The organism is Pleomorphomonas koreensis DSM 23070 (assembly GCF_000425185.1).
Classification (GTDB): Bacteria; Pseudomonadota; Alphaproteobacteria; order Rhizobiales; family Pleomorphomonadaceae; genus Pleomorphomonas; species Pleomorphomonas koreensis.
On record NZ_AULH01000020.1, the window covers coordinates 1 to 94,209 of the forward strand.

Here is a 94,209-nt window from a genome sequence, read left to right on the forward strand (position 1 = left end):
TGTCCTGACCGGTGGGGAGGTTTCCGACTATCTCGGCGTCGAGCCTCTTCTGGCTCTGCCGGTCGCAAAGCCCAGAAAAATGTTGGCGGACAAGGGTTTCGATGGCGACGACGTCCGTTCCAGCCTGTTGATGCGAGCCATTCTGCCGGTCATCCCGCCACGCGCAAATCGCCGCGATCCGCCATCGTGCGACTTCAAAGCCTACAAGGATCGCAACCGTATCGAGCGCATGTTCAATCGCATCAAACAGTTTCGACGCATCGCCACGCGCTACGACAAGACGAGACTTTCATACGAGAGTTTCCTCAACCTCGCCGCCGCGATGATCTGGATAACGGCTTTTGTCAACGCAACCTAGGGGGAGTGGTGGTACTACACTTTCCGCCGTGATTTTGTCTCATGACGTGACCATGCTTTGTCACGTAGGAGATAGCAGAATCTACGGCATAATGCCCGATCGCGCCGTCGAACAACTAAGTCGTGATGATACCATCAACGCTCTGCTGAGACGCCAAGAAGGAGAGGCAGAGGGACCCAAAGACTCGCGATTGTTGCAGTTCGTTGGCATGGGCGAGGAAATGGAAGCTCAGATCGCGCTCGTTCAGGGACAATTTAGTTCCATGCTGTTGACGTCCGACGGTGCGCACGATGTGCCCCATTCTGTGTTCCAGCGGGTCATTGCGGCAGCGGCGGGGGGCAATGATCTCATTCGTAAGCTTCTTACACTTTCGGAAATAACCGGTGGGCGTGACAATGCGTCCGCCATACTACTCCCTATCGGAAGACAGGCCGAAATTTTCGAGGAAAGCGCTGAGAACGAGTTGTTGGCAATACTTCCCAGCGATACTCTATCCATCCAGTTTGCAGGGCCGGAGGTATGGGAACGGCAGGACAATAAGCGCAACCATCCTTCGCCCGATTCTCAACCTAGTGAGATGAGCAAGCGGGTTGAAAATCCTCCAGGGTCCGAGAAGCCTCTCAACAGCCAGCCTGCCTCCAAGCCTCCGTCCGCCAAGGTGAACGCGAAGCCGGCGAAGGCACGCAAATCAAAGCCGCGTCGGGCTCACCCGAAAGTTGAAGCCGTTGATCGACTTCCGTTGGATGAACCTAGCAACGAAGTTGATGTTCAGTTTTCCGTTCCGGCTACCCGACCGGATGAGGACAAATAATGAAACTGCCCGCCCGTTACGAGAAAGTCGGCCAGCCTTTTTCTGGCGGGGGAATGTCGACCGCCTTCAGATGTACGGACAAGCATCTCGAACGCGATGTGCTCGTTAAGGTGTTGCAGAGCGGAGTGGATCAAAAGCGAATTCTCGACGAGGTCAGGGCCCTAAGCGCGATCCGGTCCAAGCATGTTGTACAAATTTACGACGTAATTAAAGATACCTCAGGTGCAGTGATTGCAATAGTTGAGGAGTTCATTCCCGGGCAGGACCTGAATGAAGTCATCCCCGTTGCCGAGTTCAGATGCTCCTCCGACATGTCTACGCGATAGCGTGTGGTCTAGCCGACATTCATGCGGTCGGAGTGGTTCACCGGGATATTAAGCCCAACAATATGAAGATTGACGCAGAGGGCTGCCTCCGGATTTTTGATTTTGGCTTGTCCCGCATGGGGGGCGTGAATTGTGAGACTATCGGAACGGTTGGGACGCAAGGATACATTGCGCCAGAACTTTGCGCTCCAGCGTTGCAGAAAGTGAACTTCACATCGGCAGTCGATGTTTTTGCCTTTGGCGCCACGGCGCTCAAATTGATTCGAGGAAAGCTACCTAACGATTTGCGCGCGATCCCTCCGAGTCTGCCCTGTGAAGATGCGGACTTCGGTATGCAAGCACTTACCCTCCCGTCTTCGATTGCTGCTGTACTCAATCAATGTTTATCCGAAGAACCGGCTGCCCGCCCAAGTATGGAGAATGTCCGAAATATACTCGGGCGTCATTTGTTACACGGCCGACATAAAGCGACGATGATAGTCGGTGACAAGATCCATTACCTTAGCAAAATAGACCAGTCTGTAAAACTCAGCGCGGGCGCGCTCGGGTCTGTTGATGTGAGGTACGATGGCTATGATTTTATCGCTACGAATATTGTTGGCAACGTCTATATCAACAACATGAGTATTGTTCCACCGCAGAAGCTCCCTGGCGCGTGCGTCATAACGCTCGGTGGTCCAAATCTCGGATTTAACAGGCGCTACATCACTTTTGATGTTACGCACCCGGAGGTAGTTCTTTGAGCAACGGAGTTCTGCACGCAATAGATGACTTGGTAGGAGGCCGTTATCAAGTCACTGGTTACATCGGTCAGGGGGGTATGCAAGAGGTCTATCGCGTTCGTGACCGACTGCTTGAACGCGACGCAGCCTTAAAGTCGCCCAAGAATCCCTCGGCAAAGAAACGCTTTAACAGAAGCGCTATACTGAGCGCTCGCGTCAACCATGACAACGTGGCCAAGACGCTAGACTATGTGGAAGACGGTGACCGATTCTACTTGGTAGAGGAACTCATCGAGGGCTGTGACTTAGGGCATTTTTTGAAACATCATGTAACAATGCTCGACCCGTTTGCGGCCGGCCGCGTAACGCATCATCTCGCTAAAGGGTTGGCCGCATCACACCATGTAAATGTGATCCATCGCGACCTCAAACCGACGAACATCATGGTTCTAGGTGGCCGAGACTTTGCTGGATTCAAGATTACGGACTTCGGTATTGCCAAAATGGCTCAGGAGGAGATCGGGGACGCAATAGCGGGTGATGAAGAGGGGTTGACTAGCTCTCAGACCGCACTGGGAGCATTGCCATATATGGCCCCCGAAACTATCGATGACATGAAAAACGCAGGGAAGCCTGCCGATGTTTGGGCGATTGGCGCGATAACTTTTGAGATTTTGACTGGCAAGCGACCTTTTGGTGCAGGTTACAAAGCTGTGCCGCTAATTCAGGCGGCAATAGTGCCGGCCTTGCCTCATGCTTTAGTGGGCAACACGCAGTTCGCACCGTTTGCCGACGCAATTTTTACTTTGATTACGACGTGTATGCAGAAAGATCCTTCGACGCGCCCAACGGCTGATCAACTGGTTGCAGCCTGCGAAGAACTTTACTACTCAACCCTTGCTCGCGAATTCGGCACGATAAAAAGGTTCGATAACACTAGCTGGGGTTTCGCATCAACAACGAGCAGCGACGTTTTTTGTCATATTAAATCGGTCTACGCCGCATCCGCTCTGGCTGTTGGCGATCATATTTGGATGACGGCCCATCCAGGGGCACCTTCGCGTCGAGCGTTTCCGATTGTGAAAGCCGTTTAAGATAGTTGATTCATCTTTGCTGTTCATTGGTCGGCACTCGCCTGAAAAGATTAACATTGTTCTTCAGTCTACAGCGTGGGCTGGCGCTTGCGCATGACGGTGAAACAAGTCTGAGGGTACAAACAGTCTGAAGCGCCTTGATGTGTGTCTGCTTTCCTGCAGACTAATTCAGCATTGCCAAAGCATCCCTAGCTCTAGGCAAATTGTTGTAGCGTGCCGATAGCCTCCGCAGGCGTCCCTGGGTGTGGATGAAACCATAGCTCAATGGGGAGGATTGGCTTACCCTCATTTGCGACGCATTTGATCGCGCGTTTGATCAGAGGTAGTGGAAGCCCCCCGTAGAACAAATATATCGCGCGTTTGTAGCCGATGAGTGTGCAGTATTCCGATAGCGTCCGAATATCCTTGCACACTCCGTTCAATTGCGCAGATCCGGGTTTAACCTCGATGATTGCGTGATTACCGTCCATAGAGCCAGGAGTGTGAATGAGGAGATCGGGTGACGCAACGCGGGCACCCTTAGCCTTGATTAAGGCGTGTCCCTGTTTATCAACCTCGCCGTTCAGACTGAACGGCGTTTCTTGCGGCCAAAGCCGTCGAAGTTGGTGGTACAGCTCATAACAATAGACGCGTTCGCGAAAGATTGGGTCGCTTCCATCAATAGGCAACTGGAAATACAAATGCTCGATTGATGCGGTGGCTTGGGCGAGTATTTGGTTCAGCTCCTGCACGGCTTTCTCCGGAAACGGTATCAAGGCTCATTGGCCTGCGGTCATCAGCTTCCTGACAAGCCTAGAAAGCCCTTCTTTGCTTGTGTTGCGCTTGTTTTGCGAATTTCGTCAACTGTCATCAATCGTAGCTCCCCTCCAACTGCTTCGCCAAATCCTCTGGCACCACGTCCGAGTAGTACATCTCGATCATCCGGACGGACGTTCGCATGTTGATCGCCAGAGTGTAGACGTCCGTGCCCTTCCTGAGCTGCCGGGTCGCATAGGTGTGCCGGAAACTGTAGGCGGATCGAACTTGGCCGAACACGTCGGTCTTGAGCTTGGCCGCTTCCAAGAGAGCGTTGAGGCTCTTCTTGTAAGATTGCGCTCGTTCACCGGAGGCGTTGACGAACACCGGCTCGTTGTCTCTCGGTTCCCGTCCGTGAACGGTTTTGAACGCTTCCCATAGATTGATGAAGCTTGCGAAGGCCTCGATATTTGGGACGAGCTGCTGAGGCTTCTTGCCTTTGCCATAGGCCAGGATGCGAATCCGCTGCTGGCTGATTGGCTTGTTACGTTCCTCTTTGAAACCGACGATGTGCCCCCAGTCGAGATTAAACAGCTCGGTTGGTCGCATGCCGGTTTCGAGCGCGATGCCGATGAAGCAGTAGAGCACCATCCGCTCATAGCCGACGCGGCTGACAGAGGAGACGATGTCTCTTCCGTCGGCACCCTTCCAGGTGTTCGACTGCTTGCCTCGCTTCCGGATGTCGAGAACGTCGATCATCCGTTGCTCTGCGACCTGCATGAGCTTGGCAACCTCGGCATCAGTGAAGGACGGCCGTTTGTTCCGCTCTTCAGCGACTAGGTCGATCTTGGGAATGTCCGATGCCTTGAGGTAGCCCAGCCGCACAGCGTGTTTGAACACCGACCGCATGGTGACGGCTTCTCGGCGCAACGTGCTCAGCGTTGCCTCAATATGCTGGGCAGGACGGATCACCCGGCGCCCCTTTCGCTCGTAGGCGATATGCGTCTCTTTTGCCCCAGGACCGCTCGTCCAGTAGCTTCGTCGCCATTCCATGTAGCTGTGAAGCTTCGGGACGCTGATGGCTGTTATGGGGCTTCTACCGAAGAAGGGGACCATATAGCGGTCAAGCACGCCTAGGTCGGCTGCGACCTTGGAGAGTTTGGACGGATTGCTTCCGGCTTCCAGTTGGGCGCTTTCGAGATATTGACGGGCGACCTTGTCGAACGACGTCCTTCCCGGAAGCGTGCCTTGCTCGGCGCTCCAGAGAGCGCGTTGGTATTCGATCTCGGCGCGTCGCTTGGCGTCTTCCTCGTTTGGTGTTTTGAGGCAAATGCGTTTCTGCCCTTGTCCCGGTAGGGAGAATCGAACCCAGAGGCTTGGGCTATCCACTCGGGAAAATACGACATAGGGCAGTTTGGGCTGATCCATGGGTCGCCACCAGCGAGTTACTGTGCTGCGTCGGTGTGCTAGGTGTGTGCTAATAGCACGCTGCACGCTACCGCTAACTTATTGAAAAATAATAAGCGGGACAACCTCGTGCTAACAGCGTGCTAGCCCGTTTTGTCCCGGAAACCTGCGGAATTCTCAGGAAAAGCTCAGCTATTTCAAGAGATTAATGGTGCTGCGAGAGAGGATTGAACTCTCGACCTCTCCCTTACCAAGGGAGTGCTCTACCACTGAGCTACCGCAGCATCGGGCGTCCGGATGCCGGCCGGATCGGCCGTCGGGGACGGGCGTTCTCCTGCCACAGTTCGGTGCCCCACGCAACCCCATTGCGGAGGAAATTGAGTGGCTGGAATGCCGCCGTCGCCACGCGTTGCCGCAAAGCGGCGGGAAAAGCCGGCTTTGCCGACGAAATCCCTTGAAAGGCGGGAAAAAGGATCGCAAGGAAGGCCGGAAAACAATGGCGCGGCATCATGACGGGCGACGGCGGCACGGCGAAGGGCGGCAAGGGCGGATCGAAAGCGGAGCGCGAGCGGCGGCTTGCCGAGGCGCTGCGCGACAACCTCCTGAAGCGGAAGGCGCAGGCGCGCGGCCGCCGCGCCGGCGAGGCCGACCTGCGGGTGGGGCTCGACGCGGCCCGGCCGGCCGCCGAAGACAAGCCGGACAACGGCTAGCCGCTCCGCCGCTCGGCGGGCGTCCGCCCGAAAAAAGCCGCGGGCCGCTCGCATGAAGCGCCGCGCGGGAAACCAGGGTTTGGGGCAGGGCCGGCAGCGGCCGCCGCTCCGGAGCGATTTGCCGGCTGGACCGGCCGAGGTGACTATGGACAAGATCAGGATCGTCGGCGGCAATCCACTCACCGGCACCATTCCGATTTCCGGCGCCAAGAACGCGGCGCTGCCGCTGATGATCGCCAGCCTGCTCACCGACGAGACTCTGACGCTCGAAAACGTTCCCCGTCTCGCCGACGTGCGCCAGCTCACCAACATCCTCGTCAATCATGGCGCCGACTACGGCGTCAACGGCAAGCGCCAGGGCGAGGGGCTCCTCACCGGCCAGACCGTGTCGCTGACCGCCCGCTCGATCACCGACACCACCGCGCCCTACGAGCTGGTCTCCACCATGCGGGCGAGCTTCTGGGTGATCGGTCCGCTGCTGGCCCGCATGCACGAGGCGCGCGTGTCGCTGCCCGGCGGCTGCGCCATCGGCACGCGGCCGGTCGACCTGTTCCTGATGGGTCTCGAGCGGCTGGGCGCCAGGATCGACGTCGAGAGCGGCTACGTGGTGGCTAAGGCGCCCGGCGGCCTCGTCGGCAACAGGGTGGTCTTCCCCAAGGTGTCGGTCGGCGCCACCCACGTCATCATGATGGCAGCGACGCTGGCCCGCGGCGAGACGGTGATCGAGAATGCCGCCCGCGAGCCGGAGGTGGTCGATCTTGCACGCTGCCTCACCGCCATGGGCGCCCGCATCTCCGGCGCTGGCACGTCGACCATCGTCATCGAAGGTGTCGACCGCCTGCGTGGTGCCCGCCACCGGGTGGTCGCCGACCGCATCGAAACCGGCACCTATGCCATGGCCGTGGCGATGGCCGGCGGCGACGTGCTGCTGGAAGGCGGCGATGCCTCGCTGATCGAGGCGCCGATCGACGTGCTGCGCCGCGTCGGCGCCGACATCGTCGAGACCAATTCCGGCCTGCGGGTCAGCCGCAACGGTGCCGGCATCGTCGCCGCCGACATCGTCACCGATCCCTTCCCCGGCTTCCCGACCGACCTCCAGGCGCAGTTCATGGCGCTGATGACCCGGGCGCGCGGCACCTCGCGCATCACCGAGACCATCTTCGAGAACCGCTTCATGCACGTCGCCGAACTTGCCCGCTTCGGCGCCCGCATCGGTCTCGAAGGGCAGGTGGCCACCGTCGAGGGCGTCGAGCGGCTGAAGGGCGCCCCGGTGATGGCTACCGACCTCCGCGCCTCGGTGTCGCTGGTGATCGCCGGCCTCGCCGCCGAGGGCGAGACGGTGATCAACCGCGTCTACCATCTCGACCGCGGCTTCGAGCGGCTTGAGGACAAGCTCGGCCGCTGCGGCGCGGTGATCGAGCGGATCAGCGGCTGACGCCATGGTCATCCGCATCCGCGAGGCCGAGGCGAGCGACGAGGGCGTCTGGCGCCGCCTCTGGGCCGGCTATCTCGCCCATCTCGGCGCCACCGTGCCGGAGGATGTCACCGCCCACACCTGGGCGCGCATCCTCGATCCCGTGAGTCCGGTGTTCTGCCGTCTCGCCGATCTGGACGGTGCCACCGTCGGCCTTGCGCTCTACCTGCTGCACGAGGGCAGCTGGGCGCTGACGCCGCACTGCTATCTCGAAGACCTCTACGTCGATGCGGCGTTGCGTGGCCGGGGCGTCGGCCGGGCGCTGATCGACGACCTCCGGGCGCTGGCCGGGGCGAAGGGCTGGAACCGGCTCTACTGGCACACCCACGCCGACAATCCCGCCCGCCGCCTCTATGACCGCTTTGCGCCGGCCAGCGGCCTCATCGTCTACAAGGTGCAGCCATGCGGATCGTCGTCGTCCTGAACGGCCCGATCAACGCCGGCAAGACCACCGTCGGCAAGGCTCTGGCGGCGGCGATCGACGGTGCCGCCTTCATCGACGGCGATGACAACGGCGTGCCGGACGACGCCCCGCTCGAGGTGACCATCGAGGCGAGCCTTTGCCGGCTGTCGTCGGAGATCGCCGCCAATCCGGCCGGCATGCTGGTCCTGGCCTATCCGCTGCGCGCGGCGGATCATGCCCGCCTCAAGGTCGCCGCCGACGCCGCCGGCCGGCGCCTGATGACGGTGACGCTGGCGCCGCCCATCGAGGTCGTGCTCGGCGATCGGGGCGTCCGGCGGCTGGACGACGGGGAGCGCGCCCGCATCCGCGAGATGTACGCCGAGGGCTATCACGACCGCGCCTTCAGCGACCTCACCATCACCGGCACGCCGGGCGTCGAGGCGACCGTGGACGTCATTCTCGACGGGCTCGGCGCCCTGCTTCCGGCGCGACCCATACGTAGAAGTTGATATGACGGCCGGCTCCGGCATAATGGGGGTCCGCGGCGCGAGCCGCCTTTCCGGGAGGACCGGACGCCATGATCAACATCGCCTTCAATCCCGAACTCGACCTGGTGCTGGAACGCCTCGTGCCGACGCCGCGCCGGCTGGTCTGGAAGGCCTGGACCGAGCCCGAGCAGTTGAAGAAATGGTTCTGCCCGCGGCCGTGGCTGACGGTGCACGCCGAGATCGACCTCCGCCCCGGCGGCCGCTTCGTGACGGTGATGCGCTCGCCCGAGGGCGAGGAGTTTCCCGGCTCCGGCTGCTATCTCGCCGTCGAGCCGGAAAGCCTGCTGGTCTGGACCTCGGCGCTCGGCGAGGGCTTCCGTCCCAACCCCGCTCCGACGGGAGAGGGCGACTTCCTGTTCACCGGCGCCCTGACCTTCGCCGAGGAGGCGGGCGGCACCCGCTACCGGGCGCATGCCATGCACGCCACCGCCAAGGCGCGGAAGCATCATGAGGACATGGGCTTCCACGACGGCTGGGGCGCCGCCCTCGACCAGCTGGTCGAGGCGATGGCCGGAGAGAGCTGACGGCCATCGGCATCATCCCCCGGCCAGCCTGTCCGCTGCGTGGAAAAACCGACAAAGCCTTGCTTCCGCGCGGCTTCCGCCCTATCTCAAGGCAACTCGGCGGGACGAATTCGTGTTGGTTTCCCGCCATTGGGACAGGAGCGGACAGCCCTCCATGGACATGCTGAAACTTGCGGCCCTCGACGCCGAAGACCTCAAGGTGATCGCCGCCCACGCGCAGGATGCCGTCGGCAAGGTCGGCGACATCGTCTGGCGGCCGGCCGAGCGCCGCCTGACCATCGAACTCAACCGCTACGTCTGGGAGAAGGCCGGTGGCCACGGCAAGGAGCGGCGGCGCAGCCTCCTGCACTTCGCCCGCGTCGAGGCGGTCAAGTCGGCCCACATCCGTCGCGACTTCCCTGATGCCGTCGTCAGCCTGCTCACCATCCGCTTCGAAGGCGACGACGACGATCCGTCGGGCCGGATCTTCCTGGAGTTCGCCGGCGGCGGCTCGCTGCGGCTCGACGTCGAGTGCATCGAGGCGAGCCTCACCGACCTCGGTGCGGCCTGGTCTACCGACCACCAGCCGACCCACGACCTCGCCTGACCCGTCCCGACCCCTTTCGACCTTTCCTGGAGGCCCCCGTGGCGATCCGCCTCGACGACCGCGCGCCCGACTTCGAGGCCCGCTTTGCCGCTTTTCTGACCACCAAGCGCGAGGTGTCGGCCGACGTCGACGCCGCCGTTGCCGACATCATCGCCGATGTCAGGGCGCGCGGCGACGCGGCGCTGCACGACTGGACGGTGAAGCTCGACCGCTTCGACAGCCGGGCGGCCGGCCTTCGCGTCTCCGAGGCGGAGATCGACGCCGCCGTCGCCGAGGTGAAGCCCGAGGTGATGGAGGCGCTGAAGCTCGCCCGCGACCGCATCGACAGCCATCACGCCGGCCAGAAGCCCGAGGACGACCGCTACACCGACGCCATCGGCGTCGAACTCGGCTCGCGCTGGACGGCGGTGGAGGCGGTCGGCCTCTACGTGCCGGGCGGCACGGCGAGCTATCCGTCGTCGGTGCTGATGAATGCCGTGCCGGCCAAGGTGGCCGGCGTCGACCGTCTGGTGATGGTGGTGCCGACGCCCGGCGGTGCCGTCAATCCGCTGGTGCTGTGCGCCGCCCGCCTCGCCGGCGTCGACGAGGTCTACCGCGTCGGCGGCGCCCAGGCCGTGGCGGCGCTCGCCTACGGCACCGACACCATCCGGCCGGTGGCCAAGATCGTCGGCCCCGGCAACGCCTATGTCGCCGCCGCCAAGCGGCGGGTGTTCGGCACCGTCGGCATCGACATGATCGCCGGTCCGTCGGAAGTGCTGATCATCGCCGACCGCAACAACGATGCCGACTGGCTGGCCGCCGATCTCCTGGCCCAGGCCGAACACGACAAGGCGGCGCAGTCGATCCTGATCACCGACGATGCCGGCCTCGCCGAGGCGGTGGAGCAGGCGGTGGAACGCCAGCTCGCCGAGCTGCCGCGCGGCGGCATCGCCGCCGCGTCATGGGCCGACTTCGGCGCCGTCATCCTGGTGGAACATCTCGACAACGCCGTGCCGCTCGCCGACCGCATCGCCCCCGAGCATCTGGAACTGGCCGTCGCCGATCCCGAGGCCATGCTCGGCCGCGTCCGCAATGCCGGCGCCGTCTTCGTCGGCCACCACACGCCGGAGGCGGTCGGCGACTATGTCGGCGGCTCCAACCACGTGCTGCCGACCGCCCGTTCGGCCCGCTTCTCCTCCGGCCTCGGCGTGCTCGACTTCATGAAGCGCACGTCGATCCTGAAGGTGCCGCCGGCCGCGTTGCGCCGCATCGGGCCAGCCGCCATCACGCTCGCCGAGGTCGAAGGCCTCGGCGGCCATGCGCGCAGCGTGGCGATCCGGCTCGAGTGACCGGCGTTATCTCGGCTGGCCGGTGCTGGTTCCGCTCGTCTTGCCGGTGTTGATGCCCAGAAGCGTGTAGACGTAGCAGAAGTTGAGCAGCCCGGTCGCCAGCAGGACGACGCCGACGAGGCCGACCAGCCACGCCCAGCCGCCGAGGCCGACGAAGGCCATGCCGGCCAGCGACGGCACGGCGATGATGATGAGGATGGCGCCGGCGATGAGCCGGATGAGGCGATCGGTCGAGCCGACATTCTTGATCATGACACTCTCCCTTCAGCATCTCCGGTGAACGCCGTTCGCCGGAAATGCCCCATCTCTTTGTTGAGACGCAATTCCGGACGCAGAACCTGTTCCCGCTTGTGCGGGAATTGCGCTGGACGCCGAAAAGCCCGTTTCCACGCCCCGAACCTAGACCCGCCGGAGGCGGCCGGCAACGCGCCAAAATGCGAGAAAACAATGGAAAAAGGCGCGGCCGGAGCCGCGCCTCGATCGGCAATTGCCAGGGGCGGCGATCAGGCGGATCTGAGGCCGGTCACGAAGCCGGCCACCTCGTCCTTCAGCCTGGCGGCCTGGGTCTGCAAGGCGCCGGACAGGGCCATCAACTGGGTCGCGGCCGAGCCGGTCATCTCGGCGGCGGTGCCGACACCGGCGATGTTGCCGGTGACGTCGTTGGCGCCGCTGGCCGCCCGTTGGGTGTTGCCGGCGATCTCGGTGGTTGCCGCCCCCTGTTCCTCCACCGCGCCGGCGATCGACTGCGTCACCTCCTGGATGGTGCCGATGGTCGTCACGATCAGCGAGATGCTGTCGACGGTGACCGAGGTCGCCGCCTGCATCTCCTGGATCTTGCGGGCGATCTCCTCGGTGGCCTTGGCGGTCTGGCCGGCCAGGTTCTTCACCTCCGAGGCGACGACGGCGAAGCCCTTGCCCATCTCACCGGCGCGCGCCGCCTCGATGGTGGCGTTGAGGGCGAGAAGGTTGGTCTGCTCGGCGATCGCCCGGATCAGCTCCACCACCTCGCCGATGCCCTGCGCCGAGGCGGACAGCGCCTTGACGTTGTCGTTCGAGCGTTGCGCCTCCCTGGCGGCGCTGCGGGCGATGTCGGCCGAGCGTGTCACCTGCGTGGTGATCTCGCGCACCGAGGCCGACAGCTCCTCGGTGCCGGCCGCCACCGTCTGCATGTTCTCCGAGGCGGTCTCGGCGGCGCCGCTCACCGCCTGCGCCTGCCGGCTGGTCTCCTCGGCGGTGGCGGCGAGGTTGCGGGCGGCGTCGGCCACCTCGTCGGACGACTGGACGAAGCCGCCGGCCAGCGTTCCCATGGCCGTCTCGAAATGGTCGGCGAGGGCGGCGCGCTCGGCGAGCAGCCGCTCGCGGCTGCGCGTCTCGGCCTCGGCGCCGGCCCGCCGCAGCCGCTCCGCCTCGGTGAGGCCGTCGCGGAACACCTTCAGCGTCGACGCCATCTCGCCGATTTCGTTCCTGGCGTCGGCATAGGGGATGGCGGTTGAGAGATCGCCGCCGGCCACCCCGGCCATGGCGGCTGCGATGCGGTGCAGCGGCCGCACCACGCCGTAGAAGACGAAGGCCAGCGCACCGAGCGCTAGCACGATGCCGGCGGCGATGGTGCCGACGGTGAGCGCGAAGGCCTGTCTGTAGCCGGCGACGGCCTCGGCCTGGGCGGCGGCGACGTCGGCGTCGACCTGGTCGATGCCCGACTGCAGGGCGGCGATGACGGCGTTGAACGGTGGCTGCGACGTCTTGTTGAGCAGCGTCGACGCTTCGTCGGCCTTGCCGTCGACCATCGCCCGGTAGATGTCGTTGTGCATCCCGACGTAGGTCGGCCAGTTCGCGGTGAAGGTGGCCAGCACCTCCTGCTGCTTCGGAAGGCCGCCGATCAGGCCGGCATACTCGGCCACCGCCCTGTCGACGTCGCCGATCGACTGGTCGGCGAGGCCCTTGGCCTTCTGCCGCTCGCCGGCGTCGGTGATCTGGGCGAGCCGGGCCGAGCGGACGCGCAGGCGCGTCGTCGCATAGCGGATCTCGCCGAGGCTCCTGACCAGCGGCAGCTTGTGGTCGGCGAACTCGCTGATCCGTTCGTTGGCGGCCGAAAGCTGCGACACGGCGACCCAGCCGAGACCGCAGGTCATCAGCAGAAGCGCGATGATGGTCGCCATCAGCGAAGTCTTGAGGGAAATAGTCATAAAAGCCCCCGAAGCAGACTGAAACGAGGGAATTACAGACCCGGATGGTTAAGGAAAGTTTTCGGAGAGACGACGCAGAGAAAGACTTGGACGAAAGACAGTTATTCGGATGCGGTCTTGTTTTCCGCCCCGACAAGACATGCGACAAGGAGAGGTTACATTGTCAGAAAGGGCAGGCCGGGGCGGTAGGCCGACGCCTTCCCGCCCCGCACCGGTCGTCAGGCGAGGCTCTTTTCGAGCAGGCCGGCGACCGCCGCCGCGAAGGCGGCCGGATCGCGCGGCGCTTCGCCGTCGAGGATGCGCGCCTGGCCGTAGAGAAGCGGAGCCGCCGCCGCCACGGCGCCGCCGTCGCCGGCCGCCACTTTGGCGGCCAGCGCCTTGATCAGGCTGTGGCCGGCGTTGATCTCCAGTACCGGCTTGCCGAAGGCCGCCTTGCCCTCCTGGCGGGCGACCAGCTTCTCGGTCATCCGGTCGAGGCCGAAGTCCGAGGCGACGAGGCAGACCGGGCTGGTCGACAGGCGGGCCGACGTGCGCACGTCGGCGACCTCGTCCTTCAGCGCTTCCTTCAGCGCCGCGACGAGGCCGGCCACTTCGGCGCCGGGCGTCGCGTCCGTCTTCGGTTCCAGCGGCTTGACGGCATCGAGGTCGGCCTCGCCCTGGGTCACCGACTTGAATGGCTTGCCCTCGAAGCCGAGGGCGGTGCGCACCCAGAAGGCGTCGACCGGGTCGGTGAGGATCAGCACTTCGAGGCCGCGCGCCGCATAGCCTTCGAGATGCGGCGACGCCAGCACCTGCGTCTCGTCCTCGCCGAGGGCGTAGTAGATCGCCGTCTGGTTCTCCTTGAAGTCCTTGACGACGTCGGCCAGCGACCGCCAGCCGTCGCCCGACGTGGTGGTCTTGAAGCGGACCACCTTGAACAGTTCGTCGCGGCGCTCGGGCGCCTCGTAGAGACCTTCCTTGATCACCGCGCCGAACGACGCCCACACCGTCTGGAACAGTTCGGTGTCGGTCTCCGCCAGCTTGGCCAGCTCCGACAGCACGCGGCCGGTGACGCCCTTGGCGATCGCCTCGAGCACCGGGTTCTTCTGCAGCATCTCGCGCGAGATGTTGAGCGGCAGGTCCTCGCTGTCGATGACGCCGCGCACGAAGCGCAGCCAGGCCGGCAGGATTTCCGCCTCGTCGGTGATGAACACCCGGCGGACGTAGAGCTTCACCCGGCCCTTGCGGCTGGGGTCGAACAGGTCGAACGGCTTCTCGCGCGGCACGAACAGCAGCACGTTGTATTCCTGCCGGCCCTCGGCGCGGTAGTGCAGCGTCAGCGCCGGCTCGTCCCAGGCGGTGGCGACGTGGTGATAGAATTCCTTGTATTCCTCGGCCGTCACCGCCGATTTCGGCTTCACCCAGAGGGCGGAGCCGTCGGCCAGCTCGCGCGTCTCCTCGCCGGTCCTGAACCGGATCGGCACCGGCACGTGCGCCGAATACTCGTGGACGATGCGGTCGATGGTGTGCCCGTCGGCGTAGCTCAGCGACTCCTCGTTGAGGTGCAGCTCGACCACCGTGCCGCGCCGCGGCGCCTCGGCAAGGTCGACCGGCGTCAGTTCGAAGGTGCCGGCGCCGTCCGATTCCCAGGCCCAGGCCTCCTCGCTGCCGGCCTTGCGGGAGACGACGCGGACGCGGTCCGCCACCATGAAGGCCGAATAGAAGCCGACGCCGAACTGGCCGATCAGCGCCTGTCCCTCGCCCTTGTCGGCGATGCTGTCGAGGAAGGCGCGGGTGCCCGAGCGGGCGATGGTGCCGAGGTTGTCCTTCAGCTCGTCGTGGCTCATGCCGATGCCGTTGTCGGCAACGGTCAGCGTCTTCTTGTCCTTGTCGGCGGAGATCTCGATGGCGAAGCCGTCCTCGCCGGCGAGCTGCGGCTCGGCGATGGAAAGATAGCGCAGCTTCTCGCAGGCATCGGCGGCATTCGAGATCAGCTCGCGCAGGAAGATGTCCTTGTTGGAGTAGACCGAATGCACCATGAGGTGCAGCAGGCGGGAAACTTCGGCCTCGAAGCTGTGGCGTTCCGATTGCGTCATGGTCTCGCTCGTGTGGATGAGGGGAGGGCCGGCAGGCCGGCGCGCGCCCGCTATGTGTTGCCGGCGAAAGCCGGTGTCAAGCGCCGCCTGCCGCCGGCCGGCAAGCCATGCGTAAAACTCCTGTCCGGGTCGACCTTTGCCGGCTTCGTGGGGCGGGGCGGCCGTGCTATGCGTCGTCGACCCTTTTTCGGAGGACCGTCGTGACCGACACGGCCACCAGTTCCGGACGCCTCGTCTCCGTGACGCTCGACGAGGCGTCGATCGCCAAGATCTCGCGCGAGGTCGACCACGAGCGGCAGGTGGCGATCTTCGACCTCCTGGAGCAGAATTCCTTCGCGCCGGTCGGCGCGGATGGCGGCGAGTTCTCGCTGCGCCTGTCGATGGTCTCCAACCGCCTGGTGTTGCAGATCTTCCGGGCGGACGGCGTGCCGGTCACCACCCACATCCTGTCGCTGACGCCGTTCCGCCGCATCATCCGCGACTACTATCTGGTCTGCGACAGCTATTACGAGGCGATCAAGGTGTCGACGCCGAACCAGATCGAGGCGATCGACATGGGCCGGCGCGGCCTGCACGACGAGGGGGCGGAGATCCTGCGCGACAAGCTGGCGGGCAAGATCGCCATCGACAAACTGACGGCGCGGCGGCTGTTCACCCTGATCGCCGGACTGCACTGGAAGGGCTGAACCGGGAGGCGCATGACGGACGACGGCAACACGGCGACGGAGGTGAAGCGGCCCGGTGCGGTGCTGTTCGCCTGCTCGTTCAACGCGGTGCGCTCGCCGATGGCGGCGGCCATCGCCCGTCATCTGTTTGCCGGCCGCGTCTTCATCGATTCCGCCGGCGCCCGCCGGGGCGAACTCGATCCCTTCGCCGTGGCGGTGATGGACGAGATCGGCCTCGACATCTCCCGCCACCGGCCGCAGACCTTCGAGGACCTTGAGGACACCAACTTCGATCTGATCGTGTCGCTCGCCCCGGAGGCTCACCACAAGGCGCTCGAATACACCCGCTACAATTCGGTGGAGGCCGAATACTGGCCGACCGCCGACCCGACGCTGGCCACCGGCTCGCGCGAGCACATTCTCGACGAATACCGCGCCGTTCGCGACCAGCTCACCGCCCGCATCAAGGCCCGGCTCGGCTGGGCGCCCCCCCTCGGCCAGCGCGACGAGAGCATGGTGGAGGTGGGATCGAGGGCCGCCAACGGCTGACGGATGCCGCTGCGGGCGGGACAATCGACGTCTTCGTCGCTTTTCGGCAGCCTTTTTCCGCCTTGGTGGTTTATTTTGCGGCGCGTTTCAGCTAGTTATCCGCCACCAATTCCCGAAAAACGGATCAATGCCCGCATGACCAAGGAAGAAGTCCTGGAGTTTCCAGGCGTCGTTTCGGAACTTCTGCCCAACGCGACTTTCCGCGTTCGTCTCGAGAACGACCACGAGATCATTGCCCACACCGCCGGCCGCATGCGCAAGAACCGCATCCGCGTGCTGGCCGGTGACAAGGTGCTGGTCGAGATGACGCCCTACGACCTCACCAAGGGCCGCATCACCTATCGCTTCAAGTAAGCGGCGGCAGGCGGCGGCGCGTCCGCCCGGCGTCCTCCTGCCGGGCGCCGGCAGCCGTTGCCGTGCCGATCCGCCGAGGGGTGAGCCCGATGACCAACCGTCCCGTCCTGGTCCTGGCGTCCGCCAGCCCGCGCCGCGTGGCGCTGCTCGACCAGCTCGGCATCTCGCCCGACCTCATGCTGCCGTCCGACGTCGACGAGACGCCCGGCCGCGGCGAGCTGCCGCGCCGTCTCGCCCGCCGGCTTGCCCGCGCCAAGGCCGAGGTGGCCGCCCACCGCGTGCCGCTTCAGGATTATCCGGGCCGCGAGGTGCTGGTGCTGGCCGCCGACACGGTGGTGGCGGTCGGCCGCCGCATCCTGCCGAAGGCCGAGACCTTCGCCGAGGCCGAGGGCTGCATCGCGCTCCTGTCCGGCCGTACCCATCGCGTGTTCACCGGCCTTGCCCTGGCGACGCCGTCCGGCCTGCGCGAGAAGCTGGTCGAGACGCGCATCCGCTTCAAGCGGCTGTCGCCGTCCGAGATGGCCGACTATCTCGCCTCCGGCGAATGGCAGGGCAAGGCCGGCGGCTATGCCGTGCAGGGCTTTGCCGGCGCCTTCGTCGCCGCCGTGTCCGGCTCCTATTCATCGGTGGTCGGCCTGCCGCTCCACGAGACGGCCAATCTCCTGGAATCGGCCCGCTATCCGGTGCGGGCCGGCTGGGCCGACGGAGCCCTCGCCTGATGGCCGCCGGCAAGGGCAGCCGCTGCCCCAACTGCGGCGCGCCGACCGATCCGGCCTTTCGCCCGTTCTGCAGCCAGCGCTGCAAGGATGTCGACCTCAACAGGTGGCTGAAGGGCGCCTACTCGATCCCGGTGGTCGAGGACGACGACCTGCCGACCGACGAGGACGAGACGGACGGCCGCGCCTGAGCCGATGCCTTCGGCCTTGAATCGGCTGGCTTTTCCATGTCTTGCCGGCTGAGTTGATTTTTCCCGTCAAACCCTCTGGACAGGCCGGCGCGGACTATCTATAAGGCCGATGCTTCGCCGTCGGGACGCGACCAGACGCCCGGTGGAACGCGGCAGTGCCTGAGTAGCTCAGTTGGTAGAGCATGCGACTGAAAATCGTAGTGTCGGTGGTTCAATTCCGCCCTCAGGCACCATCTCCCTGACAGTCTCCTGAAAATCTCGTCTCATCAGCCGGTCCACGGCGGATTCGCCACGTGCCGGATTTCTTGAGTATGATAGCGTAGTTTTGCCGTGACCGGTCGTTCGGGGCTGGTCGGCGGCCGCAACGGCCTTGTTGCTGCCTTCCGTTTCCCGCGTCCGCCTGACGGCCGGGGCTGGCGACAGGCCCGAACGCTGACGGAGAGCCGCGATGACGATGCCGTTTCCCCCGAGATCCCTTCTTCCCCTCCTCGGCGCGATGGCGCTGTCGGGACTGTCGGTCGCGCCGGCCGCCGCCCACGTCAAATGGTTCGCGCCCTATATCGTCGGCGCGCCGCCGCAGCCGGTATCCGCGACGCTGACCAATCCCTGGTTCTGGACCGGCATCGTCCTGGTGCTGATCTTCTTCACCGCCACCCGGCTGGTCGAGCGGTCGCCGGCCGGCGAGGTGATCCTCGGTGGCCTCGACCGCGCCACCGGTCCGCTATGGGCGCGGCTCGACGACTTCGTGCGCGTGGTCATCGGCGCCTTCTTCGTGGCGATCTTCGCCATCGGCGGCATCTACCTGACGCCCGACCTGAAGACGCCGGCCGAATGGGTGTCGTGGACGCAGTTGCTGATCGCCGCGCTGATCTTCTCCCGCCGCACCCAGTCGCTGGCCGCCGCCGGCATCATCGGCCTGTGGCTGCTGGCGCTGCGCGACTACGACGTCTTCCACCTGCTCGACTATCTGGCGCTGGGCGTCGGCGTCGCCGGTTATCTGGTGCTGGAGGCATCGTCCGATCCGGACTGGCGCAAGCACCGCTTCGAGGTGCTGCGCTGGGGCGTGGCCATCGCCCTGATGTGGTCGAGTCTGGAGAAATTCGCCTATCCCGACTGGTTCTATCCGCTGGTTGACGAGAAGCCGTTCCTGACCTTCGGCATGCCGCGCGACGTGTTCATCCCGATGGCCGGCGTCGCCGAGTTCACCATGGGCTTCGGCCTGATCTGGACGCCGCTGGTGCGGCGGCTGTCGGCCATCGCCCTGTTCGTCATCTTCAACGCCGCCGTCTACCCGTTCGGCCGCGTCGACCTGATCGGCCACGCGCTGATCATGGCAATCATCGTCGCCATCGCCGCCGACCGGACGCGCGAGGTGCGTTTCCTGCCGGCCGAGAAGAAGGCGCTCGTCGGCGTGCCGGCCGGCCTTGCGGCGGCGCTGGTCATCTTCGTCGGCGGCTACTGGGGCCTGCACATCGCCATCTACGGCGTGGCGGGCAACGTCGGCACGCCGCCGGCCGAATATCTCACCCATACGCCGAACGCCGAGCATCCGCACGGCGCCGCCGGCATGAGCGACGGCATGCCCGATGCCATGAACGCCGAGGCCGCCTATCGCGCCGCCATGGACCGCATGCACGGCCCGATGATGAGCGGCATCGCCGATCCGGACCCGGACGTCGCCTTCGTGCGCGGCATGATCCCCCACCATCAGGGAGCGATCGACATGGCGGAGACGGTGCTAAAATTCGGCCAGGACCCGCAGAACCAGCATTTCGCCCGCGAGATCATCGACACCCAGGCGCGCGAGATCGCCGAGATGCGGGCCTGGCTGCGTCAGCGCGGTCTCGCCGATCCCTAGAGCAATTCCAACAAAAGTGGGAACCGGTTTTGCGTCCGGAATTGCCTACAAACAAACAGATAGACCATTTCCGGTGAACCGGCTTTCACCGGAAATGCTCTAGGCAATCCGGCCGGCCTCACCGGGGAGCGGTGGGGCCGGCGGTCTCCTCGGTGAGAATTTCCTCGGCCAGGATCTCCTCGACGCTGTCGATACCCTCGGCGTGCGCCTCGCAGACCTCCAGCAGCGCCTCCTCGTCGAGCTTCTCGATGCCGATGAACTTGTTCTTGGCCGCCGAGGTCAGAATCAGCTCGTCGAGCTTGGCTTGCAGCGCCTTGCCGTCGCGGTTCTGCGAGTTCTGCAGCACGAACACCATCAGGAAGGTGACGATGGTCGTCGCCGTGTTGATGACGAGCTGCCATGTTTCGGAAAAGCCGAAGAATGGACCGCTGATCGCCCAGACCAGCACCAGCCCGACGGCCAGCGCAAAGGTGACCGGCCGTCCGGACAGCTCGGAGATCGCCGAAGCGAAGCGGGAAAACAGGCCAGACGGGTTGCCGCCGTTCATGATGGCCTCGCGTCGTCGGACACCGATCCCGAGGCCGTGCGCCAGTAGCCGGCGGTGCGCACCTGCGTCAGCGGCAGGCGCGCTTCGAAATGGGCGCGCAGGTCCAGCGCGGCAGTGCGTTCGGCCGCCACCCAGACAGTGGCGTCGGGCGACAACGGTGCCGTTGCCAGCGCCCGCGTCAGGCGCCGGCCGGGTGGGGCCGCGCCGCGCGGCAGGAAATGGATGGTGACGCCGGGCGGCGCGTCGAGCGGCTGGACGTCGGCTTCTTCGGGCACCTCCAGCCAGGCCGTGCCGCGCGTGGCCGGGGGCAGGGCGGCGAGAATGCCGGCGATGGCCGGCAGGCCGGTCTCGTCGGCGCCGAGCAGCACCTCGCCGGCCGGCGGCCAGTCGAGGCGGAAGCCGTCGCGAACGCCGGAGATTTCGGCGCGGTCGCCGGTCCGGGCCCGCTGCGCCCAGCCGGCGCAGAGGCCGCCATGCCGCACCATGTCGATGACGATGCGTCCGCCCACCCGCTCGCGTACCGTGTAGGCGCGGCCGTGCGATCGCCGCCCGTCGCCGGGATCGGCAAGATGGAGCTTGATCCAGCCGGCCGGCCGGGGCGGCGCGTCGGTGTCGGGCTCCAGCTCGTCCAGCACCAGGCGGCGCATGTTGGGCGTCAGGTCGAACGCCTCGACCACCGCCACCGGTCGCCGCCGGTTGGCCCGGCGGACGCGGTCGAGATGGTCGGCGATGGCGGGCGGGGTCTCGCGCATGGGACGTCTCCGGTTCGGCGGAGCAGCAGGGCGCCCGCCGGTCGCGATGGTTAACGCGTCGCGCTGGTGCGGGTTCCGGTCGCTCGCCGTTTGGATCGTCGCGTGCATCCGTGGCGCGCCTGCAACAATTTGCTTTGCAGAACCGTTGATTTGCCGCATTAATCAGATACTGTTTTCTACGTATTCGTCGCGCATCGCCTCACGGCGCATCGGCAGGATGGACGTGCATGGATCGGGAACCCAGGCCGGTAGTCATCGTCATGGTGGAGAGTGACGAGGTCGATGCCCGCCTCATAGAGACGAACATCCGGCGCGCCGGGGTGAATAACGAGATCATAATGTTCCGCAATGGCGGCAGCGCCGTCGATCAGCTGGTCGGCGCCGGGGCCGCCGGACGAGACAGCGCCGACGCCGGGCGGCTGTTTCTGCTCGATGTCGATCTGTCGGACATGAGTGGGCTGGACGTGCTGGCCAGCATCCGGACCAACCACGCGACGCGCCATTCCCCTGTCATCCTGATGGCGGCGGCCGGCGAAGAGGGCGAGAACCAGCGCCGCCCCGATCTCGGCGCCCATGTATTCATTTCCAAGCCGCTCAGCGAAGAGAGCTTCGCCCAGGCCATCCGCGACCTGGGATTGGTGATGACGGTCATCCAGGTCCCCGACATCGATTGACGTCTGCCGCCCACCCCATTTTGAGGGCGGGCGGCAAACGATCAGGACAGGACGCCGGCGTCAGAGATAGGGCCGGCGCGGCACGTCGTCGACGGTGCCGGTGTCGGGATCGAAGCCGCTCCAGCCGCTTTCGCGATAGAGACGCTCGCGCTCGACCATGTTGACGGGCGTCGTCTCGTCGAGGAGGCGGGCCACCAGCGCGTCCTGGCTGTCGTCGGCGCGTACGGTGATCATCGTGCCGCCCCGGCGGATGGCCTCGGCATAGACCTGGGCCTCTTCCGTGCTCAGGCCGGAGCTGGTGAGCGCATCGACGATGCCGCCCGCCACGCCACCGGCCACCGCGCCGGCCGCCAGACCGGCCAGCGTCGACACGAACCAGCCGGTCGCCACCACCGGGCCGAGACCGGGAATGGCCAGCAGGCCGACACCGGCCAGCGCGCCGGCGCCGCCGCCGAGCACGGCGCCGATGCCGGAGCCGGCCGCTGTCGCCTCGGCGCCGTCCTTGACCGGTACTTCCTCGTTCTTGGGCGAGATGACGGAGATGTCTTCGTCGTCGATGCCGGCGGCCTTCAGCCTGTCGACCACGGCCATGGCGTCGGACCAGCTGTCATAGAGTCGGGTGTGCGTGCTCATGGTGCTTTCCTTTTTCATTCTGTGGCTGAGGGTCTGTGACCGAGGTGCGCCCGCCGGCCTCACTCGGTGCTGATGGTGCCCTTGTAGTCGACGGCGACGGTGACGGTGGCGCCGTTGTGCTTGGCCTGACCGCGCCAGATGCCGTCGTCGGACTGCACGAGGGTGCCGACGTCGGTATAGCCGGCGTCTTCCAGCCACGAGCGCGCCTGCGCCTCGGTGAAGCTGTTGGCGCCCGGCTCCAGGGCCTTGCTGTCCTTGTTCATGTTGTCCATCTGGTCGGCCGGCGGGGCCGCCTGATCGGCCGGAGGCATGGCGGGAGCGTTCGGGTCGGGCGACGGCGCCGTCTGGGCGAAGGCGGCACCGCTGAAGGCAAGAGTGGCTGCCAGGCAGAGATAGGCGAGTTTCATCGGAGTCTCCTTCGACGTTGGAGGTCTTTGCCGGCCATGCGGGGCCGGGAGACGGCAACCGGCCGGCGACTGTCGAGAACGACGGAGACCGCGTCTGCGGCCGCTGAATTAACCATTAACGGGAGCGATAGTTCCAACCGCCTCACCGGGGCCGTCGCGGCCCGAGGTAAATCGCCGGGGCCGACGGAAAAAGCGGAACCGTTTGGCCGCTTGGGAATTCAGTTGAGGGTGTTTCGTCCGTCCAGGCCGCGTCGCTCGGGTCTGCGCCGTGCGCCTGATCCCGCATCGGCTTGAAGCTCAAAGCGAATGATGATGTCAGACGATATTCTTACCTATTTACCTGCCTTGCGCGCCTTTGCCCGTTCCTTGTGTGGCAACGCGACGGAAGCCGACGATCTGGTTCAGGAAACCCTGCTGCGGGCGATCGAGAACATTTCAGGCTACACGCCCGGCACCAACCTCCGCGCCTGGCTGTTCACCATCATGCGGAACCGCTTCTACTCCAACTGCATCAAGCGCAAGCGCGAGCCGACCGGCGACGAGGACTGCGCCTCCGAGATGCCCGTGGTGCCGGCCCAGCAGGAGTGGCAGATCCGCATGCAGGAGCTGGAGCGGGCGCTCGAGGAGCTGCCGGTCCATTATCGGGAGGCGATCGTGCTGGTGATCGTACTGGAGGAAAGCTACCTCCGCGCCGCCGAGATTCTCGAATGCGACATCGGCACCATCAAGAGCCGCATCAATCGCGGCCGGCGCATGCTGCGTGTCGCCCTGGGAGACGCGGTTTGACGACGCCGCTGATATCTCAACATTTTCCGGGCAAAGGGTTGCGGGAATGCGGCCTCCTCTTACGGCCTCTCCCGGAAATGTTCTGGAACATCTCGCGCTCCCTCCGGTTGGAGCCCGGCACGTCCAAAGAATGCACGACATCGACTTCGCACATGGGAGGCGGGTCATGTCACGTCCCACCGATCCGACCGGATGGGAGGACGACAGGCTTTGGCGGCAAGGCTGACGGCGAGAAACGCCATCGTTTCCCGCCGAACTCGACAAGAGAGGAGCGGGCCGAACGAGCGATCGGTTCCGGGATGGCAGGCGCCATCCGCCGACCGCCCGAAGCGGCTTAATCCCTACGGAGAAAGATATGCCCAGATACAACGAGACGCGCGAACGCGACGACCGTGGACGTTTTGTCAGCGACGATGATCGGGGTGGCCGCTACGAGAGCCGCGGCAATGATCGCGACCGCGACGACCGCGGCCGGTTTGTCGGCGATGATGACCGGGGCGGCCGTTACGAGAGCCGTGGCAATGATCGCGACCGCGACGATCGCGGCCGTTTCTCCGGCGGCAGCGACCATCGCGGCAACGACCGCGACCGCGACGATCGCGGACGTTCCATGAGTGACGACGACCGCGGCGGCCGCTACGAGAGCCGCGGCTACGATCGCGACCGTGACGATCGCGGCCGCTTCGCCGGCGGCAACGACGATCGTGGCAACGATCGCGACCGCGACGAGCGTGGACGCTTCACGAGCGGCGATGACTATCGCGGCGGTGGCCGCGCCTCCGAACGCCGAGACGACGACGACGACCGCCGTTACGGCTCCCGCGGCCGCGACGACGATCGCGGTCATGGCGGCTGGTTCGGCGATCACCAGGGCCATGCCGAGGCCGCCCGCCGCGGCTGGGAAAGCCGCCGAGACGACGATCGCGACGCCTGGCGTGGCCGTCGCTGACCTTTGACGTGGGGGGAGGAGAGGCTCCGGCCCCTCTTTCCCCGTCTGCCGCGCCACCTTCGGCCGAGTATCTCCGGCCCCATTCTCAGGAGGGTACGATCCATGGAAGACATCCGCGATCATTATCTGGCATGGCTTCGCGACGCCCATGCCATGGAAGAACAGGCCCTCACGATGATGCGGGGCATGCTCTCCCGTCTTGAGCACTATCCGGTGCTCTGCGCCCGCATGGAGCAGCACGTGGCCGAGACCGAGCGGCAGGCGGCGGCGCTCCGCAAGCTGCTGGAGGGCCGCGACAGCAGTTCCTCGGTGATGAAGGACACGCTCGGCAAGGCCACCGCTCTCGGGCAGGCGATGGGCGGCCTGTTCGCCGACGACGAGGTCGTCAAGGGCGCCATGGCCAGCTACACCTTCGAGCACATGGAGATTTCCGCCTACAAGGTGCTGATCTCCACCGCCGCGGTGCTGGAGGACAGCACGGCCATCCCCGTCCTCGAACAGATCCTCGCCGAGGAACAGGCGATGGCCGACTGGCTGTCCGACCACATGGACCAGACGACGCGCATCTTCCTCGCCCGCGACGAGGCCGGAATTCCGGCGCGTCGGTGACGGTGCTGCCGGTGGCAGCCGGTTGGCCCGCCGATCCGTTCCATCGTGACACGACATCCGCCGCCGCGCCCGTCGCGGCGGCAAACTGTTGGGTCAGGCTCCGCCTCTCCCGCCCAGGCGGGTCAGGGTGCCGTGGAGGAGGGTGGCGTATAGCCCCTGGCGATCAGGTTGTCCTGATAGCGCTGAAGGGCATTGCCAAGCTCGATCGCCAGATCGCGCAGCCCGTCGGGAACGGGCTCGGCCGTGATGGCCGCCATCAGATGCCGCGCGGCGCTTTGCAACTGGCCGAAGTCGTCTTCGCCGCGCCGCTCTTCGGGCGTCTTGGGGAGGGAAGGAAGATCGCTCATGTAAGTGACCACTACTATGGGTGCTACATAGGCGTATATCCCGGAAAACATATAACAAGGCTAAACGATCGCACGAAGATCGTGCAAATGGGCCATTTTTTCTGAAATGGCGTCCGGATCGCCGGGGCGACCCGGACCGCATGGCTCGTCCGGCGGCCTTCAGCCAATCCGCCCAGCTGCCGGCGCCTCCGCTCATCGCGGCCGGGGCCGATTTCTCATGCCGTTGATGCAGATGAGAAATCGGCAGGCCAGAGACCGGAAGGCCAGAGACCGGAAGCCATTCTCCACGTCTTCCGGTGTCAGCTGTCCTTGGGCTTCGCCTTGCTCGCCGTCTGGCCGCCGCCTTCGCCGCCCGTCTGCTGCTGGGAACCGGACGCATTGCGATCGCCCACGCGCAGATTGTTCTGCACATGCTTGACGCCCGAGCACGCCTCGGCGCAGTCCTCGGCGGCGCGCTTGGCGTCGCGCGAGTCGACGAAGCCGGTCAGCGTCACCTCGCCGCCCGACACCTGCACGGTGATGTCGGAGGCGTCCAGTTCGTCATCGTCGGCGAGGCGGTCGCTGACGTCCTCCTTGATCCGCTCGTCGGAACGGGTGTAGCCCTTCGGCCCCTTGCCGCGGAACAATCCGCTCGTCGTGCGTCCTTCGGCCTTGCCCTGCTGCCGGCCCTCGGAGGCGCCGCGATAGGGGTCCGGACCATAGCCGCGATCGAAGCCGCTGCTCGACCGCACGCCGTAGCCCTGCGGATCTCGGTAGCGGTCCTGCCCTTCCCAGCCGCCATAACCCTCGCGGCTGCCAGAATAGTCGCGGTCCCGTCGGGCGAAATCAAAGGCATGGCCGCCATCGCGCTCCCCGGAGGAAGAGTCGCGGTCGTCCCGCCGCCGGTCGTCGTAGTCGTAGCCCTGCGATCCGCGTTCGCGACCGCGATAGATCTCGTCGTCGTCGCGGCCGTAATCGTCGCTCTGCCGGCGGGTGTAGCCGGTGTCGTCTTCCTGAAGCCGGCCGGAGAAGCGCCGACGATCGTCGTCCTGCGCGCGATACTGGTAACTGCGGTCGTTGCGTTCATTTGCCATGGGGGAGCCTCCTCTCGCGATTTTTCCGGCGTCTCAGGCACCGGTCGCGGTCAACAACAAGCGGGGCGGCCGATTGTTCCGGCCTTTCCCGGCGGCCGCTCGCCTCAGATCAGCGGCTTGCCGCCGGTGACGGCGACGGTGGCGCCCGACACGTAGCTCGACATCGGCTCCGCCAGCATCACGTAGGCCGAGGCCAGTTCCACCGGCTGCGCCGGCCGCTTCATCGGATAGTTGGAACCGAACTTCGACGTCTTCTCGGCCGACATGCTGGCCGGGATCAGCGGCGTCCATACCGGGCCGGGAGCGACGCAATTGACGCGAATGCCCTGCTCGGCCAACAGCTGCGCCAGGCCGCCGGTGAAGTTCTGGATCGCCCCCTTGGTGGTGGCATAGGCGAGCAGGCCGGGGTTGGGCGCGTCGGCGTTGATCGAGGCGGTGTTGATGATCGACGCCCCCGGCCGCATGTGCGGCACGGCCGCCTTGGCGAGATAGAACATGGCGTGGATGTTCACGGCGAAGGTTCGCTGCCACTCCTCGTCGGTGATGTCATCGATCGTCTCGAAGGTGTCCTGATGGGCGGCGTTGTTCACCAGCACGTCGAGCCGGCCGAACTCCTCCGCCACCCGTGCCACGATGTGCCGGCAATGGGCGGGGTCGGCGATGTCGCCGGGCAGCGCCAGGCAGCGGCGGCCGGCCTCGGTGACGAGGCGGACGGTGTCGGCGGCGTCCTCGTGCTCGTTGAGGAAGGACAGCGCCACGTCGGCGCCCTCGCGGGCGAAGGCGATGGCCACAGCCCGGCCGATGCCGCTGTCGCCGCCGGTGATCAGGGTGGCCATGCCTTGAAGACGGCCGGCGCCGCGCCAACTCGTCTCGCCGTGGTCGGGCTTCGGGTCCATCTTCCGGAAGCTGCCGGGCAGCTCCTGCGTCTGCGGCGGGAAGGGCGGCTTCGGATAGTCGGGATAGCGCGGCCCATTTGCCGGGGCGTCGGCGGAAGAGGTCTTGCTCATGCTCCGTCTCCAGGTTGATCCGGGGCGATGCCCTCGGAAAGGCTGAGGAAAAGGCTCCGGGAGAATAGCCGGCGGCGCCGTTTGTTCCCGAGACGGAGGGGGCGGCGGCCGAGGATTCCACCGGCCGGGCGGAATCGGGCGGGAACAATCAGTCCCGCGGCACGTTGCAGGGGGGCAACTTTCCTTCCGATCCGAAAGGTGAAGCCATGAAGACCAAATCGCTTGATGATCTTTTCCAGGACATGCTCAAGGACGTCTATTATGCCGAACGCAAGATCCTGAAGGCATTGCCGAAAATGGCGCGTGGCGCCCAGTCGCCGGAATTGCGGGCCGCCTTCGAGAAGCATGCGGACGAGACGCAGATCCAGATCGAGCGCCTGCAGCAGGTATTCGAGCTGATCGGCAAGCCGGCGCGCGGCAAGACCTGTCCGGCCATCGAGGGCATCATCGAAGAAGGCGAGGAGATCCTCGAGTCCTTCGGCGGCACCGACGCCGTCGACGCCGGCTTGGTAGCCACCGCCCAGGCGGTCGAGCATTACGAGATCGCCCGCTACGGCACGATGTGCCGCTGGGCGGAGATGCTGGGACAGAAGCAGGCCTCCAAGCTCCTCCGGGAAACCCTGGCCGAGGAAGAGGCGACCGACAAGACCCTCACCGAGATCGCCGAGACCTCGGTCAATCAGGCCGCCCTCAAGGCTGCCTGATGGCGCATTCCCCAGGCGCGCGCTGATCCCCTCCCTCATGCAGCGCGCCCCGGCCCGGGCGGTCTCCCTCTTGGGAACCGCCCGGGTCGCCTTTCCCCCGGCCCTCGCGGTTGACGGATCCTTAACCCAAGCCCTTGTGGACATTCGTCAAAAGTTCATAGGCGCATGGTAGTTCCGCCGAGGCGAGAAGGGGGAGCGATGGCGCTCGGAAAACATCTTCAGACCGCGCAGAGCGTCAGCCGGCGCGTTTCGCTGTTCGTCGGCGCGCTCGCCGTTGCCTGCCTCGGGCTGGCGCTGGCGCTGCTGGCGGCACGCTTTGGTGCCTTGCCGCCGGTCTGGCAGTCCGGCCTGGTCGCCGGCGTTGTCTCCGGAACGATGCTGCTGCTTACCATCGTGGCCATCGGCTTTGCCTTGCTGCGAAAGAGCCTGGCCGGCCTGCAGGCCGCGGAGCTGGCCGAGAACGCGGCGCGCGTCGATCCCGTCACCCTGGCGCTGACGCGCGGCGATTTCCTCGACGAACTGCGCCGCCGGGTCCGGACGGCCGGCGACCGCCGTCATGCCTGCGTAATGCTCGACCTCGACCACCTCAAGGCGCTCAACGACACCTTCGGCCACGCCGCCGGCGACGAGGCGCTGGCCCGGCTGGTGCGCATCTGCCGCGAGGCGCTGCCCGGCGCCGTGGTCGGCCGGCTGGGCGGCGACGAGTTCGCGCTGCTCCTGTCCGACTGCGCCTCGCGCGACGAGGTGGTGCGGACGACGAGGGCGCTGCTCGACCGGCTGCGCCTGCCGGCCCAGATCAATGGCCGCACCATGCGCCTGTCGGCGACCGCCGGCCTCGCCGTGGCGCCCGACGACACCCGCATCGCCCTCGAACTGGTCAATCTCGCCGACCTCGCCCTCTACAAGGCCAAGGCGGCGCGCGGCACCGTACTCTCCTACAACGCCCGCATGCTGGTCGACGATCGCTACGCCCGCCTGCTGGCCCGCGAGCTGCGCGCCGCCATCTATCTCAACCAGCTGGACGTGCATTACCAGCCGGTCGTCGCCGAGGACGGCGTGACCCGCACCGCCTTCGAGGCGCTGATCCGCTGGCATCACCCGCTGCGCGGCAGCATCCCGCCCTCCGAGTTCATCACCGTCGCCGAGCAGTCGACACTGATCGAGGAGGTGGGCGAATGGGTGATCCGCCGCGTCGTCCGTGACGCCGTGCGCTTCGGCACCGGCCAGTTCGGCATCAACGTGTCGCCGGTCCAGTTGAAGCAGCCGGGCTTTTCGGATTTCGTGCTCGGCGAGCTGGCGGCTGCCGGTCTGCCGGCCTCCCGGCTGGTGCTGGAGATCACCGAGACGGTGTTCCTCGACTTCGGCTCGGTCGAACGGGCCAATCTCGACGGGCTGCGGCAGGCCGGCGTGATGATCGTGCTCGACGATTTCGGCGCCGGCTTCGCCTCGCTGCAATATCTCCGGAAATTCCGCTTCGACTGCCTGAAGATCGACCGGAGCTACGTCCATGCCGCCGGATCGAGCGCCGTCGACATGACCTTCGTCTCCGCGATTACCGAGCTGGCCCGCGCGCTCGGCACGCGCGTGCTGGCCGAGGGCGTCGAGACCGAGGAGCAGTATCTCCTGATGAAGGCAGCCGGCTGCCAGCGCTTCCAAGGCTACTATTTCGGCCGGCCGGCCGTCCTGCCGGACAGCGCCGCGCCATCGGTTGCCTGCATCGAGCCGCGCCGCGCCATGGGCGGCTGAGGCCGGCGAACTGCTCCGGTTCGATCAAATAGTATGACAAATGAGGCCGGCGGCTGGCCAAGTGCCGGACGCGGGGCTATTCTGGGGCGGTCCGGCCGCTCTGCCGGACCGAAGGAGGATGCCCGATGTCCAGGCCGCGCCGTCACAAGCTCTGGTTCGACAATCCCGACAACCCGTCCATGACGGCGCTCTATCTCGAGCGCTACCTCAATTTCGGCCTGACGCGCGACGAGCTGAGGTCCGATCGGCCGATCATCGGCATCGCCCAGACCGGCTCCGACCTGTCGCCCTGCAACCGCGTCCACCTGCGCCTTGCCGAGCGGGTGCGCGAAGGCATCCGGGCGGCCGGCGGCATCGCCTTCGAGTTTCCGGTGCATCCGATCCAGGAGACCGGCCGGCGGCCGACGGCGGCGCTCGACCGCAACCTCGCCTATCTCGGCCTGGTCGAGATCCTGCACGGCTATCCGCTCGACGGCGTGGTGCTGACCACCGGCTGCGACAAGACGACGCCGGCGCTGATCATGGCCGCCGCCACCGTCGACCTGCCGGCCATCGTCCTGTCGGGCGGGCCGATGCTCGACGGCTGGCACGAGGGCCGGCTGGCCGGTTCCGGCACCATCATCTGGCAGAAGCGTCTGGAGTTGGCCACCGGCAGGATCGACTACGAGGAATTCATCGATGCCGCCGCCGCCTCGGCGCCGTCCGACGGCTACTGCAACACCATGGGCACCGCCTCGACCATGAACTGCCTGGCCGAGGCGCTCGGCATGAGCCTGCCCGGCAACGCCTCCATACCCGCCCCCTATCGCGAGCGGGCGCAGATGGCCTACCATACCGGCCAGCGCATCGTCGCCATGGTCGAGGAGGATTTGCGGCCGTCGAAGATCCTGACGCGGCAGGCCATCGAGAACGCCATTGTCGTCAACTCGGCGATCGGCGGCTCCACCAACGCCCAGCCGCACATCGTCGCCATCGCCCGCCATGCCGGCGTGCCGATCGCGCCGATGGACTGGCAGTCGGTCGGCTACGACGTGCCGCTGATGGTCAACATGCAGCCGGCCGGCAGCCATCTGTCCGAGGGCTTCCACCGGGCCGGCGGTGTGCCGGTGGTCATGAAGGCGCTGCTCGACCACGGCCGCCTCAATGGCGAGGCGCTCACCGTCACCGGCCGCACGGTGGCCGACAACATCGCCGCGGCACCGGCGCCGGATGGCGAGGTGATCAAGCCCTACGACGCGCCGATGAAGGAGAAGGCCGGCTTCATCGTCCTGCACGGCAATCTCTTCGACGCCGCCATCATGAAGACCTCGGTGATATCGGAGGATTTCCGCCTTCGCTATCTGTCCAAGCCGGGATCGGAAAACGTCTTCGAGGGGCCGGTTGTGGTGTTCGACGGCTCGGAGGACTACCACCACCGCATCGAGGATCCGGCGCTCGGCATCACCGCCGAAACCATCCTGGTCATCCGCTATGCCGGCCCGGTCGGCTGGCCGGGCTCGGCCGAGGTGGTCAACATGCAGCCGCCGGCCGCCCTGATCGACAGGGGCATCGCCGCGCTGCCCTGCATGGGCGACGGCCGCCAGTCCGGCACGTCGGGTTCGCCCTCCATCCTCAACGCCTCGCCCGAGGCGGCGGTGGGCGGTGGTCTCGGCCTCCTCAGGACCGGCGACCGCATCCGCGTCGACCTCAACGCCGGCACCGCCGACGCGCTGGTCGATCCGGAGGAGTGGGAGCGCCGCCGCGCCGCCTTCGAGCCGGTCTATCCGGCCAGCCAGACGCCGTGGCAGGAACTCTACCGGACGACGGTCGGCCAGCTCGCCGACGGCGCCGTCATGGAGATGGCGGTGAAGTACCAGAAGGTCGTCGACAGCGTGCCGCGCGACAGCCACTGACGCATGGCGCCGAAAAGTTGCAGACGTTTCGGGTGACGCCACGCGCTGGAAAACAGCGTCTGGAAACGGCTCACTCGCGCGCGGCGGCCGTCACCCGCGCCGCGCCGAGGCGGATCGTCTCGACGATGGCGGCGGCCGCCGCCTCGCCGTCGCCATCGCCGATCGCCGTCACCACGGCGCGATGGGCGGCGCAGGAGATGGCCTTGGCCTTGGGGTCGTTGACCGGCACGGTGATGGTGAAGGTGGCGGCCAGCGCCACCTCGATCAGCGCCGACGCCGTGCGGAAGAACGGGTTGCCGCTCAGCCGGGCAATCGCCAGGTGGAAGTCGAGATCGGCGGCGGCGAAGCCGGCGGGCGAGGCATCCGGCGCCTCCATGCGGTCGACGATGGCATGCAGGGCGGCCACGTCCGCCTCGCCCCGCCGCCCGGCGGCCAGCGATGCCGCCACCGGCTCCAGCGCCAGGCGGACGTCGGAGAGGTGAGCGAGCAGTTCGAGGCCGATACCGCAATCGAGGTGCCAGCGCAGCATGTCCGGATCGAGCAGGTTCCAGCTGGTCCGCTCGACGACGCGGGTGCCGACGCGCGTCTTGGGCTGGATCAGTCCCTTGGCGGCCAGCGTCTTCAGCGACTCCCGGAGCACGGTGCGCGACACGCCGAAGCGCGCCATCAGCTCGGCGTCGGACGGTAGCAAGCTGCCCTCCGGCCGTTGTCCGCCGACGATCTCGTGGGCAAGCTCGCGCACGATGTCGTCCTGGCGGGCGCGTTTCACCACCGTGCGTCGTGTCATGCGTCCCTCACAGAACCGCTCGGGTGTCCGCCGCGAATCGCGGTGCGGCGACCGTTGGCGCGAAGCTGGTGCGACTATGCCACAACGGTCCCGCGTTGACAGCCGGCAGAAAGGTCAACGCCGAAAAAACCTTTTGTTTTCCGCGAACTTGAGCGAGATTGACTGATCAATCGAAAAGGCGGCTCCAACGGGGCTCGGGAGGCAGGCATGACCAATCCGGCAGACGATTTCACGACGCTCGACGGCGGCGACGGGCTGAGGGCGGTGTTCAGCCCGGCCGGCGCGCAACTGGTGGCGCTCTACGTGCCGACCCGTTCCGGCGGACCGGTGCAGACGGTGATGGGGTCGTCCGGCCGTCTCGACGCCCCCGACGGCGACAGCTGGGCCGGCACCATCTGCGGCCGCTTCGCCAACCGTATCGCCGGCGCCAGCTTCACGCTCGACGGCGTCAGCTACCACCTGCCGGCCAACGAGGGCGACAAGCAGCTCCACGGCGGCGAGGCCGGCTTCGGTCATCTGATCTGGCGGGCCGAGAAGACGGACAAGGAGGTGGTGTTCCGCCTCGATTCGCCCGACGGCGACATGGGCTATCCCGGCGCCCTCGCCGTGAAGGCGGCCTACGGCTTCGACGGCCACACGCTTTACCTCGACATGACCGCCACCACGACCAAGCCGACGGTGGTCAATCTGACGCACCACGTCTACTGGAACCTGCTCGGCAAGGGCGACATCCTCGGCCACCTCATGCAGATCCCGGCCAGCCGCTACACGCCGGTCGGCGACAATCTCATCCCGCTCGGACCCCTTGCCGAGGTGGCCGGCACCCGCTTCGATTTCCGCGACAAGCGGCCGATCGCCGGCGCCTACGACCACAATTTCGTGCTCGACGCCGGCCGCGGCGCGCTGCACCTCGGCGCCCGCGCCATCGAGCCGGTCACCGGCCGCACGCTGGAGGTCTGGACCACCGAGCCCGGCATCCAGCTCTACACCGGCGAGCATTTCTCGCCGGCGATCAAGGCGCCCTTCTCGGAGCATGTGAAGAACGCCGGCTTCGCGCTGGAGCCGCAGACCTACCCCAATGCCGCCAACGAGCCGAGCTATCCGAGCCCGGTGCTGCGGCCGGGCGAGACCTATCACCACCGCATCGAGTGGCGCTTCTCGGGCTTCTGAGGCCATTTTCCAGAAGCATCGAGGCCGCGCTCCGGGCAACCGGGGCGCGGCCTTTTTCGTGGCGCGCGCGGCGGCAACAAAAAGCCGGGACCTCGCGGCCCCGGCTCGACAGGTGGCGAGGAGGATGAAGCCTCAGCCCTTCTGCTTGTTGTAGAGGTCGAACACCACGGCCGCCAGCAGCACCATGCCCTTGACCATCTGCTGGAAGTCGATGCCGAGGCCCATGATCGACATGCCGTTGTTCAGCACGCCCATGATGAAGGCGCCGACCACCGCGCCGGTGATCTTGCCGACGCCGCCGGTCGTCGAGGCGCCGCCGATGAAGCAGGCGGCGATGACGTCGAGTTCGAAGCCGTTACCGGCCTTCGGCGTCGAGGAGTTGAGGCGGGCGGCGACGATCAGGCCGGCGAAGGCGGCGAGAACGCCCATGTTGATGAAGGTGTAGAAGGACAGGCGCTCGGTGTTGATGCCCGAGAGCCGCGTCGCCTTCTCGTTGCCGCCGAGCGCGTAGATACGGCGGCCGATGGTCGTGCGGGTGGTGACGAAGGTGTAGAAGGCGATCAGCACGCCCATGATCACCAGGATGTTCGGGAAGCCCTTGTAGGTCGAAAGCTGGTAGCCGAGGGCCAGCATCACCGCCACCAGGACGGCGTTGCGCGTGATGAAGAAGGCGAAGGGCTCCACCTCGATGCCGTGCGACTCGTTGAGCTTGCGGCCGCGCCAGGACAGGTAGACCAGCAGCGCCGGAATGGCGATCGTCAGGATGAGCGAGGTCGAGTGCAGGCCGCCCATGTCGAACAGGTCGGGCAGGAAGCCGGTGGAGAGCTTCTGGAACTCGGCCGGGAACGGGCCGATGTTCATGCCGCCCAGCAACCAGAGCGTCAGGCCGCGGAACACCAGCATGCCGGCCAGCGTGACGATGAAGGCGGGTATGTGGTGGTAGGCGATCCAGTAGCCCTGCGCCGCGCCGATGGCGCCACCGAGGATCAGGCAGACCAGCGACGTCGTCCAGGGATCGATCTTGTAGTTGACCATCATCACCGCCGCCACGGCGCCGATGATGGCGACGATGGAGCCGACGGACAGGTCGATGTGCCCGGCGACGATGACCAGCAGCATGCCGAGCGCCATGATGACGACGAAGGAATTCTGCAGCACCAGGTTGGTCAGGTTGACGGGGCGGAAGAGCACGCCGCCGGTGATGATCTGGAAGAAGACCATGATCACCACGAGCGCGATCAGGATGCCGTATTCGCGCATGTTCTGCCGAAGGAAGACGGCGAGCGACGGAGCGGCCGTCGGCGGAACGGCCGTCCTGGTGGCTTCGTTGGGCGTATTCATCAAACCTTCTCCCCCGAGCGCATGATGGCGCCCATGATGTTTTCCTGGCTTGCCTCGGCAACGGGCATTTCGGCCACGATCGCGCCTTCGTTCATGACGTAGATGCGGTCGCAGGTGCCGAGCAGTTCCGGCATTTCCGAGGAGATGAAGATGACCGCCTTGCCGGCGGCGACGAGGTCATTGACGATGGTGTAGATCTCGTACTTGGCGCCGACGTCGATGCCGCGCGTCGGCTCGTCGAGGATCAGCACGTCCGGATTGGCGAACAGCCACTTGGCCAGCACCACCTTCTGCTGGTTGCCGCCGGAGAGGTTGACGACGTCCTGATAGATCGACGGCGTGCGGATCCTGAGCTTGTCGCGGTATTCGTTGGCCGCCTTGCGCTCGATGTACTCGTCGATGATGAGGTTCTTCGAGATGCCCTTGTGGTTGGCCAGCGTGTTGTTGTGCATCACGTTGTTGATCAGCACCAGGCCAAGCTGCTTGCGATCCTCGGTGACGTAGGCGAGGCCGGACTTGATCGCCCGCTCGACGGTCGAGACGTCGGCCGGCTTGCCGTTGATCAGCACGTCGCCGGAGATCTTCTGACCGTAGGAACGGCCGAACACGCTCATGGCGAACTCGGTGCGGCCGGCGCCCATCAGGCCGGCGATGCCCACCACCTCGCCGCGGCGGACGTTGAGGTTGATGCCGTTGGAGATCTTCCGTTCGGCGTGGATCGGATGGTAGGCCGTCCAGTTGCGCACCTCGAACACGGTCTCGCCGATGTGCGGCACGCGCTTCGGGAAGCGGTCGGATAGCTCGCGGCCGACCATGCCGCGGATGATGCGCGCCTCGGAGATCTTCTCGGCGTGGCAGTCGAGCGTCTCGACGGTGGCGCCGTCGCGCAGCACGGTGATCTTGTCGGCGACGCGGGAGATCTCGTTGAGCTTGTGCGAGATGATGATCGAGGTCAGCCCCTGCTTCTTGAACTCCAGGAGGAGGTCGAGGAGGGCGTTGGAGTCGCTCTCGTTGAGCGAGGCGGTGGGCTCGTCGAGGATCAACAGCTTGACCTTCTTCGACAGCGCCTTGGCGATCTCGACCAGCTGCTGCTTGCCGACGCCGATGTGGGTGATCAGCGTCGAGGGGTTTTCCTTGAGGCCGACCTTGGCGAGCAGCTCGGACGTGCGGCGCGTCGCCTCGGCCCAGTTGATGACGCCGCCCTTGGCCACCTCGTTGCCCAGGAAGATGTTCTCGGCGATCGACAGCATCGGGATCAGCGCGAGTTCCTGGTGAATGATGATGATGCCTTCTTCCTCGGTATCCTTGATCGAGCCGAAGGTCTTGAGTTCGCCCTTGTAGTAGATCTCGCCGTCGTAGGTGCCGTGGGGATAGACGCCCGACAGCACTTTCATCAGCGTCGACTTGCCGGCGCCGTTTTCACCGCAGAGCGCGTGGATTTCGCCTTCCTCAACGGAAAAGCTGACGTCGCGCAATGCCATGACGCCGGGAAACGTCTTGGTGATGTTGCGCATCTCGAGGATCACGTTCGTGCTCACGCGAGGCTCCTTTGTCCGCCGATCTCCGATGGGCGACAGGCAGAATGGTCTTGTTGTTAGGTGTTGCCGCCAGGGGCACCAAAGGCGCACCGATCCGCACAGCGGGCAGATTGGAGACCGCGCGAGGGACATGGCCCCCCGCGCGGATCATCAGATCATCAGGACCGGATCAGAGGTCCGATTCCTTGTAGTAGCCGGAGTCGATGACGATCTCCTTGTAGTTGTCCTTGGTGACCAGCACCGGCTTCAGCAGGTAGGACGGAACGACCTTGACGCCGTTGTCGTAGGTCTTGGTGTCGTTGACTTCCACTTCCTTGCCCTCGAGGGCTTCCGACACCATCTTCACCGTCTGCTTGGCCAGCTCGCGGGTGTCCTTGAAGATCGTCGAATACTGCTCGCCGGCGATGATCGCCTTGACGGACGGCAGCTCGGCGTCCTGGCCGGACACGTACGGCATCGGCGTGCCTTCGGTGCCGTAGCCGACGCCCTTCAGCGACGAGATGATGCCGATCGAGATGCCGTCATAGGGCGACAGCACGGCGTCGACATGCTTGTCGGTGTAGTTGGCCGACAGGATGTTGTCCATGCGGGCCTGGGCGGTGGCGCCGTCCCAGCGCATGGTCGCCACCTGGGCGAAGTCCGTCTGGCCCGACTGCACGACCAGCTTGCCGCTGTCGATGTAGGGCTTCAGGACGCTCATGGCGCCATTGAAGAAGAAGGTGGCGTTGTTGTCGTCGGGCGAGCCGGCGAACAGTTCGATGTTGAACGGGCCCTTGCCGTCCTTGAGGCCGAGCGGGGCCTCGAGCGACGACGCCTGGAGCACGCCGACCTGGAAGTTGTCGAAGGTCGAGTAGTAGTCGACGTTCGGCGAGTTGCGGATCAGGCGGTCATAGGCGAACACCTTGACGCCGGCCTCGTGGGCCTTGGCCAGGATGTCGGTCAGCGTCGTGCCGTCGATCGAGGCGATGACGAGGACGTCGACGCCCTTGGTCACCATGTTCTCGATCTGGTTGAGCTGGTTCGGGATGTCGTCCTCGGCATACTGGAGGTCGGTCTCGAAGCCGGCGGCCTGGAACTGCTCGACCATGCTGTGGCCGTCGGAGATCCAGCGCGAGGACGACTGCGTCGGCATGGCGATGCCGACCTTGCCCTTCTCGGCGGCGTAAGACGCGGTGGCCAGGGCGGAAACGCCGATCACGAGCGTGGCAGCCAGAATCTTGGTAAGCTTCATTCTCTCCCCCTTCGATCCCGGATGGGCCGGCGATCTGCCGCCCCTCGGGAATTCCGTGTGAGTTGGTGACCAATTCCGTCAGGCGCGGATGGCGCCTGACGTCCTCATAAAGCAGGACGTTCCCGCCTTATTCCTCATGGGGTCCGGCGACGGGCCGCCGCCGGATCCGCTCCTTCCATCCGTGCCGATCGATGCGAGGGCAGGGGAAGGACCTCCTTGTCGCAACGGGCGGCCAACCGGCCACCGCTGCAAAGCCGCCCCGATCGAGGCGGCGAACCATTGTCTCCGGCATCCTCCCGGACAGGCGCGAGCCGAATCCGCCCGGCGGACGGCGCGCCTGCTTTCTCCGAGCGGCAGTTTCACCCAAACGGCGCCCGTGTCCAGACCTCGGCCGCACCGACCATCGACTAAGGTGGCAACGGTACGGGTCGGGCGGGCGGCGGAATATGGCGCGGCAGGGCGGAGGCCAAAGGCCGGAACGCTGCCGATGCGACGGACGAAAGAGGAAAATCCTCCCGCCACGCCGGATGCATCGCATCGGGGCATGACATCTTTGTCCGTGGACGAAACGCCTTGTCGGGTGGGGCGCGATCCTGTCATGTCGGGGCGAAGCGCCGCAAACGACCAGATAGCATCGGCCACAGGCCGCGCACTGCCGCAGGCACTACGCTCGCAACTCCCTGTCATACCTGATTTTTCCCCCGATCCGGCCGTGAACTCCGGTCCTCTTCCCAGGCGCCGGAACGACTTTATGTAATAGTTTAGCCAAGCGGCCTCGCCTCCGCAAGTCCCGCCTTTATCCGTGCAATCCCGTGCATTTTGACGATAGGGGAATATGGTGCTCTGGCAAACCGACGAAATCAAAAGGGAAAATTCGACTTTAGGAGAATTTTGAGCGTTTTTTGACGATCCAAAATTTTTAAATTCGAGAATCGAAGAAAATTTTTATAGGTAAAATACAAAATAGATGATTTTAAGTAGAATATGGAAGACATTCCTATATTTCGACGTGTGTTGTTCCCCGTCCGGCCTTTTCTCTGGCTCCGCCAAACCCCGGAAGTTTTCCCGGAGGCATGGCGTGGAGGCGAGGCTTTCCTCGTCGAATGGGAACAGGATCGTCCATGTTTTGATGAACGTTTCGGTCGAATTTCGGCCCTCAAAACGTTGTCGGGCCGGCTCAGGCGCTCCGGAGGAACCGCGGAAGCCGGCGGAACAGCCGGGAGATGGGGTGCCGGCGGCCCGTTTGCCGCCCTGTCGCGGCGCTCAGGGCCGGCCGCCTGCTGGCGCCGGACCTGGTATCGGCTCGCCCACGACCGAGGTGCGGCGCGTGATCAGAACCATCGTTTCGGGCATGGCAACTGTGGCAAAAGGGAATGAGTCCGGTCGCAGCAGGCAGCGAAGCAGTACGGCGCGGCGCGGCGCAGCCGACCCGGATCGGAAGAAATGACGAGGCGATGCCACCCGAGACGGCGAGCCGCCTCCTGAGCGGCGGAAAAGCTCGCGGCGCGGGCGGGCCTCGTCCACGCCGCGCCGGCAAGTGGACCTCAGCCGGCCGGCTTCGCCGCCTTCCTGGCGACCAGCGCCGCCTTGATGGCGGCACCCCGTCCCTCCTTCACCTCCTGGCGGGCGCGGCCGAACACCAGCGCGTCGTCGGGCACATCGGTGGTGATCACCGAGCCGGCGGCGGTCAGCGCGTTGTCGCCGATCCTGACCGGCGCCACCATCACCGTGTTGGAGCCGACGAAGACATCGGCGCCGATGGTGGTCTTGTGCTTGAACACGCCGTCGTAGTTGCAGGTGATGGTGCCGGCGCCGACGTTGGTGCGGGCGCCGATCGAGGCGTCGCCGATATAGGTGAGGTGGTTGACCTTGGCGCCGCGATCGACGCGGGCGTTCTTGATCTCGACGAAGTTGCCGACGTGGACGTTCTCGGCGAGGTCGGCGCCGGGGCGCAGCCGCGCATAGGGACCGACGATCGCCCCGGAGGCGACGCGGGCGCCTTCGAGATGGCTGAAGGCGCGGATCGTCACGCCCGACGCCACCTCGACGCCGGGCGCGAACACCACGTTGGGCTCGACGATCACGTCGCGGCCGAGCCGCGTGTCATGGGAGAAGAACACTGTTTCAGGGGCGACCAGCGTCGCGCCGGCCGCCATGGCCTCGTCACGCGCCCGCCGCTGGAAGATGGCCTCGGCGGCGGCGAGCTGGGCGCGATCGTTGACGCCGACGAACTCGCTCTCGTCGTCGCCGATCAATGCCTCGGCCCTGAGGCCGCGCGCCGTGGCGATGGCGATGGCGTCGGTCAGATAGTATTCGCCCTTGGCGTTGGCGTTGCCGATGGCGTCGAGCAGGTCCGGCAACAGGCCGGGCCGGAAGGCCATGATGCCGGAGTTGCAGAGCCGGATCGCCTTGGTTGCCGCGTCGGCGTCCTTTTCCTCGACGATGGCGACCAGCCGGCCGTCCTCGACGATCAGCCGGCCGTAGCCGGTCGGCGCGTCGGTGGCAAAGCCGAGCAGCGCGATGTCGGCGCCGGCTCCGAGCCGGCCGATCAGCGCGGCGATGGTGGCCGGCCGGACCAGCGGCGTGTCGCCGAACAGCACCAGCACCGGGCCGGCGTGGCCGGTCAGCGCTTGGCGCGCCGACAGCGCGGCGTGCGCCGTGCCGAGCCGCTCGCGCTGCTCGAATACCCGTGCATCCGGCGCCGCCTTGGCGAGATGGGCGCGCACCTTGTCGGCACCGGCGCCGATCACCACCGCCAACCGGCCGGCGCCGCCGGCGCGGGCGCTGTCCAGCACCGCGTCGATCAGCGGCCGGCCGCCGATCGGGTGCATCACCTTCGGCTGGTCGGATTTCATGCGCGTGCCTTCTCCGGCCGCGAGGACGACGGCGAGGCAGGACGGATCGGTCATGGTGAGGCTCCCAAACGATATCGCCGCATTTGGCCGAGGCGCGGGGTGGCGGTCAAGCGCCGACTGTGGCCGGCCGGCGACAGCTTCGGCCGGCCGGCATCGCTCGAGAAGCGACGCAGCGCCCGCCGCGCTGGCGGCGCCGGGGGCGGGCGGCTATCAAGGATCGCAATCAACAGAGATCGAGGAGGCTTCGCATGACCGACCGACTTCCGGAAGACCGGCTGCCGCCGGTGTCGGTCAAGGAGCGTCGCACCGTCTACGACGGCTGGCTGACGCTGGAGGTCGCCGTCCTCGAAACCACGGTGCACGGCGAGCGCCGGCTGGTCCGCCGCGAAGTGCACGACCATGGCGACGGCGCCGCGGTCCTCGCCTACGATCCCCACCGCCGCACGGCGGTGCTGGTGCGGCAGGTACGCGCCGCCGCGCTGCTCGCCGACGGCCGGGGCGTCACGCTGGAGGCGATCGCCGGCATCGTCGACGACGGCGAGGACGGCGAGACGACGGTGCGCCGCGAGGCCTGGGAGGAGGCCGGCGTCGTGGTCGGCAAGCTGGACTTTCTCGGCCGTTCCTATGTGTCGCCGGGCGCCCTCACCGAGCGGCTCTGGCTCTACCTCGGCGAGATCGACGCCGAGGCGGCGCGTGGCCAGGGCGGTGGCCTCGCCGACGAGAACGAGGAGATCGAGGTGGTGGAACTGCCGCTGTCGCTGCTGGCCGAGCTGGCCGACCGCGGCGAGCCGCTCGACCTCAAGACGCGGTTCCTGATCGAGGAACTGCGCCGCCGCCGGCCGGAGTTGTTTGCCTGAGCGCGTCGCCCGGCGACATGCGGTGGCGGCGGAGAAGGACCGGGGACGAGAGCATGACGGACCTGGAACACCTGTCGGCCAAGGAGCTGCTGCGGCTGCATGCGGGTATTCTCGACGAACTCAGGCGTCGCGAAGTCGTCCGCAGTTCGAACGGGCCTGCCGGAGACTATGCCGAACTGCTGTTCTCGCGGGCCTTCGGCTGGACGCTCGAAACCAATTCCTCGGCGGGTTATGACGCCGTCGACGACAGGCGCCTGCGCTACCAGATCAAGTGTCGGCGGGTGAGCGCGCGCAATCCGTCGCGCCAGCTCTCCGCCCTGCGAAATCTGCTGAACGACCCGTTCGACATTCTCGCGGCCGTCCTGCTGGATGAGAACTTCGATGTCTCCCGCGCCGCGCTGATCCCGATTTCGACGGTCATCGAGAAATCCGTCTACACCAGGCACGTCAACGCACACCGGTTCATGCTGCGGGATTCGGTCTGGGCGATCCCCGGCGTCGTCGACGTGACCGAAAAGGTCAGGCAGGCGCAATTGTCGCTCTGATGTTCGGCGATATTAGGGACAGTCGGCGAGGCGGCCGGCCGGCACGTCGCGGCACAGGCGGCCAGCGTCGATCCAGCCGGCGGCCAGCGCCAGGCCGAGCGCGTCGGCGGTGATGGTGAAGGGCTGGAGATGCAGCTCGTAGGTGACGCCGCCGGCGTCGCCGGCCGGCAGGGCCACGCCGAGTTCGCGCGGCGCGCGGCCCTCGGCCAGCTTCAGCGCCACCTCGGCCGCCTTGCGGGCCAGCGCCGCGTGATCCTCCCAGATGGTGGCCGCCTGCTGGCCGCGGGCGATGCGGTTGAGCGTCTGCGGATCGCCGCCCTGGCCGACCACCGCCACCTTGCCGATCAGGCCGCGCGCCTCCAGCACCGAGATCGCCTCGCCGGCGCTGGCGTCGTCCGGCGTCAGCACGGCGTCGACGGCGTTGCGTGTGTCGTCGAGGATGTTGCCGAAGGCGCGGCGGGCGTTGAGTGACAGCCCGCCCGGCGTATAGGCCTCGCCGGCGATGCGGATCAGCCCGGCGGTGATCGAGTCCCTCAGCACGCCGTACTGGCCGGCGTAGAGGCGGGCGGTCTGCGGATCGTCGAAGTCGCCCTTCAGCAGCACCCAGTCGCCGCGCGGCCGCGCCGCGTAGAGGGCGAGCGCCTGCAGTCGGCCGACTTCCTTCTGGTCGAAGCCGACCGAGAACACGCCGTCGAGGCTGATCGGCCGGTCGTAGCCGATCACCGGGATGCCGACGGCCACCGCCTCGCGGATCGCCGGCTCCAGCGCCCGCTGCTCGACAGCGGCCACCACCAGCGCGTCGACGTCGGCGGCGATCAGCCGTCGCACGTCGAGAATCTGCTTGGCGGCCGACAGCCGCGCGTCCGTTTCGACGACGGCGCCGGAAGCGGCGGCAACGCTGTCGCGGATGGTCTCCGAATCGGTCTTCCACTGGCGTGCCACGTCGCCCGGCCAACTGATGCCGACCAGCGGCGCCGCGTCGGCCGTCGTCTGGCAGCAGAGGAGAAGGGCGAGAACCGGAAGCGCTCTCCGCATGTCGAAGACGTCCCCCCGAAAGGCTTTTCCATGGGCGTGCGGACAATAGCCGCGAGACCGGGCGTTGTGAAGGCGAGCCGCCGGTGGCTCGACCCAATGATTATATTTGAAGTCCAAAAAAAGCATGGACCCGGCCGGAGGCCGTGTGTCAATATCGCGCCGACCAAAGGGACTCAGGGATTTCGGAACCGCGACCGCAGCTGCCGGCGCCGCCGTGCAGCGGATCTTGCTTGGCAAGGACGGAAAGCGGTGCCAGAGCCGTGGGGCGGGAGGCCCGCCGGCACTGGGGCAGGGGAGCCAGGCAATCGCCGTCGGGCGGTTGCCTCGGAGAAGAGGGCGGGGGAAGCCGGCGGACAGCCGTCCGGCACCGGGAGGATAGTCGTCATCATGACCGTGCGTGGAGATGGATCGCGGCGCGCCCCGACAGGCAAGGCCGACAGCGATCACGTCCGGCGACAGAACCGCTCGCTGGTGCTGTCGGCGCTGCGCCGCCGCGAGCCGATCGCCCGCGTCGACCTCGGCGCCGAGACGCGCCTGTCGCCGGCCACCATCACCGCCATCACCGCCGACCTGATCGCCGAGGGGCTGGTGGAGGCGCGCGACGACGAGGCCGAGGGCGGCGAGGCGCAGGCCGAGCCGGTGCGGCGCGGCCGGCCGCGCGTCATGCTGCGGCTCGATCCGACGGCCGGCTACGTACTGGCGGTGAAGATCTCGCGCGACAGCATCGTGCTGCAGCTCGCCGATTTCGACGGCCGCATCATCGACCGGCAGGAGCCGGTGGTATCGACCTATGAGGAGACGCGCGACAGCTTCCCGCACAAGCTCGCCGAGCTGATCGGCCGCATCGTCGCCGACAACGGCATCGACTTCCGCCAGGTGGCCGAGATCGCCATCGGCGCGCAGGGCTTCGTCGACACCAACACCGGCTCGGTGATGTGGTCGCCGGCCTTCCGCGCCCGCGACATGCGCCTCGTCGAGCCGCTCCGGGCGCTGACGGGCCGCACCTGCATTCTCTCCAACGACGCCAACATGATCGCCCAGGCCCTGCACGAGGCCAACCCGGACGTCTACAACGGCACCTTCGCGGTGATCTTCGTCGACCAGGGCGTCGGCGCCGGCCTGTTCGTCGGCGACCGGCTGCACCACGGCGCCGCCGGCTCGGCCGCCGAGTTCGGGCACATGAACCACCTGCCGGGCGGCGCCCTCTGCCAGTGCGGCCGGCGCGGCTGCCTCGAAGCCTACATCGCCGACTACGCCATCCACCGCCAGGCGCTCGGCCTGCCGGAGGATGCGCCGCCGCTCAGCGTGCGGCCGACGCAAGGGGAGCTGATCGCCCACGAGGCGGCCGCCTATGCCGGCGACGAGGCCATGCAGGCGATCTACCGGCGGGCCGGCGAGACGCTCGGCTACGGCCTCGCCCGGCTGATGGCGCTGATCAATCCCAGCCGCATCGTGCTGACCGGCGGCTCGGTGCGCGCCTACCCGCTGTTCGAGGCGGGGATGAAGACGGCGATCGAGGCGGCGCTGGTCGAGGACCTCAGCCGCTCGACGGTGATCGAGACGCTGCCCTGGCAGACCGACATGATCATGACCGGCCTCGTCTCCTACATGCTGACCCGGCTCGACCGCGAGGTGTTCTCCAACCCGGCCGAGGCGCGGCGCTTCCGCATCGCCTGAGTCATATCGCCTGAATCATCTCGCCTGAATCATCTCGCCTGAGTCATTCGGCGGCGAGTTTCGGCTCCGGCTCCGGCCGCGCCGGCTGCTCGTCCTCGGTGAGGCCCATGGCCTCGGCGGCCGAGAGTTCGCCCGACAAGAGCCGCTCGACGTGGCCGCGCGGCTTGGCGAAGCCGGCCAGCGTCAGGTAGGCGACCGGCGTCAGGAACAGCGTGAAGATCGTCGCAAAGCCGAGGCCGCCGACCAGCACCCAGCCGAGGGCGATGCGCGCCTCGGCGCCGGCGCCGAAGGCCAGCACCAGCGGCACGGCGCCGACGATGGTGGCGATCATGGTCATCACCACCGGTCTCAGGCGGATGCGGGCGGCGGTGCCGATCGCCTCGCGGACGCTCTTGCCCTCGTCGCGGAGCTGGTTGGCGAATTCGACGATCAGGATGCCGTTCTTGGCCATGATGCCGACCACCATCACGAGGCCGATCTGGCTGTAGATGTTGAGCGTGCCGCCGGTGAAGCGGATGGCGAACACCGCGGCGGCGAGGCCGAAGGGCACGGTGGCGATGATGATCAGCGCGGCGACGAAGCTCTCGAACTGGGCGGCGAGCACCAGGAGCACCACGATCAGCGCGAAGCCGAAGGTGGTGGTGAGGCCGGCCGACGTCTGGGCCAGCGCCGCCGCCTCGCCGGTCTGCTTGATGCCGTAGCCGGCCGGCAGCACCGAGGCCGCCACCTCGTCGGCCACCGCCATCGCCTGGCGGAGCGCCACGCCGGGGGCGGGATCGACGGAGATCGGCACCGCCCGCTGCTGGCCGTCGCGGGAGAGGCCCGGCGCCGTCGAGCCCTCGACCAGCGTGGCGATGGCGCTCATCGGCACCATCCGCTTGTCGGCGGTTCTGAGGAAGACGTTGCCGAGGTCGGTGGGATCGTCGATCGGGTTGGCGGTGGAGACCAGCTTGACCGGGATGATGCGGTCGCCGACCGACACGTCGACCACCTCGCGGCCGTCGAGCACGGCTTGCAGCGCCTGGGCGAGGCCGGCGACGGGGATGCCGAGGTCCTGCGCCCGGTCGCGGTCGATGCGCACGGCGAGCTGCGGCTGCGTCGGCTGGTAGTCGAGCGTGGCGCCGCGCACTTCCGGCCGGGCCTCCAGCGCCTTGATGAAGGCGTCGCCGACCTTGGACAGGCCGTCGAAGTCGGGGCCGACCAGCGACAGCCTGAGGCCCTGGCCGCCGCCGCGGATGCCGAGCGAGTTGGAGCTGAAGACGCGGGCCTGGATGGCCGGGATGGCGGCGAGCTTGCCGTTGATCTCGGCGGCGATCTCCGCCTGGCCGCGGCTGCGCTTCTCCCAGGGGGCGAGCGTCACCATCATGAAGCCGGAGTTGGTGTCGCCGCGGCCGGCGATGGCGAAGCTGGCCGTCGCCTCGCCGCTGTCGAGATAGGGCTGGACCACGGCGGCCACCTTATCCATCTGCCGGCCCATGGCGTCGATGGAAATGCCGGACGGCGCGCTGATCGACAGCGTCACCGAGCCGCGATCCTCGCGCGGCGTCAGCTCGCTCGGCAGGCCCTGGAAGACGATCCAGGCGACGGCGCCGAAGGCGACCGACAGGAGGGCGACGATCAGCGGCGCGGCCAGCGCCGCATCGAGCAGGCGGCCGTAGAGCGCGGCGAGCGGCCGGCCGGCGGCGCCGAGCAGGCGCGGCATGATCGCCCGCTTCTGCGCCTCCTCGGCCGGCAGGATGGTGGCGGCCAGCATCGGCGCGAAGGTCAGGGCGGTGAAGCCGGAGATGGTGACGGCGATGGCCAGCACGAAGCCGAATTCGCGGAACAGGCTGCCGGCGGTGCCGGGCAGGAAGGAGATCGGCACGAACACGGCGGCCAGCGTCGCCGTGGTGGCCAGCACGGCGAAGAACACTTCCTCGGTGCCGAGCACCGCCGCCGCCCGCGCCTTCATGCCCATGTGGCGGCGGCGGACGATGTTTTCGAGCACGACGATGGCGTCGTCGACCACGAGGCCGGTGGCCAGCACCAGGGCGAGCAGGGTGACGATGTTGATCGAGAAGCCGGCCAGCCACATGGCGGCCAGCGTGCCGATCAGCGACACCGGGATGGTGATGGCCGGGATCAGCGTCGCCCGCCAGTTGGCGAGGAACAGGTAGATGACGGCGATGACGATCACCACGCCGAGCCCCAGCGCCAGGATCACCTCGTGCAGGGCGCCGTTGATGAAGCGCGCCTCGTCGGAGGTGACCGCCAGCGTGACGCCGTCCGGCAGCGTCGGCTTCAGGCTCTCGACGACGCGGGCGACGTCGTTGGAGATCTGGATCGAGTTGGAGCGGGCGGCGCGGACGATGCCCATGCCGATGCCGGCCTTGCCGTTGATCTTGAGCTGCGAGGTGCCGGTGTCCGGGGCGAGCGTCACCGTCGCCACGTCGCCGAGCCGCGTCCGGGCGTCGACCAGCAGGTTGGCCATGCCGGCGGCGTCGGTGATGCGGGCGTCGGCACGCACCACGAGGCTGAGGTCGCGGCTGGCCAGCGAGCCGGCCGGGCTGTCCATCGACACGGTGGCCAGCGTCGACGTGAGGTCGGCGACGGTGAGGCCGCGGGCGGCCAGTGCCGTCTGGTCGATGTCGACGCGGAACACCGGCTCCTGGTCGCCGAACACCTGCACGTCGGCGACGCCGTCGACGGCGGCCAGCGCGTCGGCGATGTGGTCGTTGACCAGGCTGGTGAGGTCTTCGAGCGACACCCGGTCGGAGGTGACGGCCAGGCGGATGATGGCGTCGCCGTCGGCGTCGGCCTTGACGATCTGCGGCTCGTCGATGCCGTCCGGCAACTGGTTGCGGATGCGGCTCACCGCGTCGCGGGTGTCGTTGGCGGCGACGTTGAGGTCGGTGGTCTCGGAGAATTCGATGGTGACGCGCGCCCGGCCGAAGCTCGACCGGCCGGAGATCGAGGTGACGCCGGCGACGCGCGCCACCGCCGATTCGACGCGGGCGGTGACGTCGGTGTCGATGGTCTCCGGCGCGGCGCCGGTATAGCCGACGCTGACGGTGACCACCGGGCGGTCGACGTCCGGCAGTTCGCGCACCTCGACGTCGCGATAGGCGGCGAGGCCGGCGACGATGACCAGCGCGTTGACCACCAGCGCCAGCACCGGCCGGCGGACGAACAGGGCGGTGAGGGCGTGGCTGCGGCCGCTCATGGCTTCTGGCCCTCGGCGTTGCCGGCGATCCGCTCCGGCTTGTCGGCGGTCCTGACGGGCGCGCCGGCCCGCACCGCCTGCACGCCCTCGACCACCACCAGGTCGCCGGCGGAGAGATCGCCGCTGACCAGCACGGTCTCGGCGTTGCGCTCGACGATGCCGACGCCGACCCGCCTCGCCTTGCCGTCGTCGACGGCCCAGACATAGGCGCCGTCGCGGTCCCATTGCACCGACGGCGCCGGCACGGCCGTTTCAGTGACGCCGGGAAAGCGGACGGTGACGGCAAACGACATGCCGGGCCTCAGCACGTCGTCGGGGTTGGCGACGGTCGCCTGCGCCACCAGCGTGCGGCTGTCGGCCTCGATGCGGCTGCCGACGGCGGTGACCTTGCCGGCAAAGCTCCTGCCCGGCTGCGACGGCGTTGCCACCTCGATCGCCTGTCCCACGGCGAGGCGGGCGGCGAAGGCCTCGGGCACGCGGAACTCCACCTTGATCTCCGAGCGGTCGTCGAGGGTGACAAGCTCCGTGGCGTTCGACACCATGTCGCCGACCTCGACCGACGTCAGGCCGACCACGCCGGAAAACGGCGCGGCGATGGTGCGGCGGCTGAGGGCGAGTTCGGCCTCCTGGAGCGCGAGGCGGGCCTTCGACAGCTCGAAGCGGGCGGTGTCGCGCTCGGCGGCGGAAATGGCTTTGGTCTCGGCCAGCCGGTCGTTGCGCGTCGCCCGCGCGTCGGCGTCGTCGAGGGCGATCTTCGCCTGCTCCACGGCGATCTTCTCGCTGTCGTCGTCGAGGCGGACCAGCGTGGCGCCGGCTTCGACGCGCTCGCCCGGCGTGAAGGCGATCTCCGTCACCATGCCGGTGGCGCGCGGGAAGATGGCGACGGTGCGCGCCGCCTCGGCGGTGCCGATGGCGCTGACGCGGTCGGCGGTCTCGGCCATCACCACCGGCGCGGTGACGACCAGCGCCGCCCGGTTGCCGGAGGAGCCGCCGCCCGGCGGCCCGCCGGCCTGATTTCCGCCGTTGCGGTGGCCGGTGGCGGCCGGCGGAGTCGCGGCGGCCGCGCTGTCGGTGGCGAGGAATGCCCACTTGGGCAGCAGCGCTTCCGGAACGCCGGCGGCGGCGAGGCGCGGCCGTGCCCCCGGATCGACGGCGCCCCAGATGGCGACGCCGGCGAGGGCCAGCAGCAGGGCAAGCGCCAGTTGTTTCCAGAAGGCCATGAGTCCGGGCTCCGTTCGGCAATGCAGCCTCAGGGATAATCCGGAAAACTAGGGACACGAAAGCGGCGAAAGTGTACGCAAGTGTATCACACCAAAGTCTATGTCGGGGAGAATCACTCCGTGGCCCGGCGCCTCAGCCAGGGGCGCGTGCCGGCCGGCGGCTCGGGCACGGCGCCCGGCTGGTAGTGAAGGTCGGGCGAGGGGTCGCGGCCCTCGGCGAGATAGCGGCGGGTCGTCGGGTGGCTGACCTCGAAGGCGGTGAAGCCGACGCGCCGCATCAAGGCTATCTCGTCGATCAGCACGTCGCCGACGGCGCGGATCTCGCCCGAGAACCCGGCGCGGACGAGGCGGGCGGCATGGCTGAAGCCGCGGCCGTCGGCATATTTCGGGAAGTCGACGGCGATGACGGCGAGGCGACTGATGAGCGGCGCCACGTCCTCGAAGCGGTCGGCCGGCGCGTAGAGGAGGCCGAGCCGGCGGTTGCCGGGGCCGTTGCCGTCGCCATTGTCCTCAAGCGTCGCGCGGAGCGCGGCGAGCGGCAGGATCAGCCCGTCGCCGCCGCCGTCCGTCTCGAGAATCGCGAAATCGTTGGGCTCGAAGCGGCCGTTGCGGAACACGTCGGGCGTCGAGGCGCGGAGGGGGGCGGGCGATGGCGCGGCCATGGGTCAGGCTCCGGGGAGGGCCGGGTCGGGCGCCCGGCCATGATGGATGCCGCATTCGGTCTTGCCGCGGCCGCGCCAGCGGCCGGCCCGCTCGTCCTCGCCCGGCCGCACCCGGTCGGTACAAGGCAGACAACCGATCGACGGATAGCCTTCGGCGACCAGCGGATGCGGCGGCAGGCGGCGCGCCTCGCGATAGGCGTCGATGCGCGCCCGGTTCCAGCCGACCAGCGGGTTGACCTTGATGCGGCCGTCTTCGGCCTCGAACGGCGGCAGGCTGGCTCGCGTATCGGCCTGGTAGCGCTTGCGGCCGGAAATCCAGGCGGCATAGGGCGCGAGCGCGGCGGCGAGCGGCTTCACCTTGCGGGTGTCGCAGCAGGCATCGGCGTCGCTCATCCAGAGCGCGCCGGCCGGATCGGCGGCGGCGAGGTCGGCGGCGTCGGGGCGGCGGGTGACGACGCCGGTCAGGCCGAGGGCGTTGATCAGCGTGTCACGGTAGAGAAGCGTCGCCGGGAACAGCTTGCCGGTGTCGAGGAAGAGGATCGGCAGGCCGCGATCGAGGTCGGCGACCATCGCCAGCAGCACGGCGCTGTCGGCGCCGAAGCTGGAAACCAGCGCGATGCGGCCGGCGAAAAGATCGAGCGCCGCGGCGATCACCGCTTCCGCGTCCGCCCCGTCGTAGAGGGCGGCAAGGCGTTGCGCCTCGGCGTCGAGCCCGTCAGGCGCCATAGAGCGCCTCCTTGAACGGCGCCTCGCCCAGCCGGCGGTAGGCGGCGAGGAAGGTCTCGCCGGGCGACGTCCGGAGCTTCAGATAGGTATCGACGATGGTCTCGACGGCATCGACGACGCCGTCCGAGGAGAAGCCGGGGCCGACGATCTCGCCGATCGAGGCGCTTTCATCGGGGTTGCCGCCGAGGCTGATCTGGTAGAATTCCTCGCCCTTGCGGTCGACGCCGAGGATGCCGATGTGGCCGACGTGATGGTGGCCGCAGGCGTTGATGCAGCCGGAGATCTTGATCGACAGCGGCCCGATCTCGTCCTGCCGCTCCGGCGCGCCGAAGCGCTCGCTGATCTCGGAGGCGATCGGGATCGAGCGGGCGTTGGCCAGCGCGCAATAGTCGAGACCGGGGCAGGCGATGATGTCGGTGATGGCGCCGGCGTTGGCGGTGGCGAGGTCCGCCGCCTGCAATGCCGCGTAAACCGCCGGCACATCGTCGAGCGCCAGATGCGGCAGGATCAGGTTCTGCTCGTGGCTGACGCGGATCTCCGAGAAGGCCCAGCGCTCGGCAATGGCGGCGACGGCGTCCATCTGGTCGGCCGAGGCGTCGCCGGGAATGCCGCCGATCGGCTTCAGCGAGATGGTCAGCGAGGTGTAGCCCGGCGCCTTGTGGCGGTGGAGATTGGAACGGACGAAGCGATCGAGCGCCGGGTTGGCGGCGCGGGCGGCGTCGAGCTTTGCCGACACCGCCGGCCGCGCCTCGAAGGCCGGCGGCGCGAAATAGGCGCGGATGCGCTCGGCTTCCTCGGCCGGCAGGCCGAGCACGCCGCCGCGGATGGCGTCGAACTCCTCCTCCACCATGCGGCGGATCTCGTCGATGCCGGTCTCGTGGACCAGGATCTTGATGCGCGCCTTGAACTTGTTGTCGCGCCGGCCGAACAGGTTGTAGACGCGCAGGATGGCGTCGACATAGGCGAGGATGTCGGCCTCCGGCACGAAGGGATTGATCTCGCGGGCCAGCATCGGCGTCCGCCCCTGGCCGCCGCCGACGTGGACGGCGAAGCCGATGCCGCCGTCCGGCCCCCGCTTCACCTCAAGGCCGATGTCGTGCAGGCGGATGGCCGCCCGGTCGTGGGCGGCGCCGGTCACCGCGATCTTGAACTTGCGCGGCAGGAAGCTGAACTCCGGATGCAGCGACGACCACTGGCGCAGGATTTCGGCATAGGGGCGGGGATCGTCGGCCTCGTCGAAGGCGGCGCCGGCGAAATGGTCGGCGGTGACGTTGCGGATGCAGTTGCCCGAGGTCTGGATGGCGTGCATCTCCACCTCGGCCAGCTCGGCGAGGATGGCCGGCACGTCCTTGAGGGCCGGCCAGTTGAACTGCACGTTCTGCCGGGTGGTGAAGTGGCCGTAGCCCTTGTCGTAGGTGCGGGCGATATGGGCGAGGCGCCGCATCTGCCGCGACGACAGCGTGCCGTAGGGAATGGCGATCCGGAGCATGTAGGCGTGGAGCTGCAAATAGACGCCGTTCATCAGCCTGAGCGGCTTGAACTCGTCCTCGCTGATCTCGCCGGCGAGCCGCCGCTCCACCTGGTCGGCGAACTGGGTGACGCGCTGGCGCACGAAGGCGGCATCGAATTCGTCGTAGCGATACATGACGGCCTCCTTGTTCAGACGGCACCGGGCCGGTGGTCGGACTTGACGGTGGGGCCGAAGGCGCGGATGCGCTCGCGCAGCCGCTTCGGCACCACACGGCCGTCCGTCACCACGACGGCGATCGGCATGGCGTCGAGCACCTTCGAGGCGTCGACGTCGGCCTTAACGGCGATCGCCGTCGCGGCGAGATGGTCGGCGTCATCGATCACCTCGGCGGCGTCGACGTCGGCCACCCAGTCGCCGCCGGCGGTGCGGTAGACGACGTCGCCGTCGAACAGGCGGTTGGCGGTGAAGATCTCGGGCATGGGCGCTCCGGCGTCCGGCAGTGACGGTCCTGACCGAACACATAGTCGATCGCTCCGCCGAGAGCCTGCGTCATCGTTTCAAAAAGCAGGGCGGCGGCGGAAAAAACATCCCGCCGCCGGCCAAAGATTGAAAGCCTACAAAGACAATAGCCTATTTTCCGCGCAAAGACCGCCTTTCAGAGGCTGTCGAGCAGCTTGAACCAGGTCATGGCGGCGACCAGCGTCGGCCAGCGCAGCATCGGCCCGCCGGGGAAGGGCGTCACCGGCACCTTGGCGAACACGTCGAACCGGCCCATGGTTCCGGCCACCGCCTCGGCGACGACGTGGCCGACGAAGGGCGCCAGCATGACGCCCTGGCCGGAATAGCCGGCGGCGACGAAGACGTTGGGCTTCGGCCGGCGGATGAACGGCATGCGGTTGAAGGTGATGCCGAGCGTGCCGCCCCAGGCGTGGCTGATGGAGACGCCCGCGAGCTTCGGGTAGACGCGGGCGAGATGCGGCCGCACGAAAGCGGCGATATCCGCGGGAAAGTCGTGGCTGTAGGTCTCGCCGCCGCCGAACACCAGCCGCCGGTCGGGTGTCTGATGCCAGTAGTAGACGACGAAGCGGCTGTCGCTCACCGCCTCCTCGCCGGGGATCAGCACCTCGTCGAGCGGTTCGGTGGCGACGACGAAATTGTTGATCGGCAGCACGCGGGCGTCGGTCTCGGCGTCGAGGCCGCCGAGATAGCCGTTGCCGGCCATGATCACCGTGTCGACCATCGCCTCGCCAAGGGCGGTGACGACGATCGGCTTGGCGCCGTGGCGGATCAGGGTGACGCGGCTGTCCTCGTAAAGCGTCGCGCCGGCGGCGACGGCGGCACGGGCGAGGCCCAGCGCCAGCTTCAGCGGATGCAGCTTGCCGCCGGCCGGATCGAAGCTGGCGGCGTGGTAGACGTCGGTGCCGATGCGCTTGGCCGTTTCGTCGCGGTCGAGAAACTCCTTCTCGATGCCCCATTTCCGGCGGAGGTGGTCGACGTGGCGCCTCTCCGCCTCCACCTCGCGCGGCTTGTGCACGGTGTGGATCAGGCCGGGGCGGAAGTCGCAGTCGATGGCGTTCTCCGTGATCAGCCGGTCGAGATGGCCGCGTGCCTCGTCGGCAAGCCGCATGAGGTCGCGCGTCGGCCCCTCGCCGATCCGCGACGCCAGCCAGTCCGGGTCCTGCCGCTGGCCGGGGTGCACCTGGCCGCCGTTGCGGCCCGAGGCGCCCCAGCCGATCTTGTTGGCCTCGATCACCACCACCTTGTAGCCGGCTTTGGCCAGCGACAGCGCGGCCGACAGGCCGGTGTAGCCGCCGCCGACCACGGCGACGTCGGCCCGGACATGGCCTTTCAGGGCCGGGTAGGCCGGGATGTCGCCGGCCGAGGCGGCATACCAGGAGGCGACGTGCGGCGCTCGCCCTTCGGCGGGCATGAAGGTCGGCGCGGTGAGGGAGAACATGCGGGATCGGCCTCGGGAATCGTCTTTCTCGCCCGCACCATAGCTGAAATGGACGGGCTCACGTGGCCTAAGTTTGCGCAGCCTCAGCCCATCAGGCCGTCACGCTTGAGGTCGGCGTGCGTCATGTCGAGCGTCAGCGTGGCGAGGCGGATCAGTTCGTCGGCCTCGTCATGGCTGAGCACGAAGGGCGGCGCGACGACCATGGTGTCGTGGACGTGGCGCATGACGAGGCCGTTCTTGAAGGAATGCTCGCGGCATCTGAGGCCGATGCTGCCGTCGCCGGCGAAGCGCCGGCGCGACGGCTTGGCCGGCACCAGCTCCAACGCCCCCATCAGGCCGGTCATCCGCGCCTCGCCGACCAGCGGATGGTCGGCAAGCTTTAGCCACCGTTCGCGGAGATAGGGGCCGATGTCGTCGCGGACGCGCTCCACCAGCTTCTCCTCGCGCAAGATGGTGAGGTTGGCGATCGCCGCCGCCGCGCAGACCGGATGCGCCGAATAGGTGAAGCCGTGGTTGAACTCGCCGGTGTCCTCGATCACCCCGGCCACCTTGTCGGAGACCAGCACGCCGCCGATCGGCAGGTAGCCCGACGACAGGCCCTTGGCGACCGGCATCAGGTCCGGCGTCACCCCGAAATGCTGCGAGCCGAACCAGCTTCCCAGCCGGCCGAAGCCGCAGATCACCTCGTCGCTGACGAGCAGGACGTCGCGCTCGCGGCAGATGCGGGCGATCTCCGGCCAGTACGTGTCGGGGGGGATGATGACGCCGCCCGCCCCCTGGATCGGTTCGGCGATGAAGGCGGCCACCTTGCCCTCGCCGATGTCGTCGATCGCCGCTTCCAGCTCGCGCGCCGCCGCAAGACCGAATTCGGCCGGCGAGAGATCGCCGCCCTCCTCGAACCAGTAGGGTTGGCCGATGTGATGGATGCCGGGGATCGGCAGCCCGCCCTGGGCGTGCATCGGCGTCATGCCGCCGAGCGAGGCGCCGGCCACCGTCGAGCCGTGGTAGGCGTTGCGGCGGGCGATGATCACCTGCTTGTCGGGCCGGCCGAGCGTCGCCCAGTAGGTGCGCACGAGGCGCAGCACGGTGTCGTTGGCCTCCGAGCCGGAGCCGCAGAAGAACACGCGGTTGAAGCCGTCGGGGGTGACCTCGGACAAGAGGGCGGCCAGTTCGGCAGCCGGCGGATGCGTCGTCTTGAAGAAGGTGTTGTAGTAGCTGATCTCGGCCATCTGCTTCTGCACCGCCTCGGCGATCTCCGGCCGGCCGTGGCCGATGTTGACGCACCAGAGGCCGGACATTCCGTCGAGGATGCGGTTGCCGTCGCTGTCGGTCAGCCAGACGCCCTCGCCCTTGACGATGACCCGCACGCCGCCGGCGTTGAGCGACCGCGTGTCGGAGAACGGATGCAGGTGATGCGCCGCGTCGAGGGCGCGGTAGTGGGCGGTCGGATAGGCGTTGTGGGTGAGCATGGCAGCCTCGGGGTGGGCGATGATCTCGTGACGTGTGAAGGATCAAGCTTGACGTGTACGCCGGATTTCGGCGCGGAGCGCATCCAAAATGGCTTGTCCGGGCGAGACGCCGCGCCGCTCGGCCAGCCTTGTCGCCAGCGCGACGATGTCCGGGTCGTTGAGATCGAGGTCGCGACCGGTGTCGGACGACATCGATCGGCGCGGCGAATCAATCGGCGGCGGAACGCGGTCCCGGATGAAGTCCTTGACCGCGGCGAGCATGTCCGCCGACAGGTTCCGGCTTCTCGGCGCCTTGGAGAAGCGGATGCGCCCGGCGCCGTCCCTCAGCCGGTCGAGGTCCCACAACGACCACCGATGGACGATCACCAGCCGGTTGTCGCGCTCGATCCGGGGAATGACCGCCTCCGCCAGCCAGTCCTTCGCCATCCGGACCGACGGCAGGCGTTTCGCAAGGTCCCGCAACGCCCGCGGACCGGCGTCCCGTGACCGGTAGGCAACGGCATTGACCCAGGCCACCTGGCCTTCGGCGATCATATCCGCGAGGCCGGTGCCGGCATAATAGTCGGAAAGAAGGACGGGATTGCGCGTGACCGCCGCGCGCATGGCGGCGCGGTCCCGGCTGAAAGCCCTGTCCAGGCGCGCGAAATCCGCGGCGGTCGCCGTCGCGTCGAAGCCGCCGTTGTTGTAGAGGACGACAACCGGCGCCGTCGCGATGTCGCCGAAATAGGCGAACGGCGGATAGCCGAGATCGAACGGCTTGCGCGTGGCTTCGTCGCGGTCTCCATGCTCGCTTTCCCAGGCATCGAAGACCGGCCGGTCGGCGGGATGGACCGTCTCGTCGCCGATCCGGCTCCAGAATTCGACCAGCCGGTCCATGCCTCACACCGCCAGCAGCAGGTGCTGCCGCTCCCAGCTTGAGATGACGTTCATGAAGGTCTCGTATTCCTGCTGCTTGATCGCCCGGTAGGTGGCCATGAAGCGCGGGCCGAACACCTCGGCGAGGTCGTCGCTGTCCTCGAACAGGGCGAGCGCTTCGAGGAGCCCGCGCGGCAGGCCGAACGGCAGGTCGCGCGCCGAGCCGTGGATCGGCTCCTCCGGCGTGAGCTTCTGCTGCATGCCGAGCAGGCCGCAGGCCAGCGACGCGGCGATGGCGAGATAGGGATTGGCGTCGGACGACGGCACCCGGTTCTCGACGCGCCGCGAACTCGGCCCGGAATTCGGCACGCGGATGCCGACGGTGCGGTTGTCGTAGCCCCAGTGGACGTTGATCGGCGCCGCCGTGCCGCGCGTCAGCCGCCGGAACGAGTTGACGTAGGGCGCCAGGATGCACATCACCGCCGGCAGGTATTTCTGCAGGCCGGCGATGAACGAGAAGAAAGCCTCGGTCGGGTTGCCCTCGTCGTCGGAGAAGATGTTGCGGCCGGTCTCGATGTCGATCACCGACTGGTGGATGTGCATCGCCGAGCCCGGCTCGCGGCTCATCGGCTTGGCCATGAAGGTGGCGTACATCTTGTGCCGGAGCGCCGCCTCGCGGATCGTCCGCTTGAAGGTGAACACCTGGTCGCAGAGGGCGAGCGGGTCGCCGTGGCGGAGATTGATCTCCATCTGCGCCGCGCCCTCCTCGTGGATCAGCGTGTCGATCTCCAGGCCCTGCTTCTCGGAGAACTCGTAGATGTCGTCGAACAGGTCGTCGAACTCGTTGACGTGCTGGATCGAGTAGGACTGCCGGCTGGCCTCGGCGCGGCCGGAGCGGCCGATCGGCGGCTCCAGCGGATAGTCGGGGTCGAGGTTCTGCTTGACGAGGTAGAACTCGATCTCCGGCGCCACCACCGCCCTGAGCCCCTCGCGCTCGTAGAGGCCGATGATCCGCCTCAGGATCTGGCGCGGGCCGAGGTCGAAGGCGCGGCCGTCGCGGTGGAAGGCGTCGTGGATGATCTGCGCCGTCGGCTCCGACGCCCAGGGCACGGCAGTCAGCGTCGAGAAGTCCGGCTTCAGGAACACGTCGCCGTCGGAGGGGTCGTGCTGGAAGCTGTCGTCCTCCAGCGGATACTCGCCGGTGATGGTGGTGGTGAACACCGACGACGGCATGGCCATGACGGTCGAGGAGAAGAACTTGTCGGCCGGCATCAGCTTGCCGCGGGCGACGCCGGCGAGATCGGGCGTGATGCACTCGATGTCCTCGATGCCCCGCTCCTTGAGCCAGGTCCTGGCCTCGGCGAGCGTCTCGACGCCCCGCTCGGCTTTTCGTTCGCCGACCCTCGGCGCGTCCTTGGGCTCGGTCGAAATCAGACTCATGATCGCTTTCTTTCGTTGCTGGCGCGCGAAGGCGGGAGCCTCTTCCATCCCGCCCGTCCGAACGCGCGCCTTTGTGTTTCGGAAAATGCAGACCGCCTATTTGTGATGACATTTTCTGGCCCGCGCAATCGCCTTTTCGCCGGGGCGGCGGCGTTCGGCCGCGTGGGAGTGATGACGAAATGCCGCGGACCACAAAACGGGCAGCGACCAGTTGTGGTCCTTTCGCCGCTGTGCATTAATGCCGCCAGCCCAAGCGTGCGTAGAACGCCGGATCGGTCCGCGCGCTTTCTACCCGAAAGCGATTTCTGGAAAGGCCGTCCGCGAGGCATCGCGATTTCAAATGCCGCGACGGAACGGGCCAAGCAGGGGACAACGAGCATGACGAAAATGGTGAGACAGCGTCTTCTGGGTGCCGCCGCGCTGACGGTCGCGCTCGCGACGGGCGCCGTGGCCCAGGACAAGGTGGTCAACGTCTACAACTGGTCCGACTATGTCGACGAATCCGTGCTGCAGGAGTTCACCAAGGAGACCGGCATCAAGGTGGTCTACGACGTGTTCGACAATCAGGACATCGTCGAGACCAAGATGCTGGCCGGCGGCTCGGGCTACGACGTGGTGGTGGTGACCGGTCCGTTCCTGGCCCGCCAGATCGCCGCCGGCGTCTACCAGCCGCTCGACAAGTCCAAGCTGCCCAACCTTTCCAACATGTGGCCGGAGGTGACCAGCCGCGTCGCCGAATACGATCCGGGCAACCAGTATGGCGTCGACTACATGTGGGGCACCACCGGCATCGGCTACAACGTCGAGAAGATCAAGGCGATCATGCCCGACGCGCCGGTGAACAGCTGGGACATGGTGTTCAAGCCGGAGATCGTCTCCAAGTTCAAGGACTGCGGCGTGCAGTTTCTCGACGCTTCCGAGGAGCTGATTCCGGCGGCCCTCAAGTATCTCGGCAAGAACCCCGACTCCAAGAATGCCGCCGACATGGAGGAGGCCGGCAAGCTCCTGGCCTCCGTCAAGCCCTATGTCCAGAAGTTCCATTCGTCGGAATACATCAACGCGCTGGCCAACGGCGACATCTGCCTCGCCGTCGGCTATTCCGGCGACATCCTTCAGGCGCGCAACCGCGCCGCCGAGGCCAAGAACGGCGTCACCATCCAGTATGTCATTCCCAAGGAAGGCGCCAACATGTGGTTCGACATCATGGCGATCCCCAAGGATGCGCCCAACCCTGACGCCGCCCACGCCTTCATCAACTTCATGATGAAGCCGGACGTCATCGCCAAGTCGTCCAACTATGTCGCCTATGCCAACGGCAACCTCGCCTCGCAGAAGTTCATCGACCCGGCCATCCTCTCCGACGTCTCGATCTATCCGGACCAGGAGACGCTCGCCAACCTGTTCTCGACCACGCCCTATGACGCCAAGGCCCAGCGCGTGCTGACCCGCGTCTGGACCTCGGTCAAGACGGGCATGTGAGCCGGCGGCGCCGGGTGCGGCGCCCTGTTCGCTCCCCGCGCCGACAAGAACTGTCGAAAAGCGCCCGGCCGTCTGGCCGGGTGCTTGCATGTGACCGGCTGCGGTGGCACGCCAGTGGTTTGGTGAAACGAGGATTCCGACGATGATCGAGGCGGTTGGGCCGATCAAGCGCAAGTTTGCTCCCTGGGACGATCCGGCGCTGAAGCCGTTCATCCGCTTCGAGAACGTCACCAAGCGCTTCGGCGACTTCACCGCCGTGGACAATCTCACCCTCGACATCTACGAGCGCGAGTTCTTCGCCCTGCTGGGGCCGTCGGGCTGCGGCAAGACGACGCTGATGCGCATGCTGGCCGGCTTCGAGCAGCCGACCGAGGGCCGCATCCTCCTGGACGGCAAGGACCTCTCCGGCATCCCGCCCTACAAGCGGCCGGCCAACATGATGTTCCAGTCCTACGCGCTGTTCCCGCACATGACGGTGGAGGGCAACATCGCCTTCGGCCTGAAGCAGGAGGGCATGGACGCTACGAGCATCGCCACCCGCGTCGCCGAGATGCTGGAGCTGGTCAAGCTGGAGAAATTCGCCAAGCGCAAGCCGCATCAGCTCTCCGGCGGCCAGCGCCAGCGCGTGGCGCTCGCCCGCTCGCTCGCCAAGCGGCCGAAGGTGCTCCTGCTCGACGAGCCGCTCGGCGCCCTCGACAAGAAGCTGCGCGAGGAGACCCAGTTCGAGCTGATGGACATCCAGATGGAGCTGGGCATGACCTTCCTGATCGTCACCCACGATCAGGAGGAGGCGATGACCGTCTCCGACCGCATCGCCGTCATGAACCACGGCGTCATCGCCCAGATCGGCACGGCGTCGGAGATCTACGAGCAGCCAGCCTCGCGCTACGTCGCCGACTTCGTGGGCGACATCAACCTGATCGACGGCAAGGTGACGGCGGTGGCGGACGGCGTCGCCACGCTCCGCTGCGACGGCGTCGACGCCACCATCGTCGCCGAGGCCGGGCCGGGCGGCATCGCCGTCGGCGCCGAGGCCAGCTTCGCCATCCGGCCGGAGAAGGTGCAGATCGCCATGGAGCCTCCGCCCGCCGGCACGCCCAACGTGCTCGCCGGCGAGGTCTGGGACATCGGCTATCTCGGCGACATCTCGGTCTATCGCGTCCGCCTCGCCGGCGGCTCGATCGTCAAGGCCACCGTCGCCAACCTGACGCGCATCGTCGAGCGGCCGATCACCTGGGAGGACAAGGTGTTCCTGACCTGGCCGGTCGACGCCGGCGTCATCCTGGTGAAGTGAGGGGAACGGCCATGGCGGAGCGCAGGACGCGAGACGTGAAGCCCTTCCTCGGCAAGTGGGCGCTGGTGGCGGTTCCCTATCTCTGGAGCCTGCTGTTCTTTCTCGCCCCGTTCCTGATCATCTTCAAGATTTCGCTGTCCGAGACGGCGATCGCCATGCCGCCCTACACGCCGGTGATCGCCGGCGTCAGTGACCTCTGGACCAAGCTCTCCGACTTCACCTTCGACAACTACGTCTTCCTGACCGAGGACCCGCTCTACTACTCGGCCTATCTCTCCAGCCTCAGGATCGCCCTCGTTTCGACGGTGCTGCTGCTGATCGTCGGCTATCCGATCGCCTACGGCATGGCGCGCGCCCCGAAGTCGCTGCGCAACGCCCTGGTCATGGCGGTGATCCTGCCGTTCTGGACCAGCTTCCTGATCCGCGTCTACGCCTGGATCGGCATCCTGAAGCCGGAGGGCCTGCTGACCATCGCCTTGCAGGGCCTCGGCATCCTCGGGCCGAACGAGCAGGTGCACATCTACAACACCGAGATCGCCGTGTTCATCGGCATCGTCTACTCCTACCTGCCGTTCATGGTGCTGCCGCTCTATGCCGCGCTCGAAAAGCTCGACGCGACGCTGCTCGAAGCGGCCGCCGACCTCGGCTGCCCGCCGACCAAGTCCTTCTGGGTGATCACCTTCCCGCTGTCGCTGCCCGGCGTCATCGCCGGCTGCTTCCTGTGCTTCATCCCGATCGTCGGCGAATTCGTCATCCCCGACCTGCTCGGCGGCTCGGAGACGCTGATGATCGGCAAGACGCTGTGGGCCGAGTTCTTCAACAACCGCGACTGGCCGGTGTCGTCGGCGGTGGCGGTGGTGCTCCTGATCATCCTGGTGGTGCCGATCGTCATCTTCCAGAACCAGCAGAAGAAGGCCTGAGGAGCGCGCCATGAACAAGACGACGAGCTGGTTCAACGTCACCTCGCTGGTGCTCGGCTTCGCCTTCCTCTACGTGCCGATCCTCATCCTGATGGTCTATTCCTTCAACGCCTCCAAGCTGGTCACCGTCTGGGGCGGCCTGTCGGCGCGCTGGTACGTCGAGCTGGTACACGATCAGGCGATCATCGACGCCGCCTGGGTGACCATCCGCGTCGGCTTCCTGTCGGCGTCGTTCGCCACCGTGCTCGGCACCATGGCGGCGCTGGTGCTCGACCGCTACCGCAAGTTCCATGGCCGCGCGCTGTTCTCGGGCATGGTCTACGCGCCGCTGGTCATGCCGGAGGTGATCACCGGCCTGTCGCTCTTGCTGCTGTTCGTCGCCATCGGCTTCGACCGCGGCTTCTGGACGGTGGTGATCGCCCACACGACGCTCACCATGTGCTTCGTCGCCGTGGTGGTGCAGTCGCGCCTCGTCACCCTCGACCGCAGCCTCGAGGAAGCCGCCCTCGACCTCGGCTGCCCGCCGGTCAAGACCTTCTTCCTGATCACCCTGCCGCTGATCCTGCCCGGCGTCGTCGCCGGCTGGATGCTGGCCTTCACGCTGTCGCTCGACGACCTGGTGATCGCCTCCTTCACCACCGGCCCCGGCGCCACCACGCTGCCGATCAAGATCTACTCGATGGTCCGCCTCGGCGTGACGCCGGAGATCAACGCCATCTCCACCATCCTGATCTCGGTGATCGCCGTCGGCGTCATCGTGGCGTCGGTGCTGTCGCACCGCTCGCAGGTGGAGAAGGAGAAGGCCGAGCGCGCCGTGTTCCTGGCCGGCTGAGCGTTTGGGGGCGGCGCACCAACCAGCCGCGACCACATTTGTCCGGCCGCGTGGAGTGGAATTTTAAGGGCGACAGAAATACTCCGCCACTCCGACCTCGGGGCAATTGCCGGCCTAAGCCTTTTGCTCATAAAGTGCTTTCGGGTGAACCGGACGGGGGGCACCCGCGCAAAGACGGCTTGCAATTCTTCTGGCTTATCGTAAGTTAGAAGGATTCTAACCAAGGAGGTTGTCATGCGTGGGAATGAGAAAGTCATTGAACGGCTGAACGAAGCGTTGTTTCTCGAACTTGGCGCCGTCAATCAGTACTGGCTGCATTACCGTCTCCTCGACGACATGGGCATCACCAAGTTCGCCAAGAAGGAGCGCGAGGAGTCGATCGAGGAGATGCATCACGCCGACCGGCTGATCTCCCGCATCATCTTCCTCGAAGGCCACCCCAACCTCCAGACCATTCCGCCGCTCCGCATCGGCCAGACGGTTCGCGAGATCCTCGAGGCCGACCTCGCCGGCGAGATCGACGCACGCACCTCCTACCGCGCCTCGCGCCTCCTCTGCGCCGAGGAAGGCGACTACGTGTCGATGGAGCTGTTCACCGACCTCCTGAAGGACGAGGAAGGCCACATCGACTTCCTGGAATCGCAGATTTCGCTCTACGACAAGATCGGCGAGGTCGCCTACATCCAGCTCAATTCCGACAGCACCGACAAGGTCGACTGACGCCGGGGCCCGCGATTACCGGCCTGGCGACGGACGGCGGGAACGGCACGGTCGATGCGGCGGCGCCGCCGGGCATCGGAGGGAAGGCATGTCGGCCTGTTCCCGCAAGCGGAAGGATGAAGATCATACCAAGAGGCATTGAAAATGACTCTTGGTACTCCGCTTGCCGAATTCTCATGCGCCTGATGCAGATGAGAATTCGGCAATCGATTCAATGAGCGGATACGCCAGCATCTTCGCGAATTGGCATCAGGCATCGGCGGCGACGCGGCGCCGGTTCGGCATCTTGTCACGATAGGCGCGCTGCTGTTCGACGATCTGCTGCCGGCGTTCGGCAAGGTCGTCGGCGGCGAGGCGCTTCTCGATATGCGCGTTGATGATGTCGATGGCCAGCGGAAAGCAGCCGCAGCAGCGGCCGCGCGTGCCGAGCCGGCGGTAGACGAGGCCGGGGGTGATGACGCGCAGCGGCATCTCGGTCAGGAGTTCGTCGACGGCTCCCTGAATGTCTTCGACGGTCAGGACGTTGCAGTGACAGACGATCATCGACGGACTCCGGGGCGCGCCCTCGGCGGCGCCCTTGGCTCATTTGCCGGGCGGCGGCCGGTGTTCCCGACCGACTTTGTTGATAATCATTATCAAGTTCATTTGCAAGCGCGGGCAAGCCCTCGGGGCCTCATCGCAGACCTGCCGGGCGGCCGACGCAGGGCTCAAGCCACAGCGAATACGGGATTTTCCGGAGGATAGGCGTGAAAAACACCCGGCGGAGCGTGCCGCCGGGTGTGGCGTTCCGTCCGGGCGTCGCCGGCCGCTACTCGGCGAGCACGCGCGTCGACGGGAAGGTGATCTGGATCATCGTGCCCTGGCCGGGCGTCGAGTCGATCTGGAAGGCGGCGCGGTTGGCTTCGACCAGCGCCTTGGTCAGCGGCAGGCCGAGGCCGGTGCCGCCGCCGGTGCGCGAGGTCGAGAGCTGGCGGAACGGCTCCATCGCCTTGACGATATCGCCCTCGCTCATGCCCTGGCCGGTATCGCGTACCCGTAGCACCACCTCGCCGGTGTCCTCGTAGAGCGTCGAGATGATCACCTGCCCGCCGGCCGTGTTGAACTTCACGGCGTTGGACAGGAGGTTCAGCACGATCTGCCTGAGGCTGCGGCTGTCGGCCACCACTGGCGGCAGGCTGGACGACAGCGAGGTACGGATGATGATCCGCTCGCGGTTGGCCTGCGGCTGCATCAGCGCCGCGCATTCCCGCACCACGTCGTTGAGCCCGACCGCCTCGAAGGTCAGTTCGAGCTTGCCGGCCTCGATCTTCGAGAGGTCCAGGAGGTCGTTGACCAGACTCATGATGTGGGTGCCCGACACGTGGATGTCGCGCAGGTATTCCTTGTAGCGCTCGTTGCCCACCGGGCCGAAGCGCTCCTCCATCATCACCTCGGAGAAGCCGATGATGGCGTTGAGCGGCGTGCGGATCTCGTGGCTCATCTTGGCCAGGAAGTCGGACTTCTGCGACGAGGCGTTCTCGGCCGCCTTCTTGGCCGAGGTCAGTTCCTCCTCGGCCCGCTTCCACTGGGTGATGTCGCGCAGCACGGCGCAGAACTTGGTCGGCGACACCCGGCCGACGGTCATGAACAGCGGCACCAGGCCGCCGCCGGCCACCCGGCCGATGACTTCGCGGCCGTCGTTGAGCACGCTCGAGAGGGCGTTGCGGCTGAGGCCGTCGAGATAGTCGAGGGCCGAGCGGTGGCTTTCCGGCGCCAGGAGGTCGACGAAGGCCATGCCGATCATCTGCGACCGCTCGCTGCCGAACAGCGCCTCGGCCGACTTGTTGGCGCCGATCACCAGGCCCTTCTGGTCGAGCACCAGCACGCCGTCGGTGGCGGTGTCGAGGATGGCCTCCATGTCCTCCACCCGCTGCTCTGCGGTGGCGAGGCGGTCGCGGCTGGTGGTCGCCGCCGTTTCCTGCACCACCAGCAGCGAGGCGATGCCGCTGGCCATCGGCATGGAGTGGAGGCGCGCCGACACCGGGATCTCGACGCCGTCGCGCCGCCGCACGGTGGGGATGGCCGCGTCGCGGTTGAGGGCGGCGCCCTCGAACACCTGGGCGAAACCGCCGTCGGCCTCGATCGCCGCCACGTCCGGATAGCCGGAGAGGTCCAGGAAGGCGCGGTTGGCGTGAATGATGTTGCCGTCCCTCAGGATGGCCAGCGCCACCGGCAGCTTGTCGAGCAGCGCGATGTCGATCGACGGCCCGGTGTTCGGCGCCGTCTCGATCGCCCGCGGCCGGGCGATCACCGACCGGTCGGACGATTCTGAGACGATGCGCGGCCCGAAGGCATCGGCCAGCGCCTCGGCGATCTTGTCGAAGGCGTCGCGCTCAGGCTTGGACAGCCCTCGCGCCTTGTCGTCGCCGAGGCTGGCGAAGGCCGTCCGGTGCGGCGCCGGCGATTCGGGCTCTCCGGCAACCGGCGGGGCGGGGGGCTCGGGCTCTGCGGCGGCTTCGGCCGGAGCTTGCGTCTCCTCCGCGACCGATTCCTCGGCTTCGGTCAACTCGAGAATGTCGGATTCGGCTTCGATCTCGGCCGGGATTTCCGGCCGCTCCGCGACCGATTCCCCGACGGCGACATCCTCGACGACGTCGGCCGGCGCCTCCGGCTCCTCGACCGTCGGCTTCTCGGCGGTGACATCCTCGACGACGTCGGCCGGCGCTTCAGGCTCCTCGGCCGTCGGCTCCCCGGTGGCGATATCCTCGACGACATCGGCCGGCGCTTCCGGCTCCTCGGCCTTCGGCTCCTCGGTAGCGACATCCTGGGCGACGTCGGCCGGCGCTTCCGGCTCATCGGCCGTCGGCTCCCCGGCGGTGACATCCTCGACGACGTCGGCTGGCGCTTCCGGCTCCTCGGCCGTCGGCTCCCCGGTGGTGACACCCTCGACGATGTCGGCTGGCGCTTCCGGCTCCTCGGCCGTCGGCTCCTCGGCGGTTACATCCTTGACGACGTCGGCCGTCGCTTCCGGCTCATCGGCCGTCGGCTCCCCGGCGGTGACATCCTCGACGACGTCGGCTGGCGCTTCCGGCTCCTCGGCCGTCGGCTTCTCGGTGGCGATATCCTGGGCGACGTCAGCTGGCACGGGCTCGTCAGGCTCGGCTGGAGTCTTCGGCTCGTCGCCGGCCGGCTCGTCGATCGATGTCGGCTCCTCGTATGCGGCCTCGATCTCGACGGCAGCTTCGGTCCCGGCGGGTTCTTCCACCACCCCGGCGATGTCCTCGGTCGGCGCATCGATATCGGCAGGCGGGAGAAGATCGGCCCCGGCCGCGGCTTCCTGCTCCTCGGCAACCGGCTCGTCGACCGGCGTCGGTTTTTCGTGTGCGGCCTCGAAGGTCTCCTCGACGGCCACGAGGGACTGTGTCACCCCGGCGTCCGTACCGACGTCGGCGGTAGTCTCCGGCTCATCCGCGGCGATCGGTATGGGCAGAAGTGGCGCGTCCGGTTCGGAGGCGGCGATCGGCTCGGCCGGTACCGGCGCCTCGAAGGCGGCACCGGTCTTCAGCACGCCGAAGCCCCGATAGCCGAGGAACGCCCGCTCGCGGCCGAACACCGGCATGCCCGCCAGATCGGATGGCACGCGCAAGCTCTCATTCTCCACCGGCCAGTCGACGGTGAGACCGGTGAAGGTATCGCGGCGGCCGAGCGCCTCGGCAACGCGGCCCGCCGGATCGAACTCAAGACGGCCCGCCACCTCGCTCCAGGTGCGGCCGATGATGTCGGACATGCCGGGACCGACCGTCTCGGCGAGGTCGGACGACACGAAGGTGAAAGCGAGCAGCGGATCCAGCTCGAACACGAAGCGCACGGCACGGCCGTGGCGCGGGAAGGAAAACAGCGGTGCGGCAGGCTCGGGCACAGCCTCAGGTTCGGGCGCCGCCTCTTCGATCGCGGCTCCCCCGGCAGCGGTCCCGACGGTCTCTTCAGGCTCGGCGGAGACCTCTTCGCGGGGCTTTCCCGGTTCGGACGCGATCTCCTCGGCAACGGCCCTGGCAGCTTCCTCCGGCTCGGCAGCAGGTTCTTCGGCTATCTCGTCAGGTTCCGGCGCGGCGTCTTCCGGCTCTGGAGCCTCTTCCTCGGCAGTAGCGTCGACGACATCTTCAGGCTCGGCGGCGACTTCTTCGGCGGCCTCTTGCCGTTCGGGCGCGATCTCCTCGGCAACGGCCTCGGCAGCTTCCTCCGGCTCGGCAGCGGGTTCTTCGGCTATCTCGTCAGGTTCCGGCGCGGCGTCTTCCGGCTCCGAAGCCTCTTTCTCGGCAGTAGCGTCGACGATATCTTCAGGCTCGGCGGCGACTTCTTCGGCGGCCTCTTGCCGTTCGGGCGCGACCTCTTCGGCAACGGCCCCGGCAGTTCCCTCCGGCTCGGGAGCCATTTCTGCGATTGTTTCTTCCGGCTCCGGCGCGGCTCCCTCGGCAGCAGCCTCAACGGCCTCTTCAGGCTTGGCAACGGCTTCCCCGGCGGCCTCTTCCGGTTCGGGCGCGACCTTCTCGGCAGCATCGTCCGGTTCCGGAGCGGCTTCCGCGGCAACGGCCTCGGCAGCTTCCTCCGGCTTGGTTGCCATGATGGCTTCCGGCTCGGTCAGGACTTCCTCGGCGGCGACCTCGACCACTTCACCCTGCTTGGGCGTGATTTCCCCGACCAGCGGTTCCTCGGCCGGCGCCGCCAGAGCCGACGCGGGCCGCGCAGTGGCCGCCAGGGCGGCGAAGGCCGTTGCCGGATCGCCGGCCAGCGAGCCCGTGCCGTCGACGATGGTCAGCAGGATCGCCTTGACGCCGTCGATGGCGACGCGGCTCGCCTTGCACACCGTCGGGCGCGGCAGGAAGCCGCGTTGCAGCGGCAGCCGCTCGATCCGGTCCTGGCCGCTGGTCAGCGTGTCGTCAAGCGCGGCGATGCGGCGGGCAAAGGGCGAGCCGGACGCAAAGCGCAGCGCCGCCAGCTTGTCCACCGTATCAACGCCGAAGAAGGCGGCGCCGGCGGCATTGGCCCACAGAAGCCGCGTACCGGAACGATCGACCACCACGGCTGGCCGCGTGTCGGCGGCGAGCATCCTGCCGCTTTCCGTCTGGCTCAGGACTGTGAACAGATCGGCTCCCCCGGACATGCCGCTTCTCCACCTTTCCCGACCCCGAAGCGTCTGCGGCCGGCCGTGCCGGCGGCAAACGCCCGCCCGGCCATACGGGCCGGTTAATACCCGGCCCCTGCGGTATCTTCGGTCAACCATACGTTAATAGTATGGCAGCCGCTGGCGCGCCACACTCCATTGTGTCGCGATCCCGGCAACTTTCCGATAACCTTAACTTCAAAATGCTGCCGCCAATACCTGCCGCCCGGTCCCGGCGGGTACGGTGCCGCAAGCCTCCGAACAGCCTTCCCCGCCAAGGAGATGACGGACGGACGCCAGCCCGGTCGGCCTCGAATGGCGGTTTTCTCAGGAAAATGCCGCTCTTGCGTCCGGCTGAGCGGCGGCGGGGGGCGGCGCGTGCTGCCGACGGCGGATATGTCATGCTCGTTGAACAATGGCCGCTTCCCGCCACGCATTCAGTATTTCGGCAAGGTTTCTGATCAAGGATGGTCATCCGCGCCGCCTTCGGAGGAGGGCGGCGGGCCGCCACCGGTACAGCATGGGCGATAGCCATGACGGATGAGCCGATCGCAGTTGAAGGTCAAGGACGGTTGATGGCGACGGAGCCGTCGCCCGGAGCACCGGCCAGCGGCGGCCGATCGCCGTTTCCGGTGATCGAGGCGGTGGGGCGCTTCGCCGCCCGGCCGTTCATGATCGCGCTGCGGCGCGGCCTCCTGCTGTCGCTGCCGCTGGTGCTGGTCGGCGCCTTCGCCCTCTTCATCACCACCATCGCCGCATTCCCGGCTGTCGCCGAACTGCTGGGCGGCGGCGCCGACATCGTCCGCGCCGTCTGCGCCTCGATCATCGACGCCACCTTCGGCCTGGTGGCGCTGGTGGTGGTGATCGGCTTCTCCCATTCGCTGGCCGCCCTGACCGGCTCACCGGCCGACCGTTATCCGGTCAGGCCGTCCGGCGCCAGCGTGGTGGCCCTGACCTGCTTCTTCATCACCGTGGCTCCCGACACGCTCGACCAATGGAAGGCCGCCCTGTCGGCGGGACGCGGGCTGCCGGCCGCCCTGGCCGTCGCCATCAGCGCCAGCTATCTGTTCCTGTTCCTGGCCCGGCGGCCGCTGTTCCGTCTGACGCTGCGCGGCTCGGGTGGCGATCCGCTGGTCGGCGATCTGTTCTCCATCCTGCCGGCCGGCGCCGTCACCATCGCCGCCTTTGCGCTGGTCCGGCAGGCGCAGGTGGGACTGGGCGCTCCGGATCTGACCTCCGCGCTGTCGGCCGTTATCGAGGCGCCGTTTTCCGGCGCCGGTCCATCGGCGCTGTTCGCCGCTGCCTATGCGCTGGCCAGCCAGGTGATCTGGTTTCTCGGCGGCCACGGCGCCAACATCATGGCGCCGGTGCTGGAGCACATCATGTCGCCGGCGGCCCAGGCCGCCGCCGACGGGCAGGGCCGCGCCATCACCTGGAGCTTCTTCTCCGTCTACACCGCCTTCGGCGGTTCCGGCGCGAGCCTCTGCCTGATCGCCGCCTTGCTCCTCGGCGACCGCGATCCCTCCACCCGCCGCCTCGCCTGGCTGTCGCTGCTGCCGGCGCTGATCAACGTCAACGAACCGCTGGTGTTCGGCCTGCCGCTAATCCTGAACCCGGTCTATGCAGCGCCGTTCATCCTGACGCCGGTGGCGCTGGCGCTGCTCGGCTACGGTGCCACCGTCCTCGGCTTCGTGCCCCCTGCCGACCTGGCGGTCTCCTGGACCATGCCGCCGCTCTTCAGCGGCTATCTCGCCACCGGCTCGCCGGCCGGCGCCGTGGTGCAGGCGATCGGCATCGTCGGCGGCACGCTGATCTATTGGCCTTTCGTCCGCATCGCGGCGCGCCTCCGGCACGTGGCCAACGCCGAGGCGCTCAGCACGTTGCTCGTCGCCGCCGAGGCCGACGAGACGGCGCAGTCGCGCCGGCTGATCGACCTGCCCGGCACCGCCGGCCGCTTCGCCAACGCGCTCGCTCAGGACCTCGCCGAAGCGCTGAAGGCGCCTGACAAGCTCTATCTCAACTATCAGCCGCAGATCTGCGTCGAGGAGCGGCGGGTGTTCGGCGTCGAGGCGCTCCTGCGCTGGAACCACGACGTCTACGGCCCCATTCCGCCGCCGGTGACCGTGGCGCTCGCCGAGGACATGCGCATGATCGACCAGCTCGGCGAGCACGTGCTGCGCCTTGCCTGCCGCCAGCGCGCCGACTGGGGCAATGCGGTGGCCGACGACCTCGTCGTGTCGGTCAACGTGTCGCCGCGCCAGCTTCAGGAGCCCGGCTTCGACAACATGGTGCTGCGCGTCCTGGCCGAGGAGGGGCTGGAGCCGCGCCTCCTCGAACTGGAGATCACCGAATCGACCTCCCTCGCTCCGGCGTTGCAGGCGGTCGAGGCGTTGCAGCGGCTGCGCGAGGTCGGCATCCGCATCGCGCTCGACGATTTCGGCATGGGCCACACGTCGTTGCGCTACTTGCGCGAGCTGCCGCTCGACACGCTGAAGATCGACCGTTCGCTGACCTTCAGCAGTCATGGCGACCTCAACGAGCACGTCATCCGCTCGATCGTCGCGCTGAGCCGCACGCTCGGCCTGACGCCGGTCGTGGAGGGCATCGAGCAACCCGAGCAACTGCCGCGCTTCGTCGATCTCGGCTGCGCCCGCTTCCAGGGCTACCTGTTCTCGCAGCCGCTCGCCGGTGGACCCTGCCTCGACTACATCCGCGCCAACACCCGCGTCTCCTGAGACAGGGCGGGCGAGCCGTCTGGGATCGGTGGAAAAAGCGTGTTACCACCTAGCCCATCGACCGCGCGGCCGGCGGATCGCCGGAACGGTCGCACGCGCATGCGATGGGAGACAGCATGGCCATCACTTCGTCGACGGCGCTCGCCGCCATCATCGACCACACCATCCTGCGGCCGGACGCCACCGAGGCGGACGTCGAGCAGTTCTGCGCCGAGGCGCTTCAGTGGAACTTCGCGGCCGTCTGCGTCAACCCGCTCTACGTGCCGCGCGTCGCGGCGACGCTGCGCGGCTCCGCCGTCAGGGCCTGTTCGGTGGTCGGCTTTCCGCTCGGCGCCGCACCAACCGTGCTGAAGCGCCATGAGGTGGAATGGGTGGTCGCCGAGGGTGCCGCCGAGGTGGACATGGTGATTTCCATCGGCACGTTGAAAAGTGCCGGCGCCGGGCCCATCGGCGAAGAGGTCGCCACCCTCAAGGCGGCCTGCGGTGACGCGCGGCTCAAGGTGATCCTGGAAACGGCGCTGCTCACCGACGAGGAGATCGTTGCCGCCTCGCTGGCCGCCAAGGCGGCCGGCGCCGACTTCGTCAAGACCTCCACCGCCTTCACCCAGAAGGGCGCCACCGTCGAGGCGGTGGCGCTGATGCGCCGCACCGTCGGGCCGGAGATGGGCGTCAAGGCGTCCGGCGGCATCCGTTCGTTCGCCGAGGCGATGGCGATGGTGGCGGCCGGCGCCAGCCGCGTCGGCACCAGCCGCGGCGTCGCGCTGATGCGCGAAGCGCTCTTCGAGGGCTGAGACCGATCAGGGGCCCGCGCCCGCCCCGGACAAGGGCGGGCGCGGCGACTTTCGGGGAGCGGTCAGCCGCTGGCCTTGTCGAGAAGCTCGATCTCGGCCGGCGTCAGGTGCAGTGTCGCCGCGTGGGCGAAGCTCTCGACATGCGACACCTTGGTGGCGCTGGCGATCGGCGCCGTGACGCCCGGCCGGGCCATCAGCCAGGCGAGCGCCACTTCGGCCGGCTTGGCGTGATGGGCCTCGGCCACCTGGTCGAGCGCCGCCAGGATGCCGAAGCCGCGCGGGTTCATGTATTTCTCGACGCCGCCGGCCCGGCTGCTGCCCTTGAGGTCGTCGGCCGAGCGGTACTTGCCGGTAAGGAAGCCGGAGGCCAGGCTGTAATAGGGGACGACGCCGATCTCCTCGCGCATGCAGAGATCGCGCAAGTCGCCGTCGAAACGGTCGCGCTCGGCGAGGCTGTAGTTGGGCTGGAGCACCTGATAGGCGGGAAGGTGCCGGTCGCGCGACACGGCGAGCGCGGCGGCGAGCTGCTCGGCGTTGACGTTGGAGACGCCGACCGCCCTGACCTTGCCGGCGGCGATCAGCCTGTCATAGGCGCCGAGCGTCTCCTCATAGGGCGTGTCGTCCGGCCAGTGCGAGAAATAGAGGTCGACGCGGTCTATGCCGAGCCGGCCGAGCGACCGGTCGATCGCCTCGGTCACCCACCTGGCGCTGAGGCCCTTCTCGCCGGGGCGGCCGAGGTCGGAGCCGACCTTGGTGAAGATCTTCAGCTTGTCGCGGAGGCCCGGCCGCGCCTTCAGCCAGCGGCCGATGATCGTCTCGGATTCGCCGCCCTGGTTGCCGGGCTTCCAGCGGGAATAGGAATCGGCGGTATCGATGGCATCGAAGCCGTGGTCGACGAAGGCGTCGAGCACGTCGAAGCTGGCCTTCTCGTCGATGGTCCAGCCGAAGACGTTGCCGCCGAACACCAGCGGTGCGATGTCGAAGCCGGTTTTCCCGAGCGGGCGCTTTTTCATTTTCCTCTCCGGTCGTTGGCGACGGCCCTCCTCGGCCGTCCCTTTCCCGGAAGGAGTATAGGAGCCTCGTCGCCGGCCGTCATGCCCGCGCTTGGAACGATCCACGAAAGGCTGCGTCGGGATGAGAGGTCAGAACAGCACGTCGTCGAACAGCTCTTCGCCGCCCGGCGCGGCGGCGGGCACCGGCGTCGACGCCCCCGGCGGTACATGGGCCACTTTCAGGATTTTCTGGTGGATGTCGCGCTCGGCGGCCATGGTGTAGACGGCGTAGAGCCGCTCGGAGAAGCTGGCGTACCGGTCGGCATCGGCCGCCGGGGCGAGGCCGTCGTCGCCGCCGAACAGCCGGCGGCAGGCGTCGAGATGCTCGCCGAGATCGCGGCGGAAGTCGATGTCGCGGGCGATGTGAGCGATGCGCTCGGCCACCGCGTTGCCGCTCTCCGCCGCCTCGGCCAGGAAGCGGCCGGTGCGGGCGCTGGCCTCGCGCAGGGTGACGACGGCGCCGTCGATCTCGCCGACGATGTCGATGTGCCGGTCGGTCGCCTCGCCGTCGATGTGCTCGGCGGTCTCGCGCATGGCCGACAGGCGTTGCAGGATGTCCTCGGCGGCGACGCCGAGCCGGGCGGCGTAGGTGTTCATCTCCGCCGCCACCACGCCCACCGCCCGGCCCCTGGCGCCGAGCCGGTTGCTGCGGAGGTAGGCGTTGATGGCCAGACAGCGGATGTCGTCGCGCACGCTGCGGATGTTGCCGATGTTGCCCATGTTGCTGAGCAGCTCGGTGGCGACGCGCTTGGTGGCGGCATAGGCGGCGGCCGCCAGATTGCCCGACAGCTCGATGTCCTTGACGACGCCGCGGGCCAGCGCCACGCCGGCCTCGATCGTCTGCATCGCCTCGCCGCTGTCGCCGCCGGCCCGGCCGGTCAGCGCCAGCACGTGCTCGGCCTCGCCGGCCAGCCCCTCGATCGAGGCGACCACCACCCGCGTCTGCTCGGCAAAATCGGCGATCAGCGCCGAGGTCTGGGCGGCCAGCAGGCGGATGCCGACCCCGGCCAGCGCTTCGGCCTGCCGCTCGGAGCCGCAGCGGTCAAGCTCGTCGATCAGGATGGCGATGCCGGCCTGTACATGTTCGATACGCTGGCGGGCGACGTCGCCGACCTGCAACGCCGACAACACCTTGCCGACCTTGTCCTGCACCGACCGCGCCACGCCCTCGACGCCGGTGGCGAGCCGCCTCAGCTCGGCGCGGCGGTGATGGACGGCGGCCAGCGCCTCGGTCAGCATCGAGGAGACGGCCGGCACCCGCTGGGCAAGGTTGCCGCCGCCGGCGCAGGCCGCCGCCACCTGACCGCTCAGCTCGCCGACCTTCTCGGCGAACACGTCGATCTGCTCGATGGCCGAGCCGACGTATTTGTCGACGTCGTCGGCGAACTGCACGAATTCCGGCACGCCGGCGCCGGCGATGCGGGTTTCCATGGCGCAGGTGGTGAGATAGCGCAGCGAGCGCTGCATGTCGCGGATGCGCGGGGCGATCGCCTCGCCGTCGGAAAGAACGGAGGCGAGGCGCCGGCCGGCGGCGGCGTCGGCGGCGGCGAGATCGGCAAGGCCGGTCAGCGTGGCGGTCAGCCGGGCGGCGGCGGCGTCGCAGGTCTGGTCGTCGAGGGCGCCGGTGATGCCCTCGATCGCCCCCAGCAGCCGCGCCACGATGTCGTAGGCGGTCATCAGCGCCCGGCCGCCCGCGACGAAACGCTCCTCGATGCGCGATCGGGCGGCCTCAAGTTCGTCGGAAACCGCGCGGAGATCGGCCTGCCGGGCCATGCTCTCGGATGCCACTCGTCTCTCCTGTGCTCGGTTCGCAGCCTTTCAGAAAAGAATGAAATATCTGTTCACCATGAGAGTCCGGCGGATCGGGCGGCGAGAGCGCTTCCAACCCGGCCGTCAAACGTGCGATAAGCCCGTGCATCGCATCCCCGAACGGACATCGCCGACCATGATCGAAAAGCCGCCTCGCGCGGGCAAGCGCCCGACGATCGCCGACGTGGCGCGCCTCGCCGGCGTGGCGCCGGCCATCGTGTCGCGGGCGCTGTCGCCCAGCCGCCGGCCGGTGTCGCTGGAAAAGAAGGAGCGGGTGCTGAAGGCGGCGGCCGAACTCGGCTACCATCAGAACCCCCTGGCGCGCGGCCTCGCCACCAAGTCGATCGACCTCGTCGCGGTGATCATCAACCACCTTTCCGACCTCTCCGACCTCGACCTGTTCGATCCGCTCCTCGAGGGCATCCAGTCGCTCGGCAAGCAGGCGATCCTGATCCGCGTCGGCCGCACCAAGCGCATCGACGACTTCCTGCGCAATTCGCTCAGCTACCACGTGCATGCGGCGCTGGTGTTCTCCGACTTCGCCGGCGCCGGCGAGGTGCGCGCCCTGTTCCACAGCGACAACGTGCTGATGCTGAACGGCCGGTTCGACGCCGAGAGCGCCCGCATCCGCATCGACGAGGAGAGCGGTATCGCCGAGCTGGCCCGCCACGCCCGCGGCCGCGGCGTCGGGACGGCGGCGCTGGTCACCGGCCGGGCCAGTTCGCTGGTCGAGGAGGCGCGCGTTGCCGCCTACCGGACGGCCTGCAACGCCGTCGGCATCCGTCTCGTGCGCGAGGTGAGCGGCGACTATTCCTACGGCTCCGGCCGTGAGGCGGCGGCGGCGATCGCCGGCGCCCTGCCGGACGCCGTGTTCTGCACCTCCGATTCCATGGCGATGGGCGTGATGGACGGCCTCGGCCGCGACGGGCTGCGGCCGCCGGCCGACTACCTCATCTACGGCTTCGACGCCGTCGACAGGGGCAATTTCGCCGCCTACGACGTCTCCAGCGTCGGCTTCGACCGGACGGCGCTGGTAGCCGGCATCCTCGCCTACCTGAAGGTGCCGGGCGAGTTTCCGGCGACCGGGATCGACATCCCCACCCGCTTCATCGCCCGCGCCACCGGCTGAGGCATCGGCGCATCAGCCGATGCGGCGGCAATACGAAAACCCCGGCGCCGGGGATGCCGGCGCCGGGGCTTGACGGGTGGCGATCTCCGTCGGGGATTACCAGAGCGGGGTCAGCACCGGCGGGTTGGCCTTCTCGCCCCACCACTTCTTGTAGTTGGCCTCATAGGCGCCCGACTGGATGTAGTCGGAGACGAACATGTCGACCCAGCGCTGGAACTCCGGATCGCCCTGGGCGATGGCGATGCCGATCGGGTCGTTGGAGTAGAGGCCGGGCAGGGTGGTCAGCGACGGGTCCTTGGTGGCGAGGTAGTCGAGCATCGACGAATCCTCGATGCCGGCGTCGACGCGCTTCTGCTTGAGCAGCAGCACGCCGTCCGGCGAGAAGTTGTCGGTGTAGACCAGCTCGGCGGTGGGCACGGCGCGCTTCAGGAAGGTCTCGCCGGTGGTGCCGCGACCGACGACGACCTTCTTGCCGGCGAGGCCCTCGAGCGAGGTGATGCCGGCGTCGGCCTGCACGATGATGCGGAGGCCGGCCCGGTTGTAGGGGATCGAGAAGCTGACCGCCTTGGCGCGGGCCAGCGTCGCCGAGGTGTTGGCGACCACCAGGTCGAGCTGGTTGGACACCAGCATGGAGACGCGGGCGTCGCCGGAGACGTCGGTGAACTCCACCTTCACGCCGAGCTTGTCGGCCAGCATGGTGGCGACATCGACGTCATAGCCGATCGGGTTGTTCTGGTCGTCGCGGAAGCCGATCGGCTCGCCGCCCAGCGACACACCGATGCGGATGGTGCCGGCGTCGAGAATTTCCTGCAGCTTGGCGCCGGCGCTGGCGCTGCCGACCAGCGCGAGGCAGACGGCGGCGGCGGTAAGCGTTGTCTTCAGAAGCCGATGCATGTCCTGTCTCCTTGATGAATCAGAGCTGTTCCGATTGCCGCCGCTCGGGCGCGGCCATGCCGGGTTCCCAGAACCAGTAGGAAACCGGCGTGTCGCCCCGGAGCGTCACGACGCGATGCTTATTGTTTATGTCGAGCGCATGAATGACCACCTCGCCGATGAAGCCACCCCTGAGGGCGAGGAGGTCCTCGGCGGCGCGCTCCACCGCCGCATCGAGGGAAAGGCCGAATTTCAGTCCCTGCACCACGGCGTGCGAGGTGGCGCAGCGCATGGTCATCTCGCCGGTGTGGGTGCAGGCGGCGGCGCCGTAGCGGCTGTCGGCATAGAAGCCGGCGCCGGGAATCGGGCTGTCGCCGAGCCGGCCGGGATATTTCCACGCCCAGCCGGAGGTGGAGGTGGCGACGGCGGCGTTGCCGCCGGCGTCGATGCCGAGGAAGACCGTGGTGTCGCGCACCCGCTCGGGATCGGTGATGGCATTGGAAAGCGGGATCAGCGGCACGTCGGGGAAGGCGGCGCGCGCCTTCTCGTCGAGGAGGTCGTCGAGCTTTTCCCGCCAGACCCGCTTGCTGTCGGGGAACAGCACGTCGTCCTCGGTGAAACCGATTTCACTCGCGAAGCGCCGGGCACCTTCGCCGGTCAGCATGACGTGCGGCAGGCGGGCCATCACTTCGCGGGCCAGCGCGGCGACGTGCAGCGTGCGCGGCACGGCGCCGACCGCGCCGACGGCGAGCGTCGTGCCGTCCATGACGGCGCCGTCGCATTCCATGTCGCCGATCATGTTGGGCCAGCCGCCGTAGCCGACCGAGCGGACGCTCGGCGCCGCCTCGACGCGGCCGATGCCGGTCACCAGCGCGTCGAGGGCGGCGCCTCCGGCGGTGAGGATGCCGACGGCTTCGGAAAAGCCGGGCTCGGCCTCGGTATTGGCAAGGAGGATCAAGGCTCAGTCCTTCTTCAGCTTGGACAGGAACTGCCGGATGCGCGGCACGGCGAGGCCGCCCTCCTCGGCGAAGAAATCGGCGGTCGGCAGGTCGACGATCAGTTCGCCCTGTTCGAGGAAGACGATGCGGCTCGAAATGTGGCGGGCGAACTCGATCTCGTGGGTGACGAACACCATGGTGGTGCCGTCGGCGGCCAGCTCGGCGAGGATGCGCAGCACGTCGCCGGTCATCTCCGGATCGAGCGCCGAGGTCACCTCGTCGAGCAGCAGGTAGCGCGGCTGCATGGCGAGCGCCCGGCAGATGCCGACGCGCTGGCGCTGGCCGCCGGAAAGCTGCTGCGGATAGGCGTCGGCGTGGGCGGAGAGGCCGACCCGCTCGAGCAGCGCCCGGCCGCGCGCCTCGGCCTCGGCCTTCGGCAGCTTCAAGACCTCGATCGGGGCGAGGGTGATATTCCCGAGCGCCGTCATGTGCGGATAGAGGTTGAACAGCTGGAACACCGTGGCCGACGCCCGCCGGGCGGCGACGAGGCCGGCCTTGGTCGAGACGTCGTGACCGTCGACGGTGATCCTGCCGCCGGAGAGCTGTTCGAGGCCATTGATGCAGCGGATCAGCGTCGACTTGCCGGAGCCGGAGGCGCCGAGGATGGTCACCACCTCGCCGGGCGCCACCGTGAGGTTGACGCGCTTCAGCACGGGCATGTCGCCAAAGCGCTTCTCGACATTCTCGGCGACGATCATCAGATGCCTCCCCATTGGGCGGACTTGCGCAAGGCCGCCTCGATGCGGCCGCCGAAATGGGCGAGCGTCTTCGCCGCCGTATAATAGATGAGGCCGATCACCGCCCAGACGATGAAGGGTTGCAGCGTCCTGAGATTGAGGATGTTGCCGATCTTGGTCAGGTCGAACACGCCGATCACCGAGATCAGCGAGGTGACCTGCAACTGGTTGACCAGGATGCCGATCAGCGGTCCCACCGCGAAGGCGGCGGCCTGCGGCGCGATGATCAGCCGGAGGATGCGCGCGCGGGACAGGCCGAACACCTCGGCCGCCTCGATCTGCTCGCGCTCGATCGACTCGATGCCGGACCGGAAGATGACGAAGGCAAAGGCGGCGGTGTTGAGGCTGATGGTCAGCGTCGCCGCCTCGACCGGCGTCATGCGGACGTGCAGGAAGGCTGGGATGCCGAAGAACACCAGGAACAACTGCACCAGCACCGGCGAGTTCTTCAGCGCTTCGGTGACGACGACGATCACCGGCCGGCAGCCGGGGACGCGGTAGTGGTGAACGACGGCAAGCAGCAGGCCGAGGAGGAGGCCGATCACCGTCGTGCCGACGAAGAGGGCCAGCGTCACGCCGAGGCCCTGCAAGAGCAGCACGATGTCGTAGGGCGTGAAGTCGGCGTAGCGCATCAGCCCCCCGTCATGAAGCGGTTGAGGCGGCGGTGCGCCGCCGAGATGGCGAACGACATCAGCGTGGTCAGCGCGGCGTAGAGCACCAGCAGCACCGCGTAGACCTCGAACGGCTTGAAGGTGGTGGCGGCGACGATCTTGGCGGCGCCGGTCAGCTCGTTGACGGTGATGGTGGAAAGGATCGACGACGTCAGGATCAGGTTGATCAGCACCGAGCCCATCGGCCGCACCGAGACGCGCAGGGCGATCGGCAGCACGATGCGGGTGAAGATCTTGACGCGACTGAGGCCGGACACTTTGGCCGCGTCGATCACGCCGGGATCGATGGTCAGGATGCCCGAGAGGATGACGTCGGAGACGAAGGCGCCGCCGGCGATCGACAGGGCGATGACGCCGGTCTCGAAGGCGCCGATGTAGATGCCGAGTTCGGGCAGGCCGTAGAAGAAGAAGAACAGCTGCACGAGGAAGGGCACGTTGCGGAACACGTCGCCGTAGACATTGGCGATGCCGCGCACGAGGCGGTTACCCGACGAGCGCATCGAGGCGGTCAGCGCGCCGAGCAGCACCGCGCCGATGACGGCCAGCAGGCAGGCGGCCACCGTCAGCGCGAAGCCTTGCAGCAGGAAGCCGATGTAGGGCTCGATCACCCTCCAGAAGCGCAACCCTCGTTCCCCCGCCGTTTTTATTGTGAAAGCGGTTTCACTTTGTGTAGGGACAATTCCCGAGGCTGTCAAGCAAGCCGCTTGGCTCCTGCTCGCCGGCGGCCGGCGCCTCGATGAAGCGGCGGCCATGGGCGGGCAGCGGCGCGACGCGCGACCAGATAACTCTCGAACTCGATCGGCCGGTTGTCCATGACGGATCCTTGCAAGGTTGTCGGGTGGTCAGGGGATGAGCACCGAGGCGCCGCTGGTCGCCCGGCCTTCCAGCGCCCGGTGGGCGTCGGCGGCGTTGGCGAGGGCAAAGCGCTGACGCACCTCGGCCCGCACGGCGCCGGCGGCGAGGCGGGCGAACAGGTCGGCGGCGCGCGCCTCAAGTTCGGCCCGCTCCTCGATGTAATGGAACAGCATCGGCCGGCAGGCGGACAATGAGCCGCCCTGCGCCAGCATGGCCAGCGAGAATCCCTCGATCGGCCCCGACGACTGGCCGAAGGAGACGAAGGCGCCGCGTTTCCGCAAGCATCGCAGCGAGCCGGCCCAGGTGTCGCGGCCGACGCTGTCGTAGACGACGTCGCAGCCGCGGCCTTGGGTGATGTCGCGCACCACGGCAACGAAGTCGTCGCGGCGGTAGTCGATGACGTGGTCGTAGCCGTGGGCGCGGGCAAGTTCCGCCTTCTCCGGCGAGCCGGCGGTGCCGATGGCCGTGGCGCCCAGCGCCTTCAGCCATTGCCCCATCAGCAGGCCGACGCCGCCGGCCGCCGCGTGCACCAGCGCCACGTCGCCGGCCTTCACCGGAAAGGTCGAGGTGACGAGATACTGCACCGTCAGGCCCTTCAGCATGACGGTGGCGGCGATCTCGTCGGAAATGCCGTCGGGCAGCCTGATCAGCCGGTCGGCGGCGATGATGCGGCGCTCGCGATAGGCGCCGAGCGGCGTCGTATAGGCGACGCGGTCGCCGACCGCCACGCCCTCCACCTCAGGTCCGACGGCCTCCACCACGCCGGCCGCCTCGGCGCCAACTATCAGTGGCGTCTCCGGCCAGGCGTAGAGGCCGGAGCGGTAGTAGGTGTCGATGAAGTTGACGCCGATGGCGGTGTGGCGGATGGCCGCCTCGCCGGCGGCGGGCGCGCGATCGGCGACCTCCTGCCAGCGCAGCGCCTCCGGGCCGCCGGGGGCGCCGAGCACAAGGGCTTTCGACATGCCGATCTCCGTCAGGCCAGGAACTGCGGATCGACCGGCACTTGCAGCGCCTGCACGATGGCGTTGGTCTCGGAGGCCATGCCGATCACCGACAGCAGCTCGGCATGCATGCCGTCGGTCATGCCCTTGGCCTTGGCCTGTGCGGTATGGGAATGGATGCAGTAGCCGCAACCGTTCACCGTGGAGACGGCGATGTAGATCATTTCCCTGACCACCGGCGACAGCTCGCCCGGCGCCACCATCACCTCCTTCAGGCTGGCCCAGGTGCGCTCGAGGAGCTGCGGCTGGTTGGCGAGGCCGCGCCAGAAGTTGTTGACGAAGTCCGACTTGCGCGTAGCGCGGATGTCGTCGAACACCGCCTTGACGCGCGGATCGGCCTCGGCCTCGGCGTCGGTCCAGAGTTTCACGGTGGACATGATCTCTCCTCAGCGATGGGCCCAGGCCCAGTAGAGTTCGCGCGCCTTGCGGCCCTTGGGGCCGAAGGCCAGCGCCTTGTCGTCGAAGCCGATCACCGGCACCACCTTGGAGATGTTGCCGGTGGAGAAGATCTCGTCGGCGGCGCGGAAGTCGTCGAGCGTCAGCGTCACCTCGTGCACGGTCTCGCCGGCCTCGCGCAACAGGCCGATCGTCCGCCAGCGGGTGATGCCGGCGAGGAAGGTGCCGTTGGCCACCGGCGTGAAGTATTCGCCGCCCCTGACCAGGAAGACGTTGGCGGTGGCCAACTCGGCGACATTGCCGGCGAAATCCTGCACCAGGGCGTTCTGGAAGCCCTTGGCCTGCGCCTCGCGCAGCATGCGGGCGTTGTTGGGGTAGAGGCAGGCCGCCTTGGCGTCGGTCGGCATGCATTCGATGGTCGGCCGGCGGAAGCGCGTGGTGGTGATGGTGAAGCCCCTGGGCTCGACCATCGGCATCTCCTCGAGGCAGAGCGCGAAGTCGGTCGAATCGGGATCGGCGGCCACCACCGAGGCGTCGCCCGCCTCGGCCCAGTACATCGGCCGGATGTAGACGGCCGGATCGGGACCGAACTTCTTCAGGCCCTCCTCGGTCAGGCCGACGATCTCGCCGTCCGACAGCGTCGGCGCGAGGCCGAGGTTGCGGGCCGAGCGGTTGACGCGGGCGGCATGACGGTCGAGGTCCGGCGCCACGCCCTCGAAGGCGCGGGCGCCGTCGAACACCAGCGAGCCCAGCCAGGTGGCGTGGGAATTGGCGCCGAGCACGCGCACGTCGCCCTCGTGCCAGGCGCCGTGATAAAAGGTCCAGATGCGCGACATGGTCTTGGTCGTCCTCTTTGGTTTCTGGCACGCCGCCTTCGGTGGACGGCGGCGGACATGATGCGCTCCTCGCTGGCCTCGGGCGGCGAGAATTCTCCGGCCACTCGTTCCTGACGACAGACCAGGATGCGATCGCTGAGCTTCAGGATCTCGGGAAGATAGGACGAGAACGCCGCCGCGTCGACGCCACGCGTCGGCTCGTCGAAGATGCCGAGGCGGGGCTTCCGAACGAGCCTGTCGATCACCGCGAAGCCCATGCCGAAGGCATGACCTGGAGAAGTAGCTTTACATGCGAAAAAATAAAACTTGACGTGGGAAATATCGGCTGCAAGATTCGATCGGCGGGCAGCGTATTCGGCCTGCCGGCGACCGCGCGGCAAACTGCCGGTTGGCGTCCTGCCTTGCAAGCCTCTACAATGAATGGCCTGCTCAGGTTGTGGATGGAACGGGGATGGCAGAGTGACCACGACGATCCGAACGATGGAAGAGTTTTCCGACTACGTCGGCTTGTCGCGCCCGACCGTCTCCCGCTACTTCAACGATCCCAATTCCGTCCGCCGCCAGACCCGCGAGACCATCGAGAAGGCGATCAAGGAATCCGGCTTCCGGCCGAACCTCTTCGCCGTCAATCTCAACCGCCGCCGCACCAACATTCTCGGCATCATCATCCCCAACTCGACCGACGTGTTCTACATGGCGCTGACCCGCCGTATCGAGGTACTGGCCGAGGAGGCGGGCTATCTGGCCTTCGTGCTGTCGTCGGACGGCAAGCCGAAGCTGGAGGAGCGGGCGATCGAGACCTTCAAGGCGATGAACGTCGCCGGCGCCGTCATCGCGCCGCTCGGCGTGCAGTCGCACCACGACAAGCTGGCCCGGCTCGGCGCCAGCATCCCGATGATCTATGTCGACTCGCAGCTCGACGCCGAATCCGCCTTCGTCGGCACCAACAACCGCCAGAGCTTCCGGCTGATCGTCGACTATCTGTCGCGCTCGGGCGACGCGCCCTGCTATTTCGGCATGCCCTCGGTCAACCGCAACGCCATCGAGCGTCGCGAAGCCTATCGTCTGGCCATGGAGGCGCTGAAGCTGGAGCCGCGCTATGTGGCGACGCTGCCGGACACCTCCTGGGACTTCGAGCGCTTCGGCTTCACCGAGGCCGTGCGCCTCCTCGGCGAGGGCGGTTTCCCGACGCGCACCGTTCTCTGCGCCAACGACCGCATCGCCTTCGGCGTGCTGGCCGCCGCCTACCAGGCCGGCCTGAAGGTGGGACGCGGCGACGATTGCGACCTGCGTATCGCCGGCCACGACGACCATCCGCTGTCACGCTACACCTGTCCGCCGCTGACCACCGTGGCGCAGAACTACAACGAGATCGGCCGCATCGCCGTCGAACTGCTGCTGCACAAGATCAACGCCCGCTTCGACGAGGACGTCGAGCCGCACGGCAACGAGCGCGTGCTGCTCAACGCCGAGATCATGCTGCGCACCTCGGCCTGATATCAGGCGGGGCCGATACGGCAACTCCCCCCGCGCCGGGGCGCGGAGGGAGCATGGCGGCTGGCGGTCCATTGTTTTTGGATCAGGCCCGGCTCTCTGTCCGGTAGATCGGTTCGGCGTGCACGCGCGCGCCGGCGGTCGTTCCGAGCTTCCCGATTCGGGCGACGCAGGCGTCGACGGCGGTCTTGTCGGAAAGCAGGTCGAAGCGCAGGCGGAAGCGTGCCTCGGCGCCCGGTTCCAGCGTCTTGAGCCGGCCGGCCGCCCGCTCCACCGGCAGCGGATAGGGATAGTTGGAACCCGGCTCGAGGCCGGTGACATAGCCCTGCCTGTCGGTGTCGGTGTTCTTCCAGAGCGAGAAGGCCGGCAGTTCCGCCACGTGATAGGTGACGGAGAAGCCCAGCGTGCTTGAAGCGTTGACGAGCGCCACCTCGGTCTTGCCGTCGGCGCCGGCCTTCAGCTCGCAGGCGTAGAGCATCTCGTCGAAGTCGGGCGTCGGGCCGCGATAACGATCCCAGGTGGCGAGATCCGGCTTGGCGGCGTCGTTGAACGGCGCCACATGGAGGAACGGCCCGACGACGCGGGCGCCTTCGTCGAGCACCGGACGGCCGACGTTGGTGTGATAGATCACCTCGTAGGGGTGGGCGTAGTCGGCGCGGTTGGTGAGCCGGTCGTCGAGCGAGAAGCCGCTGTCGCCGGGCACGACGGTCAGCTCGGTCCAGGTCTCGAAATCGACGTTCTTGAACGCCTTTTCCTTGACGAGGCCGCGCAGCACGATGCGGTGCGGCGCCTGCCGGCCGATGCACACTTCCACCTTTGATGCCGGCGTGTTGCCGGCCCGGCCATGCAGCGTGTAGACCTTGTCGCCGTCAACGGTCGGATGGCCGCTCCACTCGTAGCCGCAGCGCACCATCAGTTCGTTGAAGCCTTCCAGCCAGCCAAGGCCGTTGCGCTCGCCGAGGCGGATGAACGAGGGATGCACCACCTCGTCGACCGGCGACGCCCAGCCGAAGCCGACGCCATCGAGGCTGGCCCTCAGGATGCCCATGCCGCGCGTCGGGATCACCGTCACCGTGAGCCGGCCGGCCCGGATGGTCACAAGCGTGCTGCCCTCCTGCCGGCCGCCGTGCAGCGTGCGCTTGACGATCTCGAACGGCGTGCCGTCGTCGAGGCCGAGTTCGGTGGAGGTCACCGCCCAATCGGCAAGCTCGATGCCGCCGGCCGTATCGGTCAGCGTGAAAATGAAGTCGTCCTGCATATTGCCTGTCCCGTATTGCCGCCTCAGAGCCCCGACGCGAAACTCTACCGGGGGTATCTGGCCTCGATTCCGGTGCTTCCGGGGCTTGCGACTCTCAAGTTCGCTCCGCACCGGTTCGCGAAACCATTGCCATCTACCTCACCCCGGAGAATTTCAAGTCAGGCCCTCAAAGGCAGGCGTTGAAATAGTCGTCGAGCACCCGGTCGACCATGGCCAGCGACAGGCCGTGCGCGGTGGGCTCGACCCGGCCGCGACGGACGCCCTCGTAGACGCCGGCCAGATACTGGCTGATCAGGGTCTCGGGGATGGCGGCATCGCCGAACAGGGCGAGAAGCTCTCCGGCGGCCTTGGCGATCTCCGGTTCGGGCCAGTAGTAGCGGATGCGGTCGGAGTAGCTGAAGTGCCGTTGCAGGCGCTGCTCGTCCGGCGTGCCGAAGTAATACTTCGCCCAGTTGTCGGGGTGGGCCAGCATCACCCGCTCGAAGGTGGCTTGCAGCGTTTCCTTGCGGCGGCCGGCGTAGAGCACCTCGGCGATATGGTCGAGGCCATAGAGCGCCTCGCGCAGGGCGAAGGTGAGGGCCGGGCCGACCTTGAGGATCGAGAAGCCGTTGTCGACCAGCGCCTTCAGCGCTTCCGGCGTCTGGTAGTCGGTCGAATGCGCCTCGAACACGAAGCCCTTGAGGTCATCGAGCACGGCCGACAGCGACGCGGCCTTCTCGGGATCGAAGGCGACGACGTTGTGGTTGCCGAACTCGACGCCCGGCTGCACCACGGCGCCGACGGCGCGGTCGAAGGCGTCGGCGATGCCGGCCTTCTCGAAGGCCGCGCGGTGGACGGCGATGGTCTCGCGTGCCGCCTCGGGCCTCGTGACTTCCAGCTCCTCGATTTCCTCCATGGCGCCGCCGGGGATCGGCACCTCGGTGCCGACGATGTAGACCGGCTTGACGGCCGCGTCCTTCGTCACCCGTTCGGCCACCGCGGCAAGGCTGGCGGCCCGCTCGGCGGTCAGCGCGTCGGCGAGCGCCACCGGCTCGCCGGCACAGCCCATGGAGGTGTCGAGGTGGAGCTTGGTGAAGCCGGCTTCGGCGAAGGCGGCGATCATCACCTTGGCCTTGTCCATGGCGTCATTGGCGGGGAGCTTCTTCCACGGATTGGGGCCGAGATGGTCGCCGCCGAGGATGACCTTCCCGAACGGGAAGCCGATGCGCTTGGCGATCGCTTCCACGAAGTCGCGGAAGTCGCGCGGCGTCATGCCGGTATAGCCGCCGTCCTGGTTGACCTGGTTGCAGGTGGCTTCGATCAGCACCGGCAGGCCGAGGCGGGCGGCATGACGCATCGCCGCCTCGATCACCACCGGATGGGCCGAGCAGATCGACGGGATGCCCCTGAGGCCGGAGGAACGGAAGCGCCAGGTGGCGATATCGGATAGCGGATTGACGGACATGTTCAGCTCCTTTGTTCGGCGATCAGCGCGTCGAGTTCGGCGCGCGTCGACGCGCCCTCCATCGGGCCGGAGCGGGTGACGGCCCGGGCGCCGGCGGCGTTGGCGTAGCGGAGCGCCGTCTCGGGATCGGCGCCGGCCAGCCAGAAGGTGACGAAGGCGGCGCCGAAGCAGTCGCCGGCGCCGGTCGGGTCGACTTCCGTCACCTTGAAGCCCGGCAGGCTGATCTGCCGGTCCTTGTCGAAATAGCTGGCGCCGGCGGCGCCGCGCTTCAGCACCACCGCCTTGATGCCGCTCTTCAGCAGGTTGGCGATCGCCTCCTGCTCGCTGCCGGCCGGCGAGAACAGGAACAGCTCCTCGCCGCTCGGCAGGAACAGGTCGGTCTCGGCCAGCACCACGGACAGCGCCTCGCGCATGCCGGGGCTGTTGAGGATCTCGGCGCGGAGGTTGGGATCGAAGGAGACGGTGCCGCCGTTCTTCTTGATGATCCGCGTCGCCTGAAGCACTGCCTCGACCACGCTCGGCGCGTAGAGCGACGAGCCCATGACATGCATGTGGGTGCAGCTTTCGGCCAGCGCCGCGGCGGCGCCTTTCAGCTCGATCGTGCCGCAGGCGCTGTGGCGGATGTTGAAGACGAAGGCGCGGCTGCCGTCGTCGCGGTAGCGGACGAAGGCGCTGCCGGTGGTGCCGAGCGGATCGACCTCGATGCCGGAGACGTCGACGCCGTCGCGCCTGAGCCGTTCGAGGTTGACGTGGCCGAAGTCGTCGTCGCCGACCCGCGAGACGATCGCCGCCGCCTGCCCGAGCTTGCCGACCTGGTCGATGAAGATGGCCGGCGCGCCCGACGGGTAGGGGCCGATCAGCCCGACCGGCTGGCGGAAGCCGTCGCCGCGTTCGGTGGCGACGATCTCCACCAGCACCTCGCCGATGGTGAGAACCTTGCTCTGACGCATTACTGTTTGGCCCGCTTGGAGCGAACGTCGAGCCAGACGGCCAGCAGGATGACCAGGCCCTTGACGATCAACTGGTAGAAGTAGGGAACGGACAGCATGTTCATGCCGTTGTTCATGATGCCGATGATCAGCGCGCCGATCAGCGTGCCGATCATCGTGCCGACGCCGCCGGCCAGGCTGGTGCCGCCGAGCACGGCCGCGGCGATGGCGTCCAGCTCGTAGCTGGTGCCGGCGTTGGTCTGCGCCGAATAGAGGCGCGACGACAAGAGGATGCCGGAGATCGCCGCCATGATGCCGGAGATCATGAAGATGGTGATCTTCACCCGGTCGACCTTGATGCCCGAGTAGACCGCCGCCTCGCGGTTGCCGCCGGTCAGATAGGCGCGGCGGCCGAAGGTGGTCTTCGACAGCAGCACGTGGTTGAAGACGAACAGCACCACCACGATCCAGATGATCACCGGCAGGCCGAGGAAGCTCTCGGCGCCGATGGAAATCCAGGTCGGGTTCTCGATCATCGCCGGCGCGCCGTTGGTCGGCAGGCTGACGAGGCCGCGGAAGATGCCCATGGTCGCCACCGTCACGATGAACGACGGCAATCCGAGCTTGGCGGTGAGCGTGCCGTTGATGCCGCCCATCACCGCGCCGGCGGCGAGCGTCAGGACAAGCGTCGGCAGGAAGCCGAAGCCGGCCAGGAAGGCCTGGGCGGCGACCATGCCGGCAACGGCGATGATCGAACCGATGGAGAGGTCGATCTCGCCGAGCAGGATCACCCAGGTCATGCCGAAGGCGGCGATGGCGATCACCGCGATCTGCTGCAACACGTTCATGAAGTTGGCGACCGTCATGAAGCGCGGGTTCATCACCGAGAAGATGATGCAGAGAACCACCAGCGAGAGGAAGATGCCGCCATACTGCCGGAACAGCTTGGCATAGGGCTTCTGGGCGAGCTTTACGTGCTTTTCATCGCTCATGACGTGATACCTGTGGCGTGGGCCATGACCGTTTCGGGAGTGGCGCCGCCGGCAAGCGTGGCGCCGAGCCGGCCCTCGTGCATGACGACCAGACGGTCGCTCATGCCGAGAACTTCCGGCAGTTCGGAGGACACCAGCAGGATCGCCGTGCCCTCGGCCGCCAGCTGGCGGATGATCTTGTAGATTTCAAACTTTGCCCCGACGTCGACGCCGCGCGTCGGCTCGTCGAGGATCAGGATGCGCGGCGCGGTGAGCAGCCACTTGGCGAGCACCGCCTTCTGCTGGTTGCCGCCCGACAGCGAGCCGACCGGCGTGTCGACCGACGCCGTCTTGATGGCGAGGCGGCCGACTTCGCTCACCGCCGACTTGCGCTCCTCGCGCCGTCGCATGAAGCCGAGCGCCGCGGCGAAGCGCTGGAGCGCCGCCATCGAGATGTTCCACTCGACGCTGTGGGCGAGCACCAGCCCCTCTTCCTTGCGGTTCTCGGTGACGAAGGCGATCCGCCGGCCGATGGCGTCAACCGGCGAGGAAATCGTCGCCGCCTTGCCGTCGATGCGGACGGTTCCGGCGGCGGCCTTCATGCCGAACAGCGCGTTCATCACCTCCGACCGGCCGGAGCCGATCAGGCCGAAGAAGCCGAGGATCTCGCCCTTCCTGACCTCGAAGGAGACGTTCTCGAACTCGCCGGCGCGGCTGAGGTCCTCGACGGCGAGCACTGGCGCCTCGCCTTCCGCCGGGGCGGGGGAGAGGCGCGGCGGGTAGATCTCGTCCATCCGGCGGCCGACCATCATGGCGATCAGCGCGTCGATGGTGACGTCCTCGCGCTGCCGCGTGGCGATGAACTCGCCGTCGCGGATGACGGTGATGTCGTCGGAAAGCCGCATGATCTCTTCCATGCGGTGCGAGATGTAGATGACGGCGACGCCCTTCGCCTTGAGGCGGCCGATGATCGAGAACAGGATTTCCGTCTCGGCTTCGGTCAGCGACGAGGTCGGCTCGTCGAGGATGACGAGGCGCGGGTCGGGGATCGACAGGCCCTTGGCGATCTCGACCAATTGGCGCTGGGCCATGGAGAGGTTGCCGACCTTCTCGGTGACGTCGACCGGCAGGCCGAGGTCGCGGACGATCTCGGCGGCGCGGCGTTCGAGCGCCTGATCGTTGATGAAGCCGTAGACCGATGGCTCGCGCGTCGCCAGGATGTTCTCGGCCACCGTCATGTTGTTGCAGAGGCTGAGTTCCTGGAAGACGATGGTCAGGCCGCGCGAGGCCGCCGCTTGCGGGTTCTCCGGCTTGTAGGGGCTGCCGCAGAACTCCACCTCGCCGGCGGTGGCGTGATAGACGCCGGCCAGGATCTTCATCAGCGTCGACTTGCCGGCGCCGTTTTCGCCGAGCAGCGTATGGACGCGGCCGGCCCGCACCTCGAGGTGCATGTTCCGGAGCGCGGCCACCGGGCCGAACAGCTTGGAGACGTTGTTGATCTTGAGAATGACGTCGCTGGCCGGGGCCGACATGCCCGCCTCCTTATCCGACGCGAAGCCCGGCGGCCGCGACGGGCGCGACCGGGGAAAGAACGGCGCGGGGCTGCTGCGAAGCGGCCCCGCGCGTCAGCTTATAGCATCACTTGCCGGTGTAGACGCCCGGCTCGATCGGCTGCTCGGCCGGCACGTCCTTGCCGGCGATCACCTCGATGGCGGTGTCGACGGCCTTCTTGCCCATCTCGCCGGGGAACTGCTGGATGACGCCGACCATCACCGGGTTGGTGTCGACCGCGTTGCGGGCCTCTTCCATGCCGTCGAAGCCGATCACCTTGACCTGGGCCTCGAGGCCGGCCGACTTCACCGCCACGGCGGCGGCCAGCGCGGCGTCGTCGCCGAAGCCGAAGATGCCCTGGATGTCGGGATTGGCCTGCAGCATGTTCTGCGCGGCGGCCAGAGCCTCGGCGCGGGTGATGCCGGTCTGCTGGGCGACGATCTCGATGTCCTTGTGCTCGGCGATGGCCTTCTTGAAGCCGTCGATGCGGTTCACCACCGACTGCACGGTCGGATAGTCGATGATCGCCACCTTGCCCTTGTCGCCGAGCACCTTGGCCATCAGCTCGCCGGCCTTGACGCCGCCGGCGTAGTTGTCGGTGCCGATGTAGGAGGTGACGTCGACGCCGTTGGCCGGCACGTCGACGGTGATCACCTTGATGCCGGCCTTCTGGGCCTTCTCGATCACCGCCTTGACGCCCTTGCTGTCGACCGGCGACAGCACGATGACGTCGACGCCCTTGACGATGAAGTCCTCGACGTCGGCAAGCTGCTTGTTGAGGTCCTGGTTGGCGATCGCCACTTCGAGCGGCACGTTCTTGGCGGTGGCCTCGGCCTTCATGGCGTCGGCCAGCTCGATGTAGAACGGATGCTGCTGGGTGAGCAGCGAGGCGCCGATGCCGTCGGCCAGCGCCGACGAGGCGAGGAAGCCGAAGGCGGCGCCGGCGAGCGCCAGGCGAGCGAGCGAACGAATAGTCATCTTGTTCCTCCCACATGGCCGGGAGCTTCGGCCCGTCCTCGGGGTCGAAAGACATGCCGGCCGTCAGTTGAACTGTCGGCGAACCGCTTCCGTGCCCCATGAGGGAACGGAGCTGCGCCCTTCGGAGCCCGATGCGGGCCTCCGCGGCGAACGGCCTCGGCGGAGACGGACGCCTCCGTTTCGGCCCGGTCAACACATCATGGAATGTTGCCGCGTGTCAACATAGATTTTTTACGCGCGTAATAATTTTGAGCGCCGTACGAAATATTCAACAAACGGTTTACCAAGCCGCCGGTTCCTCTCGCGCCGATGGCTCTCCGGCCGGATCGGCGCTATCATGGCGCCAGCAGATGCTTTCCGAACCGTCCGAGGAACCACCATGTCCGACAGCCTCAGCCAGCTCCGCAGGATCACTGGCGATCCGACGCTCAATTTCCGCCAGAAGGAGCACGCGTTGGCCGTGGCGGCCGAGAACATGCTGCCCTATCCGCCGCTCGACGTGGAGACCGCCGCCGCCCTCGACGCCCGGCTGATCTGCGACATGTACGAGGGCAACGCCCCCTACAAGCCGCGCTACGTGCTGCCGGACTATGAGGTGGTGCTGAAAAACGGTTCGGCCCATCTCGAACTGCCGCGGCCCGAGACGCTCGACGAGGCGATCAACACGCTTCAGATCGCCTATCACCACGTGCCCTCGGTGACCGGCCTGCCGGTGTTCATCGGCCATCTCGACGCGCTGCTGCTGCCGTTCTGCGACGGCGTCTCCGACGACGACCTCTATCGCAAGATCAAGCTGTTCTGGCGCTACATCGACCGCGTGCTGCCCGACGCCTTCCTGCACGCCGACATCGGCCCCACCGACAACCGGGTCGCCCGCGCCATCCTGCGCGTCGACGCCGAGCTGAAGCAGATCGCCCCCAACCTCACCTTCCTCTACGATCCCGAGGTGTCCGGCGAGGACATCCTGCGGCTCTGCACCGACAACATCGTCGCCTGCTCCAAGCCGCACATCGCCAATCATCCGCTGCACGCCGCCGTCTTCGACGCGCCCGGCTACGGCATCGTCAGCTGCTACAATGCCTTGCCGCTCGGCGGCGGCGCGGCGACGCTGTCGCGCGTCAATCTCCGCAAGGTCGCCGAGGCGAGCGACAGCGAGGCCGACTTCCTCGACGTCAAGCTGCCTCGCTACGTCGCGCTGGCCGCCCGGCTGATGCGCGCCCGCGTCGACCACCTGTTCCGCCGCTCCGGCTTCTTCGAGGGCTCGTTCCTGGTGGAGGAGGGGTGGATTTCCAGGGACCGCTTCACCGCCATGTTCGGCGTCTTCGCCATGGCCGAGGCGGTGAACCACCTTCAGGACCTCGCCGGCCGGCCCGGCCGCTACGGCCTCGATGACGCCGCCAACGCCATCGGCCACCGCGTCTCCGAGCGGCTGGCCGAACTGGTCGCCGCCGAGCCGATGGAGCACGTCTGGCGGGGCGTTGCCATGCTGCACGCCCAGGCCGGCCTCTCCAACGACGCGGGCACCACGCCGGGCGTGCGCATCCCCTACGGCAGCGAGCCGGACCCGGTGACCCATGTGCGGGCGCTGTTGCCGCACCACCGTCACTATCTCTCCGGCGTATCGGAAATCCTGACGCTCGACGAGACGGTGCGCGCCAATCCCGAGGCGGTGTTCCAGCTCGCCCGCGGCGCGCTCCGCATGGGCTTCCGCGAGTTCACCGCCAACGTCGCCGGCAACGACCTGGTGCGCGTCACCGGCTACATGATCCGTCTCTCCGACGTTCAGGCCTATAATGAAGGCAAGACGGCCCGCACCAACACCACCAGTCTCGGTGCCGAGGCAGCGGCTCAGACGCCGATCCTCAACCGTCGCCCGCGCGTCGTCGGACTGGAGCTGGCCGCCGGCGCGGGCGCCTGAGGCGATGATGCCCCTCTCCGATGGCGGCGTGGCGGCGGACGGACCGGTCGCCGTGGTCAGCCGGCTCCTGACCTGGTCAGTGGTCGACGGCCCCGGCAATCGCTTCGTGCTGTTCCTGCAAGGTTGCAACTACCGCTGCGCCGCCTGTCACAACCCGCATACCATGGGCCTCTGCGATCATTGCGGCCTCTGCGTGCCGGGTTGCCCGTCGGGCGCGCTGACGATGAAGGACGGCAAGGTGGTGCACGACCCCGACGTCTGCATCAACTGCGACGCCTGCCTCCGCGTCTGCCCGCGCCACGCCAATCCCATGGTGCGGCATCTGTCGGTGGCCGACGTGCTGGCGCTTTTGCGCGAGAATGCCGCCTTCCTCTCCGGCATCACCGTGTCGGGCGGCGAGGCGACGTTGCAGCTCGATTTCATCGCCGCCCTGTTCGCGGCCGTCAAGGCGGCGCCCGACCTCCGCCATCTCACCTGCTTCATCGACAGCAACGGCCATCTCGGCGCCGACAAATGGGCGAAGGTGCTGCCGGTGACCGACGGCGTCATGGCCGACGTCAAGGCGTTCGATCCTGTCCGCCACCGGCGGCTGACGCGGCAGGGCAACGTCCGCCCGCTCGCCTCGGCGCGGCTGCTGGCGGCGGCCGGCAAGCTCTATGAACTGCGCTTCCTGATGATTCCCGGCGAGACCGACGACGCCGACGAGATCGCCGCGCTCGCCGCCTTCGTCACCGAACTGGGGCTGAAGACGCGCGTCCGCCTCAACGCCTTCCAGCATCACGGCGTGCGTGGGACGGCGCTCGCCTGGCCGAAGATGTCGCGGCAGGGCGTCGAGGCGGCGGCGGCGGCGTTGCGCGCCGCCGGCCTGCAAACGGTGGCGCTGCCCGCCGTCTGGCTGCCTTGAAGCGAGATGCAACGCAAGGAGACGTTCGGATGGTGCTGTTGGAGTTTGCCATGTACCCGGTTGGCAAGGGCGAGAGCCTCAGCCCCTATGTCGCCCGCTCGCTCGACATCATCGACCGCAGCGGCCTCGCCTACCAGCTCACCCCGATGGGCACCATCCTCGAAGGGGAGTGGGACGAGGTGATGGCCGTGGTGACCAAATGCTTCGAGGCGATGCGCGCCGACTGCCCGCGCGTCGAGGTGGCGCTGAAGGTCGACTACCGCGCCGGCGACGGCAGCCGCCTCGCTTCCAAGGTGGTGGCGGTGGAGGAACGGCTGGGCCGCAAGCTCGCCACCGGCTGAGGCCGTCAGCGCGGCGCGGCGATTTCTGCCACCGCCGTCCAGAGATGATAGATCGAGCTGCCCGGCACCGACGGCGCGTTGAAGCGGCCGGCAAGATCGAAGCAGTCGCGCCAGGGGCCGTCGTCGCTCGGCGTGAGATAGTCGTCGGCGATGGCCGCCGCCAGCGCCCCGGCGTCCCGGCGCCGGCCGGTCACCAGATAGGCTTTCAGCAGCTCGGCCTGCAGCCACAGCCGGCGGGCATCCTTCATCTTGCCCGCCATCGTCACCTCGTCGGCGAGGAAGGGCGTGCCCGGCGCCCGGCCGATGGCCAGCGCCCGGTCGAGCAGCACCATCTTGACGTCGGCGTGGTTATCGCCGCTGAGGCCGTCG

87 protein-coding genes, 2 tRNA genes and 2 pseudogenes are annotated in these 94,209 nt (G+C 67.4%); 41 read left to right on the forward strand and 50 right to left on the reverse strand.

Going from position 1 to position 94,209, the window contains the following annotated elements; translation table 11 throughout:
- The 5 genes from H512_RS0116485 to H512_RS26475 all read left to right on the forward strand — a co-directional run.
- Nucleotides 1–358, forward strand: a 358-nt coding sequence (locus H512_RS0116485) for a transposase (protein ID WP_156899545.1), incomplete at its 5' end; no start/stop codon positions are given.
- Between the two features lie 91 nt (nucleotides 359–449).
- Nucleotides 450–1,169, forward strand: coding sequence for a hypothetical protein (locus tag H512_RS27085; protein WP_156899546.1), 720 nt, complete (start codon nucleotides 450–452; stop codon nucleotides 1,167–1,169).
- The gene (locus H512_RS27780; protein WP_026784382.1) at nucleotides 1,169–1,495 is read left to right on the forward strand and encodes a protein kinase; all 327 of its coding nucleotides are present in this window, start codon (nucleotides 1,169–1,171) and stop codon (nucleotides 1,493–1,495) included. Before H512_RS27085 ends, H512_RS27780 begins: the two co-directional genes overlap by 1 nt.
- On the forward strand, nucleotides 1,468–2,238 hold the full coding sequence (locus H512_RS26470; RefSeq protein ID WP_084798551.1) for a protein kinase domain-containing protein: 771 nt from the start codon (nucleotides 1,468–1,470) through the stop codon (nucleotides 2,236–2,238). The genes H512_RS27780 and H512_RS26470 overlap by 28 nt, the downstream gene beginning before the upstream one ends.
- Nucleotides 2,235–3,311, forward strand: a complete 1,077-nt coding sequence (locus H512_RS26475) for a serine/threonine-protein kinase (RefSeq protein ID WP_210162715.1) — start codon at nucleotides 2,235–2,237, stop codon at nucleotides 3,309–3,311. Before H512_RS26470 ends, H512_RS26475 begins: the two co-directional genes overlap by 4 nt.
- 194 nt (nucleotides 3,312–3,505) lie before the next feature.
- On the opposite strand, the gene H512_RS26480 is transcribed toward H512_RS26475, so the two are convergent.
- The 3 genes from H512_RS26480 to H512_RS0116505 all read right to left on the reverse strand — a co-directional run bounded on the left by H512_RS26480 (nucleotide 3,506) and on the right by H512_RS0116505 (nucleotide 5,737).
- The gene (locus H512_RS26480) at nucleotides 3,506–4,042 is read right to left on the reverse strand and encodes a methionyl-tRNA formyltransferase-like protein (protein ID WP_245585436.1); all 537 of its coding nucleotides are present in this window, start codon (nucleotides 4,040–4,042) and stop codon (nucleotides 3,506–3,508) included.
- A 118-nt stretch (nucleotides 4,043–4,160) separates the two neighbouring features.
- Nucleotides 4,161–5,474 (reverse strand): tyrosine-type recombinase/integrase, encoded by a 1,314-nt coding sequence (locus H512_RS26485; protein ID WP_084798552.1) that lies wholly within the window; start codon nucleotides 5,472–5,474, stop codon nucleotides 4,161–4,163.
- A gap of 188 nt (nucleotides 5,475–5,662) precedes the next feature.
- Nucleotides 5,663–5,737: transfer RNA gene (locus H512_RS0116505), tRNA-Thr, on the reverse strand.
- A gap of 225 nt (nucleotides 5,738–5,962) precedes the next feature.
- Here H512_RS0116505 and H512_RS0116510 point away from each other — a divergent pair.
- The 7 genes from H512_RS0116510 (at nucleotide 5,963) to hisD (ending at nucleotide 11,026) form a co-directional block, all read left to right on the forward strand.
- Entirely contained in the window at nucleotides 5,963–6,163 is a 201-nt protein-coding gene (locus tag H512_RS0116510; protein ID WP_026784384.1) for a hypothetical protein, read from the forward strand.
- 145 nt (nucleotides 6,164–6,308) lie between these two features.
- On the forward strand, nucleotides 6,309–7,598 hold the full coding sequence (murA, locus tag H512_RS0116515; RefSeq protein ID WP_026784385.1) for a UDP-N-acetylglucosamine 1-carboxyvinyltransferase: 1,290 nt from the start codon (nucleotides 6,309–6,311) through the stop codon (nucleotides 7,596–7,598).
- Between the two features lie 4 nt (nucleotides 7,599–7,602).
- On the forward strand, nucleotides 7,603–8,061 hold the full coding sequence (locus H512_RS0116520) for a GNAT family N-acetyltransferase (protein WP_026784386.1): 459 nt from the start codon (nucleotides 7,603–7,605) through the stop codon (nucleotides 8,059–8,061).
- Nucleotides 8,040–8,549, forward strand: coding sequence for a hypothetical protein (locus H512_RS24520; protein ID WP_053239974.1), 510 nt, complete (start codon nucleotides 8,040–8,042; stop codon nucleotides 8,547–8,549). Before H512_RS0116520 ends, H512_RS24520 begins: the two co-directional genes overlap by 22 nt.
- A gap of 68 nt (nucleotides 8,550–8,617) precedes the next feature.
- Nucleotides 8,618–9,112 carry an SRPBCC family protein gene (locus H512_RS0116530; protein ID WP_026784387.1) on the forward strand — a complete coding sequence of 165 codons (495 nt, stop codon included), beginning with the start codon at nucleotides 8,618–8,620 and terminating at the stop codon, nucleotides 9,110–9,112.
- A gap of 154 nt (nucleotides 9,113–9,266) precedes the next feature.
- Nucleotides 9,267–9,698 carry a DUF2948 family protein gene (locus tag H512_RS0116535; RefSeq protein WP_026784388.1) on the forward strand — a complete coding sequence of 144 codons (432 nt, stop codon included), beginning with the start codon at nucleotides 9,267–9,269 and terminating at the stop codon, nucleotides 9,696–9,698.
- 38 nt (nucleotides 9,699–9,736) lie between these two features.
- Complete coding sequence (gene hisD / locus H512_RS0116540) at nucleotides 9,737–11,026, forward strand: histidinol dehydrogenase (RefSeq protein ID WP_026784389.1); 1,290 nt, start codon at nucleotides 9,737–9,739, stop codon at nucleotides 11,024–11,026.
- A gap of 6 nt (nucleotides 11,027–11,032) precedes the next feature.
- On the opposite strand, the gene H512_RS0116545 is transcribed toward hisD, so the two are convergent.
- The 3 genes from H512_RS0116545 to htpG all read right to left on the reverse strand — a co-directional run bounded on the left by H512_RS0116545 (nucleotide 11,033) and on the right by htpG (nucleotide 15,287).
- Nucleotides 11,033–11,278, reverse strand: a complete 246-nt coding sequence (locus H512_RS0116545; RefSeq protein ID WP_026784390.1) for a YgaP family membrane protein — start codon at nucleotides 11,276–11,278, stop codon at nucleotides 11,033–11,035.
- Between the two features lie 251 nt (nucleotides 11,279–11,529).
- The gene (locus tag H512_RS0116550; RefSeq protein WP_026784391.1) at nucleotides 11,530–13,212 is read right to left on the reverse strand and encodes a methyl-accepting chemotaxis protein; all 1,683 of its coding nucleotides are present in this window, start codon (nucleotides 13,210–13,212) and stop codon (nucleotides 11,530–11,532) included.
- A gap of 218 nt (nucleotides 13,213–13,430) precedes the next feature.
- Nucleotides 13,431–15,287 (reverse strand): molecular chaperone HtpG, encoded by a 1,857-nt coding sequence (gene htpG / locus H512_RS0116555; RefSeq protein WP_026784392.1) that lies wholly within the window; start codon nucleotides 15,285–15,287, stop codon nucleotides 13,431–13,433.
- A gap of 200 nt (nucleotides 15,288–15,487) precedes the next feature.
- Between htpG and H512_RS0116560 the strand changes: the two genes are divergently transcribed.
- The 7 genes from H512_RS0116560 to copM all read left to right on the forward strand — a co-directional run bounded on the left by H512_RS0116560 (nucleotide 15,488) and on the right by copM (nucleotide 19,620).
- Complete coding sequence (locus H512_RS0116560; protein ID WP_026784393.1) at nucleotides 15,488–15,973, forward strand: UPF0262 family protein; 486 nt, start codon at nucleotides 15,488–15,490, stop codon at nucleotides 15,971–15,973.
- A 12-nt stretch (nucleotides 15,974–15,985) separates the two neighbouring features.
- Entirely contained in the window at nucleotides 15,986–16,501 is a 516-nt protein-coding gene (locus tag H512_RS24525; RefSeq protein ID WP_053239976.1) for an arsenate reductase ArsC, read from the forward strand.
- A gap of 135 nt (nucleotides 16,502–16,636) precedes the next feature.
- Complete coding sequence (gene infA / locus H512_RS0116570) at nucleotides 16,637–16,855, forward strand: translation initiation factor IF-1 (protein WP_026784394.1); 219 nt, start codon at nucleotides 16,637–16,639, stop codon at nucleotides 16,853–16,855.
- Nucleotides 16,856–16,944: 89 nt separating this feature from the next.
- Entirely contained in the window at nucleotides 16,945–17,574 is a 630-nt protein-coding gene (locus H512_RS0116575; RefSeq protein WP_026784395.1) for a Maf family nucleotide pyrophosphatase, read from the forward strand.
- Nucleotides 17,574–17,762, forward strand: coding sequence for a DNA gyrase inhibitor YacG (locus H512_RS24530; RefSeq protein WP_036792274.1), 189 nt, complete (start codon nucleotides 17,574–17,576; stop codon nucleotides 17,760–17,762). The genes H512_RS0116575 and H512_RS24530 overlap by 1 nt, the downstream gene beginning before the upstream one ends.
- Nucleotides 17,763–17,919: 157 nt before the next feature.
- Nucleotides 17,920–17,995 (forward strand) — tRNA-Phe (locus tag H512_RS0116585).
- Nucleotides 17,996–18,210: 215 nt separating this feature from the next.
- Nucleotides 18,211–19,620, forward strand: a complete 1,410-nt coding sequence (gene copM / locus H512_RS0116590) for a CopM family metallochaperone (RefSeq protein WP_026784396.1) — start codon at nucleotides 18,211–18,213, stop codon at nucleotides 19,618–19,620.
- Nucleotides 19,621–19,738: 118 nt separating this feature from the next.
- Here copM and H512_RS0116595 read toward each other — a convergent pair whose 3' ends face one another.
- Together H512_RS0116595 and H512_RS24535 are read right to left on the reverse strand one after the other, a co-directional pair.
- Nucleotides 19,739–20,167, reverse strand: a complete 429-nt coding sequence (locus tag H512_RS0116595; protein ID WP_026784397.1) for a low affinity iron permease family protein — start codon at nucleotides 20,165–20,167, stop codon at nucleotides 19,739–19,741.
- A complete protein-coding gene (locus H512_RS24535) occupies nucleotides 20,164–20,919 on the reverse strand; it encodes a siderophore-interacting protein (RefSeq protein ID WP_053239977.1) in 756 nt (251 codons plus the stop codon). Before H512_RS24535 ends, H512_RS0116595 begins: the two co-directional genes overlap by 4 nt.
- Before the next feature lie 227 nt (nucleotides 20,920–21,146).
- Between H512_RS24535 and H512_RS0116605 the strand changes: the two genes are divergently transcribed.
- On the forward strand, nucleotides 21,147–21,593 hold the full coding sequence (locus tag H512_RS0116605) for a response regulator (protein WP_026784398.1): 447 nt from the start codon (nucleotides 21,147–21,149) through the stop codon (nucleotides 21,591–21,593).
- 60 nt (nucleotides 21,594–21,653) lie between these two features.
- Here the strand turns inward: H512_RS0116605 and H512_RS0116610 are convergent, their stop codons facing one another.
- The gene (locus tag H512_RS0116610) at nucleotides 21,654–22,226 is read right to left on the reverse strand and encodes a hypothetical protein (protein WP_026784399.1); all 573 of its coding nucleotides are present in this window, start codon (nucleotides 22,224–22,226) and stop codon (nucleotides 21,654–21,656) included.
- A 59-nt stretch (nucleotides 22,227–22,285) separates the two neighbouring features.
- Entirely contained in the window at nucleotides 22,286–22,633 is a 348-nt protein-coding gene (locus H512_RS0116615) for a hypothetical protein (RefSeq protein ID WP_026784400.1), read from the reverse strand.
- A gap of 306 nt (nucleotides 22,634–22,939) precedes the next feature.
- Between H512_RS0116615 and H512_RS0116620 the strand changes: the two genes are divergently transcribed.
- On the forward strand, nucleotides 22,940–23,419 hold the full coding sequence (locus H512_RS0116620) for a sigma-70 family RNA polymerase sigma factor (RefSeq protein WP_245585437.1): 480 nt from the start codon (nucleotides 22,940–22,942) through the stop codon (nucleotides 23,417–23,419).
- Between the two features lie 334 nt (nucleotides 23,420–23,753).
- Here the strand turns inward: H512_RS0116620 and H512_RS27090 are convergent, their stop codons facing one another.
- Nucleotides 23,754–24,296: a hypothetical protein gene (locus H512_RS27090; RefSeq protein ID WP_156899548.1), complete on the reverse strand. Its 543-nt coding sequence runs from the start codon at nucleotides 24,294–24,296 to the stop codon at nucleotides 23,754–23,756.
- A gap of 174 nt (nucleotides 24,297–24,470) precedes the next feature.
- Here H512_RS27090 and H512_RS0116630 point away from each other — a divergent pair, with 174 nt between their 5' ends.
- Nucleotides 24,471–24,977: a ferritin-like domain-containing protein gene (locus H512_RS0116630; RefSeq protein ID WP_026784403.1), complete on the forward strand. Its 507-nt coding sequence runs from the start codon at nucleotides 24,471–24,473 to the stop codon at nucleotides 24,975–24,977.
- Between the two features lie 122 nt (nucleotides 24,978–25,099).
- Here the strand turns inward: H512_RS0116630 and H512_RS0116635 are convergent, their stop codons facing one another.
- The 3 genes from H512_RS0116635 to H512_RS24550 all read right to left on the reverse strand — a co-directional run bounded on the left by H512_RS0116635 (nucleotide 25,100) and on the right by H512_RS24550 (nucleotide 27,404).
- Nucleotides 25,100–25,324 (reverse strand): hypothetical protein, encoded by a 225-nt coding sequence (locus H512_RS0116635; protein ID WP_156899549.1) that lies wholly within the window; start codon nucleotides 25,322–25,324, stop codon nucleotides 25,100–25,102.
- 299 nt (nucleotides 25,325–25,623) lie between these two features.
- Nucleotides 25,624–26,397, reverse strand: coding sequence for a BON domain-containing protein (locus H512_RS25950; RefSeq protein ID WP_053239978.1), 774 nt, complete (start codon nucleotides 26,395–26,397; stop codon nucleotides 25,624–25,626).
- A 104-nt stretch (nucleotides 26,398–26,501) separates the two neighbouring features.
- On the reverse strand, nucleotides 26,502–27,404 hold the full coding sequence (locus H512_RS24550; protein ID WP_053239979.1) for an SDR family oxidoreductase: 903 nt from the start codon (nucleotides 27,402–27,404) through the stop codon (nucleotides 26,502–26,504).
- A gap of 206 nt (nucleotides 27,405–27,610) precedes the next feature.
- Between H512_RS24550 and H512_RS0116650 the strand changes: the two genes are divergently transcribed.
- The 3 genes from H512_RS0116650 to H512_RS0116660 all read left to right on the forward strand — a co-directional run bounded on the left by H512_RS0116650 (nucleotide 27,611) and on the right by H512_RS0116660 (nucleotide 31,746).
- Nucleotides 27,611–28,108 (forward strand): YciE/YciF ferroxidase family protein, encoded by a 498-nt coding sequence (locus tag H512_RS0116650; RefSeq protein ID WP_026784405.1) that lies wholly within the window; start codon nucleotides 27,611–27,613, stop codon nucleotides 28,106–28,108.
- Nucleotides 28,109–28,306: 198 nt separating this feature from the next.
- A complete protein-coding gene (locus tag H512_RS24555; RefSeq protein WP_053239980.1) occupies nucleotides 28,307–29,854 on the forward strand; it encodes a putative bifunctional diguanylate cyclase/phosphodiesterase in 1,548 nt (515 codons plus the stop codon).
- 125 nt (nucleotides 29,855–29,979) lie between these two features.
- Nucleotides 29,980–31,746, forward strand: a complete 1,767-nt coding sequence (locus H512_RS0116660; protein ID WP_026784406.1) for an IlvD/Edd family dehydratase — start codon at nucleotides 29,980–29,982, stop codon at nucleotides 31,744–31,746.
- A 70-nt stretch (nucleotides 31,747–31,816) separates the two neighbouring features.
- Here H512_RS0116660 and H512_RS0116665 read toward each other — a convergent pair whose 3' ends face one another.
- Nucleotides 31,817–32,533, reverse strand: coding sequence for a FadR/GntR family transcriptional regulator (locus tag H512_RS0116665; protein ID WP_026784407.1), 717 nt, complete (start codon nucleotides 32,531–32,533; stop codon nucleotides 31,817–31,819).
- A gap of 207 nt (nucleotides 32,534–32,740) precedes the next feature.
- Here H512_RS0116665 and H512_RS0116670 point away from each other — a divergent pair, with 207 nt between their 5' ends.
- Entirely contained in the window at nucleotides 32,741–33,703 is a 963-nt protein-coding gene (locus H512_RS0116670) for an aldose epimerase family protein (RefSeq protein ID WP_053239981.1), read from the forward strand.
- Between the two features lie 132 nt (nucleotides 33,704–33,835).
- On the opposite strand, the gene mmsB is transcribed toward H512_RS0116670, so the two are convergent.
- The 4 genes from mmsB to glmU all read right to left on the reverse strand — a co-directional run bounded on the left by mmsB (nucleotide 33,836) and on the right by glmU (nucleotide 40,722).
- Nucleotides 33,836–34,963, reverse strand: a complete 1,128-nt coding sequence (gene mmsB / locus H512_RS0116675) for a multiple monosaccharide ABC transporter permease (RefSeq protein WP_245585439.1) — start codon at nucleotides 34,961–34,963, stop codon at nucleotides 33,836–33,838.
- Between the two features lie 80 nt (nucleotides 34,964–35,043).
- The gene (gene mmsA / locus H512_RS0116680; RefSeq protein WP_036792302.1) at nucleotides 35,044–36,558 is read right to left on the reverse strand and encodes a multiple monosaccharide ABC transporter ATP-binding protein; all 1,515 of its coding nucleotides are present in this window, start codon (nucleotides 36,556–36,558) and stop codon (nucleotides 35,044–35,046) included.
- A 193-nt stretch (nucleotides 36,559–36,751) separates the two neighbouring features.
- Nucleotides 36,752–37,813 carry a multiple monosaccharide ABC transporter substrate-binding protein gene (gene chvE, locus H512_RS0116685; RefSeq protein ID WP_026784411.1) on the reverse strand — a complete coding sequence of 354 codons (1,062 nt, stop codon included), beginning with the start codon at nucleotides 37,811–37,813 and terminating at the stop codon, nucleotides 36,752–36,754.
- A 1,544-nt stretch (nucleotides 37,814–39,357) separates the two neighbouring features.
- The gene (gene glmU, locus H512_RS0116690) at nucleotides 39,358–40,722 is read right to left on the reverse strand and encodes a bifunctional UDP-N-acetylglucosamine diphosphorylase/glucosamine-1-phosphate N-acetyltransferase GlmU (protein ID WP_026784412.1); all 1,365 of its coding nucleotides are present in this window, start codon (nucleotides 40,720–40,722) and stop codon (nucleotides 39,358–39,360) included.
- A 194-nt stretch (nucleotides 40,723–40,916) separates the two neighbouring features.
- Here glmU and H512_RS0116695 point away from each other — a divergent pair, with 194 nt between their 5' ends.
- Together H512_RS0116695 and H512_RS0116700 are read left to right on the forward strand one after the other, a co-directional pair.
- Nucleotides 40,917–41,525 (forward strand): NUDIX domain-containing protein, encoded by a 609-nt coding sequence (locus H512_RS0116695; RefSeq protein ID WP_084798556.1) that lies wholly within the window; start codon nucleotides 40,917–40,919, stop codon nucleotides 41,523–41,525.
- Between the two features lie 53 nt (nucleotides 41,526–41,578).
- Nucleotides 41,579–42,070, forward strand: a complete 492-nt coding sequence (locus tag H512_RS0116700) for a hypothetical protein (protein ID WP_026784414.1) — start codon at nucleotides 41,579–41,581, stop codon at nucleotides 42,068–42,070.
- A 12-nt stretch (nucleotides 42,071–42,082) separates the two neighbouring features.
- Here H512_RS0116700 and H512_RS0116705 read toward each other — a convergent pair whose 3' ends face one another.
- Nucleotides 42,083–43,105: a substrate-binding domain-containing protein gene (locus H512_RS0116705; RefSeq protein WP_026784415.1), complete on the reverse strand. Its 1,023-nt coding sequence runs from the start codon at nucleotides 43,103–43,105 to the stop codon at nucleotides 42,083–42,085.
- A gap of 387 nt (nucleotides 43,106–43,492) precedes the next feature.
- Here H512_RS0116705 and H512_RS0116710 point away from each other — a divergent pair, with 387 nt between their 5' ends.
- Complete coding sequence (locus H512_RS0116710; RefSeq protein WP_053239982.1) at nucleotides 43,493–44,782, forward strand: ROK family transcriptional regulator; 1,290 nt, start codon at nucleotides 43,493–43,495, stop codon at nucleotides 44,780–44,782.
- Nucleotides 44,783–44,825: 43 nt separating this feature from the next.
- Here the strand turns inward: H512_RS0116710 and H512_RS0116715 are convergent, their stop codons facing one another.
- The 10 genes from H512_RS0116715 to H512_RS0116760 form a co-directional block, all read right to left on the reverse strand.
- Nucleotides 44,826–47,984, reverse strand: coding sequence for an efflux RND transporter permease subunit (locus tag H512_RS0116715; protein WP_026784417.1), 3,159 nt, complete (start codon nucleotides 47,982–47,984; stop codon nucleotides 44,826–44,828).
- Nucleotides 47,981–49,204, reverse strand: coding sequence for an efflux RND transporter periplasmic adaptor subunit (locus H512_RS0116720; protein ID WP_026784418.1), 1,224 nt, complete (start codon nucleotides 49,202–49,204; stop codon nucleotides 47,981–47,983). The genes H512_RS0116715 and H512_RS0116720 overlap by 4 nt, the downstream gene beginning before the upstream one ends.
- 113 nt (nucleotides 49,205–49,317) lie before the next feature.
- The gene (locus H512_RS24560; protein WP_053239983.1) at nucleotides 49,318–49,866 is read right to left on the reverse strand and encodes a DUF934 domain-containing protein; all 549 of its coding nucleotides are present in this window, start codon (nucleotides 49,864–49,866) and stop codon (nucleotides 49,318–49,320) included.
- 3 nt (nucleotides 49,867–49,869) lie between these two features.
- Nucleotides 49,870–50,592 carry a phosphoadenylyl-sulfate reductase gene (locus H512_RS0116730; protein ID WP_026784419.1) on the reverse strand — a complete coding sequence of 241 codons (723 nt, stop codon included), beginning with the start codon at nucleotides 50,590–50,592 and terminating at the stop codon, nucleotides 49,870–49,872.
- Entirely contained in the window at nucleotides 50,582–52,237 is a 1,656-nt protein-coding gene (locus H512_RS0116735) for a nitrite/sulfite reductase (RefSeq protein WP_026784420.1), read from the reverse strand. The genes H512_RS0116730 and H512_RS0116735 overlap by 11 nt, the downstream gene beginning before the upstream one ends.
- A 14-nt stretch (nucleotides 52,238–52,251) precedes the next feature.
- Nucleotides 52,252–52,542, reverse strand: a complete 291-nt coding sequence (locus tag H512_RS0116740; protein WP_036792277.1) for a DUF2849 domain-containing protein — start codon at nucleotides 52,540–52,542, stop codon at nucleotides 52,252–52,254.
- A gap of 176 nt (nucleotides 52,543–52,718) precedes the next feature.
- Nucleotides 52,719–54,020 carry an NAD(P)/FAD-dependent oxidoreductase gene (locus H512_RS0116745; protein WP_245585438.1) on the reverse strand — a complete coding sequence of 434 codons (1,302 nt, stop codon included), beginning with the start codon at nucleotides 54,018–54,020 and terminating at the stop codon, nucleotides 52,719–52,721.
- An 83-nt stretch (nucleotides 54,021–54,103) separates the two neighbouring features.
- Nucleotides 54,104–55,489, reverse strand: coding sequence for an aspartate aminotransferase family protein (locus H512_RS0116750; protein WP_026784423.1), 1,386 nt, complete (start codon nucleotides 55,487–55,489; stop codon nucleotides 54,104–54,106).
- Nucleotides 55,490–55,531: 42 nt separating this feature from the next.
- Nucleotides 55,532–56,365 (reverse strand): hypothetical protein, encoded by an 834-nt coding sequence (locus tag H512_RS0116755; protein ID WP_026784424.1) that lies wholly within the window; start codon nucleotides 56,363–56,365, stop codon nucleotides 55,532–55,534.
- A 3-nt stretch (nucleotides 56,366–56,368) separates the two neighbouring features.
- The gene (locus tag H512_RS0116760) at nucleotides 56,369–57,784 is read right to left on the reverse strand and encodes a glutamine synthetase family protein (protein ID WP_053239989.1); all 1,416 of its coding nucleotides are present in this window, start codon (nucleotides 57,782–57,784) and stop codon (nucleotides 56,369–56,371) included.
- 387 nt (nucleotides 57,785–58,171) lie between these two features.
- Between H512_RS0116760 and H512_RS0116765 the strand changes: the two genes are divergently transcribed.
- The 5 genes from H512_RS0116765 (at nucleotide 58,172) to bfr (ending at nucleotide 63,029) form a co-directional block, all read left to right on the forward strand.
- The gene (locus H512_RS0116765; protein WP_036792307.1) at nucleotides 58,172–59,263 is read left to right on the forward strand and encodes a polyamine ABC transporter substrate-binding protein; all 1,092 of its coding nucleotides are present in this window, start codon (nucleotides 58,172–58,174) and stop codon (nucleotides 59,261–59,263) included.
- Between the two features lie 142 nt (nucleotides 59,264–59,405).
- Nucleotides 59,406–60,557, forward strand: coding sequence for an ABC transporter ATP-binding protein (locus H512_RS0116770; protein ID WP_026784427.1), 1,152 nt, complete (start codon nucleotides 59,406–59,408; stop codon nucleotides 60,555–60,557).
- An 11-nt stretch (nucleotides 60,558–60,568) separates the two neighbouring features.
- Complete coding sequence (locus H512_RS0116775; protein WP_036792280.1) at nucleotides 60,569–61,477, forward strand: ABC transporter permease subunit; 909 nt, start codon at nucleotides 60,569–60,571, stop codon at nucleotides 61,475–61,477.
- Nucleotides 61,478–61,487: 10 nt separating this feature from the next.
- On the forward strand, nucleotides 61,488–62,309 hold the full coding sequence (locus tag H512_RS0116780) for an ABC transporter permease (protein ID WP_026784429.1): 822 nt from the start codon (nucleotides 61,488–61,490) through the stop codon (nucleotides 62,307–62,309).
- 234 nt (nucleotides 62,310–62,543) lie between these two features.
- A complete protein-coding gene (gene bfr, locus H512_RS0116785; RefSeq protein WP_026784430.1) occupies nucleotides 62,544–63,029 on the forward strand; it encodes a bacterioferritin in 486 nt (161 codons plus the stop codon).
- Between the two features lie 249 nt (nucleotides 63,030–63,278).
- Here bfr and H512_RS0116790 read toward each other — a convergent pair whose 3' ends face one another.
- Together H512_RS0116790 and H512_RS24565 are read right to left on the reverse strand one after the other, a co-directional pair.
- On the reverse strand, nucleotides 63,279–63,572 hold the full coding sequence (locus H512_RS0116790) for a (2Fe-2S)-binding protein (protein WP_026784431.1): 294 nt from the start codon (nucleotides 63,570–63,572) through the stop codon (nucleotides 63,279–63,281).
- 265 nt (nucleotides 63,573–63,837) lie between these two features.
- Nucleotides 63,838–68,169 (reverse strand): PAS domain-containing sensor histidine kinase, encoded by a 4,332-nt coding sequence (locus tag H512_RS24565; protein ID WP_053239984.1) that lies wholly within the window; start codon nucleotides 68,167–68,169, stop codon nucleotides 63,838–63,840.
- A 575-nt stretch (nucleotides 68,170–68,744) separates the two neighbouring features.
- Here H512_RS24565 and H512_RS0116800 point away from each other — a divergent pair.
- Nucleotides 68,745–70,904 carry an EAL domain-containing protein gene (locus H512_RS0116800; RefSeq protein ID WP_053239985.1) on the forward strand — a complete coding sequence of 720 codons (2,160 nt, stop codon included), beginning with the start codon at nucleotides 68,745–68,747 and terminating at the stop codon, nucleotides 70,902–70,904.
- 116 nt (nucleotides 70,905–71,020) lie between these two features.
- Nucleotides 71,021–71,695, forward strand: coding sequence for a deoxyribose-phosphate aldolase (gene deoC / locus H512_RS0116805; protein WP_026784433.1), 675 nt, complete (start codon nucleotides 71,021–71,023; stop codon nucleotides 71,693–71,695).
- Nucleotides 71,696–71,757: 62 nt separating this feature from the next.
- On the opposite strand, the gene H512_RS0116810 is transcribed toward deoC, so the two are convergent.
- The gene (locus H512_RS0116810; protein WP_026784434.1) at nucleotides 71,758–72,708 is read right to left on the reverse strand and encodes an aldo/keto reductase; all 951 of its coding nucleotides are present in this window, start codon (nucleotides 72,706–72,708) and stop codon (nucleotides 71,758–71,760) included.
- Nucleotides 72,709–72,837: 129 nt separating this feature from the next.
- Complete coding sequence (locus H512_RS0116815) at nucleotides 72,838–74,535, reverse strand: methyl-accepting chemotaxis protein (protein ID WP_156899550.1); 1,698 nt, start codon at nucleotides 74,533–74,535, stop codon at nucleotides 72,838–72,840.
- 157 nt (nucleotides 74,536–74,692) lie between these two features.
- Between H512_RS0116815 and H512_RS0116820 the strand changes: the two genes are divergently transcribed.
- A complete protein-coding gene (locus H512_RS0116820; protein ID WP_026784436.1) occupies nucleotides 74,693–75,685 on the forward strand; it encodes a LacI family DNA-binding transcriptional regulator in 993 nt (330 codons plus the stop codon).
- A 96-nt stretch (nucleotides 75,686–75,781) separates the two neighbouring features.
- Here the strand turns inward: H512_RS0116820 and H512_RS0116825 are convergent, their stop codons facing one another.
- From H512_RS0116825 to H512_RS27660, 9 genes and pseudogenes are all read right to left on the reverse strand, one after another.
- On the reverse strand, nucleotides 75,782–76,579 hold the full coding sequence (locus H512_RS0116825) for a transporter substrate-binding domain-containing protein (protein WP_026784437.1): 798 nt from the start codon (nucleotides 76,577–76,579) through the stop codon (nucleotides 75,782–75,784).
- Nucleotides 76,580–76,598: 19 nt separating this feature from the next.
- Nucleotides 76,599–77,516: an isoaspartyl peptidase/L-asparaginase gene (locus tag H512_RS0116830; RefSeq protein WP_026784438.1), complete on the reverse strand. Its 918-nt coding sequence runs from the start codon at nucleotides 77,514–77,516 to the stop codon at nucleotides 76,599–76,601.
- A gap of 3 nt (nucleotides 77,517–77,519) precedes the next feature.
- Entirely contained in the window at nucleotides 77,520–78,254 is a 735-nt protein-coding gene (locus tag H512_RS0116835; RefSeq protein WP_026784439.1) for an amino acid ABC transporter ATP-binding protein, read from the reverse strand.
- Nucleotides 78,254–78,925, reverse strand: a complete 672-nt coding sequence (locus H512_RS0116840) for an amino acid ABC transporter permease (RefSeq protein WP_026784440.1) — start codon at nucleotides 78,923–78,925, stop codon at nucleotides 78,254–78,256. Before H512_RS0116840 ends, H512_RS0116835 begins: the two co-directional genes overlap by 1 nt.
- The gene (locus tag H512_RS0116845; protein WP_026784441.1) at nucleotides 78,925–79,587 is read right to left on the reverse strand and encodes an amino acid ABC transporter permease; all 663 of its coding nucleotides are present in this window, start codon (nucleotides 79,585–79,587) and stop codon (nucleotides 78,925–78,927) included. The genes H512_RS0116840 and H512_RS0116845 overlap by 1 nt, the downstream gene beginning before the upstream one ends.
- A gap of 219 nt (nucleotides 79,588–79,806) precedes the next feature.
- The gene (locus tag H512_RS0116850; protein WP_026784442.1) at nucleotides 79,807–80,781 is read right to left on the reverse strand and encodes a quinone oxidoreductase family protein; all 975 of its coding nucleotides are present in this window, start codon (nucleotides 80,779–80,781) and stop codon (nucleotides 79,807–79,809) included.
- Nucleotides 80,782–80,792: 11 nt separating this feature from the next.
- Nucleotides 80,793–81,197 (reverse strand): carboxymuconolactone decarboxylase family protein, encoded by a 405-nt coding sequence (locus H512_RS0116855; RefSeq protein WP_026784443.1) that lies wholly within the window; start codon nucleotides 81,195–81,197, stop codon nucleotides 80,793–80,795.
- A 9-nt stretch (nucleotides 81,198–81,206) separates the two neighbouring features.
- The gene (locus H512_RS0116860; RefSeq protein ID WP_036792285.1) at nucleotides 81,207–82,052 is read right to left on the reverse strand and encodes a branched-chain amino acid aminotransferase; all 846 of its coding nucleotides are present in this window, start codon (nucleotides 82,050–82,052) and stop codon (nucleotides 81,207–81,209) included.
- A gap of 41 nt (nucleotides 82,053–82,093) precedes the next feature.
- A pseudogene (locus H512_RS27660) lies at nucleotides 82,094–82,285 on the reverse strand (sugar ABC transporter ATP-binding protein); the annotation flags it as partial.
- Nucleotides 82,286–82,532: 247 nt separating this feature from the next.
- Here H512_RS27660 and H512_RS0116865 point away from each other — a divergent pair.
- Nucleotides 82,533–83,549 (forward strand): LacI family DNA-binding transcriptional regulator, encoded by a 1,017-nt coding sequence (locus H512_RS0116865; RefSeq protein ID WP_026784445.1) that lies wholly within the window; start codon nucleotides 82,533–82,535, stop codon nucleotides 83,547–83,549.
- A gap of 82 nt (nucleotides 83,550–83,631) precedes the next feature.
- Here the strand turns inward: H512_RS0116865 and H512_RS24570 are convergent, their stop codons facing one another.
- The 6 genes from H512_RS24570 to H512_RS0116895 form a co-directional block, all read right to left on the reverse strand.
- Nucleotides 83,632–84,804 (reverse strand): aldose 1-epimerase family protein, encoded by a 1,173-nt coding sequence (locus tag H512_RS24570; protein ID WP_053239987.1) that lies wholly within the window; start codon nucleotides 84,802–84,804, stop codon nucleotides 83,632–83,634.
- Nucleotides 84,805–84,970: 166 nt separating this feature from the next.
- Nucleotides 84,971–86,248 carry a D-tagatose-bisphosphate aldolase, class II, non-catalytic subunit gene (locus H512_RS0116875; RefSeq protein ID WP_026784446.1) on the reverse strand — a complete coding sequence of 426 codons (1,278 nt, stop codon included), beginning with the start codon at nucleotides 86,246–86,248 and terminating at the stop codon, nucleotides 84,971–84,973.
- Nucleotides 86,249–86,250: 2 nt separating this feature from the next.
- The gene (locus H512_RS0116880) at nucleotides 86,251–87,198 is read right to left on the reverse strand and encodes a tagatose kinase (RefSeq protein WP_026784447.1); all 948 of its coding nucleotides are present in this window, start codon (nucleotides 87,196–87,198) and stop codon (nucleotides 86,251–86,253) included.
- Nucleotides 87,198–88,169, reverse strand: a complete 972-nt coding sequence (locus tag H512_RS0116885; protein ID WP_026784448.1) for an ABC transporter permease — start codon at nucleotides 88,167–88,169, stop codon at nucleotides 87,198–87,200. Before H512_RS0116885 ends, H512_RS0116880 begins: the two co-directional genes overlap by 1 nt.
- Entirely contained in the window at nucleotides 88,166–89,680 is a 1,515-nt protein-coding gene (locus H512_RS0116890; protein WP_026784449.1) for a sugar ABC transporter ATP-binding protein, read from the reverse strand. Before H512_RS0116890 ends, H512_RS0116885 begins: the two co-directional genes overlap by 4 nt.
- Before the next feature lie 106 nt (nucleotides 89,681–89,786).
- Nucleotides 89,787–90,677: a substrate-binding domain-containing protein gene (locus tag H512_RS0116895; RefSeq protein ID WP_026784450.1), complete on the reverse strand. Its 891-nt coding sequence runs from the start codon at nucleotides 90,675–90,677 to the stop codon at nucleotides 89,787–89,789.
- A gap of 379 nt (nucleotides 90,678–91,056) precedes the next feature.
- On the opposite strand from H512_RS0116895, the gene H512_RS0116900 reads away from it, so the two are divergent.
- Genes H512_RS0116900 through H512_RS0116910 form a run of 3 tightly spaced genes read left to right on the forward strand, consistent with a single transcriptional unit; the run spans nucleotide 91,057 to nucleotide 93,840 of the window.
- Nucleotides 91,057–92,595 (forward strand): YjjI family glycine radical enzyme, encoded by a 1,539-nt coding sequence (locus H512_RS0116900; protein WP_026784451.1) that lies wholly within the window; start codon nucleotides 91,057–91,059, stop codon nucleotides 92,593–92,595.
- Nucleotides 92,596–92,599: 4 nt separating this feature from the next.
- Nucleotides 92,600–93,499: a YjjW family glycine radical enzyme activase gene (locus H512_RS0116905; RefSeq protein WP_210162716.1), complete on the forward strand. Its 900-nt coding sequence runs from the start codon at nucleotides 92,600–92,602 to the stop codon at nucleotides 93,497–93,499.
- A gap of 29 nt (nucleotides 93,500–93,528) precedes the next feature.
- Nucleotides 93,529–93,840: an MTH1187 family thiamine-binding protein gene (locus H512_RS0116910; protein ID WP_026784453.1), complete on the forward strand. Its 312-nt coding sequence runs from the start codon at nucleotides 93,529–93,531 to the stop codon at nucleotides 93,838–93,840.
- Nucleotides 93,841–93,845: 5 nt separating this feature from the next.
- Here H512_RS0116910 and H512_RS0116915 read toward each other — a convergent pair.
- Nucleotides 93,846–94,209, reverse strand: a pseudogene (locus tag H512_RS0116915) (AGE family epimerase/isomerase); the annotation flags it as partial.

Coding starts and splice junctions, on each gene's coding strand:
- H512_RS0116710 (WP_053239982.1), top strand. CDS start 43,493: ATGACCGTGCGTGGAGATGGATCGCGGCGCGCCCCGACAGGCAAGGCC.
- bfr (WP_026784430.1), top strand. CDS start 62,544: ATGCGTGGGAATGAGAAAGTCATTGAACGGCTGAACGAAGCGTTGTTT.
- infA (WP_026784394.1), top strand. CDS start 16,637: ATGACCAAGGAAGAAGTCCTGGAGTTTCCAGGCGTCGTTTCGGAACTT.
- H512_RS0116765 (WP_036792307.1), top strand. CDS start 58,172: ATGGTGAGACAGCGTCTTCTGGGTGCCGCCGCGCTGACGGTCGCGCTC.
- H512_RS0116780 (WP_026784429.1), top strand. CDS start 61,488: ATGAACAAGACGACGAGCTGGTTCAACGTCACCTCGCTGGTGCTCGGC.
- chvE (WP_026784411.1), bottom strand. CDS start 37,813: ATGAAGCTTACCAAGATTCTGGCTGCCACGCTCGTGATCGGCGTTTCC.
- H512_RS0116820 (WP_026784436.1), top strand. CDS start 74,693: ATGATCGAAAAGCCGCCTCGCGCGGGCAAGCGCCCGACGATCGCCGAC.
- H512_RS0116595 (WP_026784397.1), bottom strand. CDS start 20,167: ATGAACGGCGGCAACCCGTCTGGCCTGTTTTCCCGCTTCGCTTCGGCG.
- H512_RS0116695 (WP_084798556.1), top strand. CDS start 40,917: ATGACCGACCGACTTCCGGAAGACCGGCTGCCGCCGGTGTCGGTCAAG.
- H512_RS0116770 (WP_026784427.1), top strand. CDS start 59,406: ATGATCGAGGCGGTTGGGCCGATCAAGCGCAAGTTTGCTCCCTGGGAC.
- H512_RS24530 (WP_036792274.1), top strand. CDS start 17,574: ATGGCCGCCGGCAAGGGCAGCCGCTGCCCCAACTGCGGCGCGCCGACC.
- H512_RS0116740 (WP_036792277.1), bottom strand. CDS start 52,542: ATGCCCGAGATCTTCACCGCCAACCGCCTGTTCGACGGCGACGTCGTC.
- H512_RS0116825 (WP_026784437.1), bottom strand. CDS start 76,579: ATGCATCGGCTTCTGAAGACAACGCTTACCGCCGCCGCCGTCTGCCTC.
- H512_RS0116895 (WP_026784450.1), bottom strand. CDS start 90,677: ATGACTATTCGTTCGCTCGCTCGCCTGGCGCTCGCCGGCGCCGCCTTC.
- H512_RS0116900 (WP_026784451.1), top strand. CDS start 91,057: ATGTCCGACAGCCTCAGCCAGCTCCGCAGGATCACTGGCGATCCGACG.
- H512_RS0116910 (WP_026784453.1), top strand. CDS start 93,529: ATGGTGCTGTTGGAGTTTGCCATGTACCCGGTTGGCAAGGGCGAGAGC.
- H512_RS0116550 (WP_026784391.1), bottom strand. CDS start 13,212: ATGACTATTTCCCTCAAGACTTCGCTGATGGCGACCATCATCGCGCTT.
- htpG (WP_026784392.1), bottom strand. CDS start 15,287: ATGACGCAATCGGAACGCCACAGCTTCGAGGCCGAAGTTTCCCGCCTG.
- H512_RS27090 (WP_156899548.1), bottom strand. CDS start 24,296: ATGGCCCTGGTGATCGCCGAACCAGCCGCCATGACCGCGATCGTCGTC.
- H512_RS0116715 (WP_026784417.1), bottom strand. CDS start 47,984: ATGAGCGGCCGCAGCCACGCCCTCACCGCCCTGTTCGTCCGCCGGCCG.
- H512_RS0116520 (WP_026784386.1), top strand. CDS start 7,603: ATGGTCATCCGCATCCGCGAGGCCGAGGCGAGCGACGAGGGCGTCTGG.
- H512_RS27085 (WP_156899546.1), top strand. CDS start 450: ATGCCCGATCGCGCCGTCGAACAACTAAGTCGTGATGATACCATCAAC.
- H512_RS26470 (WP_084798551.1), top strand. CDS start 1,468: ATGCTCCTCCGACATGTCTACGCGATAGCGTGTGGTCTAGCCGACATT.
- H512_RS0116860 (WP_036792285.1), bottom strand. CDS start 82,052: ATGTCGCGCATCTGGACCTTTTATCACGGCGCCTGGCACGAGGGCGAC.
- H512_RS0116855 (WP_026784443.1), bottom strand. CDS start 81,197: ATGTCCACCGTGAAACTCTGGACCGACGCCGAGGCCGAGGCCGATCCG.
- H512_RS0116615 (WP_026784400.1), bottom strand. CDS start 22,633: ATGAAACTCGCCTATCTCTGCCTGGCAGCCACTCTTGCCTTCAGCGGT.
- H512_RS24555 (WP_053239980.1), top strand. CDS start 28,307: ATGGCGCTCGGAAAACATCTTCAGACCGCGCAGAGCGTCAGCCGGCGC.
- H512_RS0116535 (WP_026784388.1), top strand. CDS start 9,267: ATGGACATGCTGAAACTTGCGGCCCTCGACGCCGAAGACCTCAAGGTG.
- H512_RS0116810 (WP_026784434.1), bottom strand. CDS start 72,708: ATGAAAAAGCGCCCGCTCGGGAAAACCGGCTTCGACATCGCACCGCTG.
- H512_RS0116890 (WP_026784449.1), bottom strand. CDS start 89,680: ATGTCGGCCCCGGCCAGCGACGTCATTCTCAAGATCAACAACGTCTCC.
- H512_RS24550 (WP_053239979.1), bottom strand. CDS start 27,404: ATGAGCAAGACCTCTTCCGCCGACGCCCCGGCAAATGGGCCGCGCTAT.
- H512_RS0116635 (WP_156899549.1), bottom strand. CDS start 25,324: ATGAGCGATCTTCCTTCCCTCCCCAAGACGCCCGAAGAGCGGCGCGGC.
- H512_RS0116575 (WP_026784395.1), top strand. CDS start 16,945: ATGACCAACCGTCCCGTCCTGGTCCTGGCGTCCGCCAGCCCGCGCCGC.
- H512_RS0116880 (WP_026784447.1), bottom strand. CDS start 87,198: ATGCGTCAGAGCAAGGTTCTCACCATCGGCGAGGTGCTGGTGGAGATC.
- H512_RS0116865 (WP_026784445.1), top strand. CDS start 82,533: ATGGAAGAGTTTTCCGACTACGTCGGCTTGTCGCGCCCGACCGTCTCC.
- H512_RS0116735 (WP_026784420.1), bottom strand. CDS start 52,237: ATGTATCGCTACGACGAATTCGATGCCGCCTTCGTGCGCCAGCGCGTC.
- H512_RS0116720 (WP_026784418.1), bottom strand. CDS start 49,204: ATGGCCTTCTGGAAACAACTGGCGCTTGCCCTGCTGCTGGCCCTCGCC.
- H512_RS24535 (WP_053239977.1), bottom strand. CDS start 20,919: ATGCGCGAGACCCCGCCCGCCATCGCCGACCATCTCGACCGCGTCCGC.
- copM (WP_026784396.1), top strand. CDS start 18,211: ATGACGATGCCGTTTCCCCCGAGATCCCTTCTTCCCCTCCTCGGCGCG.
- H512_RS0116605 (WP_026784398.1), top strand. CDS start 21,147: ATGGATCGGGAACCCAGGCCGGTAGTCATCGTCATGGTGGAGAGTGAC.
- H512_RS0116775 (WP_036792280.1), top strand. CDS start 60,569: ATGGCGGAGCGCAGGACGCGAGACGTGAAGCCCTTCCTCGGCAAGTGG.
- H512_RS24565 (WP_053239984.1), bottom strand. CDS start 68,169: ATGTCCGGGGGAGCCGATCTGTTCACAGTCCTGAGCCAGACGGAAAGC.
- H512_RS0116790 (WP_026784431.1), bottom strand. CDS start 63,572: ATGATCGTCTGTCACTGCAACGTCCTGACCGTCGAAGACATTCAGGGA.
- H512_RS0116530 (WP_026784387.1), top strand. CDS start 8,618: ATGATCAACATCGCCTTCAATCCCGAACTCGACCTGGTGCTGGAACGC.
- H512_RS0116705 (WP_026784415.1), bottom strand. CDS start 43,105: ATGCGGAGAGCGCTTCCGGTTCTCGCCCTTCTCCTCTGCTGCCAGACG.
- mmsA (WP_036792302.1), bottom strand. CDS start 36,558: ATGCGCAACATCACCAAGACGTTTCCCGGCGTCATGGCATTGCGCGAC.
- murA (WP_026784385.1), top strand. CDS start 6,309: ATGGACAAGATCAGGATCGTCGGCGGCAATCCACTCACCGGCACCATT.
- H512_RS24520 (WP_053239974.1), top strand. CDS start 8,040: ATGCGGATCGTCGTCGTCCTGAACGGCCCGATCAACGCCGGCAAGACC.
- glmU (WP_026784412.1), bottom strand. CDS start 40,722: ATGACCGATCCGTCCTGCCTCGCCGTCGTCCTCGCGGCCGGAGAAGGC.
- deoC (WP_026784433.1), top strand. CDS start 71,021: ATGGCCATCACTTCGTCGACGGCGCTCGCCGCCATCATCGACCACACC.
- H512_RS0116850 (WP_026784442.1), bottom strand. CDS start 80,781: ATGTCGAAAGCCCTTGTGCTCGGCGCCCCCGGCGGCCCGGAGGCGCTG.
- H512_RS0116730 (WP_026784419.1), bottom strand. CDS start 50,592: ATGGCGCCTGACGGGCTCGACGCCGAGGCGCAACGCCTTGCCGCCCTC.
- H512_RS0116545 (WP_026784390.1), bottom strand. CDS start 11,278: ATGATCAAGAATGTCGGCTCGACCGATCGCCTCATCCGGCTCATCGCC.
- H512_RS0116610 (WP_026784399.1), bottom strand. CDS start 22,226: ATGAGCACGCACACCCGACTCTATGACAGCTGGTCCGACGCCATGGCC.
- H512_RS0116670 (WP_053239981.1), top strand. CDS start 32,741: ATGACCAATCCGGCAGACGATTTCACGACGCTCGACGGCGGCGACGGG.
- H512_RS0116905 (WP_210162716.1), top strand. CDS start 92,600: ATGATGCCCCTCTCCGATGGCGGCGTGGCGGCGGACGGACCGGTCGCC.
- H512_RS0116760 (WP_053239989.1), bottom strand. CDS start 57,784: ATGAGTCTGATTTCGACCGAGCCCAAGGACGCGCCGAGGGTCGGCGAA.
- H512_RS26485 (WP_084798552.1), bottom strand. CDS start 5,474: ATGGATCAGCCCAAACTGCCCTATGTCGTATTTTCCCGAGTGGATAGC.
- H512_RS0116665 (WP_026784407.1), bottom strand. CDS start 32,533: ATGACACGACGCACGGTGGTGAAACGCGCCCGCCAGGACGACATCGTG.
- mmsB (WP_245585439.1), bottom strand. CDS start 34,963: ATGCGCGAATACGGCATCCTGATCGCGCTCGTGGTGATCATGGTCTTC.
- H512_RS0116800 (WP_053239985.1), top strand. CDS start 68,745: ATGGCGACGGAGCCGTCGCCCGGAGCACCGGCCAGCGGCGGCCGATCG.
- H512_RS0116885 (WP_026784448.1), bottom strand. CDS start 88,169: ATGAGCGATGAAAAGCACGTAAAGCTCGCCCAGAAGCCCTATGCCAAG.
- H512_RS0116840 (WP_026784440.1), bottom strand. CDS start 78,925: ATGCGCTACGCCGACTTCACGCCCTACGACATCGTGCTGCTCTTGCAG.
- H512_RS0116510 (WP_026784384.1), top strand. CDS start 5,963: ATGACGGGCGACGGCGGCACGGCGAAGGGCGGCAAGGGCGGATCGAAA.
- H512_RS0116620 (WP_245585437.1), top strand. CDS start 22,940: ATGATGATGTCAGACGATATTCTTACCTATTTACCTGCCTTGCGCGCC.
- H512_RS0116875 (WP_026784446.1), bottom strand. CDS start 86,248: ATGTCCGTCAATCCGCTATCCGATATCGCCACCTGGCGCTTCCGTTCC.
- H512_RS0116650 (WP_026784405.1), top strand. CDS start 27,611: ATGAAGACCAAATCGCTTGATGATCTTTTCCAGGACATGCTCAAGGAC.
- H512_RS0116835 (WP_026784439.1), bottom strand. CDS start 78,254: ATGATCGTCGCCGAGAATGTCGAGAAGCGCTTTGGCGACATGCCCGTG.
- H512_RS0116750 (WP_026784423.1), bottom strand. CDS start 55,489: ATGCTCACCCACAACGCCTATCCGACCGCCCACTACCGCGCCCTCGAC.
- H512_RS25950 (WP_053239978.1), bottom strand. CDS start 26,397: ATGGCAAATGAACGCAACGACCGCAGTTACCAGTATCGCGCGCAGGAC.
- H512_RS0116700 (WP_026784414.1), top strand. CDS start 41,579: ATGACGGACCTGGAACACCTGTCGGCCAAGGAGCTGCTGCGGCTGCAT.
- H512_RS24560 (WP_053239983.1), bottom strand. CDS start 49,866: ATGGCCGCGCCATCGCCCGCCCCCCTCCGCGCCTCGACGCCCGACGTG.
- H512_RS0116755 (WP_026784424.1), bottom strand. CDS start 56,365: ATGGACCGGCTGGTCGAATTCTGGAGCCGGATCGGCGACGAGACGGTC.
- H512_RS27780 (WP_026784382.1), top strand. CDS start 1,169: ATGAAACTGCCCGCCCGTTACGAGAAAGTCGGCCAGCCTTTTTCTGGC.
- H512_RS0116630 (WP_026784403.1), top strand. CDS start 24,471: ATGGAAGACATCCGCGATCATTATCTGGCATGGCTTCGCGACGCCCAT.
- H512_RS0116745 (WP_245585438.1), bottom strand. CDS start 54,020: ATGTTCTCCCTCACCGCGCCGACCTTCATGCCCGCCGAAGGGCGAGCG.
- H512_RS0116660 (WP_026784406.1), top strand. CDS start 29,980: ATGTCCAGGCCGCGCCGTCACAAGCTCTGGTTCGACAATCCCGACAAC.
- H512_RS24525 (WP_053239976.1), top strand. CDS start 15,986: ATGACGGACGACGGCAACACGGCGACGGAGGTGAAGCGGCCCGGTGCG.
- H512_RS24570 (WP_053239987.1), bottom strand. CDS start 84,804: ATGCAGGACGACTTCATTTTCACGCTGACCGATACGGCCGGCGGCATC.